This window comes from Aureimonas sp. AU22 (genome assembly GCF_001463745.1).
GTDB lineage: Bacteria > Pseudomonadota > Alphaproteobacteria > Rhizobiales > Rhizobiaceae > Aureimonas.
Genome location: NZ_BBWJ01000047.1, coordinates 1 through 109,461 on the forward strand (window position 1 = coordinate 1; position 109,461 = coordinate 109,461).

General features: G+C 67.7%; 113 protein-coding genes, 1 tRNA gene, 1 other RNA gene and 2 pseudogenes (1 of these 117 only partly in view). 60 read left to right on the plus strand and 57 right to left on the minus strand.

Annotated features, from left to right (window positions below):
- Both AUL34_RS17420 and AUL34_RS17425 read left to right on the plus strand, forming a co-directional pair.
- Positions 1-748: sensor histidine kinase (locus AUL34_RS17420; RefSeq protein ID WP_244492624.1), on the plus strand; the 748-nt coding region annotated here is incomplete at its 5' end.
- Positions 745-2,091 carry a sigma-54 dependent transcriptional regulator gene (locus AUL34_RS17425; protein ID WP_061936517.1) on the plus strand — a complete coding sequence of 449 codons (1,347 nt, stop codon included), beginning with the start codon at positions 745-747 and terminating at the stop codon, positions 2,089-2,091. The genes AUL34_RS17420 and AUL34_RS17425, both read left to right, overlap by 4 nt.
- A 9-nt stretch (positions 2,092-2,100) precedes the next feature.
- Here the strand turns inward: AUL34_RS17425 and AUL34_RS17430 are convergent, their stop codons facing one another.
- Positions 2,101-2,352, minus strand: a complete 252-nt coding sequence (locus AUL34_RS17430) for a hypothetical protein (RefSeq protein ID WP_061936520.1) — start codon at positions 2,350-2,352, stop codon at positions 2,101-2,103.
- A gap of 168 nt (positions 2,353-2,520) precedes the next feature.
- Here AUL34_RS17430 and AUL34_RS17435 point away from each other — a divergent pair, with 168 nt between their 5' ends.
- Positions 2,521-2,778 (plus strand): hypothetical protein, encoded by a 258-nt coding sequence (locus AUL34_RS17435; RefSeq protein WP_156420978.1) that lies wholly within the window; start codon positions 2,521-2,523, stop codon positions 2,776-2,778.
- Between the two features lie 15 nt (positions 2,779-2,793).
- Here the strand turns inward: AUL34_RS17435 and AUL34_RS17440 are convergent, their stop codons facing one another.
- The 3 genes from AUL34_RS17440 to AUL34_RS17450 all read right to left on the minus strand — a co-directional run bounded on the left by AUL34_RS17440 (position 2,794) and on the right by AUL34_RS17450 (position 5,419).
- Complete coding sequence (locus tag AUL34_RS17440) at positions 2,794-4,155, minus strand: APC family permease (RefSeq protein WP_061936526.1); 1,362 nt, start codon at positions 4,153-4,155, stop codon at positions 2,794-2,796.
- A gap of 99 nt (positions 4,156-4,254) precedes the next feature.
- The gene (gene gph / locus AUL34_RS17445) at positions 4,255-4,947 is read right to left on the minus strand and encodes a phosphoglycolate phosphatase (RefSeq protein ID WP_061936529.1); all 693 of its coding nucleotides are present in this window, start codon (positions 4,945-4,947) and stop codon (positions 4,255-4,257) included.
- A gap of 10 nt (positions 4,948-4,957) precedes the next feature.
- Positions 4,958-5,419, minus strand: coding sequence for a MaoC family dehydratase (locus AUL34_RS17450; RefSeq protein WP_061936793.1), 462 nt, complete (start codon positions 5,417-5,419; stop codon positions 4,958-4,960).
- Between the two features lie 179 nt (positions 5,420-5,598).
- Between AUL34_RS17450 and AUL34_RS17455 the strand changes: the two genes are divergently transcribed.
- Genes AUL34_RS17455 through AUL34_RS17465 form a run of 3 tightly spaced genes read left to right on the plus strand, consistent with a single transcriptional unit; the run spans position 5,599 to position 10,222 of the window.
- Entirely contained in the window at positions 5,599-7,374 is a 1,776-nt protein-coding gene (locus AUL34_RS17455; RefSeq protein WP_061936531.1) for an N-acetylglutaminylglutamine amidotransferase, read from the plus strand.
- Positions 7,371-9,068: an N-acetylglutaminylglutamine synthetase gene (ngg, locus tag AUL34_RS17460; protein WP_061936534.1), complete on the plus strand. Its 1,698-nt coding sequence runs from the start codon at positions 7,371-7,373 to the stop codon at positions 9,066-9,068. Before AUL34_RS17455 ends, ngg begins: the two co-directional genes overlap by 4 nt.
- Positions 9,069-9,076: 8 nt before the next feature.
- Entirely contained in the window at positions 9,077-10,222 is a 1,146-nt protein-coding gene (locus AUL34_RS17465; RefSeq protein ID WP_061936538.1) for an osmoprotectant NAGGN system M42 family peptidase, read from the plus strand.
- 86 nt (positions 10,223-10,308) lie between these two features.
- Here the strand turns inward: AUL34_RS17465 and AUL34_RS17470 are convergent, their stop codons facing one another.
- Together AUL34_RS17470 and AUL34_RS21985 are read right to left on the minus strand one after the other, a co-directional pair.
- Complete coding sequence (locus AUL34_RS17470) at positions 10,309-12,246, minus strand: methyl-accepting chemotaxis protein (protein WP_082653454.1); 1,938 nt, start codon at positions 12,244-12,246, stop codon at positions 10,309-10,311.
- Positions 12,247-12,445: 199 nt separating this feature from the next.
- Positions 12,446-13,200 (minus strand): annotated as a pseudogene (locus AUL34_RS21985) (IS5 family transposase).
- Positions 13,201-13,607: 407 nt separating this feature from the next.
- Between AUL34_RS21985 and rsgA the strand changes: the two are divergent.
- Entirely contained in the window at positions 13,608-14,570 is a 963-nt protein-coding gene (rsgA, locus tag AUL34_RS17485; RefSeq protein ID WP_082653467.1) for a ribosome small subunit-dependent GTPase A, read from the plus strand.
- Between the two features lie 93 nt (positions 14,571-14,663).
- Here rsgA and AUL34_RS17490 read toward each other — a convergent pair whose 3' ends face one another.
- Positions 14,664-15,698, minus strand: coding sequence for a fatty acid desaturase (locus AUL34_RS17490; RefSeq protein WP_061936543.1), 1,035 nt, complete (start codon positions 15,696-15,698; stop codon positions 14,664-14,666).
- Between the two features lie 193 nt (positions 15,699-15,891).
- On the opposite strand from AUL34_RS17490, the gene AUL34_RS17495 reads away from it, so the two are divergent.
- A complete protein-coding gene (locus AUL34_RS17495; RefSeq protein WP_061936546.1) occupies positions 15,892-16,713 on the plus strand; it encodes a metallophosphoesterase family protein in 822 nt (273 codons plus the stop codon).
- Between the two features lie 440 nt (positions 16,714-17,153).
- Here the strand turns inward: AUL34_RS17495 and AUL34_RS17500 are convergent, their stop codons facing one another.
- From AUL34_RS17500 to speD, 4 genes are read right to left on the minus strand one after another with little or no spacing between them, the layout of a single operon-like run.
- Entirely contained in the window at positions 17,154-17,507 is a 354-nt protein-coding gene (locus AUL34_RS17500; RefSeq protein WP_061936549.1) for a hypothetical protein, read from the minus strand.
- Positions 17,508-17,521: 14 nt separating this feature from the next.
- The gene (locus AUL34_RS17505) at positions 17,522-18,325 is read right to left on the minus strand and encodes a hypothetical protein (protein ID WP_061936551.1); all 804 of its coding nucleotides are present in this window, start codon (positions 18,323-18,325) and stop codon (positions 17,522-17,524) included.
- Positions 18,326-18,369: 44 nt separating this feature from the next.
- A complete protein-coding gene (locus AUL34_RS17510) occupies positions 18,370-19,500 on the minus strand; it encodes a fused MFS/spermidine synthase (protein WP_370539061.1) in 1,131 nt (376 codons plus the stop codon).
- Positions 19,472-19,936 carry an adenosylmethionine decarboxylase gene (speD, locus tag AUL34_RS17515; protein WP_192845778.1) on the minus strand — a complete coding sequence of 155 codons (465 nt, stop codon included), beginning with the start codon at positions 19,934-19,936 and terminating at the stop codon, positions 19,472-19,474. Before speD ends, AUL34_RS17510 begins: the two co-directional genes overlap by 29 nt.
- Positions 19,937-21,244: 1,308 nt before the next feature.
- On the opposite strand from speD, the gene AUL34_RS17520 reads away from it, so the two are divergent.
- The 3 genes from AUL34_RS17520 (at position 21,245) to AUL34_RS22910 (ending at position 22,460) form a co-directional block, all read left to right on the plus strand.
- The gene (locus tag AUL34_RS17520; RefSeq protein ID WP_244492625.1) at positions 21,245-21,586 is read left to right on the plus strand and encodes a DUF4242 domain-containing protein; all 342 of its coding nucleotides are present in this window, start codon (positions 21,245-21,247) and stop codon (positions 21,584-21,586) included.
- Positions 21,587-21,758: 172 nt separating this feature from the next.
- A complete protein-coding gene (locus AUL34_RS22905) occupies positions 21,759-21,932 on the plus strand; it encodes a hypothetical protein (RefSeq protein ID WP_244492626.1) in 174 nt (57 codons plus the stop codon).
- A gap of 216 nt (positions 21,933-22,148) precedes the next feature.
- On the plus strand, positions 22,149-22,460 hold the full coding sequence (locus AUL34_RS22910) for a phytochelatin synthase family protein (protein WP_244492627.1): 312 nt from the start codon (positions 22,149-22,151) through the stop codon (positions 22,458-22,460).
- On the opposite strand, the gene AUL34_RS17530 is transcribed toward AUL34_RS22910, so the two are convergent.
- Both AUL34_RS17530 and AUL34_RS17535 read right to left on the minus strand, forming a co-directional pair.
- On the minus strand, positions 22,432-23,496 hold the full coding sequence (locus AUL34_RS17530; RefSeq protein WP_061936559.1) for a class I SAM-dependent methyltransferase: 1,065 nt from the start codon (positions 23,494-23,496) through the stop codon (positions 22,432-22,434). The two genes, AUL34_RS22910 and AUL34_RS17530, sit on opposite strands and share 29 nt — an antisense overlap.
- Positions 23,497-24,614: 1,118 nt before the next feature.
- Positions 24,615-24,704: transfer RNA gene (locus AUL34_RS17535), tRNA-Ser, on the minus strand.
- 319 nt (positions 24,705-25,023) lie between these two features.
- Here AUL34_RS17535 and rplU point away from each other — a divergent pair.
- The 15 genes from rplU (at position 25,024) to AUL34_RS17610 (ending at position 37,732) form a co-directional block, all read left to right on the plus strand.
- Positions 25,024-25,500 (plus strand): 50S ribosomal protein L21, encoded by a 477-nt coding sequence (gene rplU, locus AUL34_RS17540; protein ID WP_061936562.1) that lies wholly within the window; start codon positions 25,024-25,026, stop codon positions 25,498-25,500.
- Positions 25,501-25,614: 114 nt separating this feature from the next.
- On the plus strand, positions 25,615-25,884 hold the full coding sequence (gene rpmA / locus AUL34_RS17545) for a 50S ribosomal protein L27 (protein ID WP_061936565.1): 270 nt from the start codon (positions 25,615-25,617) through the stop codon (positions 25,882-25,884).
- A gap of 124 nt (positions 25,885-26,008) precedes the next feature.
- A complete protein-coding gene (locus AUL34_RS17550; protein ID WP_061936568.1) occupies positions 26,009-26,590 on the plus strand; it encodes a GNAT family N-acetyltransferase in 582 nt (193 codons plus the stop codon).
- Entirely contained in the window at positions 26,554-27,144 is a 591-nt protein-coding gene (locus AUL34_RS17555; protein WP_192845779.1) for a DUF3833 family protein, read from the plus strand. Before AUL34_RS17550 ends, AUL34_RS17555 begins: the two co-directional genes overlap by 37 nt.
- Positions 27,145-27,237: 93 nt before the next feature.
- Positions 27,238-28,305: a GTPase ObgE gene (gene obgE / locus AUL34_RS17560; RefSeq protein WP_061936573.1), complete on the plus strand. Its 1,068-nt coding sequence runs from the start codon at positions 27,238-27,240 to the stop codon at positions 28,303-28,305.
- A complete protein-coding gene (gene proB, locus AUL34_RS17565; RefSeq protein ID WP_061936576.1) occupies positions 28,302-29,453 on the plus strand; it encodes a glutamate 5-kinase in 1,152 nt (383 codons plus the stop codon). The genes obgE and proB overlap by 4 nt, the downstream gene beginning before the upstream one ends.
- Positions 29,443-30,717: a glutamate-5-semialdehyde dehydrogenase gene (locus AUL34_RS17570; protein WP_061936581.1), complete on the plus strand. Its 1,275-nt coding sequence runs from the start codon at positions 29,443-29,445 to the stop codon at positions 30,715-30,717. The genes proB and AUL34_RS17570 overlap by 11 nt, the downstream gene beginning before the upstream one ends.
- 41 nt (positions 30,718-30,758) lie before the next feature.
- Positions 30,759-31,352: a nicotinate-nucleotide adenylyltransferase gene (locus AUL34_RS17575; RefSeq protein ID WP_061936798.1), complete on the plus strand. Its 594-nt coding sequence runs from the start codon at positions 30,759-30,761 to the stop codon at positions 31,350-31,352.
- A 152-nt stretch (positions 31,353-31,504) separates the two neighbouring features.
- Complete coding sequence (gene rsfS / locus AUL34_RS17580; protein WP_061936801.1) at positions 31,505-31,837, plus strand: ribosome silencing factor; 333 nt, start codon at positions 31,505-31,507, stop codon at positions 31,835-31,837.
- Between the two features lie 32 nt (positions 31,838-31,869).
- The gene (rlmH, locus tag AUL34_RS17585) at positions 31,870-32,352 is read left to right on the plus strand and encodes a 23S rRNA (pseudouridine(1915)-N(3))-methyltransferase RlmH (RefSeq protein ID WP_061936585.1); all 483 of its coding nucleotides are present in this window, start codon (positions 31,870-31,872) and stop codon (positions 32,350-32,352) included.
- Positions 32,353-32,567: 215 nt separating this feature from the next.
- Positions 32,568-34,013, plus strand: a complete 1,446-nt coding sequence (locus AUL34_RS17590) for a murein hydrolase activator EnvC (protein ID WP_156420980.1) — start codon at positions 32,568-32,570, stop codon at positions 34,011-34,013.
- Complete coding sequence (locus tag AUL34_RS17595) at positions 34,003-35,349, plus strand: S41 family peptidase (protein WP_061936591.1); 1,347 nt, start codon at positions 34,003-34,005, stop codon at positions 35,347-35,349. The genes AUL34_RS17590 and AUL34_RS17595 overlap by 11 nt, the downstream gene beginning before the upstream one ends.
- A 94-nt stretch (positions 35,350-35,443) precedes the next feature.
- Complete coding sequence (locus AUL34_RS17600) at positions 35,444-36,616, plus strand: divergent polysaccharide deacetylase family protein (RefSeq protein ID WP_061936594.1); 1,173 nt, start codon at positions 35,444-35,446, stop codon at positions 36,614-36,616.
- Between the two features lie 82 nt (positions 36,617-36,698).
- Positions 36,699-37,214, plus strand: a complete 516-nt coding sequence (locus tag AUL34_RS17605; protein WP_061936597.1) for an RNA pyrophosphohydrolase — start codon at positions 36,699-36,701, stop codon at positions 37,212-37,214.
- Positions 37,211-37,732: a GNAT family N-acetyltransferase gene (locus tag AUL34_RS17610; protein WP_061936600.1), complete on the plus strand. Its 522-nt coding sequence runs from the start codon at positions 37,211-37,213 to the stop codon at positions 37,730-37,732. Before AUL34_RS17605 ends, AUL34_RS17610 begins: the two co-directional genes overlap by 4 nt.
- A gap of 82 nt (positions 37,733-37,814) precedes the next feature.
- Here the strand turns inward: AUL34_RS17610 and AUL34_RS17615 are convergent, their stop codons facing one another.
- From AUL34_RS17615 to AUL34_RS17655, 9 genes are all read right to left on the minus strand, one after another.
- Positions 37,815-38,219: a F0F1 ATP synthase subunit epsilon gene (locus tag AUL34_RS17615; protein ID WP_061936604.1), complete on the minus strand. Its 405-nt coding sequence runs from the start codon at positions 38,217-38,219 to the stop codon at positions 37,815-37,817.
- Positions 38,212-38,439, minus strand: coding sequence for a hypothetical protein (locus AUL34_RS17620; protein ID WP_061936607.1), 228 nt, complete (start codon positions 38,437-38,439; stop codon positions 38,212-38,214). Before AUL34_RS17620 ends, AUL34_RS17615 begins: the two co-directional genes overlap by 8 nt.
- 5 nt (positions 38,440-38,444) lie before the next feature.
- Entirely contained in the window at positions 38,445-39,896 is a 1,452-nt protein-coding gene (atpD, locus tag AUL34_RS17625; RefSeq protein WP_061936611.1) for a F0F1 ATP synthase subunit beta, read from the minus strand.
- Positions 39,897-40,004: 108 nt separating this feature from the next.
- Positions 40,005-40,892 (minus strand): F0F1 ATP synthase subunit gamma, encoded by an 888-nt coding sequence (locus AUL34_RS17630; RefSeq protein ID WP_061936614.1) that lies wholly within the window; start codon positions 40,890-40,892, stop codon positions 40,005-40,007.
- A 54-nt stretch (positions 40,893-40,946) separates the two neighbouring features.
- The gene (gene atpA / locus AUL34_RS17635; RefSeq protein WP_061936618.1) at positions 40,947-42,476 is read right to left on the minus strand and encodes a F0F1 ATP synthase subunit alpha; all 1,530 of its coding nucleotides are present in this window, start codon (positions 42,474-42,476) and stop codon (positions 40,947-40,949) included.
- The gene (locus tag AUL34_RS17640; protein WP_061936621.1) at positions 42,476-43,036 is read right to left on the minus strand and encodes a F0F1 ATP synthase subunit delta; all 561 of its coding nucleotides are present in this window, start codon (positions 43,034-43,036) and stop codon (positions 42,476-42,478) included. The genes atpA and AUL34_RS17640 overlap by 1 nt, the downstream gene beginning before the upstream one ends.
- Positions 43,037-43,248: 212 nt before the next feature.
- Complete coding sequence (locus tag AUL34_RS17645; protein WP_061936624.1) at positions 43,249-43,644, minus strand: DUF4345 family protein; 396 nt, start codon at positions 43,642-43,644, stop codon at positions 43,249-43,251.
- Between the two features lie 75 nt (positions 43,645-43,719).
- On the minus strand, positions 43,720-44,226 hold the full coding sequence (locus tag AUL34_RS17650) for a hypothetical protein (protein ID WP_061936627.1): 507 nt from the start codon (positions 44,224-44,226) through the stop codon (positions 43,720-43,722).
- 73 nt (positions 44,227-44,299) lie between these two features.
- The gene (locus tag AUL34_RS17655) at positions 44,300-46,492 is read right to left on the minus strand and encodes a primosomal protein N' (RefSeq protein WP_192845781.1); all 2,193 of its coding nucleotides are present in this window, start codon (positions 46,490-46,492) and stop codon (positions 44,300-44,302) included.
- Positions 46,493-46,745: 253 nt separating this feature from the next.
- Here AUL34_RS17655 and fsa point away from each other — a divergent pair, with 253 nt between their 5' ends.
- Positions 46,746-47,399, plus strand: a complete 654-nt coding sequence (gene fsa / locus AUL34_RS17660) for a fructose-6-phosphate aldolase (protein WP_061936633.1) — start codon at positions 46,746-46,748, stop codon at positions 47,397-47,399.
- 73 nt (positions 47,400-47,472) lie between these two features.
- Here the strand turns inward: fsa and dps are convergent, their stop codons facing one another.
- From dps to AUL34_RS17700, 8 genes are all read right to left on the minus strand, one after another.
- A complete protein-coding gene (dps, locus tag AUL34_RS17665) occupies positions 47,473-47,976 on the minus strand; it encodes a DNA starvation/stationary phase protection protein Dps (protein WP_061936803.1) in 504 nt (167 codons plus the stop codon).
- A 117-nt stretch (positions 47,977-48,093) separates the two neighbouring features.
- Positions 48,094-48,717: a peptide-methionine (S)-S-oxide reductase MsrA gene (gene msrA, locus AUL34_RS17670; protein WP_061936806.1), complete on the minus strand. Its 624-nt coding sequence runs from the start codon at positions 48,715-48,717 to the stop codon at positions 48,094-48,096.
- A gap of 74 nt (positions 48,718-48,791) precedes the next feature.
- The gene (locus tag AUL34_RS17675; protein WP_061936636.1) at positions 48,792-49,571 is read right to left on the minus strand and encodes a succinate dehydrogenase iron-sulfur subunit; all 780 of its coding nucleotides are present in this window, start codon (positions 49,569-49,571) and stop codon (positions 48,792-48,794) included.
- Positions 49,572-49,713: 142 nt separating this feature from the next.
- Positions 49,714-50,880 carry an App1 family protein gene (locus AUL34_RS17680; RefSeq protein ID WP_061936639.1) on the minus strand — a complete coding sequence of 389 codons (1,167 nt, stop codon included), beginning with the start codon at positions 50,878-50,880 and terminating at the stop codon, positions 49,714-49,716.
- Positions 50,881-51,050: 170 nt separating this feature from the next.
- Entirely contained in the window at positions 51,051-52,886 is a 1,836-nt protein-coding gene (gene sdhA, locus AUL34_RS17685; RefSeq protein ID WP_061936642.1) for a succinate dehydrogenase flavoprotein subunit, read from the minus strand.
- A gap of 2 nt (positions 52,887-52,888) precedes the next feature.
- Positions 52,889-53,266, minus strand: a complete 378-nt coding sequence (gene sdhD / locus AUL34_RS17690) for a succinate dehydrogenase, hydrophobic membrane anchor protein (RefSeq protein WP_061936644.1) — start codon at positions 53,264-53,266, stop codon at positions 52,889-52,891.
- 14 nt (positions 53,267-53,280) lie between these two features.
- Complete coding sequence (sdhC, locus tag AUL34_RS17695) at positions 53,281-53,670, minus strand: succinate dehydrogenase, cytochrome b556 subunit (RefSeq protein ID WP_061936647.1); 390 nt, start codon at positions 53,668-53,670, stop codon at positions 53,281-53,283.
- A gap of 169 nt (positions 53,671-53,839) precedes the next feature.
- Positions 53,840-54,310, minus strand: coding sequence for a GNAT family N-acetyltransferase (locus AUL34_RS17700; RefSeq protein WP_061936650.1), 471 nt, complete (start codon positions 54,308-54,310; stop codon positions 53,840-53,842).
- A gap of 206 nt (positions 54,311-54,516) precedes the next feature.
- On the opposite strand from AUL34_RS17700, the gene AUL34_RS17705 reads away from it, so the two are divergent.
- Entirely contained in the window at positions 54,517-55,710 is a 1,194-nt protein-coding gene (locus tag AUL34_RS17705) for a GGDEF domain-containing protein (RefSeq protein ID WP_061936653.1), read from the plus strand.
- Positions 55,711-55,734: 24 nt separating this feature from the next.
- Here the strand turns inward: AUL34_RS17705 and leuC are convergent, their stop codons facing one another.
- From leuC to rplS, 3 genes are all read right to left on the minus strand, one after another.
- The gene (gene leuC / locus AUL34_RS17710) at positions 55,735-57,150 is read right to left on the minus strand and encodes a 3-isopropylmalate dehydratase large subunit (RefSeq protein WP_061936656.1); all 1,416 of its coding nucleotides are present in this window, start codon (positions 57,148-57,150) and stop codon (positions 55,735-55,737) included.
- A gap of 297 nt (positions 57,151-57,447) precedes the next feature.
- Positions 57,448-58,500, minus strand: a complete 1,053-nt coding sequence (locus tag AUL34_RS17715) for a bile acid:sodium symporter family protein (protein ID WP_061936659.1) — start codon at positions 58,498-58,500, stop codon at positions 57,448-57,450.
- A 114-nt stretch (positions 58,501-58,614) separates the two neighbouring features.
- Positions 58,615-59,073 carry a 50S ribosomal protein L19 gene (gene rplS, locus AUL34_RS17720; RefSeq protein ID WP_061936662.1) on the minus strand — a complete coding sequence of 153 codons (459 nt, stop codon included), beginning with the start codon at positions 59,071-59,073 and terminating at the stop codon, positions 58,615-58,617.
- A gap of 188 nt (positions 59,074-59,261) precedes the next feature.
- Here rplS and AUL34_RS17725 point away from each other — a divergent pair, with 188 nt between their 5' ends.
- The 8 genes from AUL34_RS17725 (at position 59,262) to AUL34_RS17765 (ending at position 66,289) form a co-directional block, all read left to right on the plus strand.
- Positions 59,262-60,026, plus strand: coding sequence for a sulfite exporter TauE/SafE family protein (locus AUL34_RS17725; RefSeq protein WP_061936664.1), 765 nt, complete (start codon positions 59,262-59,264; stop codon positions 60,024-60,026).
- Between the two features lie 76 nt (positions 60,027-60,102).
- The gene (gene dapF, locus AUL34_RS17730; protein ID WP_061936667.1) at positions 60,103-60,996 is read left to right on the plus strand and encodes a diaminopimelate epimerase; all 894 of its coding nucleotides are present in this window, start codon (positions 60,103-60,105) and stop codon (positions 60,994-60,996) included.
- Complete coding sequence (gene mtaB, locus AUL34_RS17735) at positions 60,993-62,285, plus strand: tRNA (N(6)-L-threonylcarbamoyladenosine(37)-C(2))-methylthiotransferase MtaB (protein WP_061936670.1); 1,293 nt, start codon at positions 60,993-60,995, stop codon at positions 62,283-62,285. The genes dapF and mtaB overlap by 4 nt, the downstream gene beginning before the upstream one ends.
- A 23-nt stretch (positions 62,286-62,308) precedes the next feature.
- The gene (locus AUL34_RS22390; RefSeq protein WP_061936673.1) at positions 62,309-62,590 is read left to right on the plus strand and encodes a hypothetical protein; all 282 of its coding nucleotides are present in this window, start codon (positions 62,309-62,311) and stop codon (positions 62,588-62,590) included.
- 146 nt (positions 62,591-62,736) lie between these two features.
- On the plus strand, positions 62,737-63,993 hold the full coding sequence (gene ftsY, locus AUL34_RS17750) for a signal recognition particle-docking protein FtsY (RefSeq protein WP_244492628.1): 1,257 nt from the start codon (positions 62,737-62,739) through the stop codon (positions 63,991-63,993).
- Positions 63,994-64,047: 54 nt separating this feature from the next.
- Entirely contained in the window at positions 64,048-64,701 is a 654-nt protein-coding gene (locus AUL34_RS17755) for a septation protein A (protein WP_061936679.1), read from the plus strand.
- A gap of 93 nt (positions 64,702-64,794) precedes the next feature.
- Positions 64,795-65,661 carry a tellurite resistance TerB family protein gene (locus AUL34_RS17760; RefSeq protein ID WP_061936682.1) on the plus strand — a complete coding sequence of 289 codons (867 nt, stop codon included), beginning with the start codon at positions 64,795-64,797 and terminating at the stop codon, positions 65,659-65,661.
- A gap of 34 nt (positions 65,662-65,695) precedes the next feature.
- Complete coding sequence (locus AUL34_RS17765) at positions 65,696-66,289, plus strand: YigZ family protein (protein WP_061936685.1); 594 nt, start codon at positions 65,696-65,698, stop codon at positions 66,287-66,289.
- On the opposite strand, the gene AUL34_RS17770 is transcribed toward AUL34_RS17765, so the two are convergent.
- The gene (locus AUL34_RS17770; RefSeq protein ID WP_061936688.1) at positions 66,286-66,852 is read right to left on the minus strand and encodes an NUDIX domain-containing protein; all 567 of its coding nucleotides are present in this window, start codon (positions 66,850-66,852) and stop codon (positions 66,286-66,288) included. The two genes, AUL34_RS17765 and AUL34_RS17770, sit on opposite strands and share 4 nt — an antisense overlap.
- Positions 66,853-66,964: 112 nt before the next feature.
- Here AUL34_RS17770 and AUL34_RS17775 point away from each other — a divergent pair, with 112 nt between their 5' ends.
- Positions 66,965-68,179: an MFS transporter gene (locus AUL34_RS17775; RefSeq protein WP_061936691.1), complete on the plus strand. Its 1,215-nt coding sequence runs from the start codon at positions 66,965-66,967 to the stop codon at positions 68,177-68,179.
- Positions 68,176-68,301, plus strand: coding sequence for a hypothetical protein (locus AUL34_RS23045; protein ID WP_274532661.1), 126 nt, complete (start codon positions 68,176-68,178; stop codon positions 68,299-68,301). The genes AUL34_RS17775 and AUL34_RS23045 overlap by 4 nt, the downstream gene beginning before the upstream one ends.
- On the opposite strand, the gene AUL34_RS17780 is transcribed toward AUL34_RS23045, so the two are convergent.
- Genes AUL34_RS17780 through ccmA form a run of 6 tightly spaced genes read right to left on the minus strand, consistent with a single transcriptional unit; the run spans position 68,298 to position 71,608 of the window.
- On the minus strand, positions 68,298-68,891 hold the full coding sequence (locus AUL34_RS17780; RefSeq protein ID WP_061936693.1) for a DsbE family thiol:disulfide interchange protein: 594 nt from the start codon (positions 68,889-68,891) through the stop codon (positions 68,298-68,300). The genes AUL34_RS23045 and AUL34_RS17780 overlap by 4 nt on opposite strands.
- Positions 68,888-69,043 (minus strand): heme exporter protein CcmD, encoded by a 156-nt coding sequence (gene ccmD / locus AUL34_RS21990; RefSeq protein ID WP_082653460.1) that lies wholly within the window; start codon positions 69,041-69,043, stop codon positions 68,888-68,890. Before ccmD ends, AUL34_RS17780 begins: the two co-directional genes overlap by 4 nt.
- A 1-nt stretch (position 69,044) precedes the next feature.
- On the minus strand, positions 69,045-69,797 hold the full coding sequence (locus AUL34_RS17785; protein WP_061936696.1) for a heme ABC transporter permease: 753 nt from the start codon (positions 69,795-69,797) through the stop codon (positions 69,045-69,047).
- A gap of 40 nt (positions 69,798-69,837) precedes the next feature.
- Positions 69,838-70,266, minus strand: a complete 429-nt coding sequence (locus AUL34_RS17790; protein WP_156420982.1) for a GNAT family N-acetyltransferase — start codon at positions 70,264-70,266, stop codon at positions 69,838-69,840.
- An 11-nt stretch (positions 70,267-70,277) separates the two neighbouring features.
- The gene (gene ccmB / locus AUL34_RS17795; protein WP_061936702.1) at positions 70,278-70,937 is read right to left on the minus strand and encodes a heme exporter protein CcmB; all 660 of its coding nucleotides are present in this window, start codon (positions 70,935-70,937) and stop codon (positions 70,278-70,280) included.
- Complete coding sequence (gene ccmA, locus AUL34_RS17800; protein WP_061936705.1) at positions 70,937-71,608, minus strand: heme ABC exporter ATP-binding protein CcmA; 672 nt, start codon at positions 71,606-71,608, stop codon at positions 70,937-70,939. The genes ccmB and ccmA overlap by 1 nt, the downstream gene beginning before the upstream one ends.
- Before the next feature lie 375 nt (positions 71,609-71,983).
- On the opposite strand from ccmA, the gene acnA reads away from it, so the two are divergent.
- From acnA to AUL34_RS17815, 3 genes are all read left to right on the plus strand, one after another.
- On the plus strand, positions 71,984-74,737 hold the full coding sequence (gene acnA / locus AUL34_RS17805; RefSeq protein WP_061936708.1) for an aconitate hydratase AcnA: 2,754 nt from the start codon (positions 71,984-71,986) through the stop codon (positions 74,735-74,737).
- 175 nt (positions 74,738-74,912) lie between these two features.
- Positions 74,913-75,692: a thioredoxin family protein gene (locus AUL34_RS17810; protein WP_061936711.1), complete on the plus strand. Its 780-nt coding sequence runs from the start codon at positions 74,913-74,915 to the stop codon at positions 75,690-75,692.
- Between the two features lie 250 nt (positions 75,693-75,942).
- Positions 75,943-76,323, plus strand: a complete 381-nt coding sequence (locus AUL34_RS17815) for a DUF2794 domain-containing protein (RefSeq protein ID WP_082653462.1) — start codon at positions 75,943-75,945, stop codon at positions 76,321-76,323.
- On the opposite strand, the gene AUL34_RS17820 is transcribed toward AUL34_RS17815, so the two are convergent.
- The 5 genes from AUL34_RS17820 to AUL34_RS17840 all read right to left on the minus strand — a co-directional run bounded on the left by AUL34_RS17820 (position 76,310) and on the right by AUL34_RS17840 (position 81,820).
- Positions 76,310-76,870: a cysteine hydrolase family protein gene (locus AUL34_RS17820; protein WP_061936714.1), complete on the minus strand. Its 561-nt coding sequence runs from the start codon at positions 76,868-76,870 to the stop codon at positions 76,310-76,312. The two genes, AUL34_RS17815 and AUL34_RS17820, sit on opposite strands and share 14 nt — an antisense overlap.
- Complete coding sequence (locus AUL34_RS17825; RefSeq protein ID WP_061936717.1) at positions 76,867-77,424, minus strand: GNAT family N-acetyltransferase; 558 nt, start codon at positions 77,422-77,424, stop codon at positions 76,867-76,869. Before AUL34_RS17825 ends, AUL34_RS17820 begins: the two co-directional genes overlap by 4 nt.
- 134 nt (positions 77,425-77,558) lie before the next feature.
- A complete protein-coding gene (locus AUL34_RS17830; RefSeq protein WP_061936720.1) occupies positions 77,559-78,338 on the minus strand; it encodes a Bax inhibitor-1/YccA family protein in 780 nt (259 codons plus the stop codon).
- A gap of 213 nt (positions 78,339-78,551) precedes the next feature.
- Positions 78,552-81,044: an ABC transporter permease gene (locus AUL34_RS17835; protein WP_244492632.1), complete on the minus strand. Its 2,493-nt coding sequence runs from the start codon at positions 81,042-81,044 to the stop codon at positions 78,552-78,554.
- Positions 81,045-81,112: 68 nt separating this feature from the next.
- On the minus strand, positions 81,113-81,820 hold the full coding sequence (locus AUL34_RS17840) for an ABC transporter ATP-binding protein (protein ID WP_061936723.1): 708 nt from the start codon (positions 81,818-81,820) through the stop codon (positions 81,113-81,115).
- Positions 81,821-81,916: 96 nt separating this feature from the next.
- Between AUL34_RS17840 and AUL34_RS17845 the strand changes: the two genes are divergently transcribed.
- From AUL34_RS17845 to AUL34_RS17880, 7 genes are all read left to right on the plus strand, one after another.
- A complete protein-coding gene (locus AUL34_RS17845; protein ID WP_061936726.1) occupies positions 81,917-82,570 on the plus strand; it encodes an arylesterase in 654 nt (217 codons plus the stop codon).
- Between the two features lie 188 nt (positions 82,571-82,758).
- On the plus strand, positions 82,759-83,340 hold the full coding sequence (gene thpR, locus AUL34_RS17850) for an RNA 2',3'-cyclic phosphodiesterase (protein WP_061936729.1): 582 nt from the start codon (positions 82,759-82,761) through the stop codon (positions 83,338-83,340).
- Between the two features lie 103 nt (positions 83,341-83,443).
- Positions 83,444-83,884, plus strand: coding sequence for a YkvA family protein (locus AUL34_RS17855; protein WP_082653468.1), 441 nt, complete (start codon positions 83,444-83,446; stop codon positions 83,882-83,884).
- A 243-nt stretch (positions 83,885-84,127) separates the two neighbouring features.
- Positions 84,128-84,628, plus strand: a complete 501-nt coding sequence (locus tag AUL34_RS17860; RefSeq protein ID WP_061936732.1) for an invasion associated locus B family protein — start codon at positions 84,128-84,130, stop codon at positions 84,626-84,628.
- 201 nt (positions 84,629-84,829) lie between these two features.
- Positions 84,830-86,050: a 23S rRNA (adenine(2503)-C(2))-methyltransferase RlmN gene (gene rlmN, locus AUL34_RS17865; protein WP_061936735.1), complete on the plus strand. Its 1,221-nt coding sequence runs from the start codon at positions 84,830-84,832 to the stop codon at positions 86,048-86,050.
- 469 nt (positions 86,051-86,519) lie between these two features.
- On the plus strand, positions 86,520-86,741 hold the full coding sequence (locus AUL34_RS17875; RefSeq protein ID WP_061936738.1) for a BrnA antitoxin family protein: 222 nt from the start codon (positions 86,520-86,522) through the stop codon (positions 86,739-86,741).
- Between the two features lie 48 nt (positions 86,742-86,789).
- The gene (locus AUL34_RS17880) at positions 86,790-87,449 is read left to right on the plus strand and encodes a glutathione S-transferase family protein (RefSeq protein ID WP_061936740.1); all 660 of its coding nucleotides are present in this window, start codon (positions 86,790-86,792) and stop codon (positions 87,447-87,449) included.
- A 6-nt stretch (positions 87,450-87,455) separates the two neighbouring features.
- Here AUL34_RS17880 and AUL34_RS17885 read toward each other — a convergent pair whose 3' ends face one another.
- Positions 87,456-87,875: an EamA family transporter gene (locus AUL34_RS17885; protein WP_061936743.1), complete on the minus strand. Its 420-nt coding sequence runs from the start codon at positions 87,873-87,875 to the stop codon at positions 87,456-87,458.
- A complete protein-coding gene (locus AUL34_RS17890; RefSeq protein ID WP_061936746.1) occupies positions 87,875-88,513 on the minus strand; it encodes a LysE family translocator in 639 nt (212 codons plus the stop codon). Before AUL34_RS17890 ends, AUL34_RS17885 begins: the two co-directional genes overlap by 1 nt.
- A 304-nt stretch (positions 88,514-88,817) precedes the next feature.
- Between AUL34_RS17890 and AUL34_RS17895 the strand changes: the two genes are divergently transcribed.
- Complete coding sequence (locus AUL34_RS17895; protein ID WP_061936750.1) at positions 88,818-90,038, plus strand: argininosuccinate synthase; 1,221 nt, start codon at positions 88,818-88,820, stop codon at positions 90,036-90,038.
- 108 nt (positions 90,039-90,146) lie between these two features.
- Positions 90,147-91,172, plus strand: a complete 1,026-nt coding sequence (locus tag AUL34_RS17900) for an LLM class flavin-dependent oxidoreductase (protein WP_061936753.1) — start codon at positions 90,147-90,149, stop codon at positions 91,170-91,172.
- Positions 91,173-91,179: 7 nt separating this feature from the next.
- Here AUL34_RS17900 and AUL34_RS17905 read toward each other — a convergent pair whose 3' ends face one another.
- Complete coding sequence (locus AUL34_RS17905) at positions 91,180-91,671, minus strand: MarR family winged helix-turn-helix transcriptional regulator (protein WP_082653464.1); 492 nt, start codon at positions 91,669-91,671, stop codon at positions 91,180-91,182.
- A gap of 151 nt (positions 91,672-91,822) precedes the next feature.
- On the opposite strand from AUL34_RS17905, the gene AUL34_RS17910 reads away from it, so the two are divergent.
- From AUL34_RS17910 to AUL34_RS17920, 3 genes are all read left to right on the plus strand, one after another.
- Positions 91,823-93,868 (plus strand): M3 family metallopeptidase, encoded by a 2,046-nt coding sequence (locus AUL34_RS17910; RefSeq protein ID WP_061936818.1) that lies wholly within the window; start codon positions 91,823-91,825, stop codon positions 93,866-93,868.
- Between the two features lie 126 nt (positions 93,869-93,994).
- Positions 93,995-95,824, plus strand: a complete 1,830-nt coding sequence (typA, locus tag AUL34_RS17915) for a translational GTPase TypA (protein WP_061936756.1) — start codon at positions 93,995-93,997, stop codon at positions 95,822-95,824.
- Between the two features lie 150 nt (positions 95,825-95,974).
- Entirely contained in the window at positions 95,975-96,163 is a 189-nt protein-coding gene (locus AUL34_RS17920; RefSeq protein WP_061936761.1) for a hypothetical protein, read from the plus strand.
- Positions 96,164-96,165: 2 nt separating this feature from the next.
- Here the strand turns inward: AUL34_RS17920 and AUL34_RS17925 are convergent, their stop codons facing one another.
- On the minus strand, positions 96,166-97,206 hold the full coding sequence (locus tag AUL34_RS17925) for a patatin-like phospholipase family protein (protein WP_156420983.1): 1,041 nt from the start codon (positions 97,204-97,206) through the stop codon (positions 96,166-96,168).
- A gap of 80 nt (positions 97,207-97,286) precedes the next feature.
- Entirely contained in the window at positions 97,287-98,726 is a 1,440-nt protein-coding gene (locus tag AUL34_RS17930) for an Nramp family divalent metal transporter (protein WP_061936764.1), read from the minus strand.
- 185 nt (positions 98,727-98,911) lie between these two features.
- Here AUL34_RS17930 and AUL34_RS17935 point away from each other — a divergent pair, with 185 nt between their 5' ends.
- From AUL34_RS17935 to ppa, 4 genes are all read left to right on the plus strand, one after another.
- Positions 98,912-99,940 carry a zinc-binding alcohol dehydrogenase family protein gene (locus AUL34_RS17935; protein ID WP_061936767.1) on the plus strand — a complete coding sequence of 343 codons (1,029 nt, stop codon included), beginning with the start codon at positions 98,912-98,914 and terminating at the stop codon, positions 99,938-99,940.
- Between the two features lie 2 nt (positions 99,941-99,942).
- Positions 99,943-100,326: a PH domain-containing protein gene (locus tag AUL34_RS17940; protein ID WP_061936770.1), complete on the plus strand. Its 384-nt coding sequence runs from the start codon at positions 99,943-99,945 to the stop codon at positions 100,324-100,326.
- Positions 100,327-100,483: 157 nt separating this feature from the next.
- The gene (locus tag AUL34_RS17945) at positions 100,484-100,990 is read left to right on the plus strand and encodes a GNAT family N-acetyltransferase (protein ID WP_061936773.1); all 507 of its coding nucleotides are present in this window, start codon (positions 100,484-100,486) and stop codon (positions 100,988-100,990) included.
- Between the two features lie 103 nt (positions 100,991-101,093).
- The gene (gene ppa / locus AUL34_RS17950; RefSeq protein ID WP_061936776.1) at positions 101,094-101,669 is read left to right on the plus strand and encodes an inorganic diphosphatase; all 576 of its coding nucleotides are present in this window, start codon (positions 101,094-101,096) and stop codon (positions 101,667-101,669) included.
- 53 nt (positions 101,670-101,722) lie between these two features.
- Here the strand turns inward: ppa and AUL34_RS17955 are convergent, their stop codons facing one another.
- From AUL34_RS17955 to ffs, 5 genes are all read right to left on the minus strand, one after another.
- Entirely contained in the window at positions 101,723-102,964 is a 1,242-nt protein-coding gene (locus tag AUL34_RS17955; RefSeq protein ID WP_244492630.1) for a lytic murein transglycosylase, read from the minus strand.
- 60 nt (positions 102,965-103,024) lie between these two features.
- Complete coding sequence (gene recR / locus AUL34_RS17960; protein WP_061936780.1) at positions 103,025-103,630, minus strand: recombination mediator RecR; 606 nt, start codon at positions 103,628-103,630, stop codon at positions 103,025-103,027.
- Between the two features lie 64 nt (positions 103,631-103,694).
- Entirely contained in the window at positions 103,695-104,018 is a 324-nt protein-coding gene (locus tag AUL34_RS17965) for a YbaB/EbfC family nucleoid-associated protein (protein WP_061936783.1), read from the minus strand.
- A gap of 25 nt (positions 104,019-104,043) precedes the next feature.
- Positions 104,044-105,999: a DNA polymerase III subunit gamma/tau gene (locus AUL34_RS17970; RefSeq protein ID WP_274532662.1), complete on the minus strand. Its 1,956-nt coding sequence runs from the start codon at positions 105,997-105,999 to the stop codon at positions 104,044-104,046.
- Positions 106,000-106,225: 226 nt separating this feature from the next.
- Positions 106,226-106,322, minus strand: an RNA gene (ffs, locus tag AUL34_RS17975) — signal recognition particle sRNA small type.
- Positions 106,323-106,346: 24 nt separating this feature from the next.
- On the opposite strand from ffs, the gene AUL34_RS17980 reads away from it, so the two are divergent.
- The 3 genes from AUL34_RS17980 to AUL34_RS21995 all read left to right on the plus strand — a co-directional run bounded on the left by AUL34_RS17980 (position 106,347) and on the right by AUL34_RS21995 (position 107,981).
- A complete protein-coding gene (locus AUL34_RS17980; RefSeq protein ID WP_244492631.1) occupies positions 106,347-106,772 on the plus strand; it encodes an HIT family protein in 426 nt (141 codons plus the stop codon).
- Complete coding sequence (nudC, locus tag AUL34_RS17985) at positions 106,769-107,710, plus strand: NAD(+) diphosphatase (protein WP_061936787.1); 942 nt, start codon at positions 106,769-106,771, stop codon at positions 107,708-107,710. The genes AUL34_RS17980 and nudC overlap by 4 nt, the downstream gene beginning before the upstream one ends.
- A 124-nt stretch (positions 107,711-107,834) precedes the next feature.
- A complete protein-coding gene (locus AUL34_RS21995; protein WP_082653465.1) occupies positions 107,835-107,981 on the plus strand; it encodes a DUF1127 domain-containing protein in 147 nt (48 codons plus the stop codon).
- Between the two features lie 73 nt (positions 107,982-108,054).
- On the opposite strand, the gene AUL34_RS22395 is transcribed toward AUL34_RS21995, so the two are convergent.
- Both AUL34_RS22395 and AUL34_RS22915 read right to left on the minus strand, forming a co-directional pair.
- Positions 108,055-108,957 (minus strand): prephenate dehydratase, encoded by a 903-nt coding sequence (locus AUL34_RS22395; protein WP_274532664.1) that lies wholly within the window; start codon positions 108,955-108,957, stop codon positions 108,055-108,057.
- Positions 108,940-109,461 (minus strand): annotated as a pseudogene (locus AUL34_RS22915) (3-deoxy-manno-octulosonate cytidylyltransferase) (its annotated part continues 192 nt past the right edge of the window); the annotation flags it as partial. The pseudogene AUL34_RS22915 and the gene AUL34_RS22395, both read right to left, overlap by 18 nt.

Below are 109,461 nucleotides of genomic sequence, written 5' to 3' on the forward strand. Positions count from 1 at the left end.
CGTCGAGGAAAGCCGCACCCGCCAAGCCGCCGAAGAGCGCGTCGAGACGCTGCGCCACAGCCTCGATCAGGCCAACCGCCTCGCCTCGCTCGGCCAGATCACGGCGGGCGTCGCGCATGAGATCAACCAGCCGGTGGCCGCGATCCGTACCTATGCCGAGAACGCCGCGCGCTTCCTGGAACGCGGCGACGTCGCGACCACGCAGCGCAACCTCGGCAACGTCGTCGGCCTCACCGAGCGCATCGGTCGGATCACCGACACGTTGAAGGGCCATGCCCGGCGGGGCTCGCATCCCATGGAGCCCGTTAACCTCGCCGAAGCCGTCGAGGGCGCGATCATGGTGCTGCAGGGGCGGCTGGATACGGCCGGGGTGCCCATCCTGCGCGACGCGGATCTGGCGTCCTTCGAGGTGATCGGCGAGCGCGTGCGTCTCGAACAGGTCCTCGTTAATCTCATCCAGAACGCGCTCGATGCGATGGATGGCCGGGTGGGCGCACGAGTCGAGATCGCGACCGCCGGGGGCGTCGGTGCGGTCGATCTGATCGTGCGCGACAACGGACCCGGCATCCCGCCGGAGCAACTCGCGACCCTGTTCACGCCGTTTTCCACCTCCAAGCCGCGCGGGCTCGGGCTCGGGCTGGTGATAACCAAGGACATTCTGTCCGAATGGGGCGGTTCCCTTCTTGTCGACAGCCGGCCCGGCCAGGGCGCCACCTTCACCGCCCGCCTGAGGATCGCAGAACCATGACCCCTGCCGAGCGGACCATCGCCTTCGTCGACGACGATGCGGACCTGCGCGAGGCGGGCGCGCAGGCGTTGTCGCTTGCCGGTTGGAGGCCCCTGCCCTTCGCCGACGCGCGCGCGGCGCTCGCAGCGCTCTCTCCCGACTTTCCCGGCGTCCTCGTCACCGATATCCGCATGCCGGGGATGGACGGGCTCGACCTGTTCCGCGCGGTACGCCGGCTCGACCCCGATCTGCCGGTGATTCTCGTCACCGGCCACGGCGACATCGCGATGGCCGTGGACGCGCTTCGGGAAGGTGCCTACGACTTCATCGCCAAACCCTACCCGACCGACCGCCTCGTCCAGAGCATCGCCCGGGCCAGCGAGAAGCGGGACCTCGTCCTCGAGAACCGGCGGCTGCGGGCCCTGGCCGAGCGAAGCGACGACGATCTTCCGCTGATCGGCGAGAGCCCGGCGATGGAGCGGCTGCGGCGCACGCTTCGGCAAATCGCCGACGCGGATGTCGACGTTCTCGTCGAAGGCGAGACGGGGACCGGCAAGGAAGTGGTGGCGAGCGCCCTGCACCACTGGAGCCGCCGGGCGGCCAAGCCTTTCGTGGCGTTGAATTGCGGGGCTCTGCCGGAGACGGTGATCGAAAGCGAGCTCTTCGGCCACGAGGTCGGGGCGTTCACAGGCGCCGCCAAGCGGCGCGTCGGTCGCATCGAGCATTCGAGCGGCGGCACCCTGTTCCTGGACGAGATCGAGTCCATGCCCGCGGCCCTGCAGGTGAAGCTGCTGCGCGTTCTCGAAACGCGCGAGGTGGAGCCGCTCGGCACAAACGAGCGCCGGTCGCTCGATCTTCGCGTCGTCGCCGCCGCCAAGGTGGACCTCGGCTCGGCCGAGGCGCGGGCCTATTTCCGCGAGGATCTGTTCTATCGTCTCAACGTCGTGACGGTGCGCATCCCGCCCCTGCGCGAACGCGGCTCCGACGTTCCGCTCCTGTTCGCCCATTTCCTGCGCCGCGCCGCCGAGCGCTTCCGGCGCGAGCCCCCGACCGTGTCGCCGGCGCTTCTCCAGCGTCTCGCCTCGCACTCCTGGCCGGGCAACGTGCGCGAACTCGCCCATCATGCCGAGCGCGTGGTGCTGGGGCTCGACGCCGACGTGGCGACAGACGCAACGGCCCCCCCGAGCCTGACCCTGCCCGAGCGCGTCGATCGATTCGAGGCGGACACGATCCGGCAGGTGCTCGGCGAGAACGCGGGGGATGTGCGGCGCACGGTGGAAGCGCTCGGCATCCCCCGCAAGACCTTCTATGACAAGCTCCAGCGGCACGGCATCAGCCGTCGCGACTTCGCCGCGGACGCGTAAGGAGAGCGGTCAGGCAGCCGAGCGGAGCGTTCCGATCAGCTTCTCCAGGCGGTCCCGGCCGGCTTCGGTCAGGGTCCCCCGTTCGCCCTCGGGATCGAGAAGCCCGGCCTCCTCCATCTCCCGCACGCCCTCGGCGTCCGCCTTGTGGCCCTTGCCGTCGTCGAGCACGACGCGGGTCACCGTCTCGCCGCTGACCAGCGAGTGGTAGGCGGCAAAGACCAGAATGGACAGGGCGCCGTCGGAAAGGTTGGTCTGGCTCATCGGGTGGGCTCCAGTGCGGTTCGAGGCAATCCTTCTCCAACAAAGCTGGCGCGCATCGGCTCCCGATTGCGGCGAAGTTTCACATCCACCGCTTGGGGCGCTCGGGGTGCCTCGACATGGCCCATCTGTCCGCCTAATTCGAGCCTCGAAAAGTGCAGGACGTCGAGAATGAGCAGCGCCGTAGATCCCGAATTGAGTGCCCTGATCCGCGAAGTCATCGAAGCAAAGCTTCTCAAGTCCGGGTCCGAGGAGAAACGGGTTGCGGAACAGGTGGCCAGCCATGGTCTCGGCTCGCTCGGCGCGTCCGAGCGCGACACGTTCGAACGGCGCGTTCTGCCGATCCTGTCGAAGCCGATCCGCGAACAGCTCGCGATCGCCTCCATCGTCCAGCGTGGCGGCTACGTGCCGCGCAAGATCGTGTTCTGACGCGAGGCTCCGCCGTCAGCTCCCCGCTTCGCTCTCGATGAAGCGGTCGATGCCGCCCGAGCGGCCCACGCCCGTCACGAAGTAGAGGACCACGATCGCCGCAAGAAGGCCGATGGCGATGATCGGCGCCGTCCACTCGCCCTGCCCGATACGCACGACGATGAGCGAGGCGCAGACGAGCGCGCCGAGCGCCGGCACGAACCGGGGCACCTCGAAGCGGCCCTTGGCCTCGCCCGGCCGCCGCTGCAGTACGAGGAGGGCGATGTTCACCACGGTGAACACGATCAGCAGCAAGAGCACGGTGGAGGCTGCGAGGGCTCCGATGTCGCCGACGAGCGACAGGAGGACCACGATCACGAGCAGCGCGCCGATCGCGACATAGGGCGTGCGCCGCGTCGCGTGGACGCGACCGAGCGCTTCCGGCATCAGGCCCTGACGCGACATCCCGTAGAGCAGGCGCGAGGCCATCACGTAATTGACGAGTGCGGTGTTGGCGACGGCGAAGATCGTGATGCCGGCATAGATGCCCGTCGGGAACCAGGGCGCGGCGCGCTCCACCACCAGCGTCAGCGGACCGGCGGCCTCGGCGAGTTCCCGCCACGGGACGACCGATACCGCCGTGATCGCGATGCAGATGTAGATCACCGTCGCCATCAGCATCGCCGAGATCATCGCGATCGGCATGGTACGTTCGGGCTCCTTCACCTCCTCCGACACGTTGAGCATGTCCTCGAAGCCGATGAACGAGAAGAAGGTCAGCACCGCGCCTTGCGCCACGAGCAGCATGACGGAACCCTCGACGGCGCCCTCGCCGCCGGTCGGGAATTCCAGAAGGTTGGCGTTGCCCCAGTAGGAAACGCCGACCGCGATCACGAGGATGAGGCCGAAGGCCTCGACGATCGTGCAGACGGCGTTCAGCCACAGCGATTCGGTGATGCCCCGGAACAGGATGCCGGCGAGGATCACGAGGAAGCCGATGGCGAGGACGCTCTGCGGCGTGTCGATCCCGAGGATGCTGGCGAAATTACGTGCCACGACGTTGCTCTGGGTGGCGATGGACGTGAGGCCCGAGCACACCACAGCAAGGCCCACCGTGTAGGACAGGAGCGGGTGGCGATAGGCGCGCTGCGTGACGTAGGCCGCGCCGCCGGCCCGCGGATAGCGCGAGGCGATGGAGGCGTAGGAGAGACCCGTCAGGAGCGCCGCCACCATGGACACCATGAAGGCGACCCAGACCGCGCTTCCCAGTTCGCTCGCCGCCTCGCCGATCAGCCCGTAGACACCGGCGCCGAGCATGGAGCCGAGCCCCAGCAGCGTAACCTGAAACAGCCCGACCGAACGCTTGAGTCCTGTTTCCTGTCCCCGATCCGTCGCCATGCCGCTGCGCCCCGTCTATCACGGGACCTGCCCGCAGGAACGGAAGATAGCCCACCACACGACAAAGGCGACGACGGCGAGGCGAAAATCCGGCGAAAATCAGGCAGACGGCAGTGCGATCTCGCTGAGCCGATCCGGGATCTCGTCCAGGCGGTCGAGCACGAGGTCGGCGCCGAGGCTCTCGACTTCCCTTGCCGTATAGCCGCCGCGCATGGCGACCACGGGCATGCCGGCGGCCTGCGCGGCTTCGACGTCGTTCTCGGAATCGCCGACGAAAAGAGCATCGCCGGGCTCGATGCCGAGTTGTCGGCAGGCATAGACCAGAAGGTCGGGCGCCGGTTTCTTGCTCGGTCCGGCATCGCCTCCGACCACCACCGCCATACGGTCGGCAAGCCCGAAATGGGCGAGGATGTCGGCGGTCTCGGTGCCGGGTTTGTTCGTGACGACGCCGAGCGCGATGCCGCGGTCGGCGAGGATGCGCACGGCATCCGTCGCACCTGCGTTTAGCGTCGTCAGCTCGGTGGCGCGGGCGGAGTAGATGGCGAGATACCGGTCGGCGATCTTGTCGCGCGTCGCATGATCGATCTCCTTGCCGAGCGCCTCGTAGGCGCGCCCCACCAGCACCTGCACGCCCTGCCCCACCATGCGTCCCACGGCCTCGATGGTGAAGGGCGGCTCGCCGAGGCTCTCCAGCGTCTGGTTCAACGCTTCGTGGATGTCGGGCAGGGAATCCACCAGCGTGCCGTCGAGATCGAACAGGATGGCGCGGGGCCAGGATGGCGTGTCGGTCATCAAGGTTCCCTCAGGTTTCGTCCGCCGGCGGGTCGAGCACCGCCAGCGTGATCCAGCGGGCGACGAAGGCGGGCTTCGGCGCACCCTCGATCTCGACCGCCGCGTTCCAGGTGGATTGCAGGCTGACCGCCCGTTCCTTGAGGGCGACGAGCTGGAAGCTGCCGCGCACCCGGGCGCCGCTCTTGACCGGGGTCAGGAAGCGCACTTCGTCGAACCCGTAATTCACCCCCATGCGCGTGCGCTCGACGCCCGGCATCGCGTCGTAGGCGAGCGTCGAAAGCAGCGAGAGCGAGAGGAATCCGTGGGCGATCGTGCCGCCGAACGGTGTCTCCGCCCTGGCGCGTTCGGGATCGACGTGAATGAACTGGTGGTCGTTCGTGGCGTCGGCGAACCGGTCGATCATCCCCTGGTCGACCGTGAGCCAGTCGGAGACGAACGCCTCGCCGTCGAGATAGGTGCGATAGGTCTCCATCGACACCAGCCGTTGTCGCAGCGCGTCCTCGTCGTCCCGTGCCACGGCGTGCCTTCCTTTCGAACCATTCCCAGCCGGTCATAGTCGTCCGGCTGCACCCCGCCAAGGCCTTACGGGGTTGCCGCAGCGCAGCGTGGCCTATGTGCAGGCGGAAGACGGACGCGAAGAAGGACCAGGTCATGTGCGGCATCTGCGGTGAAATCCGCTTCGACGGCGGCTTCGCCTCCCCCGAGCGCATCGCCGCAATGGGGCAGTGTCTCAGTCCACGCGGACCCGACGGTGCCGGCATGGTGCTGCGCGGACGCGTCGGCTTCGGCCACCGTCGCCTCAAGATCATCGACCTGTCGGAAAAGGCCGCACAGCCGATGGAGGACCCGGACCTCGGGCTCACCCTCGCCTTCAACGGCTGTATCTACAACTACCCCGAGCTGCGACAGGAGTTGCAGGGGCTCGGCTACCGCTTCTTCTCGCACGGCGACACGGAGGTCATCCTCAAGGCCTACCACGCCTGGGGCCGCGACTGCGTGAAGCGCTTCCACGGCATGTTCGCCTTCGCGATCCACGAACGCGAGAGCGGCCGGGTCATGCTGGCGCGCGACCGGTTCGGCATCAAGCCGATGTACCTGTCGCAGACGAAGGACCGCCTGCTGATCGCCTCCTCGCTGCCGGCGCTGGTCGCGACCGGCGAGGTGGATCGCTCGATCGATCCCGTGGCACTCCATCACTACATGAGCTTCCACGCGGTGGTGCCGGCGCCCCTCACCATTCTCAAGGGCGTGCGCAAACTACCGCCGGCAACGACCCGGATGATCGAGCCGGACGGGCGCTTCGACGACGAGACCTTCTGGTCGCCGCCTTTCGGGCCGCAGGCCGGCGACGAGGCGCGCTCGGCGGAGGAATGGCGCGATAGGGTGCTCGATGCGCTGCGCCTTGCGGTCAAGCGGCGCATGGTCGCCGACGTCCCGGTCGGCGTACTGCTCTCGGGCGGCGTAGATTCCTCGCTGATCGTCGGCCTCCTCGCGGAAGCCGGGCAGACGGGTCTATCCACCTTTTCCATCGGCTTCGAGGACGCCAATGGCGAAGTCGGCAACGAGTTCGAATATTCCGACCTGATCGCCAAGCACTACGGCACGCGCCATCACAAGATCTTCGTGCCGGGCAGCGAACTCCTCGAGCAGCTGCCGGGCGCCATCCGCGCCATGTCGGAACCCATGGTCTCCTACGACAATATCGGTTTCTACCTCCTGTCGCGTGAGGTATCGAAGCACATCAAGGTCGTCCAGTCCGGCCAGGGCGCCGACGAGATCTTCGCGGGCTATCACTGGTATCCGCCGATGGCGGACGCCGCCGACCCGTTGGCGACCTATCGAGGCGCCTTCTTCGACCGCACGCACGAGACCCTGTCCGGCCAGCTCCGGCCGCGCTGGCATGCCGGCTTCGACGCGAGCGGCGACTTCGTGCGCGATCACTTCGCACTGCCCGGTGCCGACGATCCCGTCGCCAAGGCGCTGCGCATTGACAGCCAGGTCATGCTGGTGGACGACCCGGTCAAGCGCGTCGACAACATGACGATGGCCTGGGGCCTGGAAGCGCGCGTGCCGTTCCTCGACCATGAGCTGGCGGAACTGGCCGCGCGCGTTCCGTCCGCCGAGAAGCTCAAGGGCGGCGGCAAGGGCATCCTCAAGGACGTCGCCCGTCTCGTGATCCCGCACGAGGTGATCGATCGCAAGAAGGGCTACTTCCCCGTCCCGCAGCTGAAGTATCTCGCCGGTCCGACGCTCGACATGGTGCGCGACGCGATGGGCTCGAGCCGGGCGCGCGAGCGCGGCCTGTTCGAACCGGCCTGGCTCGACAAGCTCTTCGCCGACCCCGCCGCCCACATCACCCCGCTTCAGGGCTCCGAACTCTGGCAGGCGACGCTCTTGGAACTCTGGCTGCAGGAACAGGGCCTATGAGCGGGCCCAATGCCAACGCCGTCGTCGACTGCGGCTGGGGCCGCCTCGTCTTCGCCGCGACCTTCGCGGATCCGGCGGAACTGGCGCGCTCCCTCGACGAGGAGGGTCCCGATCGCCGCGACATCGCCTTCCACGTCAGCGATCCGCACGTCCTCCTCGCGCAGGCCCCGCAGGACCTCTTCCTCGACCCCTCGCACACCTACCGCCTCGATCTGTCGAGCCTCCAGGCGGGTGGGCGCGAGCCCGCCGGCTTCACCGTGCGCAGGCTGGCCGCCGTCGGCGACACGACCGCCGTCAACCGCATCTACCGGTCGCGCAACATGGTGCCGGTCGACCCGGACTTTCTCTGGCGCCACCGCAAGGACGAGGTGCTGACCTATCTCGTGGCCGAAGACGAGGCGAGCGGCGCGATCCTCGGCACCGTCACCGGCGTCGATCACGGCCGCGCCTTCGCCGATCCCGAGCGTGGCTCCTCGCTCTGGTGCCTTGCCATCGACCCCCAGGCCGCCCCGCCCGGTATCGGCGAGGCGCTGGTGCGCGCGTTGGCCGAACACTATCGCGACGCCGGCTGCGCCACGATGGACCTATCGGTGATGCACGACAACGAGCCGGCCATCGCGCTTTACGAGCGGCTCGGCTTCGAGCGCCTGCCGGTCTTCGCGGTGAAACGGCGCAACTCCATCAACGAGCGCCTGTTCACCGGTTCGGCGAGCGTCGAGGAAGCACTGAACCCCTATGCGCGCATCATCATCGACGAAGCGCGCCGGCGCGGCATCCACGCCGAGATCCTCGACGCGCAGGGCGGGTTCTTCCGATTGACCTACGGCGGACGCAGCCTGCGCTGCCGCGAGAGCCTGTCGGAACTGACGTCGGCCGTCGCCTTGTCGATCTGCGACGACAAGAGCGTCACCCGCCGTCTCGTCGAGGAAGCCGGCGTGAAGGTGCCCGAGCAGATCGGCGCCCACGAGGGCGACGAGACGATCGCCGAGTTCCTCGCCCGCCACGGGTCCGTCGTCGTCAAGCCGGCGCGCGGCGAGCAGGGGCGCGGCATCGCCGTCGGTCTGGAAACCATGGAAGCGGTGCGGACCGCGATCGAAACCGCTCGGCGCGAATGCGAGCGCGTGCTGATCGAGGCCTGCTTCACCGGCGAGGACCTGCGCCTCGTGGTGATCGACTTCCGGCTCGTCGCCGCCGCCATCCGCCGCCCGCCCTGCATCGTCGGCGATGGCCGTTCCACGGCGCGCGAGCTGATCGAGCGGCTGTCGCGCCGGCGCGCCGCCGCCACGGGGGGCGAATCCAAGGTGCCCCTCGACGCCGAAACCGAGCGCACCCTGCGTGGGGCCGGCTACGGCTGGGACGACACGATCCCGGAAGGAACGAACGTCACGGTTCGCCGCACCGCGAACCTCCACACCGGCGGCACGATCCACGACGTCACCGACATCGTCCATCCGCGCCTCGTCGAAGCGGCCGTGGCGGCCGCGCGCGCGATCGACATCCCGGTCTGCGGCATCGATTTCATGGTCGAGGACGCGCGCGAGGAAACCTACGTCTTCATCGAGGCGAACGAGCGGCCGGGCCTTGCCAACCACGAGCCGCAGCCGACGGCCGAGCGCTTCGTGGATCTTCTGTTCCCGTTGTCCATTCCCGCTTCCGTTCGGACCCTCCGCTCCAAGCGTCGCATCTCCGGCTGACAGAACCCATGGCCCGCCACACGATCGACACCGACTACCTTCTCGCCCAGCTGCACGCGCTCCTCCATATCCCGAGCCCGACGGGCTACACGGATTCGGTGGTGCGCCACGTCAGCGAGGAGCTGCAGCGGCTGGGGCTCGAGGTCGAGTTGACGCGACGCGGGGCGATCCGCGCCGTGCGACAGGGCAGCCGCCGTGCCGCCGCACGTGCCATCGTCTCCCACGTCGACACGCTGGGCGCGCAGGTGAAGGCGATCAAGGAGAACGGGCGGCTGGAGCTCGTGCCGATCGGTCACTGGTCGGCGCGCTTTGCGGAAGGGGCGCGCGCCACCGTCCTGGCCGAGGACAAGACGTTTCGCGGCACGATCCTGCCGCTGAAGGCCTCCGGCCACACGTTCAACGAAGAGGTGGACACGGCACCGGTCGGCTGGCCTCATGTGGAGCTGCGCATCGACGACCACACGCGCAACCGCGAAGACACCCTCAAGCTCGGGGTCGATGTCGGCGACACCGTGGCGATCGACCCGCAGCCGGAGTTCCTGGACAACGGCTTCATCGTCTCGCGCCATCTCGACGACAAGGCCGGCGTCGCCGTGATGCTCGCCTCGATCGAGGCGCTGGAGCGCGAGAAGTCGGCGACGCCCGTCGACACGCACTGGCTCTTCACCATCGCCGAAGAGGTGGGCGTCGGCGCGGCATCCATCCTGACGCCGGAGGTCGCGTCCATGGTGGCGGTGGACAACGGCACCTCGGCGCCGGGTCAGAACTCCGCCGAATTCGGCGTGACGGTCGCCATGGCCGACCAGACCGGTCCGTTCGACTACCACCTGACCCGCAAGCTCGTGCGGCTCTGCCGGGACGAGGACATCCGCTTCCAGAAGGACGTGTTCCGCTACTACCGCTCCGACTCGGCCTCCGCGGTGGTGGCCGGCCACGACGTGCGCACGGCGCTCGTCACCTTCGGCGTCGATGCCTCGCACGGCTGGGAGCGCATCCACATCCATGCCCTGCGCTCGCTGGCGGAGCTTCTCACCGCCTACGCCGTGTCGCCGCTGGAGATCGAGCGCGACATCAAGCTGCGGGCCGGCCTCGAGGGCTTCACCAGCCAGCCGGCCGTGGAAGCAGGGCTCGGCTTCGACGACGAAGGAAGCTGACGCCCCGCGCCCAACGCAAGACCGCCGCGCCCCCTAGGAACGCGGCGGCCGAAACGTCGATCGCAAGGACGAGGGTCGCGAGAAGCCTAGAACTCCTCCCAGCCCTCCTCCGCCGGTTGGGCGGAAGCCCGGGGCGCAGCACCGCCATGGCCGAAGCTGCGCATCTGTGCCACTGGACGACCCGAAGGCGAAGACGGCGCCACGCGGCGAACCGGCATCGGGCGCGCATGCGAAAGCGGCATGACCTCTCCGCCACCGATCGCAAAACCGCCGACCAGCTCTTTCAGGCCCTCCGTCTCGGCCGAGAGCGTCTGCGCTGCCGCCGTCGTTTCCTCGACCATCGCCGCGTTCTGCTGCGTGACCTTGTCCATCTGGTCGGCTGCGGTCGACACCTCACGCAGCGAAATCGCCTGCTCGCGCGCCGCGTCCGCCATTTCCGCGATCGCCTGCGCGACGCCGCCCACCTGGGTGACGATCGCCTGCAGGCTCTGTCCCGACGCCGACACCAGCTCGACGCCCGAGCCGACCTGGGCGCTCGACGCCTCGATCAGACCCTTGATCTCCTTCGCCGCTTCCGCCGAGCGCTGGGCAAGGCCGCGCACCTCCTGCGCCACCACCGCGAAGCCCCGGCCCGCCTCGCCGGCGCGCGCGGCCTCGACGCCCGCGTTCAGCGCCAGGAGGTTGGTCTGGAAGGCGATCTCGTCGATGACGCCGATGATGTTGCCGATCCGGGTCGAGGACTGTTCGATCTCTGCCATGGCCGAGACGGCGCGCGCCACGACCTCGCCGCCGCGCTCCGCCTCGCGGCAAGCCAGCGAGGCCGCCTGACGGGCCGCGTCCGCACGCGCCGCCGTGTCGCCGACGCCGCGCGTGACCTCGCCGAGCGCCGCCACGGTCTCTTCCAGGCTCGCGGCCTGCTGCTCGGTGCGCTGGGACAGATCGCCCGCCGCCACCGTGATTTCCGACAGGCCCGAGCGCATGGCGCCGACCGCCCCGACCACCTTGCCGATCGTGTCTTCCAGCTGGGCGACGGCGCCGTTGAACTGGTCGCGGATCGGTTCGAATTCCGGCGCCACCGCCGTGCCCATGCGCACGGTCAGATCGCCGGCTGCGAGTTTGGCGAAGCCCGCGTCGACCTGGCCCACGAACGCACGAAGGTCGTCGGCCTTCGCGCCGTCCAACGCCAGCTGCCGTTCGGCGCTTGCCACCTGCGCGCGGCGAGCCTCGTCCGCTTCGACCTCCAGCCGCTGCTGGGCGATGCGCGCCTGCCGCAGATCCTCGACGGAGCGCGCGATGCGCCCGAGCTCGTCGCCGCGCTCCATTCCGCGCACCGTGCCGTCGGTGCGGCCCGCCGCGACATCCGCGATGGTCTGGATCAACGGGCGAAGCGGAGCCATCAGCCGACGGGTCGCCCACAGGAAGACGACGCCGATCAGGAGCGCCGCACCGACGCAGACGCCGACGAGCTTGTATTGGACGTCGAGGATCGGCGCGAGGAACTCGGCCTGCGGAATGCCGACATAGAGGACGCCGATCACCTCGCCGGCCGCGTTGCGGATCGGGTCGTAGGCGGTGAAGAAAGGCGTGCCGAGAATCTCGGCTTCGCCGCGATAGGGCGTGCCCGCCTTCAGCACCGCGTCGTAGACGGGTCCGGCGGCCAGGGTCGTGCCGACGGCGCGAGAGCCGTCCGGCTTCGTCACGTTGGTGGTGACGCGCTTGTCGCCCATGAAGACGGTCGCCGTCCCCCCGACGAGCGCCTTGATGCGATCGACGGGCTCGCTGAAGTCGTTGAGGACGGTGCTGCCGACGGAGAGCGTGTCGCCCTTCCGATCGAACCCCTTGCCGTAGGATGACAGGACATCCCACGCGACGCGCATGTTGACCTCCTGCCGCTCCTCCGCCCGCTCGACGGCATCGGCGTTCAGGAGCGCGGTTCCGGACAGGCTGACGAGAACCGTGACCAGGAGAAGACTCATGGCCAGCATCGACGTCAGCTTGACCGGCAGTGACAGGTTGCGAAGCATCAAGGCATCTCCGACGAAATCATCGGAGACGCTCGCACGTCCGGGTTGCGATACCGCTAATTTTTGGCGCGCGACTTGGTACGTGACCGTTTCATGTCAAGATCGACATGTCGAGCCGCGACCTGATTGCGTTCCAGGGGGCGAAGCCGGTGGATCCAGGCGCCACGCTGCAAGAATTTTTAGGGTCAGGACTCGTAGCTTAGAGCTGGATTAGAACGGTGGCGGCCAGCGCGATGGAAGAGAAGAAGACCGTTGGGCATCGGTCGTAGCGGGTTGCGACGCGGCGCCAATCCTTCAGCCTCCCGAACATGTCTCGATGCGGTTGCGTCGCCGGTAGCGGCGCTTGTCGTGGCGTACGTGTGCATCGCGGACTTCCGCCCTGGAATGCAGGGCTTGATGCTTTTCGCCTCAAGAGCGTCCCGGAACCAATCGGCATCGTAGCCCCGATCGCCGAGCAACCATTGCGCCTTGGGCAGATCGTTCGGAAGCGCCGCTGTCCCGGTGCAGTCGCTGACGGGCCCGGCGGGCAGGACGAAGCTCAGCGGGCGACCGTTCGCATCGGCGACAGCATGGAGATTGGTGTTCATGCTGCCCTTGGTGCGGCCGGTCAGGCGGCCAAGCCCCCCTTTTTGACCGCCAGGCTCGATGCCGTGCGGTGCGCCTTCAGGTAGGTCGCGTCGATCATGATTGTTCGGGGATCGGCGCCGCCTGCGGCCAATCCTTCCATCATTCGGACGAGGACACCCGCTTCACCCCAACGCTTCCAACGGTTGGTGAGCGTCTTCGCGGGCCCATAGTCCTTGGGCGCATCGCGCCGGCGCAAGCCGTTGCGGTTGACGAAGATGATGCCGGTGAGAACCGCTGGTCGTCGACACGTGGCCTGCCGTGGCTTTTGGGAGAGAACGGACGAGGCCGATCCATCTGCTCATCCGTCAGCCAGTACAGGCCGCTCATATCCAGTCCCCACAGCAGAGCCTGAATCAGACGGCGCGTCTCAAATCAATAGGTCCTGACCCTAACTGACGGTCTGCAAACCACCTTGTCGGAAATCATTTCAGACAATGGCTATGGGCTGAAGGCGGAAGGTCGACGTCCGGGCACATCAGGCAGGAAAGCCCGCCATTCAACTATTCGCGTCGTGCTTGTGCGCTTATGCATGGGATGGTGCGAGAAGCCGTCGGAACCAGAAAACCTTGAAGCGGAGTGGAACGCGATAACATGGCAGAGGGCATTGACCACGCGGGTGAGAACCCGAACGCGCTCGCCGTCCCGTATCGAGCCGGACATTGATCGCGCCGCGGCAAGAGGCTGAGCATGCGCCCCTCGGCGCTCTGGGTTGGAGCGCATTCTTCGCCGAGCAGATGATGCCGGACGATGCGGGACTCGAACCCGCTCGCATCTCTCGGGTCCACCGCTCGCGCCTGACCGCACTGTCGGCGCGCGGTGTCGTTGAGCCAGTGCTTGGGCCAAACGTCACCACCAGCCAGTTCGCCGTGGGCGACTTCGTTCTCGTCGATCCCGTTACCGCGCATCTCCACCGGCGCCTCGAACGCCGGTCTTTGATCGAGCGTCGCGTGTCAGGCGGCAGCGTCCCGCAGCTCGGCGGGGCCAACATCGACACGCTCTTCATCGTGACATCGTGCAACCTGGACTTCAATCCAGCGCGGCTCGAGCGGTATCTGGCATGGGCCAACCAAGCCGGGATCGAGCCGGTGATCGTATTGACCAAAGCGGATTTGGCGGAAGACCTCTCGTTCTACGAAGACGGAGCCCGTGGGCTGCAACGGGGGCTCGACGTCGTGGTGGTCCACCCCAAGGCGGCACAGACCGTCGCCACGCTCGCCCGCTGGTGCGGTCGCGGCCAGACGGTTGCGCTGGTCGGCTCTTCGGGCGTTGGCAAATCGACGCTGGTAAACACGCTGGTCGGCGCGACCGAGGAGCCGCCGCAGGAAACGGGGTCCATTCGCGAGCAGGATGCCAAGGGGCGTCACACCACGACGGCCCGCTCGCTTCACCCCATCCGGGGTGGAGGCTGGGTGATCGACACACCCGGCATTCGCAGCTTGCAAGTCAGCGACCTCGCGGACGGGCTGGACGTTCTGTTCGCCGAGATCACGGAACTCGCGGCCCGCTGCCGTTTTCGCGACTGTAGCCACGCGCATGAACCGGGATGCGCGGTGCGCGCGGCCGTGACGGAGGGCGCCGTTGATCCTCAGCGCCTGGAGCGCTGGCGTCTGCTCCAAAACGAGAATGCCAAGAACGACCGGACGAAGCCTCGAGGTGCAGGTGGTCAACCCGGCCGAGGCCGCGGCAGGCAACGCTGACAACCCTTCCAAGACTGTCGGTCCGGCTGGCGACCAAATGGAGAAGGCGTACGCCGATATGCTCCTAGCGCCGGCCCGAGCGGCCGTACCACTTCAGAACGCGACGAGTTTGCGCCGGGCAGGGTCCCACAATGCAAGTCCGATGCACTGGAAGCTTTCGCGGATCGTCAAGCGGGACAGGGTTCCCAACGCCGGTTCGTCGTCGAGACACGACTGCAGACGGTAGTTGGGGATCCGAGGGTTCAGATGGTGGATATGGTGGAGCCCGATATTGCCGGTGAACCACTGCAGCACCTTCGGCATCACGTAGTAGGAGCTACCGCTGAGCGCTGCGCGCTGGAGGCTCCACGCATCGGATAATTCCCAGTGCGTGTCCTCGAACTGGTGCTGCACGAAGAAGAGCCAGCCGCCGACCCAGGATGCGACGAAAGCCGTCGGGAGCACCGCCAGAGCGACGACGGCACCGCCCAGAGCCGCGACCAAACCGCCGTAGATCAACAGGAGGGCGAGGTTCAGCCCCATGATACTGCGCCAGGCATCCTGAACGGGAAGCGCCTGCCCAAAGGGCGAGCGCTGCAACAGGATGAAGTAGAGCGGCGGTCCGAGCACATGGAGAAACAAGGGATGGCGATAGATGCGGTAGCGCAGCTTCGCACCGCGTGGCAGTGCAGCGTATTCGTCGACCGTCAAGGTGTCGACGTCGCCGATCCCTCGCCGTCCGAGATCGCCCGCCGTCGTGTGATGCACGGCATGCGAGCGGCTCCAGTAGCCGAAGGGCGTCAGAGTGAAGACGCTGAGGAGGCGCCCAACGAGACGGTTGGTTCTCTTGGATTCGAAAAACGAGTTATGGCCGCAGTCGTGCTGAACTCCGAACAAACGCACGAGAAGCCCACCGGCCGGAAGAAACAGCACAAGAAGCGCCCAAGCCCCCGACGCTGCTCCATAGAGCATCAGCCCCGCCGCAAGGAGGAACAGAGCGAGCGTGGTACTGAGCTGAATCCAGGCTTTGCGGTCGTCGGCATCACGGTACCGAAGGCAGTGACGCGATAGGCGGCGGATCTCGGCCTCGTCGAGGCTCGAGGGCGAGCGCTGGAAGCTGCGTCCAGGCGCGGCATGCAAAAATGACAATCGATGGATCCACAGGTGAGACCCTGGAGACGACCGGGTCGGGCCCTCCTCGCACGGGTATGAGATGCATGCAATCAACGAGATTGCGAGCTATGTCGCGATGCCCAGCCCAAACAGGATGGGCCGACCGTGACCGATGGTAGAAGGCTCTTTGAAGTTGCACCGTGGTTAGGCGGTCTGTAGAGCGGCACGCATGCGTACAGTCACATATGCGATCGGGGACATTCACGGCCGCCTCGATCTCCTGGAAGATCTCCTCGGCAAGGTCGAGAGTGACGCCGGGACCCGTAGCGCACGTGCCAAGATCGTGTTCACTGGCGATTACGTCGACCGCGGCGCAGACTCTCGTGGGGTTATCGAGCGCCTGATTGAGGGTCCGAAACGTTCGCAGGACGAATTCGTCTGCTTGCGCGGCAATCACGACGATCTGTTCGTCCGGGCCGTCACGTCAGGCCAAGGGCTGCCGGACTGGGCGTGGATCCTGTATTGGCACACGGTCGTCAGCTATGGGCTCGATCGCGAGTCGGCCCGCACGTCGGATCCTACGCTCGGTCGCCATGCGGAATTCCTCGCAGCCCTCCCCCTAACGCACGATGACGGTACTTATCTTTTCGTGCATGCAGGTATCAGGCCGGGGGTAGCGCTTGAACTGCAGGCCGAACAGGATCTGCTCTGGATCCGGCACGAGTTCCTCGACCACGACGGACTGTTGCCGCGCCGGGTGGTGCACGGTCACACGATCATCGGCGATCTGCCCGTTGTAACCGCGAACCGTGTCTCCATCGACACCGGCGCTTTCCAATCGGGTATTCTGACGGCTGCGGTCATTGATGGCCCTGACGTCAGCTTCCTGCAGGCGGTCGGCGAGCCGGACCGCAGTGCTGTCGTGAGGGAGTTCGCGCTGCGGGCAATCGTGCATGGTCGCGTGGTTTCATCGACCGCACGACAGGCACAGTCCGATTACCTGGAAGGCCGCATCGATCTGGCGGAACTCCAGCAACTCAGCGACGAATAATTCGAGAGCGGCCTGGGTCTTGCCTTTCCCCCGTCCCTAGAGCCCATCCGGTGAACATCGGTTCGCCGGATGGGCTCTAGGGCCTTTGTTCATCGCATTGTCCGCGCGCGAAAGCCGACCCGGCTTTCGCTGGAAATGCTCTGGCAGCTTCCCTTCGTTGCGGAAAGGAAGTCGGCAGGTTCGTCGGCCACCCATTTCACGATCCTGGCAATTGTCTCGTTGGCCGTCGGTGCTATTCCAGCTCGGGCATAACGGACCAATTCGCTGGCGGAAAAACTGGCGTCGATCGCTTCCCGGCAGATGGGATGGACGGACACGGTATCGCGGCCTCCCCTGCTCTTCGGTATGGGTGAAAGCGGTCTACGGGCTTTCCAGCGGCCGTCCAAAAGGCCAGTACGGCTCCACTGACTTGGCTTCCATGGGCACTTAGGCGTGCCAGCCTAATCTGCCCCGCCTAGGTGGCCGAGTTCAAACCTTCCGCCGCCGTCGCCCAGAAACGTGACCGTGCTCCCGCTCAGGCGCACCCTGGAGCAATCCTCTGCCTCGTCCTCGTAAGTGAAGCATATCTCGTCGCCGTCGACTTCCCATTCGCCTTCGTATGGGCCGTCAGCCGCTATCCCAGCGATATCGCCATTTGCCAGCAGGCGCTCCGTGTAACGTTCGCCGTTCTCGACGCCGCTGATCGTGCGCCCCGCGAACGCCCGCGCGATCTGAGCGCCGGACAAGGTTTTTTCCTGAGCCGAAGCGGTCCATGCTGTCGCGAGGACCATCGTCCCGATCAGAATGCGTCGCATGCGAAATCCTCCCTTCAAAACGCTTCCCAGACGGAGACTGCGAGATCGGCAAGGATGGCCAAGAGGATCGCCGTCTCGGCGACCATGCCACGCAGGAAGTAACTGCGTTCCGTCACCCGCTCGTTGACATGCTCGTACAGATCCTCGGCGACCTCGATCGCGTCGTCGATGAGCTTCAGCCTCGAGACCATGTCCTCCTGGTTCGCCAGTTCCAGGAAGATCCGCCGTGCAGGGGCAGCCTGTAGACAATCGGGCTGTTCGAGGCTGATCGTCAGGCACATGAAGCGCTGCCGTCGCTGGAACATCTCCACCGCGCGTTCCGCCAGACGATCCCGGTCCGTTCGGTTCGGCGGCTTCGAGCCGGTGAACAACGCATCGGCATGAAGCTGCGGCCATTCGGCGTCGAGCGCTTCCTCCATCGCGGCGACTTGCCGCGAGAACCAGGAGAAGCAGGCGATCGCAGCCAGTGCGTCGCAGACGTGATCCGTGCCAACGACGGCAAGGACGCGATCGGCGCGCCAGCGCAGGCGCCCGCCGCGCAAGGGAACTTCGCATACGGACGGCACCCTGCCGTCGATGGCAGGACCCGACATCCATTCATCGGCCTTCTGCTGCATTTCGAACGAGGTGCCGCTCCCGGCCGGAAGCAAGATGATGGGAAGAAGGAACCGATCGAGGACGCCGGCAAGGTCCAGATCGGCCCTTTGCTTCAAGGGAATGCGTTCGACATGCGCCAGGGCCGGCGCGGGATAGCGCATCTGGCATACGAGGATGCCGTGATCCGACGGCTCGTCCGCGTCAGGGTTCAGGAAGGACAACGACCAGGCACTCGGTCCGTCGTGAAGAGAGGGGCGAAACGCGTTCACGGCTGGAACGCAGGGAGCTGCGAGCCCGTGGGCTCGATCTCGTCGATATCGGGCGGGGGCACGAATTCGACCCTATCCTCCAGTATCGGACCGGGAAGGTTCAGATAGAACTCGGTTTCCTTACAGTGCTGGAATGTCGACTGCAGGAATGCGCCGGTCAGATGGTCGAGCCATATCGGCCCAAGCCTGTCCTCGATCCTCCCGTCGATCACCGAAGGCTGCCAGTCCTGCGGTACGAGATGATCCGAAGCGAGGATGAAGCCCCAGACGCCCAGGAACGACGGAACGGCGACCTGGTAGCTGTGAACCTCCGAAAACGCCGTTGCAATCGTTCGGCGCAGGGCCGTGTGCCCCTTGTAGTCGTTGAAGGTGAACTCGAGGCCTTGGACGACGAGAATGCCGCCTGGTCTCAACCGCGTCCTCACCGCCCGATAGAATTGCTGGGTGTAGAGGCTTTGCGCTGGCCCCCCGTCCAGCATGTCCACGACGTCGATGATGACCACGTCGAAGAGTTCATCGCTTTGCTCGATGAAGGCGCGCCCGTCCTCGAACCGCAGTTCGGCGCGCGGATCCTCGAATGCGCCGCATTGCCAGGTAGGCAGGAACTCCCGGCAGATCTCGATCACGTCAGGGTCGAGATCGACCATGACGGCCCGCGTCACGCTTCGGTGCGCCAGAACCTCACGCAGCGACGCACCCTCGCCGCCGCCGATGATCAGAACGGACCGGGGATCGTGATGATACAGCATGGCGGGCTGCACCAGGAGTTCATGGTACAGGGCTTCGTCGTCGCCAGCGCTCTGGATCGCCCCGTCCAGGAAGAGCGCAAGTCCGTAATTGTAGGTATCCGCGATCGTGACGTCCTGAAACGCTGTCCGTCGTGAGCACAAGATAGCCTTTGCACGGTACTGATAACGATCGAACGGATCTGCATCCTCCAAGATGAATGCACCGCCGGAACCAAGCAGCCTTGGCTCTTCGGCCTCGACGTAGAAGCATCCGGGCGGCAGCGGCGGGAGCACGTAGGGACGCGTGACCGACAGGGCGGATGATGGCACTCCCGCGTCCGTACCGTCGTGCCCCGTGGCTGTGTCCGTCTCAAGCTTCAAGAGCCAAGACTCCCGCACCGGCGCCTCGGACCACGTATCGGATGTCGATGATGCGAGGACGATGCAAATTCAAGATGGACTGCATGCTCCTGCGGGGGTCGCATAGACCGCACATGAAGATGTCGAGTGCCGCGAAACCCGCTTCCGGCCACGTATGGATCGACATATGGCTTTCAGCCAGTGATGCCGTGCCCGTCACGCCACCGCCCGGTGTAAAGACGTGGAAATGCATGTGCAGCAACGTCGCACCGGCGGCGTTGATGGCCGAAAGGAATGCGGCCTCGATGCCTCGCACGTCATCGAGCGCACCGGCATCGTGCATGCCGATCAGAAGATGCCGGCCTGGAAGTTCGCCCGATCCGTTTCCCGTGCCAAGGCTCGTGGACGTTGGGAGGGGTGGAACATAACCATCACCGAACCGTCGATGGGTCGACAACTCCGCTTCACCGGCCACTCCGGATCGTCCCCGTGCCAGCATCGACCCTCTCCAGGGGTTTGTTCGACATGATGCTAGGAGACGATCGCGGAAAAGTGAACAGGATCTACTTCCCGAAACCTACGTCTTTAGTTGGCGCATATCCCAACTCGTTTAGGTCGAACTCATGGCGCAGGACGTCGTAGCGATGGCCTCCTATCTTGGCACGCGTCGCTGGCACGCAGTTCGCGAAGTCCGGATGATGCCTTGCAAGAAAAAGGTCTAGGCGCCTCGTTTACAGCTGTCTCCGCCATCGTCGCTGACTAACGCCCGACGCAGTGCCAATCAGACCAACACGCTCGGGTAGAAGTCGACTGTCACCGGCCGGAAAGCGATCTGTCCGCTTTCAAGGTGATCGCGCGAAAAGCAGCCGTTCCGCAAACGACCCTTCTCGGGCACTCAAAGGCAATATGGGCCTGCCCCGAAGCAGACAATTTTAAGCCGGCCATGCGTAGGTCGTGTCATGCCTTACACCGTCTATCGCAGCATTTTCGGCGTCTTGTTGCTCATGGCTTTTTTGGTTTGGACGCTAACCTCGTCTGTGACGAACAGGACTGATCTCCGCGAACGCTTGAGTTCCGTTCCAGAATACCGCTGTCTTGCGGCCAACGTGCCTCGATCGCCCTACGTCAGGTGGTCTAATGTCCGGTATCTGCGCTCGCAAAGCTACGGCGCCCCAGTCGCGACTTTGGTGGATCTAAAGAGCACAAGCTGCGTCCCTGACGGCGATGCAGTCAGCTATGTTCTCCTACCGATTGATGAGAAAGGAACCGCTGACTTATTTCGCCTTCCCGGCAGGACAGTTCGATATGAACCAGGGATCAAAAGCGGTTGGCGCGATGTCTTCAGCGAGGATGCGTCAGTTCGCTACCGTAATGCCGGAGCTGGCTACTACCTCATAGAGCCTTCAGTGGATCGATGAGTCAAACGCGCATGCAACCATATGGACGGCAGCTTAGACTTGTCCCGTCTGAATTACCGACAGTCTCCTTTCCACCCAGCCACGCCCTTCGGGGCTGAGGAAGTGGACAACCGGAAGCAGTCCATTCGCATTCGACGCTTCGTTGCCATTCCATTCGGTCGGTGTGCGTTCTGATAGCAGACGTCGTGGGACGAGACCGCCAATGTGCGATTGCTGGAGGCATAGGCGCGATCTCTGACCCAGGGGCATAACCGCCTATCCCAAGGGAGCTTCCGCCGATCGTTCGCGAAGCCCATGCTCGGGACGATCACCTTCTCGCCTGAACGGACGCCGGCTGGGTGAGTTGATGGATCGGAATTGTTCGAATGGACATCGTGACTTACCCGTTGATGGCGCCCATGCTGCCCTCTTCTTTTGCCGAAAGGACGAGGGCCATGCCTCAATTCGTCATCGAGCGAGAAATGCCGGGCGTCGGGAAACTCGGGGCGGGCGACCTTCGAGAAGCGTCGCAGACCTCCTGCAAGGTCCTGCGTGAACTCGGGCCGGACATCCAGTGGGTCAACAGCTACGTCGCCGACGACAAGATTTACTGCATCTACCGCGCGCCGAGCGAAGCCTTGATCCGCCAGCATGCGGAAAAGGCCGGATTTCCTGCAAACACGATCGCCGAGGTTCGTGCGACGATCGACCCGACGACTGCGGAGTGATCTGCAGCGGCAGCGCGTAAGCGCGAACGGGCTTCCGTTCGGTTCCGGCGGTAGAAGACCCGGCTGCCGGCGTTCGTACGGGGGCTGTGTGACAAGAGAGAAACCGTCGACGGGCCTTCCGAAGAGAAGGACCGGGCTATGAGGAGGACGCTTCTTTTTTGCCGCATCGACGGTGTTCGGCCTCCTTGCTGCCACCGCGATCTACATCGGTCGGTCGCAAGTCCCGGACGAGGCCATTCGCACCGCCGTCACGCGTTCCGGACACCTTCTCCAGCGGACCTGGGCGCTTCCGGTCGCCCGGACGTTCGAGCATCGCGCCGACTGGCAGTCGGACGGCTCGCTCTGAGGACCGACGAGCCTTGCCAACGTCCTGCGGTCGCTCGATGAGGAGGCCGACACCGAGAGCGAGCTTCTGGACCGCGTCAATGGTTGCTGGTTCGGCATCGGCCCGCTCGGGCTCACCTTGGACGAGGTGGCGCGCCTTGCAGGTTCGCATTCACGCCGAAAAGTGGAAATGCTGCAGGATCTGACGCCGGAATCCTTCCGGTAGACCCTGAGGGACATGAACGATCCGCGGCGGCGCTACGTCGTGAACGTCGGCCGCGAGCCGATCTTCGGGGCAGGCTGCGGGCCCATCTCGCCGGTGGTGGGCTATCTGGAGGCCCAGGACCTCGTCTTCGTCCTCGACGTGAACGCGAAGTTCGGACCGTGGCTCATCGAGACGCGCCGTCTGTTCGAAGCCATGGACACCCTCGACGGCGGCAAGAAGCGCGGATTGCTGCGGATCGAGCGAGGTCAGCGGTCGGGACGAGCGACGCCCCGCCGCCGAAAGCGGCTTCGGCTTGTCATGCCCGCGCTTCGAGCACCATGTTGAAGGGGCCGGTGAAGGCGCGGCGCACGTGGCGGAAGCCGCCGTCACGGATCACCTCGGTGAGCTTGGTCTCTCCAGCCTGTGCTCCCAACCCCTCGCCCACTTCCTGATCGAGCGAGGTCGGCACGCAGATCATGGTGGAGGCGTTGTAGTAGAGACGTCCGACGGGGTTCATGTTGTCCTTTGGTCTGTCCGCCGAGGCGGGCTCGACGATCATCCATGACCCGTCACTCTTCAGGATCTCGCGCATGTGACGGGCGCAGCCGCGCGGGTCGCCCATGTCGTGCAGGCAGTCGAAGAAGGTGATCAAGTCGAAGTCGCCCTCCTCGATCTCCTTGGCCTTGGCGATCTCGAAGCGTACGCGATCGCCCATGCCGTGGTCCCGTGCATGGCGGCGGGCTTCTGCGATCGAAGGCTCGTGGAAGTCGAAGCCGATGAACTCGCTCGTCGGGAAGGCCTTCGCCATCAGCAGTGTTGAGAACCCGACGCCGCAGCCGACATCGGCGACTTTGCCGCCGGACCGAAGTCTTGCCGTAATGCCGTCGAGGGCGGGAAGCCAGTTCTGGACGATGTTGTTCACATAGCCGGGGCGGAAGAAGGCGCCCGTCGCGCAGAACAGGCAGCCCGCAGAGTCTCCCCAGCGCACGCCGCCGCCGGTGCGCATCGAGTGTTCCACCTTGGGCTCGCCCTCGATCATGGCGGCTACGAGATCGAAGGCGCCGGCGAGATAGACGGGGCTGTCCTCGATCGCAAAGACCATCGCCTGTTCGGGCGACAGCTCGAAATGCTCGCTCTCCGAATCGTAATCGATATAACCGTTCGCCGCCTGCGCCAGGGCCCATTCGCGAACATATCGCGGGGCAAGCCCTCCGGCACGTTCCGCGAGTTCCTCCGCCGTGGCCGCTCCGGTCCTGTGCAGGGTGTCGAACAGACCAAGCCGTATACCGATCCGCACGGTAGGGACGCTGGCCGCCCCTCCGAGATCCGCAAGCATCTTGCCCACGAAGGTGTTCAGCCTGTCCTCGCTGAGCTGTGCCATCGAAGTCACCTCCCGCGGCTTGGGGGCGTCATCCTACCACGACGTCGCCAGTTTTCGGCCGCGCCGGACATACCTTTCTCGGGTGTCCGCATACTCCTATCGAAGGATGTCACAGCCGCGGTCACTGCCTTCCGCATGAGGAGGTCTCACTTTGGATAGTTGACACCTCCGACAGCCGCCCGATGCGTGGCACCGTTCCTTGATAGCGCTGGCGCGGAGCGAACATCCGCACGATCCCCCTGCTTCTGAGGCTCGAACGTTATGTTGACGTCCTCGGACGTCACTCGACGTAGATCGTCGTGACCCAGCCGTTCCGGTAGACGCCCCAGCGCCTGCCCCTAACGCTTCCTCGTCGAAACGGCGCTTCGTCGCCTTGGCGCAGGCAGCGAACCGAACCTCGATCCGCAACGCTTCGCCAGGCTCTCGAGTGACCCGACGCTCTACCGGACGCGCGTCGGAGAGGAGAGGGTGCCGAGCTGCCGCCCGGTCCGGCGAGGCATCGCCGTTGAAGAGGATCTCGACCGACTTTGCCTGCGCATCGCGGACGGTGCAGGCGATGCCGAGATCCAGCGCGGCGACGTAGGCCAGATCAATGGTCAGGCCCAGACTGACCAGGCATCGATCGTCGAGCCGAACGCCCGCCGGAAATCCCGTTGTACGTCGACGTTGCTGGGCCATCGACGAAGGCGTTGGCGTTGGCGTTGGCATGCAGCGTCGGCGCGTAGAACGGGGAATACAGGCCTCGCTGGGCGTCACGCACCATCAGCCGCTAGAACTCGCCAGCGACCGCCGCGATTTCGCGGGGCGTCGCCTAGAACAGTTCGACCCCCGAGGTTCCGCCAGCGCGCCTCGACCGCGAACAGGGCTTCCGCGTGCAGCTTCCGAGCTTGGGCAACGTCCTTCATACCGAGCGTCATCTTCTCAACGGAACGGCCGACGACGGCGATCAGATGGGGGGACATACGTTTGCGTAGCTAGTAAACGCTGGTCTTCGGGTGCTTCCAGGGTCGAGCCATCGTCAGGGCTATCTTGTGTACCACCCGTGTGTACCACCGAGCGATTACGAAAGACTTGATGTGCTGAACACGCCAACGATTACAGCGGGTTGGATGGGTCTTTGGCGGAGAGGGAGGGATTTGAACCCCCGATACCCTTGCGAGTATGCCGCATTTCGAGTGCGGTGCATTCAACCACTCTGCCACCTCTCCGTCCGAGGTCGATCCGGGGATCGATGAAGCATAAGCTCGATAAGCGTGGTCGGCGCCCTGCGGCGCGAGGGCTCTCTAGCAAACCCTCCCCCCTTCCGACAAGGGGCAATCGACGGGCTTGTGACACTTCGAAAACGCCGGCGGGGACGACCGCGTCCCTTGACGTTTCGCCTTGGCGGGGATAGGCAACGCGCGTCGCCCACCCTGTCCTTGCGCCCTTTCGGCTAGGACGGAAGGTTTGCGACGTCGTTCGAAGAAACACAAGAAGACGGCCCGTGACGCTGTTTCGCGTTCGAGAGCCGATCCCAAGAGGCCAATTATGTTCGCAGTGATCAAGACCGGCGGCAAGCAGTATCGCGTCGTCGCCAACGACCAGTTCGAGATCGAGCGCCTTCCGGGTGCCGCCGGCGACAGCGTGTCGTTCTCCGAGGTTCTGATGGTCGGCTCCACGATCGGCGCGCCCTTCGTGGCCGGCGCCACCGTGGTCGGCGAGATCGTCGAGCAGACGCGCGGCCCGAAGGTCATCTCCTTCAAGAAGCGTCGTCGCCAGAACTCCAAGCGCACCCGCGGTCATCGCCAGGATCTGACGCTGATCCGCATCGCCGAGATCCTGACCGACGGTCAGCAGCCGTCCGCCAAGGCCAAGGTCGAGACCCCGGCCGCCGCCGAAGCGTCGGACGCTTCGCCGAAGAAGGCCGCGGAGGCCAAGCCCGCCCCGGAAGCCAGCACCGACGAGGCGGCACCGGCCAAGAAGCCGCGCGCCGCCAAGAAGAAGGCCGAAGGCGAAGGGGCCTGAGATACGACGGGCAGGAGCGTTATCGCTTCCGTCGCGTTCCTTGAAAGATAGTTCCATAGCGCTCGTGCGGTGCCTCGCGGCCCCGGGCGCCCCAGACGATCAGGAGACTGAAACATGGCACACAAAAAAGCTGGCGGTTCCTCCCGCAACGGTCGCGATTCCGAGTCCAAGCGCCTTGGCGTGAAGAAGTTCGGTGGCGAGCAGGTCATTTCGGGCAACATTCTGGTGCGTCAGCGCGGCACGCGCTGGCATCCGGGCGTGAACGTCGGCATCGGCCGCGACCACACCCTGTTCGCGGTCGCCGAGGGCACCGTCCTCTTCCAGAAGAAGGCGCAGGGCCGAACCTACGTGTCCGTCATGCCGAAAGCCGAAGCCGCCGAGTGACCGGTTGCTTGAGAGCGCCGGCGTCCCATCGACCCGGCCTCTGAACGACGAAACCGTCGGACGAGGAATGAGAACCGGGGGGATGGGTCGCCATCTCCCCGTTTTGCATTCCCGGAGGGGTCCGATGACATGCGAAGACAGTTGCCTGGAATCCGATAGCGACGACGAATGTCGGCTGACGACCCGTCGCCTCGTCCTGCGACAGGCTCGGCTCGAGGATGCGCCGGCCATCGCCGCCTTCGCCAACGACCTGCAGGTCGCGCAGATGACGTCGCGCATTCCCCATCCCTACGGGTTGAACGACGCGCGCACGTTCCTCTGCCAGGCGGAGGACGAACTGATCGTCGCCATCACCGCGCAGGGCGACGGCGCCTTTCTCGGCCTGTGCAGCCTCGAGGCGGCCGGTGCGCCGGGGACCGCGGAACTCGGCTACTGGATCGGACGTCCGCATTGGGGCCGCGGCTATGCGACGGAGGCGGCGCAGGCGGCGATCGACTACGGCTTCGCGGTGCTGGAGCTCTCCGCGATCGAGGTCCGCTGCCGGGTCATCAACACGGGCTCGCGTCGAGTGATCCAGAAATGCGGCTTCGGCTATGTCGGGACCGGCATGTCGACGTCGCTCGCCGCCGGCCGGGTGGCCAGCGAGACGTATCGGATGGACCGGCGCACATGGCAGTCGCTGAAGAACTGGTCGACACCCCGATGAGGGCGAGCCGCCTCTCACGAACGGCGCTTGCCGTCATCGTCGTCCTGGCGAGCGGATCGACGTCCATGGCCGACGCGTTCACGCTCCGATCGTTCTTCGCCGGAAGGAGCGTCAGCGTGGGGGAGGTCCGCACGCTCGGGCTGTTCTCCGAGCAGTTCACCGCGCGCTTCGAGGGCAGGTCGTCCGGCGCGGTGATCGACCTCGACGAACGGTTCCGCTTCGAGGACGGCGAGCGACTGCAGCGCTGGCACCTCGAGGAACGCGGCGGCCGGGTGAGCGGCACGGTGCGGACCGAGGACGGCGACGGGAGGCTCCAGGGCCCCTTCCCCGTTTCCGGCACGAGCGGGCCTCAAGGGGCGGTGCTGACCTATCGCGGGATCGCGCCGGGCGGCGGCCGGTTCGCGCTCGACTTCCGCCATGAGATGAGCCCACGCGCCGGCGGCACGGTCGCGAACCGGGTGCGCGTCTCGCGCTTCGGGCTGCCGCTGGCAAGGGCCCGCGTCACCTTCAGCAAGAGCACAGAGGCGCTCGAGCCCCACGTTTCGGACCCTTGAGCCCGAGCGTTCGAGTTCCACCGGCGCACATGAGGCGCTAAACAGACTGCAAGATTCGACGACGACGGCCGAAAAGGCATTCAGGACAGGACGATGAAGTTTCTCGACAAGGTCAAGGTCTATGTGCGCTCGGGCGACGGGGGCGCCGGCGCGGTGTCCTTCCGCCGCGAGAAGTTCATCGAGTTCGGCGGGCCGGACGGTGGCGACGGCGGGCGTGGCGGCGATGTGTTCATCGAGGCCGTCTCCGGCCTCAACACGCTGATCGACTACCGCTACCAGCAACACTACCGCGCCAAGACGGGCATGCATGGCATGGGCCGCAACCGCACCGGCGGCAAGGGCACGGACGTGACGCTGAAGGTGCCGGTCGGCACGCAGGTCTTCGCCGAGGACGAGGAGACGCTGCTCGCCGACCTCACCGAGATCGGCCAGGTGTTCCGCGTCGCGGCCGGTGGCAACGGCGGCTTCGGCAACTGGCAGTTCAAGTCCTCGATCAACCGGGCGCCCTATCGCGCCAACCCGGGCCTCGAAGGCGAGGAGCTGACGATCTGGCTTCAGCTGAAGCTGATCGCCGATGCCGGCGTCGTGGGCCTTCCCAATGCCGGCAAGTCGACGTTCCTCGCGAGCGTCACGGCTGCGCGGCCGAAGATCGCCGACTACCCGTTCACAACGCTTCACCCCAATCTCGGCGTCGCGACGGTGGACGGGCACGAGTTCGTCATCGCCGACATTCCCGGCCTGATCGAGGGTGCGCACGAGGGGGTCGGCATCGGCGATCGCTTCCTCGGCCATGTCGAGCGAACGCGCGTGCTTCTGCATCTCGTGTCGGCCGTCGAAGAGGACGTCGCCACCGCCTACACGACCGTGCGGCGCGAACTGGAACTCTACGACGAGGGCCTGGTCGAGAAGCCCGAGATCGTTGCCCTCAGCCAAGCCGATACGGTGGACGACGAGACCCGTCGCGACAAGCTGGACGCGCTCGCCGAAGCCAGCGGGACCAAGCCGCTCGTGCTCTCGGCCGTGACGCGGCACGGGCTGCCCGACATCCTGCGCCGGTTGCGGCGCGAGATCGACGGGCTCTCGGACGACGCGGCCGAGCAGCAGGCCGAGGACGCCAAACGCTTCGGCGGATCCCTCGCCGAAGAGGACTGGCGCGGATGAGCGACGCGCTGGCTTCGTTTCGTCGGATCGTCGTCAAGATCGGCTCCGCACTGCTGGTCGATCCGGATACGGGGCTGCGCCGCGAGTGGCTGGACACGTTGACGAGCGACGTCGCGCGCCTCCACGCCGAGGGGCGCGAGGTTCTCCTCGTCTCGTCCGGCGCGATCGCACTCGGTCGGTCGATCCTCAAGCTCTCGCGCGGGCCCCTCAAGCTGGAGGAGAGCCAGGCGGCCGCGGCCGTGGGGCAGATCGCGCTCGCCCGCGCCTATAGCGAGGCACTAGGGCGCCACGGGATCGAGGCCGGGCAGATCCTCCTGACCCTCGGCGACACGGAGGAGCGGCGGCGCTATCTCAACGCGCGCGCGACCGTCGGCACGTTGATCGGCTTCGGCGCGGTACCGGTGATCAACGAGAACGACACGGTGGCGACCACCGAGATCCGCTACGGCGACAACGACCGGCTCGCCGCGCGCGTCGCCGCCATGATGTCGGCCGACCTTCTGGTTCTTCTGTCGGACATCGACGGGCTCTACACCGCACCGCCGGCGCAGGACCCGAACGCGGCGCATATTCCGCTGGTGGAGGCGATCACGCCGCAGATCGAGGCGATGGCGGGGGGAGCCGCCTCGCAGTTTTCGCGCGGCGGCATGAAGACCAAGATCGACGCCGGCAAGATCGCGACCGGCGCAGGCGCTGCCATGATCATCACCTCCGGACAGCGGCTCCATCCGCTCGATGCCGTGCGCCGAGGCGAACGCGCGACGTTGTTTCTCGCGGCGGCCGATCCCGTCAAGTCGCGCAAGCGCTGGATCGCCGGCCATCTCAACGCCTCCGGGCGGCTGCATGTGGACGCCGGCGCGGTGCAGGCGCTGCACGCGGGCAAGAGCCTTCTGCCGGCTGGCGTGAAGCGCGTGGACGGCGACTTCCGGCGCGGCGATACGATCCTGGTGCTGGACGAGGCGGGCTCGGAAGTCGCGCGCGGTCTCGTCTCCTACGACGCGAGCGATGCGCGCCTGATCGCAGGGCTGCGGTCGGCCAAGATCGAGGAACGGCTCGGCCAAGGGGTGCGCGCCGCGATGATCCACCGCGACGACCTCGTGGTCGGCCGCAACTGGCAGGATGAAGGGATGCTGCGCGATGCTGGATAAGGTTTCCGACCTCCCCGCTCTGATGGCCGACATTGGCGCGCGCGCCAAGGCGGCCGCCCGCATCCTCGCCCAGACACCGGGCGCGACCAAGGACGCGGCGCTTCGCGCCATGGCCGATGCGGTGGAAGCCGCCGTCCCCGGCATCCTCGCCGCCAACGCCGCGGATGTCGCTCGCGCGACGGTGGCCGGCATGGCGGCGTCCTTCGTGGACCGGCTGACGCTCGACGAGGGACGGATCGCCGCGATCGCCGCGGCGCTCCGCGACATCGCCGCCCTCCCCGATCCGGTCGGCGCGGTGACGGAAGCGTGGACGCGCCCCAACGGGCTGACGATCCGGCGTGTGCGCACCCCCATCGGCACGATCGGCGTGATCTACGAAAGCCGCCCGAACGTCACGGCCGACGCCGGCGCGCTCTGCCTGAAGGCGGGCAATGCGGTGATCCTGCGCGGCGGCTCCGACTCCGCCGAGTCCTCGCGCGCGATCCACGCGGCTCTCGCGAAGGGCCTCGGGGCGGCCGGGCTGCCGGCGGACGCGATCCAGATCGTGCCCGTGTCCGACCGTGCGGCGGTCGGCGAGATGCTGGCGGGTCTTGGCGGCGCGATCGACGTGATCGTGCCGCGCGGCGGCCGCTCGCTGGTGGAGCGGGTGCAGCGCGACGCGCGCGTGCCGGTCTTCGCCCATCTCGAGGGGCTCTGCCACGTCTATGTCGACAAGGCGGCCGCGCTCGACATGGCCGTTGCCGTGACGCTGAACTCCAAGATGCGGCGCACCGGCATCTGCGGCTCGGCCGAGACGCTTTTGGTGGACCGGGACGTCGCCGGAACACACCTCGCCCCGATCCTCGACGCGCTGGTGGCCAACGGTTGCGAGGTGCGCGGCAGCGACGCCGTGCGCGCGATCTACCCGCAGGCAAACGCGGCGAGCAAGGAGGATTTCCGCACCGAGTATCTCGATGCGATCATTTCGGTCGACATCGTCGATGGCGTCGAGGGCGCGATCGCCCACATTGCGCGATTTTCCTCCGGCCACACGGAGGCGATCGTGACGCAGGATGCGGCGGCCGCCGAGCGCTTCTTCAACGCGGTCGATTCGGCGATCCTTCTCCACAACGCCTCCACCCAGTTCGCCGACGGCGGCGAGTTCGGTTTCGGCGGCGAGATCGGCATTGCGACAGGCAAGATGCACGCGCGCGGTCCGGTCGGCGTCGAGCAGTTGACCAGCTTCAACTACCGCGTTTCCGGCACGGGCCAGCTTCGGCCTTGAAGATCGACACGCCGCAGGCGCCGAGCCCCGACGATCTGAGAATGCCCCCGGCGCCCGCCGGTCTGCGGGTCGGCCTTTTCGGCGGTTCGTTCGACCCCCCGCACGAAGGCCATCTCCTTGTCGCCGAGACGGCGCTACGCCGCCTGCGTCTCGACCGGTTGTGGTGGATCGTCAGCCCCGGCAATCCGCTGAAGGCGGGCCGCCCCCCGGCCCCGCTGGCGGAGCGTCTCGCCCTGTGCCGCCGGCTCGCCGAGGACCGGCGCATCGTGGTCACCGCCTTCGAGGCGTCCCACCATATCCGCTACACGGCCGACATGGTGGACCTCGTGCTGACCCACCGGCCGACGGCGCGCTTCGTTTGGGTCATGGGCGCCGACAACCTGGCGACCTTCCACCGCTGGCAGTCCTGGCGCGAGATCGCCGCCCGGCTGCCGCTTGCGGTGGTGGACAGGCCGGGCGCGACGCTCGCACCCCTGTCGTCGCCGGCCGCGCGCGCGCTCGCATCCGGTCGCCTGCCGGAAGCGGACGCACGCCTCCTGCCGGGGCTCGATCCGCCGGCCTGGACCTTTCTGCACGGACGACGCTCCACTCTGTCGTCCACACGCCTACGGGAGACGGCACCCCGCTCGTCTTGAAAGGGTCATCGATCCTTGCCACTTTACTTGAAAGGTGGAAGTGAAGCTCCACCCCAACGCTCGAAAGGAGCAGTTAGCTGATCCCCGCTGCATTGAACGACGACGTCGAAACCCTTGCGCCCGGGCGCGATACGACGCCCACCGCGCGTCCGATGATCGACCTCGTGACCTCGAGCCTGGACGACTCCAAGGCGGAAGAGGTCGTCGCGATCGACCTGAGGACCAAGTCCGCCCTCGCCGACCACATGGTCATCGCGTCCGGCCGGTCGAACCGACACGTCTCCGCCGTCGCCGACCATCTGATCCGCGACCTGAAGGAAGCCGGGCACGGCAATCCCAAGGTCGAAGGCCTGCAGAACGGCGACTGGGTCCTGATCGACGCGGGCGACATCATCGTCCACATCTTCCGTCCCGAGGTCCGCTCCTTCTACAACATCGAGAAGATGTGGAGCATCGTGGATACCGGCGAGGCGGCCGGACGGTGATCCGGCATCGGTTCGCCCGGGCGGTCTGAGGCGTGAAGCTCTGGATCGTCGCGGTCGGTCGCATGAAGGCCGGCCCCGAACAGGAACTGGCTGCGCGATACATCGACCGCCTGCGCAAGAGTGGGGCGCCGCTCGGTCTTGAATGGGGCGGCGTGGTCGAGCTCGCGGAAGCCCGGCAGAGCACGGTGGCGGAGCGCAAGCGCGACGAAGCGGCTCGCATCGAAGCCGCCCTGCCCGGCAACGCCGCATTCCTCGTCCTCGACGAGACCGGTCGCACGCCGAGTTCGCCCGAGTTCTCAGGGGAGATCGCACGGTTTCGCGACGAAGGCACGCGCGACCTCGCCTTCGTGATCGGCGGGCCGGACGGCCTCCTGCCCGAACTGCGCGAGCGCGCCCATAAGGCGGTCGCGTTCGGCCGCCTCACGCTGCCGCACCAGATCGTTCGCATCCTGCTGGCCGAGCAGCTCTACCGCGCGACCACGATCCTGTCCGGCCATCCCTACCACCGGTCGTGACGCATCGCTTCCGGTGCAACGCTGCAACATCGCCATGGAAATTAGCCACTTGGCCGCGGGACGCCGCAACCTCGCCCGTTTCGCCTGCGAGATCGCCAGCACCGACGCGGGCCGATCCCGCATGGTTGATGAAATCTTAAGGTCCTGCCGCTACGGTCTCGGCGATGGAGCGCGTCGCGGGACGAGGATACCGGTTGCACATCAGGTTGGGGGCCATGCGGCGAGGAGCCGGAACGGGCGTGGCGGGGTTGGCGCTCCTCCTCGCGCTGTCGGCCGCCACTGCGGCCCTCTCCGCGCCGGACGGCGCGCGGTCGTCAAAGGACGACACCGTGCCCAGCGCCGCGGCGCTCGCCGCCCGCCAGGCCGGCACCCAGGCGGAACTCGACCGCATCACCTCGGAATTGCGCCGCTCGAAGGAACTGACGCAGCGTCTCGACGCGGAGATGGCCGCCCTCGCGTCGGACCGCGACCGCATCCGCGAGGCGACCATCTCGGCGGCGGCCGAGCAGAAGCGCATCTCTGCCGAGATCACGGCGTCCGAGGGGCGGCTGGAGTCGCTCGTCGGTCAGGAGACGGGGGTCAAGGCCTCGCTTCGCGAGCGGCGCGGTGTCCTCGCCGAAGTGCTGGCCGCGCTGGAGCGCATGGGCCGCGCGCCGCCGCCCGCCCTTCTCGTGAAGCCGGGCGACGCGCTCGGCTCCGTGCGGAGCGCCATTCTCCTCGGCGCGGTGGTGCCGGAGATGCGCAGCGAGACCGAACGCCTCGTGGCGGACCTCACCCGTCTCACCACGATCCGCCAGGCGCTGGAGGGAGAACGCACCCGGCTCGCCGACGCCCGTCGCCAGGGCGAGGAGGAGGCGGCGAGGCTCGAACGCCTGTTCACCGAGAAGCAGAAGCTCGAGGCCGAGGGCCGCGGACGGATCGGCGAGGAAAACCGTCGCGCCGCCGAACTCGCCACGCAGGCGACCACGCTGCAGGACCTGATCGCCTCGCTGGAGACGGAAGCCGAGCGCGCCCGCCAGGACGAGGCCCAGCGGCAACGTATCGCAGCCGAGGCGGAAGCGGAGCGCCAGCGCGTGGCGAGCGAGGCCGCAGAGGCTGCTCCGACCGGGACGGAAGGGCGAATGGCGCACGCGCCGTCCGCCGAGGAGCCGCCCCGCACCTACGACGTTGCCGCGCTGCGCAAGGAAATGACGAAACTGGAGCCCACCGCCCCATTTTCGACATTGAAGAAGAGCCTCGTCACGCCCGTATCCGGGACCCTTGTCCGCGGCTTCGGGCAGAAGGACGATCTCGGGCGGCCGTCGTCGGGAATCCTCCTGGCTGCGCGGGCCGGGGATCTGGTGACGGCGCCAGCGGAAGGCCATATCCTCTATGCGGGACCGTTCCGCTCTTACGGGCAACTCTTGATCCTGAATGCGGGCGGTGGCTATCATATCGTGTTGGCCGGCATGAGCCGGATCGATGTTGCGGTGGGACAGTTCGTCCTCGCCGGAGAGCCCCTGGCGGCAATGGGGGCTCTGCGGATCGCAAGTGCGGCGGAAGCGGACGTGTCGAATGCCGAACCCTCGCTCTACGTGGAATTTCGTAAGGACGGGAAACCGGTCGATCCGAACCCTTGGTGGGCGGATGGATCATCTGGAAGGACGAGGAATGATACGTAAGCTCTCCATTCTCTTCGCGGGAGCGCTTCTGGGTGCCACCGCGATGACGGCCTTCGTCGGACCGCACGCAGGCGTCGCCAATGCAGCCGGGTCGGACACCTATCGCCAGCTCGCCATCTTCGGAGACGTGTTCGAGCGCGTGCGCGCGCAGTACGTCGACGTTCCCGACGACCAGAAGCTGATCGAGACCGCCATCAACGGCATGCTGACCTCGCTCGACCCGCACTCGAGCTACATGAACGCCAAGGAAACGGCGGACATGCGCACGGAGACGCGCGGCGAGTTCGGCGGCCTCGGCATCGAGGTCACGATGGAGAACGAGCTGGTCAAGGTCATCTCGCCCTTCGACGGCACCCCGGCCGACAAGGCCGGCGTCCTGGCGGGCGACATGATCGCCGAGATCAACGGCGAGCAGGTGCGCGGCCTGTCCCTCGCCGAGGCGGTCGAGAAGATGAAGGGCGAGATCGGCACCTCGGTCGATCTGACGATTATCCGCGAAGGGGCGGCCCAGCCCGTGCGGCTCAAGATCGAGCGCGCCGAGATCAAGGTTCCGTCCGTACGCCATACGGTCGAGAACGACGTCGGCTACATCAAGCTCCTGCGCTTCAACGAACAGACCACCTCCGGCATGGAGGAGGCGATCGCCGACATCAAGTCCAAGATCCCGGCCGACAAGCTCAAGGGCTACGTCCTGGACCTGCGCCGCAATCCGGGCGGGCTGCTCGACGAGGCCGTCAGCGTTTCCGACGCCTTCCTCCAGAACGGCGAGATCGTCTCGACCCGCGGCCGCAACGCCGAGGAAACCCGGCGCTACAACGCCCGTTCGGGCGACGACATCGACGGCAAGCCGCTCGTGGTGCTCGTCAACGGTGGTTCGGCCTCGGCGTCGGAGATCGTCGCCGGCGCCCTGCAGGACCAGAAGCGCGGAACGGTCGTCGGCTCGCGCTCCTTCGGCAAGGGTTCCGTCCAGACCATCATCCCGCTGGGCGCCAACGGCGCGCTGCGCCTGACCACGGCCCTCTACTACACGCCGTCCGGCTCCTCGATCCAGGGCCGCGGCATCCGGCCGGACATCGAGGTCGATCAGCCCCTGCCCGAGGAGATCAAGGCGCAGATGGGCCTGAAGGCCGACGAGGACCTCAAGGTGGGCGAAGCGTCGCTGCGCGGCCACATCAAGGGCGCCGAGGAAGACGAAGAGGGCTCCGGCTCGCTCGACTACGTGCCGCCGGAGGCCAAGGACGACCTTCAGCTGCAATACGCCTACGACCTTCTGCGCGGCGTGAAGACCAACGCGGCCTTCCCGCCGAAGCAGGACACAGCCTCGGCGGCCAACTGATCGGCGCCGACGAGATCGGAGGCCCCGGCGGAAACGCCGGGGCCTTTTCGTTTGGCCAAAGCTCCGATCCAGTCTTGCGTCCTATGAAGGACGTATGCGTGAAGAGCTCTACCGCCCCCTCGGCCAGACCCTCGCCCCCGTCGCCGGGCCGCCCCGACGATCGCACGGGGCCCGGGTCGGTGCGGCCTGCGCCTTGGCGCTGGTCGCCGCCGGGTCGGCCTTCACCGCCCTGACGCAACCGGGCTTCGCTCCGACCCCGCCCTCCTCCGTCGAGATTGCCGAAACGGTGGCGGAAAAGGTGGCCGAGCCGACCGTGCGCCAGCCCAACGTCCTGCGCATGGAGCCGGGCGGCGGCTTCACCATCTCCGACGCCGAGGGGCAGCGACCGCTCGTCGACGACGCCAATCCGATGACCGGATCGATCCGCGTTCTGGAGCCCGGCTCGCTGCGCCAGCCGGCAGCCTTTTCCCACCTGCCGGAACAGGCGCTCCTGGAAGCGACGGATTTCGGTCCGCTGCCCGTGCGCGGCACCGACGGGCGTCGCCCCCTCGACGTCTATGCCGGCGCCTCGTCAAGTAACGGGGGCACGCGCATCGCCATCGTGGTCGGCGGTCTCGGCGTCAGCCAGAGCGGCTCGATGCGCGCGGTCGAGGAACTCCCCCCCGGCGTCACCCTGGCCTTCGCGGCCGAGGGCAACAGCCTCGACCGCTGGCTGCAGGCGGGGCGACGCAGCGGTCACGAGATCCTGCTGCAGGCGCCGATGGAGCCCTTCGGCTTTCCCGACGTCTCCGCTGGACCGCATACGCTGCGGGTCGCCGATGCCGCCGCCGGACGGCTCGACGACCTGCACTGGTCGATGGGACGGATCACCAACTATGTCGGCGTCATGAACTACATGGGCGCGCGGCTCAACGCCGACCCGTCCGCGCTGCAGCCCTTCCTGGGCGAGCTTTCGAAGCGCGGTCTCCTCTATCTCGACGACGGCACTTCGCTGCGCTCCGAGGCGCGCGACGTGGCCCTGGCCAACGGCACGCCCTTCGCCTCCGCCGACCTCGTAATCGACGCCGAACGCGAGCCGGACGCCATCGTGCGCCAGCTCGACGTGCTCGAGCGCATCGCACGTGCGAAGGGTACGGCGATCGGTACCGCCAGCGCCTTCGATGCCTCGATCGACGGCATCAAGCGCTGGGTCGCGGAGGCAGCGGCGCGGGGCATCGAGGTCGTTCCGGTGTCGGCGCTGGCCTTCGATCCGGAGGCGCGCAGCTGACCTAGCGGCAGCAAATGACGGTGGCGGCGTTTCTCCGAGGCGGCGAATGCGTTAGCATTTGCGAAAGAACTTCGGAGTCCGCATGTCCACGTCCCACGATTCGCTTCCCTACCGTCCCTGCGTCGGCATCCTGGTGCTGAATGCCGATGGCAAGGTTTTCGTCGGACGCCGCATCGCCGAGCCGAAGGGCGAGATGGACGGTGCCTCGCAGCTCTGGCAGATGCCGCAGGGCGGGATCGACGAAGGCGAGGATGCGCTCGTGGCGGCCAAGCGCGAGCTCTACGAGGAAACGGGCATCCGATCCGTCTCGCTGCTCGGCACCACCGACGGCTGGATCCGCTACGACCTTCCGCCCGAGCTCGTCGGCATCGCCCTGAAGGGGCGCTTTCGCGGCCAGATGCAGAAGTGGTTCGCCTTCCGCTTCGAAGGCGAGGACAGCGAGGTGCAGATCGATCCGCCGCCGGGCGATCACCCGGCCGAGTTCAGCGAGTGGGCCTGGATGTCCATGGACGAGGTTCTGGACCTCATCGTGCCCTTCAAGCGCGGTGTCTACGACGAGGTGATCGCTGCCTTCCGGCACCTGGAAGCCGCACGATGACCAGCGCGGACAAGCGGCGCCTCGTGATCCGCGAGATGGCGCACAGCGAGTTGCTGTTCGTCGAGACGATCCACGCTTCGGCATTTGGCCGCGACGAGGAAGCTCGCCTGCCCCACGCGATCATCTCCGCCGGGCACGACGTGATCTCGGTCGTTGCGGTCGATGGAGACTACTTCGTCGCGCATGCCCTGTTCACGGCCCTGGAGGGCGCCGATCGCGCCCTGGCTTTGGGTCCCGTCGCCGTCGTGCCGGACCGGCAGGGCGAAGGGATCGGTGCGAGACTGGTTCGATTCGGGCTGGATCTTGCTCGCGAGCGCGGCTGGCGCTCCGTCTTCGTGCTTGGAGAGCCCGGCTTCTACGGCCGCCTCGGCTTTCGCGCCCAACTCGCCAAAGGCGCCGTCGTGCCTTGGGCGGGGCCGAACTTTCAGGCCTTGGAGCTTGTGCCCGGCGCCCTCGACGGCTGGTCCGGTGTGCTCGTCTATCCCGAGGCGTTCACCCCCGGCGACGAACAGGACTAGGCGACGAGCCTTCGAAACGAGAAAGGCCCGGATGCTGCTGCACCCGGGCCTTTCGCTGTCAGGGTTCGCCGACGGAGCGCGATCAGAGACCGAGCGCTTCCTTGGCATTGCGAAGATCGGCAAGGCGCCGCTCCGCGCGCGAACGCACGGTGGCATCGGTCGCGTCTGCAACGTCCTCTTCGGTGTTGCGGATCTGCTGATCGAGATCGGCGACGTCGATCTCTTCGACCGGCACCGCATGCTCGGCGAGCAGCGTGAAACCTTCGGGGTTGATGTCGGCGAAACCGCCGTGCACGAAGATGCGGCGCTCGGAGCCGCTCGCGAGCGTCGCGTGCACGACACCGGGCTTCAGCGTGGTCATCAGCGGCGCGTGGCCGGGCATCGCGGTGAAATAGCCTTCGCTGCCGGGAGCGACGACGGCCGACACCTGTTCGGACAGGAGCAGACGCTCCGGAGATACCAGTTCGAACTTGAAGCTCTCAGCCACGATCCGCCTGCCTTGCTCGGCTCCCCAAATGGAGCTCGGCCTGAAGCGCGGTGTCGAAATGTCGAACCGCGATCTCGAATTTGTCGCGGCAGCCGGGATTGCAGAACCCGACCACCCGTTCGCGATAGAGGGTCAACGCGTCGGCCGAGATCGGTTGTCCCGACCATGGGCACGTCGTGTTGACCGCGTCCTCCACCTTGAGGGTTTCGGACGCGTCCATCACCGTCAGGCCTGCGCGGCCATCTTCTGGGCCTTCTCGATCGCCATGTCGATCGAACCGACCATGTAGAAGGCGGCTTCCGGCAGGTGGTCGAACTCGCCCTCGACGAGACCCTTGAACGAGCGGATCGTGTCTTCGAGCGGAACGAGCTGGCCCGGCGCACCGGTGAACACCTCGGCCACGAAGAAGGGCTGGCTGAGGAAGCGCTCGACCTTGCGGGCGCGGGCCACGGTGAGCTTGTCGTCTTCCGACAGCTCGTCCATGCCCAGGATCGCGATGATGTCCTGCAGCGACTTGTACTTCTGCAGGATCTGCTGGACCTGGTTGGCCACCGCATAGTGCTCCTCGCCGACGATCAGCGGCGACAGCATGCGCGAGGTGGAGTCCAGCGGATCGACGGCGGGGTAGATGCCCTTCTCGGAGATCGCGCGGTTGAGAACCGTGCGGGCGTCGAGGTGGGCGAACGAAGTCGCCGGCGCCGGATCGGTCAGATCGTCGGCGGGCACGTAGATCGCCTGAACCGAGGTGATCGAGCCCTTGTGCGTCGTGGTGATGCGCTCCTGCATGGCGCCCATGTCGGTCGCCAGAGTCGGCTGATAGCCCACCGCCGACGGGATACGGCCGAGAAGCGCCGACACCTCGGCACCGGCCTGCGTGAAGCGGAAGATGTTGTCGACGAAGAAGAGCACGTCCTGGCCCTGGTCGCGGAAGTTCTCCGCGATGGTGAGGCCGGTCAGCGCGACGCGGGCGCGGGCGCCCGGGGGCTCGTTCATCTGGCCGTAGACGAGGGCGGCCTTGGAGCCGGCGGTGGAGCCGCCGTTCTCGTGCGGGTCCTTGTTCACGCCGGACTCGATCATCTCGTGGTAGAGATCGTTGCCCTCGCGGGTGCGCTCGCCGACGCCGGCGAAGACGGAGTAGCCGCCGTGCGCCTTCGCGACGTTGTTGATCAGTTCCTGGATCAGAACGGTCTTGCCGACGCCGGCGCCGCCGAACAGGCCGACCTTGCCGCCGCGCGCGTAGGGCGCCAGGAGATCGATGACCTTGATGCCGGTGACGAGGATCTGCGACTCGGGGTTCTGGTCGACATACGGGGGAGCCGGCTGGTGGATGCCGCGCTTGGTCTCGTACTGGATCGGGCCGATCTCGTCGATCGGCTCGCCGATGACGTTCATGATGCGGCCGAGCGTGCCGTCGCCGACCGGAACCTGGATCGGGGTGCCGGTGTCGGTGACGAGCTGGCCTCGCACGAGGCCCTCGGTGAGGTCCATCGCGATGGTGCGCACGGTGTTCTCGCCGAGGTGCTGGGCGACCTCGAGCACGAGCCGGTTGCCGTTGTTGTCGGTCTCCAGCGCGTTCAGGATCTCCGGCAGGTGATCGTCGAACTGCACGTCGACGACGGCGCCGATGACCTGCGAGACCCGGCCGCGGCGGCCGTTCATATCCAGAGTGTCAGCCATGCGAGTGTCCTCTCGAAAGTGTCCGGCGCGTCCGGCGGCCCCGCCTCTCAACGCCCATCATGTCGTCCTGTGGCGCGCCGCCCGGAAGGGCCGCGCTGCCGAAAATCCTCAGAGCGCCTCGGCGCCCGCGATGATCTCGATCAGTTCCGTCGTGATCTGCGCCTGGCGCTGACGGTTGTAGGAGATCGAGAGCTTGTTGATCATGTCGCCGGCGTTGCGCGTGGCGTTGTCCATCGCGCTCATCCGGGCGCCCTGCTCGGACGCCCCGTTCTCGAGGAGCGCGCGGAAGAGCTGGATCTTGATGTTGCGCGGGATGAGATCGGCGAGGATCTCCTCCGGGTTCGGCTCGTACTCGTAGAGCGCGGACGCGCCGCCGGCCTGCGTCGTGGCCTCCTCGACCTTCGGCACCTCGGCGGGAATGATCCGCTGTGCCGTCGGGACCTGCGTGATGACGTTCACGAAGGCCGAGTAGAAGATCGTGGCCACGTCGAACTCGCCGGCCTCGAACATGTCGGTGACCTTGTCGGCGACCGTCTCGGCGGCGGAGAAGCCGATCGTGCGCGCGCCGCCGTGGTCGAGGCGGGCCACGATGCGATCGCCGTAGTCACGACGCATCAGGTCGGTGCCCTTCTTGCCGACCGAGATGATCTTGACGGTCTTGCCCGTCGCCTCGAGGCGACGGATGTGCTCGCGCACCAGACGCACGATCTGCGAGTTGAAGCCGCCGCACAGGCCCCGGTCGGAGGTGAAGACGACGAGCAGATGCACGTCGTCCTTGCCGGTGCCGGCCATCAGAGGCAGGGCCTCCCCGTCCTCCATGGCGCCCGCGATGTTGGCCAGAACCGATGCCATGCGCTCGGAATAGGGGCGAGCCGCCTCGGCCGCATCCTGGGCGCGACGGAGCTTGGCCGCCGCGACCATCTGCATGGCCTTGGTGATCTTCTGCGTCGCCTTGACCGAGGCGATGCGGTTTCGCAGATCCTTGAGCGAAGCCATCTGTCGGGTCAGTCTCCTGGGCGGCCGAAGCCGTTAGTGCGAGCCGCGATCAGCTCAGGCGAAGGACTTCGAGAACTGCTCGAGGACGGCCTTCAGCTTGGCGCGCGTGTCGTCCGAAAGCTGCTTCTCGGTGGCGATCGTGTCGAGCACGCCCTTGTGCTCGGTGCGCAGCGAGGTGAGGAGACCCTCCTCGAAGCGGCCGACGTCCGAGACCTTCAGCTTGTCGAGATAGCCCTGCGTACCCGCGAAGATCACCGCGACCTGCTCTTCCGTCTTCAGCGGCGAGAACTGCGGCTGCTTCAGGAGTTCGGTCAGGCGTGCGCCGCGGTTGAGGAGGCGCTGCGTCGAGGCGTCGAGGTCGGAGCCGAACTGCGCGAAGGCCGCCATCTCGCGGTACTGCGCGAGCTCGCCCTTGATCGAGCCGGCGACCTGCTTCATCGCCTTGACCTGCGCGGCCGAGCCGACGCGCGACACCGAGAGGCCGACGTTCACCGCCGGGCGGATACCCTGGTAGAACAGGTTGGTCTCGAGGAAGATCTGGCCGTCGGTGATCGAGATCACGTTGGTCGGGATGTAGGCCGACACGTCGTTGGCCTGCGTCTCGATCACGGGAAGAGCGGTCAGCGAACCGGCGCCCATCTCGTCGTTGAGCTTGGCCGCACGCTCCAGGAGGCGCGAGTGCAGGTAGAACACGTCGCCCGGGTAGGCTTCGCGGCCCGGCGGGCGGCGCAGCAGCAGCGACATCTGGCGGTAGGACACGGCCTGCTTGGACAGGTCGTCGTAGGCGATCACGGCGTGCATGCCGTTGTCGCGGAAGTACTCGCCCATCGCGCAGCCGGCGAAGGGCGCGATGTACTGGAGCGGGGCCGGGTCGGACGCGGTCGCGGCGACCACGATCGAATAGGCCATCGCGCCGCGCTCTTCGAGCGTGCGGACGAACTGGGCGACGGTCGAGCGCTTCTGTCCTATCGCCACGTAGATGCAGTAGAGCTTGTCCTTCTCGACCCCGGCGTCGTGCGCCGGCTTCTGGTTGAGGAAGGTGTCGAGCAGGATGGCGGTCTTGCCGGTCTGGCGATCGCCGATCACCAGCTCGCGCTGGCCGCGGCCAACCGGGATCAGCGCGTCGATGGCCTTGAGGCCGGTCGACATCGGCTCGTGCACCGACTTGCGCGGGATGATGCCGGGCGCCTTGACGTCGACGCGGCGGCGCTCGGTGGACTCGATCGGGCCCTTGCCGTCGATCGGGTTGCCGAGACCGTCGACCACGCGGCCGAGCAGGCCCTTGCCGACCGGAACGTCCACGATCGCGCCGGTGCGGCGGACGGTGTCGCCTTCCTTGATGTCGCGGTCGGAGCCGAAGATCACGATACCGACATTGTCGGACTCGAGGTTCAGCGCCATGCCGCGCACGCCGCCGGGGAACTCGACCATCTCGCCGGCCTGGCACTGGTCGAGGCCGTAGACGCGCGCGATGCCGTCGCCGACGGAAAGAACCGTGCCGACTTCGGAGACTTCCGCCTCGTTGCCGAAGTTCTTGATCTGGTTCTTGAGGATTGCGGAAATTTCCGCGGCCCGGATGTCCATCAGCCGACCTCTTTCAGCGCAAGCTTAAGGGATGAGAGTTTGTTGCGAAGCGAGGTGTCGATCTGGCGCGAACCGATGCGGACCACGAGGCCGCCGAGGATCGCAGGGTCGACGCTCTCGCGCATCGTGACAGTCTTAGACGTGTAGCGGCCGAGCGCGTCGCGCAGTTCGCGCCGCTGCTCGTCGTTGAGAGGGTGGGCGCTGACCACCTCGGCATCCACCTCGCCGCGATGGGCGGCGGCCATCTGGCGGAAGCCGCGCACGATGGAGGGAAGCGCGAAGAGCCGGCGGTTGGCGGCGATGACCTTCAGGAAGTTGCCGACCAGCTGGCTGGGCTTGGTCTCGGCGACGACCGCCGTGATCGCACGCAGCTGGTCGTCGGACGTGAAGGCCGGGCTTTCGACGAGCCGGCGGAAGTCGGCGTTCTCATCCACCAGCGACTGGTACTGGAGAAGCTCGGACTCCGTCGCGTCGATCGAACCTTCGTCGCGAGCAAGCTCGAAGAGGGACTGGGCGTAGCGTTCGGCGACCCCGGAAACCGGGGAGGAGGACTGTGCCACGGACGATCGCTTCTCTTCTTATCTGGGTTCCCGCACCCGCCCGAACAGGTCGCGACGATTGGGGGGAACTGGTCAAAAAAAGGTCGCGAACCCTGAGAACCTGTCCCTGGCCTGACCGCGATGAGGGGTCGTCTAGCACAGGGTTTCCCGCTCCACAACAGAGCTTCCCCGCCCGAAACGCGGGTTCACAGCATGGTTTACAAGCGGGAGCCTCAGGCCGGCACGAGGCCGAAAACGGGAGCGAGGCACGCGCCCGCCAGGATGAGGTTGAGGAGGAGCCAGAGCCAGTTGCCGAAGGTCGATGCGTCGTCCGACAGGATGGAGACGAGGCGGCCGAAGGCGACGAAGATCCACCCGGCACCCAGCGTCATCTGCATGAAGGGCTGGTCGAAGAAGAACATGGTCGCAAGGCCCGTGCCGAGCGGGAAACCCGCCAGCGTCCCACGGATCTCGGACAGTCCGACCCGCCGCTCGCCGACCGGCTGGAGCTTGGCCATCCGCAAGAACGTGCCCGGGGCGAACAAGGCGAAGAGGCCGTAGAGGATGCTGAAGCACGCCGCCGCGAACGGCAGGGCGTCGACCGTGGTCGATGGAAGGGTGATCGGCATCGGGGCTCCCGACAGGCTTGGAAACGATGCGGCGAGGGATTAGCGGAAAAGCGATGCCGCGGCAAAGCGACGGGATCAGCCGGTGCAGTTGCCCTCGATCGCGATCTCCCGCCTCCCCTCACCGCGAATCAGCGTCATCGTTCCCGAAAGTGTGATGGTCTCCGGCGTGCGTTCCGTTTCGCGCATGGTCATGTTGACGTTGACCCGCGGTTCGCCCGCCGAACGCCAGACCGTGACGTTGGACTGGGCGGCATCCGCGCCCGAGCGCACCTTCTCGAGTTCGCGCAGCACCCCGTCCACCATGACATAGCCGCGCTCGGCCGAGTTTTCGGCCTTCGTCTCGCGCATCACCAGGAAGGCGAAGCGCCAGGTCTGCGGGTCGTCGAAGCGAAAGGCCGCCCTGGCCGCCGGCGTGAAGTAGGTGCAGCGCGACGGCGCGGGGTACCAGAAGATCGTATCCTGCGCGGCGGGGGCGCCGAACGAGGCCGCCGGGTCGGTGCCCGCAATGCCGGAATCCTGCCCCTGTGCGGGCGCGCAGAGAAGAAGAACGAGGGCCGCAGATCCCAGCCGTCCGATCCTCATGCGTCCCTCCCCTGCCGTCGACCGATGCGTCTGCCATGGCAGGATCGCACGCGTCCTGGCAAGGCCGCGTGGGTCAGAGAAAGCTTTGCGGATCGATGTCGACCTGCACGTGCACCGAGGCGCGCGGCCGGGGCGCCTTCGCGATCATCGCGCGCAGAAACGCCTGAAGCGGCGCGCGCCGTCCGCCCTGCGCCAGCAGCCGGAACCTGTGGCGTCCGCGAACGAGGCCGAGCGGCGCTTCGGCCGGCCCCAGCACTTCGATGCCCATGTCCTCCGGCGCCGCGCGGGCGAGTTCGCGCCCATGCGCCTCCGCCTCGCGGCGCGAGTCGGCCGAGACGATGACGGCGGCGAGACGGCCGAAGGGCGGCAGGCCGGCACGCTCGCGCTCCGTGGCCTCGCGGTCGTAGAAGCTGTCGGGGTCGGCCGCGACGAGCGCCTGCATCACCGGATGCTCCGGGCTCCAGGTCTGGATCATGCCCCGGCTGGCGAGGCCCGAACGCCCGGCCCGGCCCGTCACCTGGTGGAGAAGCTGGAAAGTGCGCTCGGCGGCCCGCGGATCGCCGTTGGCAAGGCCGAGATCGGCGTCCACCGCGCCCACGAGGGTCATCAGCGGAAAATGGTGCCCCTTGGCGACGAGCTGGGTGCCGATCACGATGTCCGCCTCGCCATCCGCCACGGCGTCGAGTTCGCGCCGCAGCCGACGCGCGCCGCCCGGCAGGTCGGACGACAGAAGGATCGTGCGCGCCTGCGGAAAGGTCTCGAGCATCTCCTCGGCGATCCGCTCGACGCCGGGACCGCAGGCGACGAGGTGATCGAGCGTGCCGCAGGACGGGCAGCTTTCCGGCCGATGCTGCGCGTGGCCGCAATGGTGGCACTGCAGCGTGCCGCGCAGGCGGTGGTCCACCAGCCAGGCCGAGCACTGGTTGCACTGGAAGCGATGACCGCAGGCGCGGCAGAGCGTCAAAGGGGCGTAGCCGCGCCGGTTGAGGAACAGGAGCGCCTGCTCGCCGCGCGCCACGGTCTCCTCGATCGCGGTCAGAAGCACGGGCGACAGAAAGCGTCCGCGCGCCGGCGGATGGCGGCGCAGGTCGACCAGCGAGAGGTCGGGCAGCGCGGCGTCGGCGAAGCGGGCGGCCAGGGGCACATGGGCGTAGCGCCCGGCCCGGGCGTTGACGCGGCTTTCGAGCGACGGCGTGGCGGACGCCAGGATCACCGGACAGCCGCCTTCCCGCCCCCGCACCACGGCCATGTCGCGTGCATGGTAGAAGGTCCTGTCCTCCTGCTTGTAGGCGGGGTCGTGTTCCTCGTCGACGACGACCAGCCCGAGATCGGGGAAGGGCAGGAAGAGGGCCGAGCGGGCGCCGGCCACGACCTTCACGCGGCCTTCCGCCACCTGCCGCCAGACCTTCTCGCGCATGCGGGGTGCAACGTCCGAGTGCCACTGAGCGGGCTCGGCGCCGAAGCGGGCGTGGAAGCGATCGATGAAGCTCTGCGTCAGCGCGATCTCCGGCAAGAGGATGAGGACCTGGCCGCCCTTCTCCAGCGCACGCGCCACCGCCTCGAAGTAGACCTCGGTCTTGCCCGAACCGGTGACGCCCTCGAGAAGGCTCACCGAGAAGCCGCCGGTCTCGACAGGCTCGATCAGGCGGTCGGCCGCCTCTTTCTGCCCGGGCGTCAGCTCGGCGCGGCGATGGGCGGTGTCGGGCATCGGCACGGCGGGGTGCGGCGGCAGCGACACCGGCTCCAGCGCGCCGACCTTCAGGAGACCGTCCACCACCGAGACGGCGACGCCGGATGCATTGGCCAACCCGGAGCGGGTCCATTCCGGCGAATGCGCCAGCGTTTCCATGACGCGCTCGCGCGTCGGCGTCATGCGCGGCGGCAGGACCCCCGTGGCGCGAAGGCCCTCGACGTGGGGTTCCGGGTCGAAGGCGACCGGCGCGCGCAGCACCATGCGGGCGACAAGGCCGGGCGGGGAAAGCGTGTAGTCCGCCACCCAGTCGATGAAGCGGCGCATCGTGGCGTCGAGCGGCGGGCAATCGAAGACATGGGTGATCGCGCGCAGCTTCTTCGGGTCGACAGGGTCGGTGGGCTGGTCCCACACGACGCCCGCGACCTGGCGCGGCCCCAGCGGGATCTGGACGATCGAGCCCGGGACCACCGTCATGCCGGGGGGCACGCGGTAGGAATAGGGCCGCTCGGCCGGCAGCGGCACGAGCACGGGCACGACCACGGGCCCGCCCGGCAGGGCGTCCGGCGCGAACAGCGAATCGGTGACGGCGGTCGGGGTCGGGTCCAAGCGGCGGGCTGCGAGAGATCGTGAAGGGACAGGCGCCTCAAGCGGGAGCCTTTGCCTCCATATCGTCGTTACTCCAAGAGGATGAAAGGGGCCTGCCGGAGGCGTCCGATTTCCTGCTTGCTTCCGATACGGGCTCCTATATCACCACGAACATCAGGATCGACGGCGACCCCGTTGGCTCCGCAAGGGGCCGGCCGCCTGGAAGCGAAGGACGAATTCCATGAAATTTTTCGTCGATACGGCCGACATTGCCGAGATCAGGGAACTTCAGGACGCCGGCCTGATCGACGGCGTGACCACCAATCCGTCGCTGGTCCTCAAGGCCAATCGGCCGCTCAAGGAACTCTTGAAGGAAATCTGCGACGTCACCGACGGCCCGGTGTCCGGCGAGGTCGCCTCGACCGATTTCGACGGCATGATGCGCGAGGGCAAGATCATCGCCGGGATCGCGCCGAACATCGTCGTCAAGCTGCCGCTGACGCTGGACGGCCTCAAGGCCTGCAAGCACTTCACCGAGGACGGCGTGAAGACCAACGTCACGCTCTGCTTCTCGGCCAATCAGGCGCTGCTCGCGGCCAAAGCCGGCGCGACCTACATCTCGCCGTTCGTCGGTCGCCTCGACGACATGAACATCGACGGCATGGAGCTGATCTCCGACATCCGTCGCATCTACGACAACTACGGCTTCGAGACGGAAATCCTTGCGGCCTCCATCCGCACGCCGAACCACGTCCGCGAGGCCGCGTTGCTCGGCGCCGACGTCTCCACTGTGCCGCCGGCCACGCTGAAGTCGCTGATCAAGCATCCGCTCACCGACAACGGTCTCAAGGCCTTCGTGGCCGACTGGGCCAAGACCGGTCAGACGATCGAGTAGTCTCACGACGACGCACATGAAAAAGGGCGGCTCGCGAGGGCCGCCCTTTTTCGTATCGGTCGCAAGCACGATCTCACGCGTGCTGGAAGTGGCTTTCCAGGAAGTACAGGGACTTGTCGACCCCGCGAGCGACCTCGGTGAAGAGATCCGCCGTCAGGTCGTCGCCCGCTTCGTCCGACTCGCTGACGGCTTCCTTCAGCGCGCCGCCCCACTTGGCATAGCTCTCGGCAAGGCGCTTCAGGTGCCCCATGATGTCGACGAGGTCGAGCGGATAGGGATCGAGGACGGACCCTTCGCTGGAGGCCTGCACCGTCCCGTGCGCCTGGCCACCCAGCGCCGTCAGGCGCTCCGCGATCGTATCGACGTAACCTTCCGCCTCCTCGTGCAGCTGATCGAACAGAAGATGCGTGCCGTAGAAGTTCGGGCCCTTCACGTTCCAATGGGCCTGCTTGGCCTGGTAGCTGAGGTCGATGGACGAGGCCAGGTGGACCTGGAGCAGCTCGATCATCGATCGGCGCAGGTTCTCGTTCTGGGTGTTCTTGGTCGGATGGATCGGGGTCTTGCCCTGCTTGGACATCGAGGTCTCCTGAAACCGCATACGGGATCCGGCACCGCTCGTCGGGCGCCGGATGCGTCGGCTTCAGTTACGCATGGGCGGGCGATCGGTTCCCGCCGATCCCCGAGCCCGCGCGCTTCAACCCACCTTGCCCTTCAGCTCGGCCTGCGCCTTTGCGCCCCAGACGGCCTTCACCGCCACGTCGCGGCCGCAGCCAATCCGGTAGCGCTTGTAGTGCCCGGGGTTCTTCTGCGCGTAGTCCTGATGGTAGTCTTCGGCCGGATAGAACTCGGACGCCGGCAAGACGGCGGTCGCCACCGTCCGGCCCAGCTCCTTCCCAACCGCCTGCTTGCTCGCCTCGGCCGCCTTTCGCTGCGCGTCGTTCATCGCGAAGACGGCGGTGCGATAGGAATCGCCCCGATCGCAGAACTGGCCACCGGCGTCGGTCGGATCGATCGAATGCCAATAGGCCTGGAGAAGCTTGTCGTAGGAAATCTTCGCGGGGTCGTAGGTGACCTTCACCGCCTCGTAGTGGCCGGTCGTCTCGGTGACGACGTCCTGATAGGTCGGGTTCTTCAGGTGGCCGCCGATATAGCCGGATTCGGTCTTCGTCACCCCCACGACGTGGTCGAGGTCGGTTTCCATCGACCAGAAGCAGCCGCCCGCCAGGATCGCCTCGTCCGCCTGGGCGGCCAACGGCGTGAGGACTGTGAAAAGGCCGAGCGCGAGGACGCCCGGCCGCAGGAAGGATGAACGCGTCATGATCGGTCTCCGCAGGGGATCGGCGCCCCAGATACGGCGCGCCGAACGCGGCGGATGCATGGCCCCCCGCGTTTCTAGACGCGGCGCTCCACCATCATCTTCTTGATCTCGGCGATGGCCTTCGCCGGGTTGAGGCCCTTGGGGCAGGCCTGCGTGCAGTTCATGATCGTGTGGCAGCGATAGAGGCGGAACGGGTCTTCCAGGTTGTCGAGCCTTTCGCCGGTCGCCTCGTCGCGGCTGTCGATCAGCCAGCGATAGGCCTGGAGCAGCACGGCGGGGCCGAGATAGCGGTCGCCGTTCCACCAGTAGCTCGGGCACGAGGTCTGGCAGCAGAAGCACAGGATGCACTCGTAGAGGCCGTCGAGCTTCTCGCGATCCTCGTGGCTCTGACGCCACTCCTTCTCCGGCTCGGGCGTCTCGGTCTTCAGCCAGGGCTCGATCGAGCGCAGCTGCGCGTAGGGCACCGTGAGATCGGGCACGAGGTCCTTCACCACCGGCATGTGCGGCAGCGGATAGACCTTCACCGCCCCCTTCACCTCGTCCATGCCCTTCGTGCAGGCGAGCGTGTTGGAGCCGTCGATGTTCATGGCGCAGGAGCCGCAGATGCCCTCGCGGCAGGAGCGGCGCAGCGTCAGGGTCGAATCGACCTTGTTCTTGATCCAGAGCAGGGCGTCGAGCACCATCGGTCCGCAGTCGTCGGTGTCGACGTAGAACGTGTCCACCCGCGGATTCTGGCCGTCGTCGGGCGACCAGCGGTAGATGCCGAACTCGCGCAGCGTCTTGGCGCCGGCGGGCTTCGGCCAGACCTTGCCCTTCTGCACGACGGAGTTCTTGGGGAGCGTGAGTTCGACCATGGCCGGGTCCTGGACAGGGGATGCGCGTCTTTAGAATGGGGCTAAACACGAATGCGCGGGCAGTGCAACACGGCACGGTGTCGCCCCGCGCCTTAAACCGTTTGTATGCCGGGCAGGCCCGCCGAACCCCGCCTCGCTGCCCTCAGGGCTGCACGATGACGGGAAACGGCCCGAACCGTTCCGGCTTGTTCGCTTCGTCGGCGATCTCGGCGAGGACCGCCGCATGGGTCCCGCCGGCCACCAGTCCGGCAGCCTCGGCATGGGCGGCGGCCGCCCCCAGCGTGCGCCCGAGCGTCGTCGGAACGCCGGCCGCCTCGATGCGCCGCAATTCGCGCTCCACCTCGCCGCCCCCCGTGCCGGTCGGGCGTACGTCGTGGATATGCACGGCAAGGATACGCCCGGGGTGGCGCTCCACCACGCCGGCATAGACGGTCGCGTCCTTCTGGCCGGAGTCGCCGATCAGCACGAAGCAGAGGGATGGATACTCCGCGAGAAGCTGGTCGATCGCCGCATCCTTGTGGTCGCGATGGCGCCGCAGGAGCCAGCCGAGCGCATCGCTCGACAGCGAGCGCAGGAGCATCGGGCCGGCCGGAATGTTCTTCAGCGCCATGAAGCGCTCGAAGATGTCGGACAGGTTCCAGGGGCTGGACGAGACGTAGAAGACCGGGTTGGTCTGCGGCCCCGCGGCGCCGTCGCACAGCGCCCGGTAGAACTCTGAGACTCCGGGAAAGGCGGTGCGCGCCTCGGCGGAATTGGCGGTAACGATGCGCCAGTGCCGCAACATCTTGAAGGCGCCGGTGTGGATGATCGTGTCGTCGATGTCGGAGATGACGCCGAAACGCGCATGGCTCGAGACGACGCGCGCTCGCGCTTCCGCCTCCACCGGCTGGAAGTCGTAGCCGCGCGCGGTCTCCAACTGGAAACGCAAGGGCGTCCAGGGCGCATCGTCGTCACGCAGGTGCGCAGCGTCGAGGTCGAGCGAGAAGTAGCCCTCCGCGTCGCTCACGACCTCACCCGCACCCGCCGGCCCCTCGTAGCGCACCAGCGCACCGCCGATCTCGTCGGTCTCGTAGCGCTTGAAGGTCAGCCAGAGGTTGCGCAGCGTGGAATTGGAATGCGGGGCGTCGAACACCCCTTCGTCCTCCAGCACACGGCCAAGGATCCGCAGCCGCCCGTCCGCCACGCGGCCGGGATAGACGACGAGGGTGGGCCTGTCCGTCAGCCCGACCGCCCGCTTCACGGTGAATCGCAGGACGCGACTGCGGCGAAGGAAGGAGCGGCCGAAGGCGCGCAGCGGGTCCAAGATCATGCCCCGCGATAGCAAAGGTTGGAGATCTCGGAAAGCAGGGCGACGCTCCGCCTCGGTGTCCGGTCGCCTCTCGTTTGTAGCTAGCTCACGACGCCGTCATGGAAAAAGGGCCGTGACCACCGGCCACGACCCTCCATCAATGCGCTCGTCGACGACGTCGATCCGCGTGGTCAGTACACGCGCTTCTTCGGCTGGATGTACTCGATCTCGTTCGACATCGTGTAGGTGTGCACCGGCCGGTCCTCGAGCGTCACGGTCTTGGCGACGGTGTCGCAGAAGCTCAGGGTGTGCTTCATCCAGTTGGCGTCGTCGCGATCGGGGAAATCCTCGCGAGCGTGGGCGCCGCGCGACTCCTGGCGAGCCAGCGCCGAGTCCATGGTGACGACGGCCTGGGCGATCAGGTTGTCGTATTCCAGGGTCTCGATCAGGTCGGTGTTCCAGATCAGCGAGCGGTCGGTGACGCGCACGTCGTCCGAAGCCTGCCAGACCTGATGGATCTTCTCGTGCCCTTCTTCGAGGATCTCGCCGGTGCGGAACACGGCGCAGTTGGACTGCATCGTGCGCTGCATGTTGTCGCGAAGCTCGGCGGTCGACGTCGAGCCCTGCGCGTAGCGGAAACGGTCGAGACGGGCGAGCGAGTTCTCGCCGGCGTTCGCCGGCAGCGGCGCGTGGCCCTCGCCGGCCGACACCGTCTCGGCGCAGCGCAGGCCCGCGGCGCGGCCGAACACGACGAGGTCGATCAGCGAGTTGGAGCCGAGGCGGTTGGCGCCGTGCACCGACACGCAGGCCGCCTCGCCGACAGCCATCAGGCCGGGCACGACGGAATCGGGGTTGCCGTCGCGCTTGGTCAGCACCTCGCCGTGATAGTTCGTCGGGATGCCGCCCATGTTGTAGTGGACGGTCGGCAGGACCGGGATCGGCTCCTTGGTGACGTCGACGCCCGCGAAGATGCGTGCCGATTCGGAGATGCCCGGCAGGCGCTCTGCCAGGATCTTCGGGTCGAGGTGGTCGAGGTGCAGGAAGATGTGATCCTTGCCCTTGCCGACGCCCCGGCCGTCGCGGATCTCCATGGTCATCGAGCGCGAGACGACGTCGCGGGATGCGAGGTCCTTCGCCGACGGGGCGTAGCGCTCCATGAAGCGCTCGCCTTCAGAATTGGTGAGGTAGCCGCCCTCGCCGCGCGCACCCTCGGTGATGAGGCAGCCGGCGCCGTAGATGCCGGTCGGGTGGAACTGCACGAACTCCATGTCCTGCAGCGGCAGGCCGGCGCGCAGCACCATGGCGTTGCCATCACCCGTGCAGGTGTGGGCCGAGGTCGCCGAGAAATAGGCGCGCCCGTAGCCGCCGGTCGCCAGGATCACCTTCTTCGACCGGAAGCGGTGGATCGAGCCGTCGTCCATGTTGAGGGCGACGACGCCGCGGCAGGCGCCCTCCTCGTCCATGATCAGGTCGATCGCGAAATACTCGATGTAGAATTCCGAGGAGTAGCGAAGCGACTGGCCGTAGAGCGTGTGCAGGATGGCGTGACCGGTGCGGTCGGCGGCGGCGCAGGTACGCTGCGCCGGCGGGCCGTTGCCGAAATCGGTGGTCATGCCGCCGAACGGGCGCTGGTAGATCTTGCCGTCGGTGGTGCGCGAGAAGGGCACGCCGAAATGCTCGAGCTCGTAGACGGCTTTCGGCGCCTCGCGCACGAGGTATTCGATCGCGTCCTGGTCGCCCAGCCAGTCCGACCCCTTCACGGTGTCGTACATGTGCCAGCGCCAGTTGTCCTCGCCCATGTTGCCGAGCGAGGCGGCGACGCCGCCTTGCGCCGCAACGGTGTGCGAGCGGGTCGGGAAGACCTTGGTGATGCAGGCGGTCTTGAGGCCGGCCTGCGCCGCGCCGAGCGTGGCACGAAGGCCCGCGCCGCCGGCGCCGACCACGACGACGTCGAACGTGTGATCGACGAACGTGTAGGCCTTGCCGTTCTGCGCGGGCGCGCTGCGATGGGGCTGGGCAGTCGCCATGGTCAGGCTCCGAAGCTCATCTTGACGATCGCAAACAGGCTCGCCGAAGCGACGAGGATCGCGAAGAAGGTGTTGAGGATGACGAGGGCCACCTTCGCGCCGCCATGGAGGTAGTCCTCGATGACCGTCTGCATCCCGAGCCGCATGTGGACGCAGACCGAGATCACCACAAGACCCATGACCAGCCCGACCAGCGGATTGGCGAAGGCGGCGCGCACGCCCTCATATGGCTCGTCGTGCAGCGCGATCAGGAGCACCACGAAGAAGGAGATCAGGAACAGGTTGGCGATGGCGGTGAGCCGCTGCAGCCAGAAGTGTCCGGTGCCCTCGCCCGCCGCGCCATAGCCGCGGACCCGCTTCAGGGGAGTTCTCATATCCATGACGGAACGTTCCTTCAGACGATGACGACGACGAGCCACAGGAGCACGGTGCCGACGAGCGAGGCGACCAGCGTGGCGATGGCGAGCTTGGTGGACTCTTCGCGGCCGAGGCCCGCGCCCGTGTCCCAGATCAGATGGCGGATGCCGCCGGCCATGTGGTGCAGGAGCGCCCAGCTGTAGCCGAACAGGATCAGGCGACCGAGGATCGAGCCGAGGAAGCCCGAGGCATAGGAGAAGGCCTCCGGGCCGCTGGCGGCGGCGATCAGCCACCACACCACGAGCGCCGTCCCGACATAGAGCGCGCAGCCCGTGATGCGGTGGAGGATCGACATGGCCATCGTCGGCCGGAACCGGTAGACCGTGAGATGCGGCGACAGCGGCCGGGCGGATTTGATGTCGGACAAGGATCACTCCGTAGGCGATCGCGGCGGGCATGACGCGCGGGATTGGGAGCCCGCACGCGGCTGGACTGCTTCTAAAGAACCTGTGCGGCTGCGAAATCAAGCCGCGATCGGGCGCTTTCGCCACCAAACCGATTGAATGTCGCTTGCGTCGCAGGCCGGGCGCCAAGCCTTACCGTTCGATGAAGCGCAGCACGTAGCTCGACCAGTCGGCGGGCTCGGCCACCTTCTCGTAGAGGTGGCGGCCCGAACCGCCGTGGCGCGGCGCATGCAGCACGAGACGCGACCAGCCGCGCGAATCGGCCTCCTCGGCCAGCAGGTCGACCATCGCCTTGGCGATGCCCTTGCGCCGATGCCGCTGATCCACGAACACGTGCTCGGCAAGCCCCGCCCGCATGCCGGTCCAAAGGTCGGGCAGGTCGTAGAACTGAAGGAACCCGACGAGTTCGCCGTCGAGCCGGGCCCCCAGGATCTCCCCGGTGCGGTCCTGGAGCAACTGCTCGGCGTAGAACGTGTCCGGGGCGCCCGGAGCACCCCGGAACATGGCCTGGTTGTAGGCGACCAGAAGCGGCGCAAGGTCGCGCGCATCCTTCAGACGAAGAAGGCCGATCTCGAAGTCGGGAACGCGTTCGCTGAGGCTCATGGCGCTGGTGTGCGGCGGAAGCGGACGGGCGTCAAGTCGCGGCAGGGAGCCTGATGGAAACGAGGCCGCCTGTGCCCCGCTTGCTCTTGCCTTCGGAAGGCCGTCCCGGCTAGAAATTTTCGGCTGGACGGCGGCGGAAGCCGCCTTCGATCACGGGCCGGACGCAGCGTCTCGCTTCAAACGCAAGGGTCGGGGGATCTGGAGTGATGCAGGCCGACATCCTCGCCTGGTCGGTACCGGTCCTCTTCTGCAGCTTCGCGCTTCTCTTTCTCCTCCTGTCCCGGCTGCATCGAAGCCTCCTGTGGTGGAGCGTTGCGTTCCTGATCGCATCCGTGGGCTTCGCCATGACCGTGCTGCCGACGACGCCTGGCAGCGTCCTGAAGCCGACGGTCGAGGACACGATGTTCCTCGTCGCGCTGTCCATCACCAACGGCGCCTTCGCCGCGCGCGCGGGACGGCGGCCGCGCTGGACATGGCCGACGGTGCTCGTCGTGGCGGGCAGCGCCGGAGCGGCCGGCAGTCTGGCGTTCCTCGGCGGCTCGGTCCTCTACGAGGTCATGTCGGTCCAGAGCGCCTGCGCGGGACTGATGCTGCTGTCGGCCTATGAAATGCGGCACGACACGGCCGCCCTGAAGCCGCTTCTCTTCGGCCTGTGCCTGACGATCGCCGGAAGTCTCGGGTTCCAGAACCTTCTTCTCCTGTCGGCGCCGCCCGGAGACCTGACCGTCTCCGCCTGGCGCGACACGACCTGGGGTTTCGTGTTCCAGCTCAACGGGGCGGCGATGGGGCTCCTGCTCGCCACCAGCGTCATCCTGACGACCACGCTCGACATCATCGCGCGGCTGCGGGAGGAGTCGACCGCGGACGCGTTGACCGGCGTCCTCAACAGGCGCGGCCTGGAACAGGGCGTCGAGGCCATGCGAAAGGGCGCCCGGATGCCAACTCGCTTCGCGCTGATCCTCAGCGACCTCGATCATTTCAAGTCGATCAACGACCGCTTCGGACACGAGGCGGGCGACGCGGTCCTGTGCGGCTACGCGGCACTGTGCGCCGAGATCGTCGGCCGCGACGGGCTGGTGGCGCGGATCGGCGGCGAGGAGTTCGCCATCGTCCTGGCAGGGTCGGACCGCCGCGCGGCGATCCGGGTCGCGGAGGTCCTGCGCTCGACCGCATCGCGCGTCCGCTGGCCGGGTCGGCTCGCCGAGGTCCGGATCACGGCGAGCTTCGGCGTGGTGGACCTCGACGGGGACGAGACGCTGTTCGGCGCGATCGACCGCGCCGACAGGTTGCTCTACCGCGCCAAGGCCGACGGACGCGACAAGGTCATGGTGGAGGCATGGGAGCCGCCGATGCAGCCCCCCACGCCCCTGCGCCATCGCGCCGGAGCCGCGGCTGGCTGAGCCGAGGGCGGAACGCCCTCCCGCTCAGCGCCACTCGCGGATATCGACGAAGCGCCCGGCGATCGCCGCCGCTGCCGCCATGGCGGGCGAGACGAGATGCGTGCGCCCCTTGAAGCCCTGCCGGCCTTCGAAGTTGCGGTTCGAGGTCGAGGCGCAGCGCTCGTAGGGCTTCAGGCGGTCCTCGTTCATGCCGAGGCACATGGAGCAGCCCGGCTCGCGCCAGTCGAACCCGGCCGCCTTGAAGACGACGTCGAGGCCTTCGGCCTCGGCCTGGAGCTTCACCAGCCCGGAGCCCGGCACGATCATCGCCGAGACGGTGTCGGCCACCCGGCGGCCCTCCACGACCTTAGCCACCGCGCGCAGATCCTCGATGCGCCCGTTGGTGCACGAGCCGATGAAGACGCGATCGACCGTGAGATCGGTCATCGGGGTCCCCGCCGTCAGCCCCATGTAGTCGAGCGCGCGCTTCTTGGTCTCGCGCTTGGCTTCATCCGCGATGGCGTCCGGATCCGGCACCGTGCCGGTCACCGAGACGACGTCCTCGGGGCTCGACCCCCAGGAGACGATCGGCGGCAGGTTGGCCGCGTCGAGGCGCACCACCTTGTCGAAATGCGCGCCGTCGTCCGTCTGGAGGGTCCGCCAGTAGGCGACGGCCTGTTGGAACGCCTCGCCCTTCGGGGCGCGCGGCTTGTCCTCGATGTAGCGGTAGGTGGTGTCGTCGGGCGCGATGATGCCGGCCCGGGCGCCGCCTTCGATGCTCATGTTGCAGATCGTCATCCGACCTTCCATCGAGAGCGCGCGGATCGCCTCGCCGGCATATTCGATGACGTAGCCGGTACCACCGGCCGTGCCGATCTCGCCGATGATGGCGAGGATGATGTCCTTGGCGGTGACGCCGGCCGGCAGTTGCCCGTCCACCTGGACGAGCATGTTCTTGGCCTTCTGCTGGATCAGCGTCTGCGTGGCGAGCACATGCTCGACCTCGGACGTGCCGATGCCGTGGGCGAGCGCCCCGAAGGCGCCGTGGGTGGAGGTGTGGCTGTCGCCGCAGACGATCGTCATGCCCGGCAGGGTGAAGCCCTGCTCCGGCCCGATGATGTGGACGATGCCCTGGCGCTCGTCGATCTCGTTGAAATACTCGACGCCGAACTCAGCCGCGTTCTTGGCCAGCGTCTCGACCTGGATGCGGCTTTCCTCGTTGTGGATGCCGCCGCGACGATCGTAGGTCGGCACGTTGTGATCGACGACGGCCAGCGTACGTGCGGGGTGGCGCACCCGGCGTCCGGCCGCGCGCAAGCCTTCGAAGGCCTGCGGGCTCGTCACCTCGTGGACGAGGTGGCGGTCGATATAGAGGAGGCTCTCACCCCCCTCGCCGACGGCGACGACATGGTCGTCCCAGATCTTGTCGTAGAGGGTGCGGGGCTTGGATGCGTCGGTCATCGGCTTCACGTCTTCAAAAGGGCCGGCGGAGCAACGAAGGGCGCCTGCCGGGCACGATCGGAAAAATCGGATGAGGATCGCCCGGCGATGCGCCGGGCACGATCAGGGCGTAAGGTGTACGGCCGAGATCTGCCGATAGAAGAAGCGGCCGGGCATGCGCGCGCGGTCCTCCACCGGGGAGAACCCCAGCGTGGTCGGCAGACGCCCCGTGTGTCCAGCGCTTCTTCGCATCGTTCCAAAATACGCCCCCGCGCGCGGGCGTGCAATGGGGGGTCGGCACGGCGCGCCCGAAGCGGTTCAGGGATTGGTGGTCGCCGCCGCCCGGTCCACGCTCTCGCGCTCGGCGGCCGCAGCCTCCGCGACGCTCGGCGCGATCCCAGGCGTTCGGCGGGCATAGCGCTGCGCCAGCGCCGCGCAGGCGAAGAGCTGGATCTGGTGGAACAGCATCAGGGGCAGCACCACCAGCGCCATGGCATGGCCTGCGAACAGGATACCCGCCATCGGGATGCCCGTCGCCATGCTCTTCTTGGAGCCGCAGAAGACGATGGCGATCTCGTCCGCGCGGCTGAAGCGCAGGCGGCGCGCCAGAAGCGTCGTCACCGACAGGACGAAGACGAGGATCGCGATGTCGAGGAGGATGACGATCGCGAGGTCCTGCCAGTCGAGGCTCGTCCAGACGCCCGCGACGACGCCTTCCGAGAAGGCGGCATAGACGACGAGGAGGATCGAGCCGCGATCCACCACCGTGGTCACCGGCTTGTGCCGGGCAAGCCAGCCGCCGATCAGCGGGCGCACGACCTGACCGGCGACGAAGGGCGCCAGGATCTGCAGGGCGATCTTCTCGATCGCGTCGAAGGAGAAGGCGCCACCGGACCCGCTGGCCAGAAGCAGAACCAGTGCCGGCGTGACGACGACGCCCAGCATGTTGGAGACCGAGGCGCTGGTCAGCGCGGCCGGCACGTTGCCGCCCGCGATGGAGGTGAAGGCGATGGAAGACTGCACCGTCGAGGGAAGCAGCGTCAGGTAGAGAAGGCCGAGCGCGAGTTCGGCGGGCAGGATCTGGCCGGCCATCGGATAGATCAGAAGCCCGACCAGCGGGAACAGCACGAAGGTGGAGAGGAAGACGAGACCCTGCAGCCTCCAGTGGAGAAGGCCGGCCCAGACGGCCCCCGGCGAAAGCCGTGCGCCGTAGAGAAAGAACAGCAGCGCGATCGCCCCGTAGGTGATCCAGTCGAACGCCTCGGCGACATGCCCTCGGGCCGGCAGGACGGCGGCGATCGCCACCGTCGCGATCAGCATGAGAAGGAACCGGTCGACGGGAATCGCACGGAGGCGGGAGCGAAGGCTCATGACGAGGACATCCTGACGTTCGGCGCGCCTCGGACAGCGATCCCGCGGTCCCGAAACGCGAAAGGGCGGCACCATGGCCGCCCTTTGCAGAGTCTGGCTACGAAGGCGCCGGCCTTACTCGGCGGCTTCCTTGGCAGCGGTCTTTGCGGCTTCCTTGGCGGCGCGCTCGTTGGCCGCCACGGTGCGGGCGTCGTCGTTGAGCTTGCGGGCGCGCACGTTGGTGGCCTCGACGATACGGGCCGACTTACCGCGACGGTCGCGCAGATAGTAGAGCTTGGCGCGACGAACGCGGCCACGGCGGACCACCTCGACCGACTCCAGCGACGGCGAATACATCGGGAACACGCGCTCCACCCCTTCGCCGTAGGAGATCTTGCGAACGGTGAAGTTCTCCTGGATGCCGGCGCCCGAACGCGCGATGCACACGCCCTCGTAGGCCTGCACGCGGGTGCGGGTGCCTTCCGTCACGCGGACGTTGACGCGCAGCGTGTCGCCCGGCGAGAAGGCCGGAAGGGTGCGGATGGCGGCGATGCGGGCGGCCTCTGCGGCCTCCAGTTCGGCGATGATGTCCATGGTCTGCCTCTGTTCGTTTCATGCCGGATCGAGCCGGTCATGGCCGTGAAACACGGTCAAGTTTTTCTGAGGAAAGCGTGGCGCTCTTACACGCAAGGAGGCGTCTTGTCGAGAGGCGGCGCACGCTGTCTTGCGCCCGGCCTCGGGACGTTCCATGCACAGCCCAACATTGCACCGAGAGCCGCCCGATGACGCTTGTCTACGCCTTGTCGCTGTTTCTGTCGGGCTTCCTGGCCGGCGCCATCAACGCCGTGGCGGGCGGCGGCACCTTCCTGACCTTCGGCGCAATGACGCTCGGCGGTCTCTCGCCGATCGCGGCCAACGCCACCTCCTCCGTGGTGCAGTTTCCCGGCTACGTGACGTCGACCCTCGCCTATTGGAGCGACATCCGCCGGATGTGGCGCGGCGCGCTGATGCTGGCGCTGGCCTCCATCCTCGGCTCCGGCGTCGGCGCGCTGATCCTCCTGTCGCTGGACAACCCGCAGTTCCAGTCCCTGGTGCCCTGGCTGCTGCTCGCCGCCACCGCCCTCTTCGCAGCCGGCCCCTGGCTGAAGCCGAAGGCCCCCCACGCCGCGGAAGCGTCAGAGGGCAAGGGACTCGCCGGCCCCGTCGTGCAGTTCTTCACCGCGATCTACGGCGGCTTCTTTGGGGCGGGCATGGGCATCATGATGCTGGCGACGCTCGGCCTCACCCAGGGCGGCGACTACCACAAGCTCAACGCCCTGAAGAACATGCTGGCGACCGTCATCGCCGTGGTCGCCATCGTCGTCTTCGTGTCGGGCGGCGTGGTCGCCTGGCCCGAAGCCATCGTGATGATCCCGGGCGTCGCGCTCGGCGGCTATGCCGGCGTCTGGACGGCCAAGCGCGTGCCGCAGCCCTATGTGCGCGCGGTCGTCATCGCGGTCGGGCTGGCGCTCGCCGTCTACTACTTCTGGCGCAACGCGGCGAGTTGAGGACCGGCCGGGTAGCAATGGCCGGCGGTTCTTGCCATATAGGCCGGCAAACCTCACCTCCCGGCCGCACGCGACGATGACGCATCCGATCCCCTTTGCCCGCATGAACGGGCTCGGCAACGAGATCCTCGTCGCGGATCTGCGCGGGACCGCGGCCCGCATCGCACCGCAGGCCGCGCGCGCGCTGGCCTCGCAGCCGGAGACGCATTTCGACCAGATCATGGCGATCCACGACCCCGTGACGCCGGGCACCTTCGCCTATGTCCGCATCGTCAACTCCGACGGCACGGAAGCCGGCGCCTGCGGCAACGGCACGCGCTGCGTGGTGCAGGCACTGGCCGCCGAGACGGGTCGGCGCGACTTCGTGTTCGAAACCCGTGCGGGACTTCTGGAGGCGCGGGAACGCGAGGACGGGCTCCTCACCGTCGACATGGGCACGCCGCGTTTCGATTGGCGGGCCATTCCCTTGGCCGAGGAGTTCGCGGACACGCGCGCGATCGAGCTTCAGATCGGGCCCATCGACGCGCCGATCCTCCATTCGCCCTCCGTCGCCTCGATGGGCAACCCGCATGCGATCTTCTGGGTGAAGGACGACGTCTGGTCCTATCAGCTCGACCGCTTCGGGCCGATTCTCGAGAACCACCCGCTGTTTCCCGACCGCGCCAACATCTCGATCGCCCGCGTGACCTCGGATCGGTCGCTCGACCTGCGCACCTGGGAGCGCGGCGCCGGGCTGACCAAGGCCTGCGGCTCGGCAGCCTGCGCCGCCGCGGTCTCGGCCGCACGCACCGGGCGCACGGGCCGAGCCGTCGCGGTCAGCGTGCCGGCCGGGGGCGAACTCCTGATCGACTGGCGCGCCGACGATCACGTGCTGATGACCGGCCCCGCCGAATGGGAGTGGTCCGGCACGCTCGACCCCGCGACCGGAGCGTTCTCCCGCGACGAGGCGCCCGCCGAGGCGCTGGCATGAGCGGCGTCGAGGTCATCTCCTTCGGCTGTCGCCTCAACACCTACGAGGCGGAGGTGATGAAGCGCGAGGCCGGCGAGGCGGGCTTGGGTAGCGATGGGCGCAAGGCGATCCTCGTCAACACCTGCGCGGTGACGGCGGAAGCCGTGCGCCAGGCCCGGCAGGCCGTGCGCCGCGCCCGTCGCGACAACCCGGACGCGCGCATCGTCGTCACCGGCTGCGCCGCACAGACGGAGAGCGCGCGCTTCGCCGATATGGCCGAGGTCGACGCCGTGATCGGCAATGAGGAGAAGCTCGTCGCCGCGAGCTACCGCGCCCTTCCCGACTTCGGCGTGGAAGCCGCCGAGAAGATCCGCGTCAACGACATCATGAGCGTGCGGGAGACCGCCGGCCACATGGTGGACGCGATCGAAGGGCGCGCCCGTGCCATCGTGCAGGTGCAGAACGGCTGCGACCACCGCTGCACCTTCTGCATCATCCCTTACGGCCGCGGCAACTCGCGCTCCGTGCCGATGGGCGCGGCGGTGGAGCAGGTCAAGCGCCTCGTCGCCAACGGCTACCGGGAGGTCGTCCTCTCCGGCGTCGACATGACGAGCTGGGGCGCCGACCTGCCGGGCACCCCGCGCTTGGGGGCTCTCGTCCAGTCCATCCTGCGCCACGTGCCGGACCTCCGGCGCCTGCGCCTGTCATCGATCGATTCCGTCGAGGCCGACGAGGCGCTGGTGGAGGCGATCGGCGGCGACCGGCGCGTCATGCCGCACCTGCACCTGTCGCTGCAGGCTGGCGACGACATGATCCTCAAGCGCATGAAGCGCCGGCATCTGCGGGGCGATTCCATCCGCTTCTGCGCCGAGCTTCGCGCCAGACGTCCGGACATCGTCTTCGGCGCCGACATCATCGCCGGCTTCCCGACGGAGACGGAAGCGATGTTCGACAATTCGTTGAAACTCGTCGCCGACTGCGGCCTGACGCATCTCCACGTCTTCCCCTTCTCCCCGCGCGAGGGCACGCCGGCCGCGCGCATGCCGCAGTTGCCGAAGGCGGTGGTCAAGGAGCGCGCCGCGCGCCTGCGCGCCGTCGGCGACGCGGCCTATCGCGCCCACCTGCAGCGCGCCGTCGGGCAGCAACGTTCGGTGCTGATCGAGCGCGAGGGGCTGGGGCGGACCGAGGACTTCACGCTGACACAAATCGACGCCGGCCTCCCCGGCGAGATCGTGGACGCTATCATTCATGGCGAAACGGGCGAACGCCTCGTCGCCACTCCCCTCACGGCCGCGCGCGCCGCAGCCTGACCTGACCGATCGGATCGCACCGCATGGCCGAGCAAAAGGGCTTCTTCCGCCGCATCTTCTCCTTCGGGGCCAAGGAAGAGGACCGCACCCAGCACGAGGGCGGCCTTGCCAAGGTGCAGGACACCACCGCCGCGCGTCCCGACGCCACGGCCGCCGAGATCCATCAGCCGGCCATGGCTTCGGCCGACGTCGACTCGGAAGCCGGCGCCTCGGCCGACGAGCCGGCGGGCGGTGGCATCACGCCGCTCCAGCCCAAGGATCCCGACGGCGCGGCCGTCCCGGCTGAAAAAAAAACTCCGAACTAGAGCCTGAACCGTTCGAAACGCCCGGTCCGGTCGCCTTCCGAGGCGACGAGACGACGGGTGACGACACGAGCTTTCTCGACGAGCCGCTGACGCCTGCCGTCGAGGCGGAGGCCGATTTCTCCTGGCTCGACGCGCCGGCCGACGACGTGGAGACCGACGACGCGACGCCCGCGGCCGCACGGTCCGAGCCGGCCGAACCGGTGGTCGAGGAAAGCGCCCTTGCCCCCGCCGAGGCCGCGATCGTGGCCGGCGACGGCGGGATCGACGCGGCGTCGGTCCACGACGACACGACCGTCGCGCCCCTCGACGCGCCGCAGGACGAGACGGAGAGCCGCGACGAGTTTTCCTGGCTCGACGCCCCCCTGCCCCCGGAAGACGCAGACGAACGCGCGCCGATCCCCGGCCGTTCTTCCGTCGCGGGAGAGGGCTGGAACCTCCGGGAGGCCCGCGCCGACGCGGTGCTCGCCGCCGAGCCGCGCAAACCCTTCTTCCAGCGCCTGCGCGAAGGCCTCGCCCGGTCCTCCAACCAGCTCTCCGGCCAGATCACGGCCCTCTTCACCAAGCGGCGCCTCGACGAGGAGACGCTGCAGGAGTTCGAGGACGTCCTGATCCAGGCCGATCTCGGCGTCGAGACGGCGATGCGCATTACCGACCGCCTGTCGGACGGCCGCTTCGGCAAGGAGATCTCCGGCGACGCCGTGCGGGCCATCCTCGCCGACGAAGTCGAGAAGGCGCTCGACCCCGTCGCCCGGCCGCTCGAACTCGACCTCTCGGTGAAGCCGCACGTGATCCTCGTGGTCGGCGTCAACGGCACCGGCAAGACGACCACGATCGGCAAGCTGACGGCGAAACTCGTGCGCGGCGGCCTCAAGGTGACGCTCGCCGCCGGCGACACGTTCCGCGCCGCCGCCGTCGAGCAGCTGAAGATCTGGGGCGAGCGCACGCAGTCGCCCGTGGTCGCGAAGACCATCGGCGCCGATGCGGCGGGCCTTGCCTTCGAGGCCTACGACGAGGCGGTGCGCAACGATTCCGACGTCCTCATCATCGACACGGCCGGTCGCCTCCAGAACAAGGCCGAGCTGATGGAGGAACTCGCCAAGATCGTGCGCGTCCTCCAGAAGCGCGAGCCGGACGCCCCCCACACCGTGCTCCAGACGCTGGACGCCACCACCGGCCAGAACGCCCTCAACCAGGTCGAGATCTTCCGCAACGTGGCCGGCGTCAACGGCCTCGTGATGACCAAGCTCGACGGCACCGCGCGCGGCGGCATCCTCGTGGCCATCGCCGCCAAGCACAAGCTGCCGGTCTTCTTCGTCGGCGTCGGCGAAGGGATCGACGACCTCGAGCCCTTCAAGGCGCGCGACTTCGCCGAAGCCATCGCCGGCCGCGCCGGCACCGCCTGAAATCAGCCGCGAAAAGCGCGGACACCCGCTGGAAGCCGCTGGAAAGGAAGTCCCATGTCCGACGAGATCATCGAGAAGCCGCCCAATACGCCGGGCCGCCGCGAGATCAACCCGATCCTGAAGTTCGCGCTGGAACTCGGGCCGCTCGTGGTCTTCTTCTTCGCCAACTCGCGGGGCGAAGCGATCGTCCATGCCGTACCCGCGCTCGGTGCGCTCGGCGGTCCGCTGTTCGTGGCAACCGCGCTCTTCATGATCGCGACCGTGGTGGCGCTCGCCGTCTCCTACGCCCTGACGCGCACCCTGCCGATCATGCCGATCGTCTCGGGCGCCGTGGTCGTGGTGTTCGGAACGCTGACGCTCTGGCTGCAGGACGAGGTCTTCATCAAGATGAAGCCGACCATCGTCAACGGCCTCTTCGCCGCCGTGCTGCTGGGCGGCCTCGCCTTCGGCAAGTCGCTGCTCGGCTACGTCTTCGACCAGGCCTTCAAGCTCGACGACGCGGGCTGGCGCAAGCTGACGCTGCGCTGGGGCTTGTTCTTCGTGTTCCTCGCCGTCCTCAACGAGGTCGTGTGGCGAATGTTCTCGACAGACTTCTGGGTGGCCTTCAAGGTCTGGGGCACGATGCCGATCACGGTTGCCTTCATGCTCTGCCAGTTCCCGCTCCTGAAACGCCACTCGCTGGAGCCGCTGTTCGACAAGAAAGCGTGAACGCGCCGGAGCGCGCGCGGACGCTGGCGCGCTTGTAGCGGCGGACGGCCATCCCACATCGGTTTCACGACGTGAATTCTGAGGAGTGGCCCGATGGTCGACGCGCAGAAGCTACTGGATCAGTTCCTGGGAACGGGCCGAGGATACGGCGCCGGGGTCCGCCCGCAGCAGCCGGGTCCGGCTGGCGGCAGCTCGATCCAGGACACGCTCGTGCGCACGCTCGGCGGCGCACTCGGCGGCACGGGCGCGCGTTCGGGCGGCGGCATCGGCGACCTGATCGGCGGCGTCCTGTCCGGCTCGCGCGGCGGCGCCGGTAGCATGGGCGGCGGTCTCGCCGGCAAGGCGATCGGCGGGGCGCTGGCCGGCGGCCTCGCCTCCCAGCTCCTGCGGGGCAAGCGGGGCAAGGGCCTCGGCGGCTCGGCCCTCAAGCTCGGCGGCCTCGCCCTCGTGGCGGGTCTTGGATACAAGGCCTGGCAGAACTATCAGGCGCAGCAGCAGACGGCTGGCGGTAGCGTTGCAGCCCATGCCGACGCCGCACGCCTCCCGCCGGGCGAAATCCCCCACGCCGCCGGAACGCGGTTCCATCCGGAGGACGGCACGGAAGCCGAGCGCCGCGCGCGGCTGCTGCTGTCGGCGATGATCGCGGCCGCCAAGGCCGACGGCTATATCGATCGTGCCGAGGAGGAAGCCATCTTCGGGCGGATCGACGACCTCGAACTCGACGCCGAGGAAAAGGGTCTCCTGATGGACGAGATGCGCCGTCCGCTTTCCATCGACCAGATCGTGGCGGAGGCGCGTGACCGCGAGACGGCCATCGAGGTCTACACCGCCTCCGTGCTCGCGGTGGACGCCGACCATCCGGCCGAGCGTGCCTATCTCGATCTCCTGGCCGCCCGCCTCGATCTTCCGGCCGAACTCGTCACGGAAATCCGGCGCGCGGCGAGCGAAGTCGAGGCTTGACGAACGCGGGCGGCGGGCGCCAACCCTGCCGCCCATGTTCGCACTCGTCCGCCACGAGCGATTTTCCCAGGAGATTCGCAAAAGCCGTTTCCTGGTACAGGCCGCACCGATCGAGGCGGAGACCGATGCCAAGCGTCTCCTTGCCGAATGGAGCGAACCGCAGGCCAACCACAATTGCTGGGCGTGGCGGATCGGGAGCGTGTATCGTTTCAGCGACGACGGCGAGCCGGGTGGGACCGCCGCCAAGCCGATCCTCCAGGCGATCGACGGGCAGGAGCTCGATCGGGTCCTCGTCGTGGTCACGCGCTGGTTCGGCGGCGTGCTCCTGGGCGCCGGCGGCCTGATCCGCGCCTATGGCGGCACCGCCGCGTCGTGCCTCCGAGCGGCCGAGAGGGTGCCGCTGATCGCCACCGTGGCCGTCGACCTCGACTGCGCCTTTTCCGATCTCGCCCTGGTGCAGTCGCGCCTCGTCGCCTTCGACGGCGTGCGGATCGAGGAACAGAGCTTCACCGATACGGGCGCGCGAATCCGCGCTCGCTTGCCTGTCGACGCGGCCGACGCGCTCACCGCCGCGCTCGTCGATCTGACAAGCGGCCGGCTCGGCGTCCGGCGCGAGAAACCCGCCTAGAACTCGCCGACAGGCAGCGGCCGCCCGTCCGGCATCCGGTCGCCCGCCGCGCCTTCCGGATTGCCGAAGGGGACCGGCGGCGCGCCGTTCTCGGCCTCGCGCTCGTGGTTCAAGGCCCAATGGACGGAGGGAAAGGCGAGGTCGTCCCAAGGGATCTCGTCCCAGGCGAAGAGCCCGAGTTCCAGCGTCTCGACCCCGGCCGCGACGTCGGGCGATGCGAGCCGGGCGCGAAAGATGAGCTGGACCTGGCTGATGCGCGGCACGGAGTAGACCGCGAGAAGCCGCTCGATCGCGAGCGCCGCGCCCGCTTCCTCGCGCGCCTCGCGCATGGCGCCGCCCTCCGGCGTCTCGTTCAGCTCCATGTAGCCGGCAGGGATGGTCCAGAACCCCCGGCGCGGCTCGATCGCGCGCCGGCACAGGAGGATGCGGCCCTCGTGGCGCACCACGGAACCGACGACGATCTTGGGGTTCTCGTAGGCGACAAAGCCGCAGCGATCGCAGGTCTTGCGCGGCAGGACGTCGCCTTCGGGAAGACGGACGGAAAAGGCAGGTTCAAACGTCATGGGCGCGAAGATATGGCACCGGCGTCGGCCGGCGACGGGTGCGCTGGCGAGCCCCCACACTTTGCGGTAGACCCGAGGGCAAGCCGGCCTTACCGCCTCGAGGACAGGTGCCATGCCCACAACCGTCCGCTCCCCGTGGATCGCCCTTCTCTGCGGCGCGGTGATCGTCACCATCGCGATGGGGCTGCGCCAGAGCTACGGGCTTCTGTTGCGGCCGGTGGAGCTCGAGATCGGCGTAGGGCGGGAAGCGTTCGGGCTCGCCATCGCGCTGCAGAACCTCCTTCTCGGTCTGGCCCAACCCTTCGTCGGCGCGCTGGCGGACCGGCACGGCGCCGGGCGCGTCGCGGCGGCGGGCGGCCTTCTCTACGCCGTCAGCCTCGTCCTCGCCTCGCAGGCCGCGGGCGCCTTCGGCCTTCAGATGACGCTCGGCACCCTTCTCGGCCTCGCCATGACGGGGGTGACGTTCGTGGTGGTGCTCGGCGCGGTTGGGCGCTTCGTGCCGGCGGAGAAGCGGGGGCTCGCCTTCGGCATCGTGACCGCCGGCGGCTCGGTCGGCCAGTTCCTTCTCGTGCCGGCCATGCAGATCGCGATCGCCGGGCTGGGCTGGCGCGGCGCGCTTCTGGCCGGCGCCGCGCTCTCGGCCGCGATGATCGTGCTGGCGGCCGGCATCGCGGGGCGCACGTCCGCCGCGCCGTCCGCCTCGGCTGTGCCCCAGCAGAGCATCAAGGAGGCGTTGCGCCAGGCCGGCGGCCACAGCGGCTACTGGCTGCTCAACGTCGGCTTCTTCGTCTGCGGCTTTCATGTCGCCTTCATCGCGACCCACCTTCCGGCCTTTCTGGCGGACCAGGGCCTGGACCCGAGCGTCGGCGCGCGGGCGCTGGCGCTGGTCGGGCTCTTCAACATCTTCGGCTCCTATGCCTTCGGCCTCTCGGCCGACCGGCTGCGCAAGAAGAACGTGCTCGCGGCTATCTATTTCGGCCGCGCGGTCGTCATCGCCGGCTTCCTCGCCGTGCCCTTCACGCCGCTTTCGGCCACCGTCTTCGCCTGCGCCATGGGCTTCCTCTGGCTCGGCACCGTGCCCCTGACGAGTGGGCTCGTGGGCCAGATTTTCGGCGTGCGATACCTCTCGACCCTGTTCGGTATCGTGTTCATGAGCCACCAGATCGGTGCCTTCTTCGGCGCCTGGGCGGCCGGCCTCCTGTTCGAGCGCACCGGGAGCTACGACCTCGCCTGGACCGTGTCCATCGCCCTGGCGATCATTGCCGGGGTCGCCAACCTGCCGATCCGCGACGCGCCGCTGGCGCGGCCGGCTGGGGCCGCCGCATGAGCCGCACGGTTGAATTTGCCGCGCTCGGCCTTCTCGCCGCGCTCTCGGCCCTCGGCTACACGCTGTGGCAGGCCGAGGGTCTCGGTCTCTGGACCGGGATGGCGTTCGGCTTCTGCCTCTAGGACTGCGGCGACCCGATCTTCGCGAGCGCCGGCAGAAGACCGCCCTCCACGCCGGCCTTCGTCAGCGGCCCGGTCTGCTTCCAGAGGATCGTGCCGTCCCCGCCGACCAGGAAGGTCTCGGGCACGCCGTAGACGCCCCAGTCGATGGTGGAGCGCCCCGCCTCGTCTGTGCCGATCGCATCGAACGGGTTGCCGAAGTCGCTGAGGAAGGCCAGCGCGTTCTCCGGCTTGTCCTTGTAGTTGATGGCCACGATCTCGAATCGCGGGTCCTTCGAGAGCGCCATCAGCGCCGGGTGCTCCTGCCGGCAGGGCACGCACCACGAGGCAAAAACGTTGACGAGACGTACCCGGCCGTCGCCCGGCACGAGATCAAGCCCCGGCACCGGGGCACCGGACGCGTCCTTGAGCCCGGCAAGAGGCGGAAGCCGCGTTTCGGGCGCCGGCTTGCCGATCAAGGCGGAAGGGAGGACCTGCGGGTCGTGGCCCGAAACGAGCTGGTAGAGGAAGACGCCCGCCAGCCCCGCGAAGACCACCACGGGCAGCATCACGAGGAGAGGTCTGCGGCGCGGGCGCTGCGTCGCCTCGTTCATCGTGCCCGCCCCCGGCCGCTCGCGGCCTCCAGCGCGGCGAGCCGGCGCTTCACCGAGCGCGCGTCCAGAAACACCCAGAGGCAGAGGGCACCCAGCGCGAAGGCGGCCATGCCATAGGCCGCGGCCACGAAGGCGAAGTAGCTGTCGGCCATCTCAGGCGCTCCCGAGCGCTTGGCGACGCTGCAGGCTGAGGAGACGCCGGCGGCGGATCTCGGTGCGCATGGCGGTGAGGTGGAGGGCGAAGAACAACATCGAGAAGCCGAGGGCCGACAGAAGAAGCGGCCAGAGATAGGCGGGGTCGAGCGTCGGCCCGTCCATGCGCAGGACGCTGGCGGGCTGGTGCAGCGTGTTCCACCAGTCCACCGAAAATTTGATGATCGGGATGATCACGAAGCCGACCAGCACAAAGACCGCCGCCATGCGCCCCGCGCGCTGCGGCTCCTCGAAGGCGCGCGTCAGCGCGATCAGGCCGAGATACATCAGGAACAGGACGAAGACGGAGGTCAGCCGCGCGTCCCAGACCCACCAGGTGCCCCACATCGGCCGCCCCCATACCGAACCGGTGAAGAGGCAGAGGAAGGTGAACACCGCACCGATCGGGGCCGCCGCGCGGATCGAGACCTCGGCGATCGGGTGGCGCCAGACGAGGAGCCCGAGCGCGGAGACGCTCATCACCGTCCAGACCATCATCGACAGCCAGGCGAAGGGCACGTGGACGAAGAGGATGCGCACGGTCGCGCCCTGCTGGTAGTCCTCCGGCGCCGCGAGGCCAAGACCGAGACCGGCAGCGAGAAACGCAAGCGCGATGGCGTAGAGCCAGGGCTGGACACGACCCGAGATCTCCAGGAACCGGGTCGGGTTCGCCAGCAGGGCGAAGCGGGAAGGACGGGCGGCGAGGTCGCTCATGGGGTCAAGCTTTAGAACGGCTCTGTGTCCGCCGCAAACGTCAGGTGCCCTTGGCGGGACGCCCGCCGATCCACGTCGCCATGCCGATGGAGGCCGGCATCACCGGCTCGAAGCCGAACTGGGCGTAGAGATGGCGCGCGTCGCCGTCGGCGATCAGGCTGACATAGGCGCTGTTCGGGGCATTTTCGTGGAGCCATTCCATCAGCGCGGCGACGATGCGCTTGCCGAGGCCCCTGCCCTGGTGCTCGGGCTCCACGGCGATGTCGACGACCTGGTAGTGACAGCCGCCGTCGCCGATCACGCGGCCCATGGCCACGGTGCGTCCCTCGAACCGCACGATCGCGGCGTGGAGCGTCCCCTTCAGGCCGCGTTCGGCCGCCTCCTGCGTCTTGGTGCTGAGGTCCGTCACTTCGCGCAGGCGGCGGTAGTCGGACACGGAAGGGGCTTCGGCGAGGAGATCGTAGGTCATCGGATCCGGCATCAGTCGGAGGAGAGCTTGAGCGCCGCGGCCGCGGCCAGCGGGCCGAGGACGGCGTAGAGAAGCGTCAACGCGCACAAGATCAGGAAGGGCGAGCGGAACGGGGCGGGATCGTTGACCGCGCCGTAGGTGGCGGCGACGCCGAAGATCAGCACCGGCACCGCGAGCGGCAGAACCAGCACGGAGACGAGAACGCCGCCGCGCGGCAGGGAGGCTGCGACCCCCGCCCCTACCGCGCCGATCAGGACGATCGCGGGCGTGCCGACGAGTAGCGTCAGCGCGGTGGCGAAGAGGGCCGAAGGCTCCAGCGCCAGGAACAACCCGAGGAGCGGGCTCGCCACCACCAGCGGCAGGCAGGACGCCACCCAGAGCGCCGCGCATTTCGACAGGATCGCCAGCGACGGCGCGACGGGGCCGGTCAGGATCAAGTCGAGCCCGCCGTCGTCGCGATCGGCCTGGAACAAGCGATCGAGCGTGAGAAGCGTCGACAACAGCGCACCAATCCACAGGATCGCCGGCCCGATGCGCGACAGGAGCGCCAGGTCCGGCCCGACGCCGAAGGGAATGGTCGCGACGACAGCCAGAAAGAACACGACGCCGACGAGCCCGCCGCCCGATCCCGACAATTGCAGCGCGAGGTCGCGCAGGAAGAGGGCGCGCATCAGCCGATCTCGTCCCAGCCGCCGGCATCTCCGACGGGGATGTCCGACGGCGGCAGCGGCTCCAGCGTCAACCGTCGCGCCGGCCCGACATCCAGCGGCTGGTGCGTCGCGGCGATCACGATGCCGCCGGTCGCCAACCGCTCGCGGCACAGCGCGGCGATCCGCTCCTGCGAGGCGCTGTCGAGCGCCGTGGTCGGTTCGTCGAGCAGCCAGACGGGGCGATCGCCGACGAGAAGCCGTGCGAAGGCCGCGCGCCGCTGTTGCCCAGCCGACAGGACGCCCACCGCCAGCGCCCCTGCCCCTTCAAGCCCCACGGCCGCCAGCGCCTCGTCCGGTGTCCGCGCCGGCGATCGGAGATAAGCCCGCCAGAAGCCGAGCTCGGCCCCCACCGTGCGTCCCGGCTTCATCGCGTTGCGGTGGCCGAGATAGTGGCTGGCGTCGATCGGCCGCCGCGCCGGCTCGCCGTCGGGAGCGTTCGCCCCTGAGATCCCCACCCTGCCCGCCATCGGCGGCAGCAGTCCCGCCAGGGTGCGCAGAAGCGTCGACTTGCCCGCCCCGTTCGGCCCGGTCACCACCAGCGCCTCGCCCGCCCGCAGCACCATGTCGATCGGCCGACCGAGTGCCCGTCGGCCGCGGCCGACGACGAGGCCGGAAAGGGTGAGTTGCAGCACGGGCGGGACGGCCTTCCCACGAGCCCTTTCAAGGCGGCTCGAACAGTTTCGGCTTGCGTTTTGGCGGGCGGACCGCGCGAACGCAAGCCGCGATCGGCGAGAATGGAGCGAGGGTGGAATTGGCTAACCCAAAGGACGGGCCGTGCGGCTTTCCCCCTTTATAGCCATTACAATCTTCCCTATAAGGCCCCCAACCACTCCAGCGACCGGCGTGGAGTCATCAGCGCCGATCTCCGTGCCCCGCCTCACATTCGGCGGGTACTGAGGCGGACGGGCGGAAATGGTCGTACCCGCATCTCCAACGCGCTGCTCCACGCGGCGCGGCGGTCGTTCGCCTTTCGGACATTCTTTGGTTCGAGAAGGAACGAGAGTTCTATGTCCCACCCCGATAGCTTCAAAAGCCGCAAGACCCTCGATGTCGGCGGCAAGACCTACGTCTACTTCGACCTCAAGGAGGCGGAGCGGAACGGTCTGCAGGGCGCCTCGCGCCTGCCCTATTCCCTCAAGGTCATCCTCGAGAACCTCCTGCGCAACGAGGACGATCGCACGGTCAAGGCCGACGACATCCGCGCCATGGTCAAGTGGCTGGACGACAAGGGCTCGGCGGGCCACGAGATCGCCTACCGCCCCGCCCGCGTTCTGATGCAGGATTTCACCGGCGTTCCCGCCGTGGTGGATCTCGCCGCCATGCGTGACGCCACCGAGACGCTCGGCGCCGATCCCAACAAGATCAACCCGCTGGTGCCGGTCGATCTCGTGATCGACCACTCGGTGATGGTGGACTATTTCGGCCAGCCGGACTCGTTCGCCAAGAACGTCGACGTCGAGTACGACCGCAACGGCGAGCGCTACACGTTCCTGCGCTGGGGCTCGGGCGCCTTCCAGAACTTCCGCGTCGTGCCTCCGGGCACCGGCATCTGCCATCAGGTCAATCTCGAGTACCTCGCCCAGACCGTCTGGACGAAGGACGAGAACGGCGAGACCGTGGCTTACCCCGACACGCTAGTCGGCACCGATTCGCACACCACGATGGTCAACGGCCTCGCGGTTCTCGGCTGGGGCGTCGGCGGCATCGAGGCGGAGGCCGCCATGCTCGGCCAGCCGATCTCCATGCTGATCCCGGAGGTCATCGGCTTCCGGCTCGACGGCAAGCTGCCGGAAGGCACCACGGCGACCGACCTCGTGCTCACCGTCACCGAGATGCTGCGCAAGAAGGGCGTCGTCGGCAAGTTCGTCGAGTTCTTCGGCCCCGGCCTTGCCAACCTCACGCTGGAAGACCAGGCGACCATCGCCAACATGGCGCCGGAATACGGCGCGACCTGCGGCTTCTTCCCGATCGACAAGGACACCGTCGCCTATCTCGAGGCCACCGGCCGCGACAAGGCCCGCATCGCGCTCGTCGAGGCCTACGCCAAGGCTCAAGGGATGTGGTTCGACGCGACCGCCGAGGAGCCCGTCTTCACCGACATGCTCTCGCTCGACCTCTCGACCGTGGTTCCCTCGCTCGCCGGCCCGAAGCGCCCGCAGGACCGCGTCGCGCTGACCGAGGCCTCCACGAAGTTCCGCACGGCCCTCACCGAACTCCAGGGCGGCCGCAAGAAGAGCGAGCTGCCGGCCTCCGTCGGTGATTCGCGCTTCATGGACGAGGGTGCGGTTCCCCCGCACAAGACGCCGGAGACCGTGCGTCATGCGGTCGAGGGCGCGACCCACGGCATCTCCGACGGCGACGTCGTGATCGCCGCGATCACCTCCTGCACCAACACCTCGAACCCCAACGTGCTGGTGGCCGCCGGTCTCGTCGCCCGCAAGGCGGCCGCGCTCGGCCTGAAGCCCAAGCCCTGGGTCAAGACCTCGCTCGCGCCGGGATCCCAGGTCGTGACCGAGTATCTCGAGAAGGCCGACCTCCAGAAGGACCTCGACGCTCTCGGCTTCAACCTCGTCGGCTACGGCTGCACGACCTGCATCGGCAATTCCGGCCCGCTGCCGGAGGCGATCTCCGAGGCGATCAACAAGAACGACCTCGTGGCGGTGTCGGTGCTGTCGGGCAACCGCAACTTCGAGGGCCGCGTGAACCCGGATGTGCGCGCGAACTACCTCGCCTCGCCCCCGCTCGTCGTCGCCTATGCCATCGCCGGTTCGATGTTCGTCGACATCACCAAGGACCCGCTCGGCCAGGACCAGAACGGCAACGACGTCTTCCTGAAGGACATCTGGCCGACGACGCAGGAAATCGCCGAGATCGTCCGCAGGACGGTCACGCGCGACCTCTTCGAGAGCCGCTACTCCGACGTCTTCAAGGGTGACCCAAACTGGCAGAAGATCGCCACGTCCGGCGGCCTCACCTACGACTGGGACGACCGCTCGACCTACGTGCAGAACCCGCCCTACTTCGAGGGCATGACGATGACCCCGGAGCCGGTCACCGACATCCACAACGCGCGCGTGCTCGCCCTCTTCCTCGACTCGATCACCACCGACCACATTTCCCCGGCCGGATCGATCAAGGCGAACGGGCCGGCGGGCAGCTATCTCGTCGAGCACCAGGTCCGCCCGGTGGACTTCAACTCCTACGGCGCGCGCCGCGGCAACCATCAGATCATGATGCGCGGCACCTTCGCCAACATCCGCATCAAGAACCAGATGGTTCCGGGCGTGGAAGGCGGCATCACCAAGCACTTCCCCTCAGGTGAGCAGCTGGCGATCTACGACGCGGCGATGAAGTACCAGCAGGACGAGGTTCCGCTGGTGGTGTTCGCCGGCAAGGAGTACGGCACTGGCTCCTCGCGCGACTGGGCGGCCAAGGGCACCGTGCTGCTCGGCGTTCGCGCCGTGATCGCGCAGTCCTTCGAGCGCATCCATCGCTCGAACCTCGTGGGCATGGGTGTCGTGCCCTTCGTCTTCCAGGAAGGCACGAGCTGGCAGTCGCTCGGCCTCACCGGCGACGAGACGGTGACGATCGAGGGCCTGACCACCGTTCGGCCGCGCCAGACCATGAACGCCACCATCACCCGCGCCAATGGCGAGGTGCTGACGGTTCCGCTGCTCTGCCGCATCGATACGCTGGACGAGCTGGAATACTTCCGGAACGGCGGCATCCTGCAGTACGTGCTGCGCCAGCTCGCGGCCTGATCCGCCGACGCGCAGACCTATGCGCCTGAAGCGCCGCCGCCCGGAAGGGCGGCGGCGCTTCTCGTTGGGGCTTTCGCTTCACCCCCAATTGAACGCACCGCGATCGATGAACGCTTCATCCGGCCGGCTGTCCGGTCCATTTACATGGGATCGAAGCGGGACGGAGCCGAACCTCGTGGCGTCATGCCGACTGTCCGCCTCCGGGCTGTTCGCCCTTGCCGTCCTGGCGCTCGCGACGGCCTTGCCGTCAGCGGCGCAGGATCGCAGCGTGTCCAGCCGCGACGTGCGCGGTGTGCTCGAACTCTTCACCAGCCAGAGCTGCCGCGATTGTCCGCCGGCCAGCGACATCGCCATGCGACTCGGAGCCGCCTCCGACGTCGTCGTGCTCGCCTACCACGTGGACTACTGGGACTACACCGGCTGGCGCGATCCCCTCGCCGACCGCAAGAACACGGACCGACAGAAAGCCTATGCCAAGCGCCTCAAGCTCGGGGCGCTGGTCACGCCCCAGGTCGTCGTCAACGGCCGGCAGGCGGTGGACGGCAGCGACGAGCGGGCCGTGGCGAAGGCGATGACGCAGTCCCCGCTTGGCACGCCTGAGGCATCCGGCGAAATCCGCATGCGCACGCAAGGGGACGCGCTCCATATCCAGGCGAGCGCGGCGGCCGTCGATCCCGAGCGGCCGCCGATCCTCGTGCTCGTCACCTATTCCGAGCGTGTGGAAACGATCGTGTCGCATGGCGCGCAGGCGGGCCGGACGCTCGTCGACCACTACCCCGTGCGCGACTGGCGCATTCTCGGATCGGTGGACCAAAACGCCATCGAGGTGGATATGCCGCTCGGTCTCCTGACCGAGGACGGCGCCGGGCGCATGGGCCTTGCGGCGCTCCTCCAGTCGGTCGGCGCGGACAACAAACCGGGTCCGATCCTTGCCGCGGCGGCCCTCGAGTTCTAGGAGGCGTCGGGCGAAGGCGGCTTCGGCTTCCATGCTCGAAGGGTCCGCCACGACGGGATGCCGGAGCCTCGCCGGCCATCGATCTTTCGGGGAGGAACCCGTCGGCGACGCCCCGCTTCCCCGACCGGCGTTGCAACCGGCTGGGCCGGCGTCCATTTCCATGACAGGATGATGTCGCAGGCTGACCGGCCTCGACATCGCATGTCCTGTCCCGCGGGGCGCCGGCGCGCCGGCGGGACGGAAATGGGGAATGGACGATTTGACCGATTCACTGCCGCAGCCTTCCGCCACCCTCATCGACCTCGCACAGGCTCGAGGGTCCGCCGTTCCGGAGATCGTCTCCTTCGACCGGCACGAACTCGGGCAGATCCTTCGGGTCTACGGACGGATGGTGGCGGCCGGCGAATGGCGCGACTACGCGATCGACACGCTGCGGGATCGAGCCGTCTTCTCCATATTCCGACGGGCCTCGGAGATGCCGCTCTTTCGCATCGAGAAGAACCCGAAGCTCGCGCGGCGGCAGGGCGCCTACAGCGTCACCGCGGCGAGCGGCCTCGTGATGAAGCGCGGCCACGAGCTCGAGCCGGTGCTGCGCGTCTTCGACAAGAGCCTCAAGCTCATCGAGGACTGACGCCGAGGATCACCGCCTCGGTGCTGGCGATCCGCGCGAACTCGCCCGACAGGTTGGCAAGGCTCATCGCATGCACGGCTTCGGCCGGATGCACGGTTCCGTCCGGCCCCTCGAGGTCGAAGGTCCAGCACGCGTCGTGCGCCAGCACGGCGTCGAAGCCGAGGTTGCCGGCCATGCGCGTCGTGGTCTCGACGCAGTGGTTCGTCGTCGCGCCGCAGATCACCGTCGTCCGGACATCAGCTGCACGAAGGCGCGCTTCGAGATCGGTGCCGATGAAGGCGCTGTTGACGCGCTTTGCGATCACCGGCTCGCCCTCGCGCTCGCGCGCCGCAGCCTCCACCGCAAAGCCGCTGGCGTCCGGGTGGAAGGACGAGCCGGGCGACGGGTTCTCGTGGCGGAAATGGAAGATCGGCAGTCCCGCAGCCCGGAACGCGGCGAGGAGATCGGCGATACGATCGAGCGCTCCGGGGTTGTTGCGTCGGCGTCCCCCCGCCTCCCATTCGGCGAAGGCGCGTTGTGCGTCGATGACGACGAGCGCCGTCGTCACGTCAGCGTTCCGGGGTAGACGCTCTCGTCCGGCAGCGTCTCCTTGCCGCCGTTCAATGCGTATTGCATCAACACGGTGTCGATCCACCGGCCGAACTTGAAGCCGGAGCCTTCGAAGACGCCGATATGGGTGAAGCCGAGCTTGGCATGGACCTTGATCGAAGGCGCGTTGTCCGCGCCGCCGATCACGGCGATCATCTGTCGGAAGCCCTTGTCTTGGCAATCGTCCAGCAGGCGGCGCAGGAGCGCGGTGCCGACCCCCTGCCCCTTGGCCTCGGGGGCGAGATAGATCGAGTCCTCCACGGTCCAGCGATAGGCGGGCCTTGCCCGGAAGGGTCCGGCATAGGCGTAGCCGATCACGGAGCCTTCGTCGTCGCAGGCCACGAAGTACGGGTAGCCCTGCCGCAGCGTGTTCGCCATCCGTGTGGCCATCTCGGCCTCGTCCGGGGGAACCAGTTCGTAGGTCGCGGTGCCGTGAAGCACGGCTTCCTCGTAGATCCGGGTGATGGACGGGATGTCGGAGGTCGTGGCGTCGCGAAGGATGAAGGCGCTCATGGTCACTGCCGCAGGGGATTCGTTCGCGCGAACTTAAGCGCCACGCCCCGCCCCCTCAACGTACGCCGCAGAAGCGGCCACGAAAAAAGGGCGGTCCTTGCGGACCGCCCCCGATACCCCTGCGTTCGTTCGGCTCAGTTGCGGTTGCCGAAGAGCTGCAGCATGAACATGAACATGTTGATGAAGTTCAGGTAGAGCGACAGGGCACCCATGATCGCCTTGCGGCCGGCGACCAGCGTGTCGTCGCCTTCCCAGTACATCTCTTTGATGCGCTGCGTGTCGTAGGCCGTGAGGCCGGCGAACACGAGGACGCCGATCACCGAGATCGCGAAGCCGAGCGCCGAGGACTGCAGCCAGATGTTCACCAGCATCGCGATCACGATGCCGAAGACGCCCATGATCAGGAACGAGCCCATCGCCGACATGTCGCGCTTGGTCGTGTAGCCGAACAGCGACAGCGCGCCGAACGAAGCGGCGGTGATGAAGAACACCTGCACGATCGATTCCTGCGTGTAGACGAGGAAGATCGTCGAAAGCGACAGGCCGACCATCGCGGCATAGGCCCAGAAGGTGGTCTGCGCGGCCGCGACGCTCATCTTGTGGACGCGGAACGACAGGAAGAACACCATCGCCAGCGGCGCCAGCATCAGCACCCAACGAAGCGGCGAGGTGAACACCGTCACGCCGAGCTGGGTCAGCATGGTGCCGTTGATCTCGGCAGCCGCCATCGAAGGGTCGGTCGTCGTCGCCAGCGAGAACAGGCCATAGGCCGCCGCGCCGGTGATCAGAAGACCGATCGCCATGAGGTTGTAGACTTTGAGCATGTAGGCCCGAAGGCCCTGGTCGATCGAGGCGTCGACCCGGCTGCCCGCAGCCGGAACGCTTCTCACGCCCTGGTTCCATTTCTGCGCCATCGAAACATTTCCTTTGCGTCTGGTCCCGTCGGTGTCGATCGGACCCAAAGGGTCCGAGGCGCCGCTGGCGGGACTCGCAGCTAGCCTTGCCGTAAATATGCGGAGGCGCTGCTCAAGTCTCAAGCCCACCGATGCGGGCGATCGCGGCTCGCACCGCCCGTTAGCGATTAATTTTCCGTCATTTGGACGTCGTAAACCCCATTTCGGGGGCGTTCAGAGCTCCCTTAGCACCGGTGCCGCCTTCTGCCCGAGGATGCGCCATGTTCCGGCAAGCCCGAAACCGACCGTCAGGACAAGCGCGGCAACCAGCGTCGCGACCGCGAGACCGCCGTCGAAGACGAAGGGCAGACGCATGATGCGCGCGACGACGTACCAGGCGGCCAGCGCCCCCGCCCCGACCGCAAAGAGAGCGGTCGCCGCGCCCAGCGACATGTATTCCGTCACATAGGCGCGGATCAGCGTCGCGCGGGTGGCGCCCAGCGTCTTCAGGACCACCGCGTCGTGGACGCGTGCGCGATTGCCGGCCGCAAGCGCGCCGGACAGCACGAGGACCGAGGCGACGAGGGCCACGGCGGCCGCCGCACGAATGGCGAGCGCCAGCTGCGCGACCAGCCCGTTGACCGCATCCAGCGCGTCCTTGACCCGGACGGTGGTGACGGCCGGAAACGTGTTGGAAATGCCGGACAGCACCGCGCGCTCTGCCTCCGCCGTGTCGTTCGGTATGTCGAGCGTCGCCAGCCAGGCATGGGGCGCGCCGGCGAAGGTGTTGGGCGAGAAGACCATCACGAAGTTGATCGCGAGCGATTCCCACTGCACCTCGCGGAAGTTCGCGATGCGGGCGGTGATGTCGCGGCCGAGCACGTTGACGGTGATCGTGTCGCCAAGCTTCAGGCCGAGTTCGGCCCCCTCCTCCGCGGCGAAGGAGACGAGCGGCTCGCCGGCATAGTCGGCCGCCCACCAGTCGCCGGCCGTCAGCGTCGCGCCGTTGGGCAAGGTCGCGTCGTAGGTGATGCCGCGGTCGCCGCGCAGCACCCAGGCGCCCTCCGGCGGCACCTCGATCTTGGCGACATCCGTGCCGTTCAGCTGCGTGATGCGCCCGCGCAGCATCGGCACGTCCGTGAGGTTCGAACCGGGCGCAAGCTCGCCGATCCGGGTGCGGAAGGCATCCACCTCGGCGGACTGGATGTCGACGAAGAAGAAGTTCGGAGCCCGCGCCGCCAGCGTGCCGCCGATCTCGTTGCGCAGGTTCCGGTCGATGGAGGCGAGCGTGACGAGGAGCGTCAGTCCGAGGCCGAGCGACAGGACCACGGAAGCCGTCAGCGCGCCCGGCCGGTGGATGTTGCCGATGGCGAGCCGCAGCGGCGTCGAGCGAACGCGCGGCAGGCGCGCGGCGCCCCAGCGGATCGCCGCAGCGACGAGACGCAGGATCACGAAGGCGACCGCGGTGGCGACGAGAAAGACGACGGCGACGCGCTTGTCGCTCGACATGACGAGCGCCAGCCCGGCGATGGCGGCGGCGAGGAGGAGCGCGGCGGCCGCGTAGGCCCAGCGCATCCGCAGCGTCCCCGGCCCGTCGTTGGCGCGGAACAGCGCAGTGGCCGCCACGTCGCGGGTGCGTCCGAGCGGCAGGATCGCGAAGGCAAGCGCCGTGAGGTAGCCGAACAGGGCGCCCAAGAGGAGCGCGCCGGGATAGACCGAGGCCTCCGCTGCGATCGGGATGTGCGCTTCGAGAAAACGCGCGGCGAAGAACGGTGCCGTCGCGCCCAGAAGCAGCCCCAGCACGATGCCGACGGTCGACAAGATCAGGATCTGGACGAGGTAGATCGTCACCACGAAGCGCCCGCTGGCGCCGAGGCTCTTGAAGGTCGCGATCACGGTGCGCTTGGAGTCGAGATAGGCCGCGACGGCGTTGGCGATGCCGACACCACCCACCACCAGCGCCGTGAGGCCGACCAGCGTCAGGAACTGCGAGAACCGCTCGATGTTGCGCTGGAGCGAGGGCGCGGCCTCGCTGGCGTCGCGGATGCTCCAGCCCGCCTGCGGGAAGCGGGCGTTCGCTTCCGTCTGCACCCTCTCCGGCTCGGTGGCGGGATCGGTGAAGAGCAGCTTGTAGTCGTATTCGACGAGCGATCCCGGCTGGACGAGGCCGGTGGACGCCAGCGCATCCAAAGAGATCAGGAGGCGCGGGGCGAAGATGAAGCCATCGGAGAGGACGTCGGGCTCGCGGGTGAGCACGCCGCGCAACTCGATCTCGATGTTTCCGAGAAGGATCGTGGCACCCGGCCGCAAACCCAAACGGTCGTAGAACTCGGGCGCGGCCAGCGCGCCGAAGCGACCGCTGCGCTCGGCCAGGAGCTCGGGCAGCGGGGTCGCCGGATCGGATCCAACAGTGCCGAAGAGCGGATAGCTCCCGTCCACCGCCTTCACCTCGCTCAGCGTCTGGTTGGAGCCGTCCGGCAGCCGCGCCATGGAACGCAGCGAGCCGCTTTCGGCAACGGTGCCGTAGCCGGAGAGCCAGGCGCGTTCCTCTGGGCTCGCCTGTCGCTGGTTGAGACCAAAGCGCATGTCGCCGCCCAGAATCGTGCGCCCCTCGCGCGCGATGCCGCTCGTCATCATCTCGGAGACCGAGTTGACCGCCGCGATCGAGGCGACGCCGAGCGTCAGGCAGGCGAGGAAGATGACGAACCCGCGAAGACCCCCGCGCATCTCGCGCAGGGCGAAGCGAAGGGCGAGCGACAGATCGGCGGACGAGCGCGCGCCTCGCGCAACTGCGCTCACTGGGCGGCTTCCGGGAAGGCGGCGGATGCGGCCCCGGCTTCGATCACGCCGGAGCGCACCGCCACCTCGCGTCCGCATCGGGCGGCCAGCGTCCGGTCGTGGGTGACGAGGATCAGCGTCATGCCGCGCCGCGCCTGCTCGGAAAACAGGAGATCGGCCACCTGCGCGCCGGTCTCGCCATCGAGATTGCCGGTCGGCTCGTCGGCGATGAGGATATCGGGCTCGGGCGCCAGCGCTCGGGCCAGCGCCACGCGCTGCTGCTCGCCGCCCGACAACTCGCCGGGGTAATGGGTGACGCGCTGGCCGAGACCGACGGCGGCCAGCTCCCGCTCGGCCCGCGCGAAGGCGTCCGGCACGCCCGCGAGTTCCAGCGGCACCGCGACGTTTTCCAGCGCCGTCATGTTGGGAATGAGGTGGAAGGACTGGAAGACGATGCCGACATGGCGCCCGCGAAAGGCGGCGAGCTGGTCTTCGCTCAGGGGGCCGAGCGCCTGGCCGGCGATCTCGACCAGCCCCTCGTCGGCGCGCTCGAGACCGGCGAGAATCATCAGCAGCGTCGACTTGCCCGAACCGGAAGGGCCCACGATGCCGACGGACTCGCCGCTGAAGACGTCGAGGTCGATGCCCTTGAGGACATGCACCGCGCTGCGGCCCGATCCCAGCGTCAGTTGAACATTTCGTAACCGGACCGCTGCTTCAGCCAAGGCGACGCCCTTCCTATATCCCGTTGACGCAACGCCAGGGGCCGCCGACGGGCGGGCTCGAGGTCGTCTTGCCGCAACGCGGAATATGGGTGGTTCATGCAGCGCTTCCAATCGCTTCTCGCCTTCGTGACGATCGGTCTCGGTCTGGCGCTCGGCTCGCCCGCCGGCGCACAGGAGGGCGCGCCGGAAGTGGTGGCCTTCGGCGACAGCCTGTCGGCCGGCTACGGCGTCGGTCCCGGCGAATCCTTCCCCGAGCAGCTCCAGGCGGCGCTGAACGCCGCCGGCCATCCGGCGCGCGTCGTCAATGCCGGCGTCTCCGGCGACACGACCACCGGCGGACTTGCCCGGCTGGACTGGTCGGTGCCCGCCTCCGCCGCGGTGGTGATCGTGGAACTCGGCGCCAACGACGCGCTGCGCGGCGTCAGCCCCGACGTCACCCGCGCCAATCTCGACGCGATCCTGCAGAAGCTGAAGGCGCGGCCGGACACGCAGGTGCTGCTCGCCGGCATGCTGAGCCCGCCCAACATGGGCGCGGACTACGCGGCGAAATTCAATCCGATCTACGCCGAACTGGCGCAGAAGCACGGCGTGCCGCTCTACCCGTTCTTTCTCGACGGCGTCGCCGGAAACGGCAGTCTCAACCAGCAGGACTACATGCACCCCAACGCGCAAGGGGTCGCGGTGATCGTGACGGGCATCCTGCCGCAGGTCGTGGAGGCGCTGGGGGCGGCCGCCAAGCCAAAGGCTTGATCGGCCGGGCGCGGCCCGTGCTGGTGCATTGCAGCAACGCGGGCCCGGCTTCTGTGCACAAGCCCCGGCCGAGCCTTGAAGTCGACCATGGGTGATGAAAGTTTCCATGGCGTAAGGCACTCGGTCGCGGTCTCGTGACAGGCAGGCGTCTGGTCTTGAGCGTGACCCTGAACGGGAAGGATCGTGCAATGCCGAGACTGTTCACCGCCCTCGAAATCCCGCGTGACGCCGCAATGTCCCTGTCCTTCCTGCGCGGCGGCCTGCCTTCCGCCCGCTGGATCGACGCGGAGAACTACCACCTGACCCTGCGCTTCATCGGCGATGTCGAATCGCGCATGGCCGACGAGATCGTGGCGGCTCTCGACCGCGTGCGCCGGGCGCCCTTTCCCGTCACCTTGCGCGGGCTCGGGGCCTTCGGCGGCAAGAAGCCGCATTCGGTCTATGCCGATGTCGAGCCCTCCCAACCGCTCGACCAGCTTCAGGGCGAGATCGATCGCATCCTGAAGCGCCTCGGCCTGCCGTCCGACCCGCGCAAGTTCACGCCGCACGTCACGCTGGCTCGCCTGCGCAACGGCCGAAGCGAGGACGCGGCGCATTATCTCGCGCTGCGCGGCGGCTTTCGCGCGCCCAGCTTCCCGGTCTCGCGCTTCGTCCTGTTCTCCTCCAAGGATTCGGTCGGCGGCGGCCCCTATGTGATGGAGGAAGCATTTCCCCTTGATGCCGTGCCGTCTCCGCGCGACATCGGGGCGCTCGCGCTCGCCGCCCGCTGAGGGTCGAGGCTCGGCCGGTTTGAAAGCCGGCCGAGCCCGCGCCATATCGCCGGGGCGCAGACGGAAAAGGCAGGAGACTTTCATGACGGGCGAGAACGGATCGATGGCCGGCACGACGCAGGGCAACGAGACCCAGGCCGCGCTGGCCGCACCGGACGCCGCGCTCGTCGGCGAGATCCTCCTGCCCGGCGACGAAGCGGAGCAGGCCCGGCAGGAGAGCCGAGTCCGCAAAGGGTTCTTCGCGACGCTGAAGCGCGCGGCGCGGCACATCCCCTTCATGGAAGACGTCGTCGCGTCCTATCACTGCGCGCTCGATCCGCAGACGCCCGCCGCCTCGCGCGGCATCCTTCTGGCCGCGCTCGCCTATTTCGTGCTGCCGTTCGACGTGATTCCCGACTTCATCGTCGGTCTCGGCTTCACGGACGACGTGGCCGTTCTCCTCGCCGCTTTCTCGGCCGTGCAGAAGAACATCCGGCCCGAGCACTACGAGCGGGCGCGCGAAACGCTGAAGGAAGCCGCGCCCGAGACCGCCCGTCCCGCCTGACCGCCCGTCGCACTATCGCCCCATTCGTTCGGTCCTCGTCCGCTCGGTCGCTTGTGGGCGGGCCGTAGCCGCGTCGGGGCCGTTTGCCGTGACACGATGAAGTCTCGAAGGCGTGTTCGGGAATTTCCGGTTCGTTTACCCTGTGGAAAGGCTTATCGCCCACCCTGCGGCCACGAGCGCGCTCGACCTGCCGACGGGTCGTGCGTCGAATGGCATTCCGGACCAAGCGGGGACACGAACTCCATGAAGTATGCTCTGACGGCGGCGGTGGCGATGGTGGCGCTCTCCAGCGTGGCGTCTGCCGCCCAGACACCGACCCGCGTGAACCAGTTCAACGACTGGGGCAGCTATTCCTACGACGCCAGCGGCTCGAAGGTCTGCTACGTGCTGTCCACACCCAAGACCATGCAGCCCTCCAGCGTCGATCACGGCGACATTTTCTTCCTGGTCTCGCAGAAGCCGAACAACAAGACATCCTACGAGCCGCAGGTCGTGATGGGCTATCCGATGCGCGACGGCTCCAAGGTGACGGTCGATATCGACGGCAAGAAGTTCAGCCTCTTCACGCGCGGCGAGAGCGCCTGGGTGGAGAACGCGGCCGAGGAGCCGCAGCTCGTCGCCGCCCTGAAGGCCGGCAAGGCGATGAAGGTGGATGCCGTCTCCCAGCGCGGCACGCAGACCAACTATACCTATTCCCTGTCGGGCGTGACGGCGGCGATCAACTCGCTGGCGAGCTGCAAGTAGGCGCGGCTTTCCGCCATCGGACGAACGCGAGGCGCCGGTGCGATCCGGCGCCTTTTTCCTGTGTGCCCGGCCACGCATGGCAGCCATTCAGGACCCAACCTCTTGCGAATTCGCGCATTTCGGCTCATTTGAAACCGATCCAGGCGAAAAGCAGAGCGGAAAGCGGGGCGTGAGCGGCCTTCGCGCGGGCAAGGTGCATTGATGAGCGTGTCGATCGATCTCACGAATTCGGCGCAAGGCGTGCGCCCGGCCGTTGCGCCTTCTGCCGCCGCCGCCAAGCGTTCGCTCCTCGGCCTGTCGCGCGAGGAGATGGGCGCGGCTCTGGTGGATGCCGGCATTCCCGCCAAACAGGCGAAGATGCGCGTCCAGCAGCTGTGGCACTGGCTCTACGTGCGCGGCGTCAAGGACTTCGAGGAGATGCGCAACGTCTCCAAGGACCTGCGCGCGACGCTCAGCCAGCACTTCGAGATCGCCCGGCCCGAGATCGTCGAGGAGCAGATCTCCATCGACGGCACGCGCAAGTGGCTGTTCCGCTTTCCCTCTCGCGGCGCGGGTCGCCCCGTCGAGATCGAGACCGTCTACATTCCCGAGGAAGGTCGCGGCACGCTCTGCGTCTCCTCCCAGGTCGGCTGCACCCTCACCTGCACCTTCTGCCACACGGGCACGCAGCGCCTCGTGCGCAACCTCGAACCGTCGGAGATCGTCGGTCAGGTCCTGACCGCGCGCGAGCGGCTGGGGGACTTTCCGGATGCCGCGACGCCGCAGGGCGCGATCGTGCCCTCCGAGGGGCGCCTCGTGTCGAACGTCGTGATGATGGGCATGGGCGAGCCGCTCTACAACTACGACCACGTGAAGTCGGCGCTGGCCGTGGTGTCGGACGGGGACGGCCTGGCTCTGTCCAAGCGCCGCATCACGCTGTCGACGTCCGGGGTCGTGCCGATGATCCCGAAGACGGGCGACGAGATGGGCGTGATGCTCGCGATCTCGCTCCATGCGGTGACGGACGAATTGCGCGACGTGCTCGTGCCGATCAACAAGAAGTATCCGATCCGCGAGCTGATGGACGCCTGCCGCGCCTATCCCGGCCTCTCCAACGCCCGGCGCATCACCTTCGAATACGTGATGCTGAAGGGCGTCAACGACAGCCTCGCCGACGCGCGCGAGCTGGTGCGGCTCCTCAAGGGCATCCCGGCCAAGATCAACCTGATCCCGTTCAACCCCTGGCCGGGCTCGCCTTACGAGTGCTCGGACTGGGACCAGATCGAGCGCTTCGCCGATCTCGTGAACCAGGCCGGCTACGCCTCGCCCATCCGCACCCCGCGCGGGCGCGACATCTTCGCCGCATGCGGCCAGCTCAAGTCCGAGTCCGAGCGCATGAAGCGCGGCGACCGGCTGGCGCTGGAGGCCGCGGTCGCGGGCTGACCGGAACGAAGGCATAGCCCCGCTTGGCCCAGGTCCTGCGTTTCCTGTTCCTGATCCCGGTCGGCTTCGTGCTGGCCTGCTTCGCCGCGAGCTTCGCGCTGCTCTGGCCGTTCATCGACCTGCCGCCGGGCGCCACGGGCGATCCGTTCATCTGGACGCAGCTCGGGGTCGGTTTCTTCGCGCAAGGGGCGCAGGTCGGATCGCTGGCGCTGGTGCCCTGGGGCCTCTTCATGCTGGTGACGGAAGCGCTGGGCAAACGCTCCCTCCTTCTGCACGCGGCGGCCGGTCTCGTCGGTGGGTTTGCCGCAGCGCGCATGCCGCCGGGGGCCGGCAGTGCCTCGCTCGAGACCGCCATGATCGTCGCCGGCCTCGCCTTCTCCCTGGTCTACTGGCTGGTCGCAGGCCACGGCGCAGGAAACTGGCGTCGACGCCGAGCCCCGTCCCCCCCCAACCCTGAAGGACCTGCCCCATGGCCCGCCGCCCCACCAATCCACGCGATGCCGCGGAAGCCGCCTTCAAGGCTGCCACCAGCAAGCCCGCCGAGCGCGTCCGCGAGCCCGTGGCCATTCCCGGCCGTCGCGAACAGGTGACCCTGCGCGTCGATTCCGAGGTGCTGGAGTGGTTCCAGGAAGACGGTCCCGGCTGGCAGGACCGGATGGCCGAGGCCCTGCGCAAGGCCGCGGGTAAATAAAGCCGCCGGCTCTTGCTGCGCGTTCCGATCACGCCAGTTCGCTAGGGCATGATCGTCATCCACCATCTGAACAACTCGCGCTCGCAGCGCGTCCTCTGGCTGCTCGAAGAGCTCGGCGTGCCCTACGAGGTGAGGCGGTACGAGCGTCTGAAGACGCTCGCCGCGCCGCCCGAGCTCAAAGCGGTGCACCCGCTCGGCAAGTCGCCCGTCCTCACCGACGGCGCCCTCACGCTGGCCGAGACCGGCGCGATCGTCACCTACATCGCGCAGACGTACGGCGGCGGTCGCTTTCAACCGCGGGAAGACTCGGCGGACTGGTGGCGCATGCAGCACTTCCTGCATCATGCGGAAGGGTCGGCCATGCCGCCGCTCTTCATGAAGCTCGTCTTCGCCAGCATCCCGTCCCAGGCGCCCGCCCTGATCCGGCCCGTCGCAAGAGCGCTGATGAAGGGCGTCGACGCCCAGTTCCTCAAGCCGCGCCTTGCCGATCTTCTCGACTACTGGGACACGGCGCTGGCGGCGACGGGGTGGTTCGCGGGGCCGGAGCCGACGCTTGCCGACGTCATGATGAGCTTTCCGCTGGAGGCCGCGGGATCTCGGGTCGGTTTCGACGATCGCCGTCACCTGCCGGCCTTCGTCGAGCGGATCCACGCCCGCCCCGCCTACAGGCAGGCACTGCAGCGGGGCGGCCCCTACGCCTACGCCTGACCGGGGTCAGCGCCAGGCGACGAGGACCGTGCCGCCCGCGATCAGCGCGACGCCCGCCCAGTTCGTCGGGCTCAGCCGCTCGTGCAGGAAGGCGACGCCGAACACGGCGACCAGGACGACGGACAGCTTGTCGACGGGAGCGACCTGCGCCGCTTGCCCCATCTGCAACGCGCGGTAGTAGCAGAGCCAGGACGCGCCCGTGGCGGCGCCCGAAAGAGCCAGGAAGGCGAGCGAGCGCGCCGGAAGCTCGGCAGGCGAGCGCCAATGGCCGCCGCTCGTCACGATGGCGGCGATCAGCGCGAGGATCACCAGCGTGCGCAGGAACGTCGCGTAGTCGGACTGGACGCCGGTGACGCCGATCTTGCCGAAGATCGCCGTGAGGGCAGCGAAACCGGCCGATGCCAGGGCCCAGCCGAGCCAGCCCATCAAGCGCGGGCGAGCAGGATGTGGACGGCGAACGCCGAGAAGACCGAGGCGAAGAGCCAGTCGATGAAGCGCATCACGGCGGGCTTGGTCTTCAGCGTCGCGGCGATCCGGTCGGCCGCGAAGATCATGGCGATCGTGATGGGCGTCGCCACGAGGATAAAGTAGACGCCAAGGAAGAAGAGCTTGCCCCCCGCATGCGGATCGCCGACGGCGACGAACTGCGGCAGGAACGTCACGAAGAACAGGATGATCTTGGGGTTGAGAAGGTTGATCCCGATCCCCGTCGCCCAATTGGCGGCGAACGGCTGGCGCGGCACCTTGCCCCGCTCCACGGAGAGCGAAGAGCCGTGGCGGATGGCCTGCACGGCCAGCCAGACGAGATAGGCCGCGCCCACGATCTTGAGCGCCAGGAAGGCCTCCGGCGAGGCGGCGATCAGGGCTGACAGGCCGACGGCGGCCAATGTCGTATGGATCAGCGATCCCGTGCAGGCACCGCAATAGGCGGCAAAGCCGGCCGATCGTCCCTGCGCCAGCGTGCGCCCCAGAAACAGCGTCATGTCGGGGCCCGGCGTGATCGTCAGGACGATCGCGGCCAGCGTGAAGGCCGCAAGGGCGGAGGCATCGGGCAGGAATGTCATGCGGCCTCACGGGTAACGAGCCCGCCTCGCGGCGCGGCCGACTAGGAAAGCAAGCCGATCGAGGTGCGTCGCGCCTCCCTCATGCAGGATCACTCCTACGTCATGTGCGATCGGCAGGGAAGCACCGGGCGACCCCACCTGCGATCCGTTCTCATCGCGATCCCACCCCCTCACTCTTCCTTCGCTTCCGACGCTTTGTTAAGAGCGCCCGACGGAACCCTCAAGGTCCTTTCTCGCGAGGCACCGTCGGCGTGCCCGAGGTCCTCGGCGCGATCGTCCTCTCAATTCGGGAACAATGCGAAGCATGGCTCTTCCGCGCGACGTCAAGAAGGTCGTTCTCGCCTATTCCGGCGGTCTCGACACCTCGATCATCCTGAAGTGGCTCCAGACGGAGCTCGGCGCGGAGGTCGTCACCTTCACCGCCGATCTCGGCCAAGGCGAGGAACTCGAGCCCGCGCGCCGCAAGGCGGAGATGCTCGGCATCAAGGAAATCTTCATCGAGGACGTGCGCGAGGAGTTCGTGCGCGACTTCGTCTTCCCGATGTTCCGCGCCAACGCGGTCTACGAGGGCGTCTATCTCCTCGGCACCTCGATCGCCCGCCCCCTGATCTCCAAGCACCTCATCGAGATCGCCAAGCGCACCGGCGCCGACGCCATCGCGCACGGCGCCACCGGCAAGGGCAACGACCAGGTCCGCTTCGAGCTGTCGGCCTATGCGCTGAACCCCGACATCAAGATCATCGCGCCGTGGCGCGACTGGGCCTTCAAGTCGCGCACCGACCTTCTGGACTTCGCCGAGAAGAACCAGATCCCCGTCGCCAAGGACAAGCAGGGCGAGGCTCCCTTCTCGGTGGACGCCAACCTCCTGCATTCGTCTTCGGAAGGAAAGGTCCTGGAGGATCCGAGCGTCGAGGCGCCGGAATACGTCCACATGCGCACCATTTCGCCCGAAAGCGCGCCCGACAAGGCGACCGTGATCACGGTCGGTTTCGAGCGCGGCGACGCCGTGTCGATCAACGGCGAGCGCCTGTCGCCCGCTTCGCTTCTGGCCAAGCTCAACGACTACGGCCGCGACAACGGCATCGGCCGCCTCGACCTCGTCGAGAACCGCTTCGTCGGCATGAAGTCGCGCGGCGTCTACGAGACGCCGGGCGGCACGATCCTGCTCGCCGCGCACCGCGCGATCGAGAGCATCACGCTCGACCGGGGCGCCGCGCATCTCAAGGACGAGCTGATGCCGCGCTATGCCGAGCTCATCTACTACGGGTTCTGGTTCTCGCCGGAGCGCGAGATGCTGCAGGCGCTGATCGACCGGAGCCAGGAGCACGTGGAGGGCGAGGTGACGCTGAAGCTCTACAAGGGCAACGTCATGGTCACCGGCCGCACGAGCCCGAAGTCGCTCTATTCCGACAAGCTCGTCACCTTCGAGGACGACCAGGGCGCCTACGACCAGAAGGACGCGGCGGGCTTCATCAAGCTGAACGCCCTGCGCCTGCGCACGCTCGCCAAGCGCAACGGTCTGTGAGCCGACGCCGCGATTGAACGGGAAAGGGGCCGGCGGAGCGATCCGCCGGCCCTTTGCATTCGGGCCTCCCCGCCCCCACCTTGGGGGAAATCATATGGAAGCCGAACGATGATCCCCTATTCCGTTCTCGACCTGTCGCCCATTCCCGAAGGCGGCACGGCGGCCGACGCCCTCGCCAACTCGCTGGATCTGGCGCGCGAGGCCGAGCGGCTCGGCTACGTCAGATTCTGGCTCGCCGAGCATCACAACATGACCGGCATCGCCAGCGCGGCGACGGCGGTCGTCATCGGCCATGTCGCGGCGGGAACGAAGACCATTCGCGTCGGCTCGGGCGGCATCATGCTGCCGAACCATGCCCCGCTCGTCATCGCCGAGCAGTTCGGCACGCTGGCGACGCTGTATCCAGGTCGCATCGATCTCGGCCTCGGCCGGGCGCCGGGCACCGACATGATGACGGCCCGCGCGCTGCGCCGGAACCTCGACAGCTCCGACAGCTTCCCGCAGGACGTGGTGGAACTGATGGGCTACTTCGCCGATGCCGCTCCCCAGCAGCGGCTGCGCGCGGTGCCGGGCACGGGAACGCACGTGCCGGTCTGGATCCTCGGCTCCAGCCTCTACGGCGCGCAGCTCGCCGCCCATCTCGGCCTGCCTTATGCCTTCGCTTCGCATTTCGCGCCGCAGGCGCTGGACGACGCGGTGGAGATCTACCGGCAGACCTTCCGTCCCTCGGCGGAATGGGAAGCGCCGCACTTCATGCTCGCGATCAACGTCTTCGCCGCCGACACGGACGCCGAGGGCCGCCGGCTCCAGTCCTCCATGCAGCAGGCCTTCGCCCGTCTGCGGTCCGGACAGCCCGGCCCCTTGCCGCGGCCGGTCGACGACATCGACGCGGTCCTCGATCCCGGCGCGCGCGCCATGGTCGACGAAGCGCTGCGCGTGTCGGTGGTGGGCGGCCCCACGCGCGTGCGCGAAGGCCTTGAGCGGCTCGTCTCGCGCTATCGACCGGACGAGGTGATCCTCACCGGCCAGATCCACGATCACCACTCGCGGGTGCGCTCGTTTGCGCTGGCGGCCGAAGCCATGCAGGCGATCGGCGGCGCAACGACGACGGCGACGGCGCAAGCGGCGGAATAGCGCCTGATCAGGCGGCGCCGGGATCCTTGCCGCCGGGCTGCTTGCACAGGAGGTTGATCGGCTCTTCGAGCTGCGGATCGTTGCTGAGGTTGCCGCGGATCATTCGCAGCACCTCGCCGGCCGCCCGGACCTGGTCCTCGTTCAGCCCCTGCATCGCGAAGGCGAAGACCCTGTCGAAGAGCGGATCGAGTTCGCGCATGATGCGGAACGCCTCTTCGGTCGGCTCGATCAGCTTGGCCCGCCGGTCGTTCGGATCCATGATGCGATCGATCAGCTTGCGCGCCTCGAGCCTGTCGAGGTAGGCGGACAAGGTCATCGGCTCGACGCCCATGCGCTCGGCGAGGATCGCCTGTCGCGATCCCCGGAAGCGGATCACGTGTCCCAGGGCCCGGATCTCACCCGGTGTCAGTCCCAACCCGTTCTCGGCGACGATCTTTTCGAAATACTGCCGAAAGAGCCGCGACGTGTCGGTGAGCAGGAACCCGAACGCATTTCCCATCGTCAAGTCTGGCACAGGTTGCTGCCTTCTTCGTCAATCCAGGGCCCGACGCTTCTTCCGATCCGCCGGGAAGTCACGTATCGCTCGCCCCATGTCCTTCATTCGATGACGACCGGCAAGGGACGATTCGTTGAAAATGGTTCTTAAGATGATGGAATCTCAGATCGAAGCGTTCGATCCCCGCCTTTCCTTTCCGGAGCGGCAGGTTCTGCCGGACTTCGCGCAATGGACGCCGGAGGATTTCGCGGCCGCGTTCGAGCGCGCGATGGAGGCGCATGCCGGCGAGATCGACGCGATCGCCGGAAGCGGAACCGAGCCGACGTTCGACAACACGATCCTTGCCCTGGAGCGGGCGGGACGTCCGCTGTCGCGCGTCGCGGCCCTGTTCTTCACGCTTGCCGGCGCGCATACCAACGACGGCATTCAGCGGGTCGAGCGCGAGGTTTCGCCGAAGCTGTCGCGCCACGGCTCGCGCATCTCGCTGAACGCGGCGCTCTTCTCGCGGATCGACGCCCTGTTCGAACGAAGACACGAGGCCGGTCTCGGCGCCGAGGAACTGCGGCTTCTGGAACGCACGCATGCCGGCTTCGTGCGGTCGGGGGCAAGGCTCGAGGGGGACGACCGCCAGCGTTTCGCCGACATCAACGCGCGGCTCGCGGAGCTCGGCACCCGCTTCTCGCAGAACGTCCTCGCCGACGAGAGCGCCTATGCGCGGCCCGTGACGGACGCCGATCTCGCCGGCCTGCCGGCCTTTCTCGTCTCGGCCATGGCGGATGCGGCGCAGGAGCGCGGCCTTGCCGGCCATGTCGTGACCCTGTTGCGCTCGATCGTGGTGCCCTTTCTGACCTACTGCCCGAACCGGGCGTTGCGCGAGGAGATGTTCGGCGCCTGGACGCGGCGCGGCGAGCGCGAGGGCGGGACGGACAACCGGCCGGTTCTGGCCGAGATTCTCCAGCTACGAGCCGAGAAGGCCAGGCTGCTCGGCTTCCGCTCCTTCGCCGATTACAAGCTCGACGACACGATGGCCAAGACCCCGGACCGGGTGGAAGCTCTGCTGCGCCGGGTTTGGGACAAGGCGCGCGAGCGGGCCGACGGCGACGCGCGAAAGCTCGCCGCGCTCGCGGCGTCGGAGGGCGACAACGCCCCGCTCGGCGCGGCGGACTGGCGCTTCTATGCCGAGAAGCGTCGGCAGGCGGAGTTCTCCATCGACGAAGGCGCACTGAAATCCTTCTTCCAGCTCGATCGCATGATCGACGCCGCCTTCGACGTGGCGGGGCGGCTGTTCGGCCTGCGCTTCGAGCCGCTGCCGGAGGTCCGCGCCTGGCATCCCGACGCGCGGGTCTGGCGCGTGCGCGATCGCGACGGCACGGAGCGGGGTATCTTCATCGGCGACTACTTCGCGCGCACCTCCAAGCGCTCCGGCGCGTGGATGAGCGCGCTCCGCTCGCAAGCCAAGATCGACGGCGGCCAGACGCCCGTGATCTACAACGTGTGCAACTTCGCCAAGCCGGCCAAGGGCGAGCCCGCTCTCCTCTCGGTGGACGACGCGCGCACGCTGTTCCACGAGTTCGGCCACGCGCTGCACGGGCTCCTGTCGGACGTGACCTATCCCTCGCTCGCCGGCACGGCCGTCGCGCGCGACTTCGTGGAGCTGCCCTCGCAGCTCTACGAACACTGGCTGACGGTGCCCGCCATCCTCCAGCGCCACGCGCTGCACGCCGAAACGGGTGAGCCGCTGCCCGCCGCCGAGATGGAGAAGCTGGAGGCGGCCCGCACCTTCGACGCCGGGTTCGACACGGTCGAGTTCACCGCGTCGGCGCTCGTCGACCTCCTGTTCCACAGGGAAGCCGAGGCGCCGTCCGATCCGATGGCGCGCGAGGCGGAGATCCTCGAAGGGCTCGGCATGCCGAGGGCGATCGTCATGCGCCATCGCTCTCCGCACTTTGCCCATATCTTCTCGGGCGACGGCTATTCGTCGGGCTACTATTCCTACATGTGGTCCGAAGTCCTGGACGCCGACGCCTTCGAGGCTTTCGGGGAGGCGGGCGATCCGTTCGACGCCCAGACCGCGCAGCGGCTCCGGCAGTTCGTCTACGGCGCCGGAAACTCGGAGGATCCGGCCATCCTCTACGAACGATTCCGGGGGCGCGCGCCCGATCCGGACGCCCTGATGCGCAAGCGCGGTTTCGCGGCCTGACAAGGGCCACCTTTCGCAATCGCAAAAAATTCGTTATGGACGGCCCAATGACCGCGACGTCCTTGGGCCGTTTCTCATCGAGACGCGCCTCCAAACGCGTTTCAACCCCTTTCGGTGACCTGACACATGAAGCTCCGCAACATCGCGATCATCGCGCACGTTGACCATGGCAAGACGACGCTCGTCGACAAGCTCCTCGCCCAGTCCGGCTCGTTCCGCGAGAACCAGCGCACCGAAGAGCGCGCGATGGACTCCAACGACCTCGAAAAGGAGCGTGGCATCACGATCCTCGCCAAGGCCACCTCGGTGGAGTGGAAGGACACGCGGATCAACATCGTCGACACTCCGGGCCACGCCGACTTCGGCGGCGAGGTGGAGCGCATCCTCAACATGGTGGACGGCGCCGTCATCCTCGTCGACGCCTCCGAAGGCCCGATGCCACAGACCAAGTTCGTGCTCGGCAAGGCGCTCAAGGTCGGCCTGAAGCCGATCGTCGCGATCAACAAGATCGACCGCCCGGACGAGCGCCACGAAGAAGTGCTGAACGAGATCTTCGATCTCTTCGTCAACCTCGACGCCACCGACGAGCAGCTCGACTTCCCCGTGCTCTACGGCTCGGGCCGCGGCGGCTGGATGGCCGACGCGCCGGACGGCCCGCAGGACAAGGGTCTCGAGCCCCTGTTCGACCTCATCGTGAAGCACGTTCCCGAGCCGGACACCGCCGGCAAGGACGAGCCGTTCAAGATGATCGGCACGATCCTCGAGGCCAACCCGTTCCTCGGCCGCCTCATCACGGGCCGCATCCAGTCCGGCTCCATCAAGCCGAACCAGACGGTGAAGGTGCTGAACGGCGAAGGCCAGCAGCTGGAATCGGGCCGTATCTCCAAGATCCTCGCCTTCCGGGGCCTGGAGCGCACGCCGATCGACTACGCGGAAGCCGGTGACATCGTCGCCATCGCGGGCCTCCAGAAGGGCACCGTCGCCGACACGTTCTGCGACCCGGCCGTGACGGAGGCGCTGACCGCGCAGCCGATCGACCCGCCGACCGTGACCATGAGCTTCATCGTCAACGATTCGCCGCTCGCCGGCACCGAAGGCGACAAGGTGACGAGCCGCGTGATCCGCGACCGCCTGTTCAAGGAGGCCGAGGGCAACGTCGCGCTGAAGATCGAAGAGTCCGAGGACAAGGACTCCTTCTTCGTGTCGGGCCGCGGCGAACTGCAGCTCGCCGTTCTCATCGAGACCATGCGCCGCGAGGGCTTCGAGATCGGCGTCTCGCGGCCGCGCGTCGTGATGCAGAAGGACGAGGCCACCGGCGAGACCCTCGAGCCGATCGAAGAGGTCGTCATCGACGTCGACGAGGAGCATTCGGGCGTCGTCGTTCAGAAGATGAGCGAGCGCAAGGCCGAGATGAAGGAGCTGCGCCCGTCGGGCGGCGGTCGCCAGCGCCTCGTGTTCCATGCGCCGACGCGCGGCCTGATCGGCTACCAGTCGGAGCTTCTGACCGACACGCGCGGCACGGCGATCATGAACCGCCTGTTCCACTCCTACGCCCCCTACAAGGGCGCGCTGGCAGGCCGCACCAACGGCGTTCTCATCGCCAATGCGTCCGGCGAGGCCGTGGCCTACGCGATGTTCAACCTGGAAGACCGCGGCCCGATGATCATCGATCCGGGCGTTAAGGTCTACGAGGGTATGATCATCGGCATCCATAGCCGTGACAACGACCTCGAGGTGAACGTCCTTAAGGGCAAGCAGCTCACCAACATCCGCGCCGCCGGCAAGGACGAGGCGGTGAAGCTGACGACGCCGATCCGCATGACGCTCGACCGCGCGCTCTCCTGGATCCAGGACGACGAGCTGGTCGAGGTGACGCCGAAGAACATCCGTCTGCGCAAGCTCTACCTCGACCCGAACGAGCGCAAGCGCTTCGAGAAGAGCCGCAAGGTCGCCTGACCGGCAGACCGGCGAAACGAGACAAGGGGACGCGGCATGCCGCGTCCCCTTTTTTGTCGCTGTTCACGACTGCATCATCTCGCGCGATCGCAGGGCATCGAGGGGAACAGGCGGCTCCTCCTCCCGTTTCGAAACCAAGGAGGATGCACCATGTCGTACCTGTCGCCCCAGGCCGGCGAGATCGCCGCCAACAATTCCCAGCAACCCACGGACATGACCGGCAGCAATTGGATGTCGGTCGCCAACACGCACGGCTCCTACGCGTCCGCGCAGGCCTCGCAAGGGACCCCTTGGCTGTTCCGCCAGCCGCCGCGCATTCGCCAGACCGCCAAGGCCTGACCCTAGCCGCCAATGACGCTGAGGCCAGGCTCGTCGCACGGACGCAGCTCTGGCCAAGCGCGGAGCGCGTCCTCCCCGGCCCGTCGTCCGGCGACCCAGCGCTCCGCAACCGTGCGCGCCGAAAAGTCGAGGGCCTTGGCCGCGACCTCACGCGCTTGTTCCGAATAGACGATCCGAAGAAGCGTGACGCGTCGGTCCTGGCTATCGGCAAGCCTTGCCCGCCACCGCGCAATCGTACGACGGCTCTGGCTGGCGAAGGCCAGATCCTGCGCGCGGCTCGCGACTTCGCCAAGGGTGTGCGGTCGCGGCCGGCGAAGCGGCACAAGATCGACCGCTAGACACAGCAGCGGACGGGGCGAAAACTCGGTGAACACCGGATCGAGCGGCAGATTCGCCGACAAGCCGCCATCGACATGCCAGCGCCCGTCGATCTCGACAGGCGGAAAAAGGACGGGCAAGGCGGCACTCGCGCGCACGTGCCGGGCGTCGATCCGCCGGGAAGCGGTGTCGAAAACGACGTCCTCGCCGGTCTCGAGGTCGAGCGCGGTGGCGGTGAAGCGTGGTGCCCCCACGTTCAGGCGAGCGAAATCCACCAACCGGTCGAGCGTCGTCTCCAGCTGATGCGTTTCGAACAAGGACGGCTCGTTCGGGGCCAAAGGCGCCAGGGCGGACAGAAGCGGGCCGAACAGTCCGGGACGCCCGGCCGCGAATGTGGAGATCGCGGCGTTCGACCGGCGCCAAGTTTCGGCCATCGACCACGGGAAGGACAGCGGCCCGGCGTCCGTGATGGGTGCCGACGCCGAAGGGTCGGGGCGCCAGAAGGCGCGCAAGGTCTCGATGCGTTTTTCGGGCGGCGCGCCGGCGATCAGCGCGCCGTTGATCGCCCCGATCGAAGTGCCGACGATCCAGTCGGGCTGGAGACCGCGATGGTGGAGCACCTCGTAGACCCCGGCCTCGAAGGCCCCGAGCGCGTTGCCACCGCTGAGGACAAGAACGAGATCGAAGTCGCGTGAAGCGGCCACCGCCGTATTGTGATCCATCATGACGGGCCAACGGGACCGACCCCGTGATCGATCCGGCGATCGGTAGGCGGCGCCGGAAAACGGCGCCGCCCCTTTCGTCGTCAGCCGGCACCCCAGAGCTTGGGGATCTGCTGGCCGAGCGTCAGCACCGAGAGGAAGCCGAACAGGAGGAAGCCCCACACGAGCGCGGCGATGCGACCCGGGCCCGGCCGGATTTCCGGAACGAGGAACCGCCGGTTCAGAAGAATCAGAAGCCCGGAATAGATGAACATCATCAGCCCGCCCGTACAGGCGGAAATGACGAGAAGCACCAGCGGCTGGGTCACGCCGGCCAGAAGCACGACGACGCCGATGGAGACCAGGGTCCATACGATCCCGAAGTACAACCGGCTCTCGTTCGCCTGACGGACGTAGGACGTGCGCAGCACGTCGGCGACCAGCCGGGCCGTGTAGTCGACGATGCCGGTCGCCGCGCCGAAGAGCGAGAAGGCGCCGATGAACCAGAACAGCCCCCCGAACCAGCCGCCTACCCGTTCGCTCAGCACCTGCCCCTCCGCCTGGACGAAGGCGACGGAGTTGGCGAGCCCCTCCTGTCCGAACACGGTGGAATAGGCGAGGAGCGACGTGAAGGTGATCGTGACGAAGGTGATGAGAACGAAGGTGAGGAGCTGTTCCCAGTTGGCGAAGCGCCACCAGCGGTTCCAGCGGCTCATGTTCTCGGGTGTCGGCTCGAACACGAAGCCGGTGGAGGGCGCGGCCTCCGGCTGGCCCGTGACGGCACTCGTGATGCGCGGCACGTACTGGCCCATCGCAAAACCCTTGTCGCGGATCCAGTTGGACTGGCAGAGGTTCTGCCCGCCGCCGGCGCCCGCGAAGGCCAATGCGCCCAGAAGCAGCGCGAAGCCGAGTTCGGTCGGGATCGTTGCGCCGGTGACGATCTGCGGCACGGCGGCCCAGTCCTCGGCCGTGATGACGAAGAAGGCCGCGATCACGATCAGGACGCCGACCGCCGCCACCTTCACCATCTGGAGACGCTCCAGCAGCACGTAGACGACCGGCGCGAGCGTCAGGATCAGTCCGATGACGACGAGCATGGCGATGGCGATCCAGCGCGGCTCGCCGCCGACGATATAGGACAGCATGGTGGCGGAGCTCGTCGCCCAGCCCGGCCAGAGATTGGCGAAGCACGTCATCAGGGCGAAGACGAGACCCCAATGGCGCCAGAAGCGGCTGAACCCGGTCAGCACCGTCTCGCCGGTCGCCAGCGTGTAGCGCTCGATCTCCATGTTCAGGAAGAACTGCGTCATCACGCCGAGGAGCGCGGCCCAGACGAAGGCCATGCCGACCTGGGATGCGATGTAGGGGTAGAGGATGAACTCGCCCGACGAAAGGCCGACGCCCGCCGCGACGATGCCCGGGCCGATCAGCTTTCCGGTGTTGGCCGGTGCGGGCGGCAGCTCGCGCACCTCGGGCCGGCCCAGCACATGGGTCGGGAAGAGATCGGCGGCCGAACCGCGGATCTCTCGGGGTGGGTTGGACATCGTTCCTCCTGCGTGCGTGCCGCTGCGACCTGTGCCGCGGCCTGTCCCCTGGTCAATCGCGTGAGATAGGGCGCGGCCCGCGCAGGGCTCGTGTTCCCGCCAAAGGAGCGCCCGCGATCGGCAAACCTTGATGACTTCCGCCCGCGCGATAGAAACAGCGGGGCAACGCCCAAGGGAGGTAAGCCATGAGAGCGGTGGGATACGCGGCGTCGCCTGCCGACCGGTCGGTCGAACATCTCGTCGATCTCGACCTGCCCCGCTCCGTGCCGACGGGCCGTGACCTCCTCGTCCGGGTCGAAGCCGTGTCGATCAACCCCGTGGACACCAAGCAGCGCGGTCCCGTGGCGGATGCGGCCCGCCTTCCGCGCGTTCTCGGCTTCGATGCCGCGGGCGTGGTGGAGGCCGTCGGCGACGACGCGACCCTGTTTCGCCCCGGCGATGCGGTATTCTACGCGGGCGCGGTGGACCGGCAGGGTTCCAACCAGGAATTCCAGCTGGTCGACGAACGGCTCGTGGCACGCAAGCCCTCGAGCCTCGATTTCGCGGATGCCGCCGCCCTGCCGCTCACCGCCATCACCGCGTGGGAAACCCTGTTCGACCGGTTCCGCATCCAGCCGGACCTCAGCGAGAAGGGAACGCTCCTCGTGATCGGAGCGGCGGGCGGCGTCGGCTCGATCGCCACGCAGATCGCGCGCGAGCTGACCGGCCTGACCGTCATCGGCACCGCCTCGCGCAAGGAAAGTCGCGACTTCGCGCTCGCCCACGGATGCCACCACGTCATCGACCATTCGAAAGCCATGACCCCGCAGCTCGAGGCGATCGGTTTCGGGTTGGTGGACTACGTGTTCGGCGTGACGCAGACGCCGCGCCACATGGCCGATATCGGCCAGCTCGTCCGTCCCTTCGGGCATCTCTGCGTGATCGACAGCGCCGAGATGGACCTTGCGCCGATCCGCTTCAAATCGGTCTCGCTGCACTTCGAGTACATGTTCACGCGCCCGGTCTTCCAGACCGCCGACATGATCGAGCAGCACCGCCTGCTGGCGGAGGTCTCGCGCCTCGTCGACGCCGGGCGCATCCGCTCGACGCGCACCCGAACGCTGTCCCCGATCTCGGCCGAAACGGTGCGCGAAGGGCATCGCCTGACCGAAACCGGGCGAACGCTCGGCAAGACGGTGATCGCCGGATGGCCCATGCAAAGCGAAGGAGCCTGAGAATGGGACTGCTATCGGGCCTCCTCGGGCTGGCCAGCGACCTCGACGTCGGAGCGCTCGCCCGCGAGCTGGAGCCCGTGCTCCTGCCGGACGAAACGATCGAGGTCGCCTTCCAGATCGTACGCGACCAGATGGTCTTCACCGACCGGCGCATCGTCCTCGTCGACAAGCAGGGCATGACGGGGCGCAAGCGCGCCTATCATTCGATCCCCTACCGAGCGATCACCATGTTCTCCGTGGAGACCGCCGGCTCGTTCGACACCGACGCCGAACTTCGCATCTGGGTTTCCGGCCAGTCGCAACCCTTCCTTCAGAACCTTGCGCGCGGCACCAACCTTGCCGGCATCCAGAAGGCACTGGCATCGGGTGTTCTTGGGAGGGGCTGACGCCCGTTGTGCATTGCGATGGGGAATAGCCGGCGTGGGCATTGAGGCAGCCGCCTTCGCGGGCTACCAACCACGCCATGGCACGCCTTCGACACGACCGGTCCACATTTTCGTCACCGTCCATGGATCGTCCGGCCGCGTTTATAGTTAACGCCGCATGAAGACGATCGCCGCCGATGTTCGACTTGCAGAATCCGCCGACGCCGGCGCGCTTTCGATCGTCCACGCCACGTCCTGGACGTCGGCCTACCGGGGCCTGATTCCCCACCGGGCCCTCGCGGCGATGGTGGAGCGACGGGGACCGGACTGGTGGTCGCGGGCGATCGCCAACCGGGCCACGATCCTGGTGATGGAGTATGGTGGCGAAGTCGTCGGCTACGCCACGGTCGGGCGCAACCGCACCCGCGGCCTCAGCGTCGACGGCGAGGTCTACGAACTCTACCTCAAGCCCGAGTTCCAGGGCGTCGGCTTCGGACGACGCCTGTTCGATGCCTGCCGGACATTGCTGCGCGCCCGTGGCCTCAAGGGCGTCGCCGTCTGGTCGCTGGCTGACAACGAGAACGCGGTGCGCTTCTACGAGGCGGCCGGCGGGGCGGACGTCGCGACCGGCTCGGAGACCTTCGAAGGCGTGACGCTCCACAAGGTCGCCTACTGCTTCATGTAAGGACCGTACACGGCACGGGCTTGCGTTCACCCTTCCGTGCGGCTTCGATTGCCTCCCGCGCGGCGATTGGCTAGGAACCGCCGAGTTCAACTCGGAGATTTCCATGCGCATCGACGCCATCGCTCGCGGCAAGAACCCGCCCGAGGACATCAACGTCATCATCGAGGTGCCGGTCGGCGGTCATCCGATCAAGTACGAGATGGACAAGGAGTCCGGCGCGCTCTTCGTGGATCGCTTCCTCTACACGCCGATGACCTATCCCGGGAACTACGGCTTCGTGCCGCACACCCTGTCGGACGACGGCGACCCGATCGACGTCCTGGTCTGCTCGACGCGTCCGCTCTTCCCCGGCTGCGTCATCAACTGCCGCCCGATCGGCGTCCTCAAGATGGAGGACAACAAGGGCCTCGACGAGAAGGTGATCGCGGTCCCCTCGCCCGAACTGACGCAGCGCTACACCAAGGTCTTCGAGCACACGGACCTGCCCGAGATCACGCTCCAGCAGATCGAGCACTTCTTCGAGCACTACAAGGATCTGGAACCCGGCAAGTGGGTGAAGATCGGCGGCTGGGCCGGTTCGGCCGAGGCCAAGCAGATGATCCGCGAGGCGGTCGAGCGCTACGACAACGCCAAGGAAGCGGAAAAGAACCCGACGCCCGTGGGCCAGGAAAACGCCTGAGCGCACCCGCGCCGGCTGGAGATGAAGGGGGCCTCATGGCCCCCTTTTTCGTATCAGCGCACGTTGGCGGCCAGCTCCTTCGTCGGCCAGCAGGTGGAAGCCTGGCCGGCCTTTTCCTGGAAGGCGCCGATCGAGCGACGCGTCTTGAAGCCGGCGAGGCCGTCCGGGCGCCCGACATCGTAGCCGCGCGCCACGAGCTTTTCCTGGAGTCTGGCGACGTCGCCCCGTGTCAGGCCCGACACCTTGCGCCATTCGCCGGAAAAGGCGCCGGCTCCGCCCATGCGGTCGGCGAGATGCCCGATGAAGAGGGCGTAGAGATCGGAGTTGTTGTACTCCTTGATGACGTAGAAGTTGGGCGTCGCGACGAAGGCCGGACCGAACCGGCCGGCCGGCATCAGGAGATGGCCGGTGGCGCGCATCTCGCCCGCGGGGAACGGACGACCCGAGACGCGCGTCACGCCCGCCTTGGCGAAGTCGGCGATCGGGCGGCCCTGGTCCGGTCCCTCCAGAGTGCAGGACACCGCGGCCGGCACGCTCGCCTCGAAGCCCCAGTCGCGGCCCGGCTGCCAGCCGGACTGTCGGAGGTAGTTGGCGATCGAGGCCAGCGTGTCGGGCACCGAGTTCCAGATGTCGCGATGACCGTCGCCGTCGAAGTCCACCGCAAGCTTGCGGAACTTGGTCGGCATGAACTGCGGCTGACCGAGCGCGCCCGCCCAGGACGACTTCATCTGCCGGGCCGTCAGGTCGCCGTCCTCGACGATCTGGAGGGCGGCGATCAGCTCGGCGCGGAACATCTCCTTGCGCCGGGCGAGATAGGCCTTGGTGCCCAGCACCTCGAAGGCGTCGTAGGGGATCTTGGCCGCGCCGTAGCCGGATTCGCGGCCCCATATCGCGACCACGATCGGACCGGGAACGCCATAGCGCTCTTCGATCCGCCTGATGACATCGGCATGCTGGCGGAGCAGCGCCCGGCCCTTCGCGGCGGTCGCGGCCATCTTGGCCTCGTCGAAATAGGCGGTCGGGCTCTGGAACTCGGCCTGCCGGTTCACCTCCTCGACCTTGGACTTGTCGCCGGGAAGCTGGAGGTCGGGAAGCTTGGTGTTGGCTGTCACGCCCTTGAAGGCGGTGTCGAAGGTGGCGCGCGAGACACCCGCCGCGCGGGCTTCGGGCCAGATATCGTTCTGCAGGAAGGCACGAAAGCCGGACTGGACGTCCTGCGCGGCGGCAAGGCCCGTGCCGGTGAGAAGCGCCGCCAGCGCCCATGCGATCCGCTTCATGTCGTGAACTCCCGGCATGCCATGTCCTGCCGGAAGGCTAAGCCCACGACCTTGCGTCGATCTCGCGGCGAACTGCGATCAGATCTTCGTGCGCGAGCGCATGGCGGCCGAGAGCGTGCCCTCGTCGAGATAGTCGAGTTCGCCCCCGACTGGCACGCCGTGGGCGAGCCGTGTGACCGCGACATCGAAATCGGCAAGCTGGTCGATGATGTAGTGAGCCGTGGTCTGGCCCTCGACCGTGGCGTTCACTGCGATCACCAGCTCCCGGATCGTGCCCTCCGCCACGCGCTCCACGAGGCGGCGGATGGTGAGGTCGTCGGGCCCGACGCCCTCCAGCGGCGACAGGACGCCGCCGAGCACATGGTAGGCGGCGTTCAGCGCTTTCGCCCGTTCCAGCGCCCAGAGATCGGACACGTCCTCGACCACCACGACGGTGGTCTGGTCGCGCGCCGTGTCGCAGCAGATCGTGCAGGGGTCGCGCGTGTCGATGTTGCCGCAGTTGGAGCAGACGCGCACCTTCTCGGCCGCCTCGGCCATGGCGTCGCCCAGCGGCCGGAGAATCTGCTCGCGGCGCTTGACCAGATGCAGCGCCGCGCGCCGCGCCGAACGGGGGCCGAGCCCCGGCAGCTTCGAAAGGAGCTGGATCAGCCGCTCGATCTCGGGGCCGGCAATGGTCTTGGACATGGAAGAGGCGGCCTTGGAAGAGCGGTGCCGGGCTCGGAACGCCCGGCTGAAGGAGGCGTCGAGCCTAGAACGGCAGCTTCATGCCCGGAGGCAGCGGCAGGCCGGCGGTGAGCGCCTGGGTCTTGTCCTGGATCACGGCGTCGAGCTTTCGCTTGGCGTCGGCATGGGCGGCGACGAGGAGGTCCTCGACGATGTCCTTCTCGTCGGGCTTCAGCAGCGAGGGGTCGAGCTCGACGGCGACCAGTTCGCCCGTGCCCTTCAGCGTCACGGAGACGACGCCGCCGCCGGCCTGGCCCGACGCCGTGGTCTCGGCGATCTCGGCCTGGAGCCCCTGCATCTTCTCCTGCATGGCCCTGGCCTGCTTCATCATGCCCATGAGATCTTTCATGCACGCACGTCCCTAGCTGTTGAACTCAATCGTCGTCCGGGTCGGCGTCGGTATCGAACGCGACGCCTTCTCCCATGTCGTCATCCTCGCCGCCGAAGCCAAGGTCCGCCGGGTCGATGTCGATGCGCTCCGGCAGGCCGTCGTCCTCGCCAAGCGGCGGACCGCCGTCGTCGGCCTCCTCGATTTCCACCTCGGGTTCGCCGCGCAGACGCACCTCGCGCACCTTGGCGCCGGGCAGCGCTGCGAGAATCGCGGCGACCTCCGGATCGGCTTCCGCCTCGGCGATCAGGCGCGCGCGCCGTGCGGCGTCCGCCTCCTCCAGCGTCTCGCTTCCGCCCTTGGCGGTCACGGTGACCACCCAGCGCATGCCGGTCCAGTCGAAGAGCTTCTTGGTGAGTTCGCCCGACAGCACCACCGGCGCCCCGTCGGCGAGTTCGATCTCGATCCGGCCGGGCTCCATGCGCACGAGGCGCAGGTAGCGGCGGATCCAGGCCTTCATGCGCGAATCGCGCCGCTCGCCGGCGAGCTTCTCGAGGTCGCGCAACGATGCGGGAAGGCTCGCCGGGTCGGCCACCGGCGCGGGCGCCGCGAGCGGCGAGAGGGCCTGCGGCGTGGATGCCACCATGCGCGCCGCCAAAGTCGGACCGCTCGCGCGCATCTGCGGCGCGGCGGGCGGCGGCGCGTGCACGACGCCGGAAGAGGCGGACGGCGACGAATAGGCCGACGCTCCCCCGCTGGAACCTGGTGCCCCCTGCCCGTTCGCCGGCGAGGAGGGCGAGTGCGGGGGCGTCGCGCCGTCTCCGCGCAGGAGGCGCGCGAAATCTTCGGGCGAGGGCAACGTCGCGGCATAGGCGATGCGGATCAGCGCCATCTCGGCCGCCTGCCGCGGCGAGGAGGCAGCCCGCGTCTCCTCGATCGCCTTCAGGAGCATCTGCCAGACCTCGGACAGCGTCTTCACCGACAGGCGCTCGGCGAAGTCGCGCCCGCTCTCCACCTCGACGGGCGAGAGCGAGGCGTCGCCCGCCGTCTCCGGCACGAAGCGCAGCGAGGTGACGAGATGGGTGAAGTCGGCAAGGTCCGTCAGCACCACCAGCGGGTCGGCGCCGAAGTCGTACTGCCCGGCGAACTCGCGCAGGGCCCCCGCCCCGTCGCCCCGCATCAGAAGCTCGAACAGGTTGACGATGCGCGCCCGGTCGGCAAGGCCCAGCATGTCGCGCACCGTGCCGGCCTCGACATGGCCCGCGCCGTGCGCGATCGCCTGATCGGTGAGCGAGAGCGCGTCGCGCACCGACCCCTCGGAGGCGCGCGCCAGCAGTCGCAACGCATCGTCGTCGGCGGCGACGCTCTCGGCGTCCAGCACCCGGCGCAGATGCGCGATCATGGTGGCGGGATCGACGCGGCGCAGGTCGAAGCGCTGGCAGCGCGACAGGACCGTGATGGGCACTTTCCGGATTTCGGTGGTCGCGAACACGAACTTTACGTGCTCGGGCGGCTCCTCCAGCGTCTTCAACAGGCCGTTGAAGGCCTGCGTGGAGAGCATGTGGACCTCGTCGATGATGTAGACCTTGTAGCGTGCCGAGACCGGACGGTAGCGGACCTGCGCGATGATCTCGCGGATGTCGTCGATGCCGGTGTGCGAGGCGGCGTCCATCTCCACCACGTCGACATGCCGTCCCTCCATGATCGCCTGATCGTGGATGCCGGGCTCGATCATGTGGATCGTCGGCTGGTGGATGGTCGCGGTCTCGTAGTTCAGGGCGCGGGCGAGGATGCGGGCGGTCGTGGTCTTGCCGACGCCGCGAACGCCCGTGAGCATCCAGGCCTGCGCGATGCGGCCGGCCTCGAAGGCGTTGGTGAGCGTGCGCACCATCGGCTCCTGGCCGATCAGGTCGTCGAAGGAACGGGGACGGTACTTGCGGGCCAGGACGCGGTAGGGCGTCGCGGCGGTCGTGGGACTGCTATCCTCGGCCATCGGCTCCATTCGACTGTGAGGCGCTGCGGCCGGTTTCGCGAACCGGCAGCGCCGGCGCGACCCTACGCGGCTTTTCGCACAATGCAATCGGCAGGCGCGCGGCAATCGGCGTTCGCCGGTCTTGGCGCAGCGGACGGATGCGAAGGGGAAGCGGATGGGCCGTCGCATCTCGCGGAAGGCGCCCGCTTCGCCTATGAAGGCGAACGCCGAAAGCGCAGGACTGCGGACGAATGGGGTGGGAGGCTGGCACGATGACCCGTGCCGGATTCGTTGGGGCTGCTTCCTTCCGGACCTGACCCGGTTGGCGAGCGGCTCGTCCACCACCAACCTCCCGCCTTCCATATCGTGGAGAACGCATGGAAATGCAAGCCGACCCCCTCGCCTTCTCGCTCGACCCGCGCCTCGAAGCGGACACGCAACACCTTCTCGACCTGCCGCTCTGCCGCCTCCTCCTGATGCGGGACGCGCGCTGGCCCTGGCTGATCCTGGTGCCGCGCCGAGCGGGGATCGTGGAGCTCTTCGATCTGGCCGAGGGCGACCGCTCGAGTCTTCTGACCGAGACGACGCAGGTCGCCCGGGCGCTTTCCCGGGCGAGCGCGCCGGAGAAAATCAACGTCGGCGCCCTCGGCAACGTGGTCCGGCAGTTCCATCTGCACATCGTCGCGCGCTCAAGCGGAGACCCGAACTGGCCGAAGCCGGTCTGGGGCTTCGAGAGCGCCATCCCGTATCCGCCCGGCGCCGACGAGGCGCTGGTCCGCTCCGTCCTCGAAGGCCTCGCATGATTCCGGTCGCCCCCATCCGCCTCGGCTATTCCGTCAATTCGCTGCGCCGCGACGGCGAACTGCGCACCGAAGCCTCGCTCGCCGAAGCGCTCGGCTCACCCGAGGCGCGGGTCTACCTCGCCTCCGGCGGGCAGTGGCTCTGCCGAGGCGGCGAGATGCCGGATCCCGCCTTCACCGTCGGGGACGCGTCCGCGATCCTCGGCGACACGGCGATCGAGCTTCTCCTCGGCCACGACCGCTCCGGTGCGCCGCGACTCGTCGCCGCCGTCGAGCCGCGCGAGGCGTCGGGCGAGATCGCGCCGTGGGACCTTCGAACGCTCGGCATGCGTGAACTCCTGTCGCCCGACCTGGAAGGCCAGCTCGCACAGGGCGCCCATCTCCTCAACTGGCATGCCGCGGCCCGCTTCTGCGGCCGGTGCGGCGCGCCCACGGTCTCGGAAGCGGCCGGCTTTCGCCGTCGCTGCACGGTCTGCAACCACGTCGTCTTCCCGCGCACGGACCCGGTTTCGATCATGTTGGTGCACGATGGCGAAGGGCGCTGCGTGCTCGGACGCCAACCGCATTTCGCTGACGGCATGTGGTCTTGCCTCGCCGGCTTCGTGGAAGCGGGTGAAACGCTGGAAGACGCCGTGCGGCGCGAGACGCTGGAGGAAGCCGGCCTCACGGTCGACGAGGTGCACTACCATTCCTCGCAGCCCTGGCCCTTCCCCGGCTCGCTGATGATCGGCTGCATCGCGCGCGGCAGGCCCGGGCCGATCGCGTTCGACGCGACAGAGCTGGAGGACTGCCGCTGGTTCGACCGCGCCGAGGTGCAGGCGATGCTGGAAAACCGGCATCCCGGAGGGCTCGTCGCCCCTGCCCGCTTTGCCATCGCCCATCATCTCTTGGCTGCCTTCGCAAGCGGCAACGAAGCGGCTTCGAAAGAGGCATTGCGATAGAGTGAACGGCAAATTGGCGGAGTTATGCGCGGGCTGCACAACAGGCGTGCGAAAGCTGCTCTCCTTTTAGGCACCGTGGGAGCGTATATCGGGGTCAACGAATTCTGACCCACCCGAGGCTCCCATGTTGAACTCCATTGCCAAGCGCCTGAACTCCTACCGCTCGCACCGCCGCACCGTGATCGAACTCAACAGCATGGACGACCGCATGCTGAGCGACATCGGCGTGCTGCGCGGCGACATCGACCGCATGGTCCGCGTCGGCCGCTAAGCCGCCACGAACCGACCAACAAAAAAGCCCCGCTCTCGCGGGGCTTTTTTGTTGGGGTATCGGCGATGAGCGATCAGTCCGCGGCGTGCGGATGCGCCGGCCGGTCCGGCGAGGCGGGATAGACGCCCATGATCGATACGCGCTTGGAGAAGAAGCGCAGTTCGTCCAGCGCACGCGCGACGCGCGGCTCGTCCGGATGGCCCTCGATGTCGGCGAAGAACTGCGTCGCCACGAACTTGCCCTCGAGCTGATAGCTCTCGAGCTTGGTCATGTTGATGCCGTTGGTGGCAAAGCCGCCGAGCGCCTTGTAGAGCGCCGCCGGCAGGTTGCGCACCTCGAAGACGAAGGTCGTCACCACCGGGTCGCTCGAGGCCGGTGCCCACAGCTCGTGCCCCCGGCCCGGGCGCGAGAGGACCACGAACCGCGTCGTGTTGTGCTCGGCGTCCTCGACGTTCTCCGCCAGGATCTCCAGGCCGTAGAGCTCGGCCGCCAGGCGCGGCGCGAAGGCCGCCACCTCGCGCTCCGGCATCTGGGAGATGATGCGTGCCGCGCCCGCCGTGTCGCCCGAGACGACCGGCTTCCATCCGTTGCGGCGCAGGATGCCGCGGCACTGGCCGAGCGCGTGGATGTGGCTGTGCACCTCGCGGATGTCGGCAAGTCCGGTGCCGGGCTTGGCCATGAGCTGGAAGCGGATCGGCAGGAAGAACTCGCCGACGATCTGCAGACCCGACACGGGCAGGAGATGGTGGATATCGGCGACGCGGCCCGCGATCGTGTTCTCGATCGGGATCATCGCGAGGTCCGCCTCGCCGCGCGTGACGGCGGCCAGCGCATCCTCGAAGGTCGGGCAGGGCAGCGGCTCAAGGCCGGGATACATGGTGCGGCAGGCGGTGTCGGAATTGGCGCCGGGCTCGCCCTGGAAGGAGATGCGGTTCGACCGCGTCGCCGGCTCGTAGAAGCGGCGTGCCTCCTCCAGCTGATGCGGCATGTCGACACCGAGCGGCACGGCGTCCACGATCTCGGCGTCGATTCGCATCCCCGCCTCCAGCGCCCGGAGCTGCTCCAGCTTCTCGCGCATCTCGAGGGGAGACGGGGACAGCTCGACGAATCGCTTCAGCGCCGCGCGGCGATAGGCGTAGATGCCGACATGGTGATAGAGCGGCCCCTCGCCGGTCGGCGCGGTGGCGCGCGTGAAGTAGAGCGCGTTCAGGCGGTTCTGCGCGAGCGGCGTGCCGATGAGCTTGACGACGCTCGGATCGTCCCGGTCCGCCGCGCTCTCGATGGCGACGGCCACCGTCGCGATGTCGCAGGCCGGATCGGCGAAGGGGCGCAGCACCGCGTGGATCGTGTCCACCTCGATCGTCGGAAGGTCACCCTGCAGGTTGATGATGGTGTCCACCTCCTCGCCCGGATCGACGAGCTGCAGGGCCTCGAAGATGCGGTCCGAGCCGGACTGGTGGTGCGTTCCCGTCATCACCGC

What these genes read in the sequence shown, in the direction of transcription:
- AUL34_RS17425 (WP_061936517.1), top strand. Translation starts at nt 745, where the DNA reads ATGACCCCTGCCGAGCGGACCATCGCCTTCGTCGACGACGATGCGGAC.
- AUL34_RS17430 (WP_061936520.1), bottom strand. Translation starts at nt 2,352, where the DNA reads ATGAGCCAGACCAACCTTTCCGACGGCGCCCTGTCCATTCTGGTCTTT.
- AUL34_RS17435 (WP_156420978.1), top strand. Translation starts at nt 2,521, where the DNA reads ATGAGCAGCGCCGTAGATCCCGAATTGAGTGCCCTGATCCGCGAAGTC.
- AUL34_RS17440 (WP_061936526.1), bottom strand. Translation starts at nt 4,155, where the DNA reads ATGGCGACGGATCGGGGACAGGAAACAGGACTCAAGCGTTCGGTCGGG.
- gph (WP_061936529.1), bottom strand. Translation starts at nt 4,947, where the DNA reads ATGACCGACACGCCATCCTGGCCCCGCGCCATCCTGTTCGATCTCGAC.
- AUL34_RS17450 (WP_061936793.1), bottom strand. Translation starts at nt 5,419, where the DNA reads ATGGAGACCTATCGCACCTATCTCGACGGCGAGGCGTTCGTCTCCGAC.
- AUL34_RS17455 (WP_061936531.1), top strand. Translation starts at nt 5,599, where the DNA reads ATGTGCGGCATCTGCGGTGAAATCCGCTTCGACGGCGGCTTCGCCTCC.
- ngg (WP_061936534.1), top strand. Translation starts at nt 7,371, where the DNA reads ATGAGCGGGCCCAATGCCAACGCCGTCGTCGACTGCGGCTGGGGCCGC.
- AUL34_RS17465 (WP_061936538.1), top strand. Translation starts at nt 9,077, where the DNA reads ATGGCCCGCCACACGATCGACACCGACTACCTTCTCGCCCAGCTGCAC.
- AUL34_RS17470 (WP_082653454.1), bottom strand. Translation starts at nt 12,246, where the DNA reads ATGCTTCGCAACCTGTCACTGCCGGTCAAGCTGACGTCGATGCTGGCC.
- rsgA (WP_082653467.1), top strand. Translation starts at nt 13,608, where the DNA reads ATGATGCCGGACGATGCGGGACTCGAACCCGCTCGCATCTCTCGGGTC.
- AUL34_RS17495 (WP_061936546.1), top strand. Translation starts at nt 15,892, where the DNA reads ATGCGTACAGTCACATATGCGATCGGGGACATTCACGGCCGCCTCGAT.
- AUL34_RS17500 (WP_061936549.1), bottom strand. Translation starts at nt 17,507, where the DNA reads ATGCGACGCATTCTGATCGGGACGATGGTCCTCGCGACAGCATGGACC.
- AUL34_RS17520 (WP_244492625.1), top strand. Translation starts at nt 21,245, where the DNA reads ATGGACATCGTGACTTACCCGTTGATGGCGCCCATGCTGCCCTCTTCT.
- AUL34_RS22910 (WP_244492627.1), top strand. Translation starts at nt 22,149, where the DNA reads ATGAACGATCCGCGGCGGCGCTACGTCGTGAACGTCGGCCGCGAGCCG.
- AUL34_RS17530 (WP_061936559.1), bottom strand. Translation starts at nt 23,496, where the DNA reads ATGGCACAGCTCAGCGAGGACAGGCTGAACACCTTCGTGGGCAAGATG.
- rplU (WP_061936562.1), top strand. Translation starts at nt 25,024, where the DNA reads ATGTTCGCAGTGATCAAGACCGGCGGCAAGCAGTATCGCGTCGTCGCC.
- rpmA (WP_061936565.1), top strand. Translation starts at nt 25,615, where the DNA reads ATGGCACACAAAAAAGCTGGCGGTTCCTCCCGCAACGGTCGCGATTCC.
- AUL34_RS17550 (WP_061936568.1), top strand. Translation starts at nt 26,009, where the DNA reads ATGACATGCGAAGACAGTTGCCTGGAATCCGATAGCGACGACGAATGT.
- AUL34_RS17555 (WP_192845779.1), top strand. Translation starts at nt 26,554, where the DNA reads ATGGCAGTCGCTGAAGAACTGGTCGACACCCCGATGAGGGCGAGCCGC.
- obgE (WP_061936573.1), top strand. Translation starts at nt 27,238, where the DNA reads ATGAAGTTTCTCGACAAGGTCAAGGTCTATGTGCGCTCGGGCGACGGG.
- proB (WP_061936576.1), top strand. Translation starts at nt 28,302, where the DNA reads ATGAGCGACGCGCTGGCTTCGTTTCGTCGGATCGTCGTCAAGATCGGC.
- AUL34_RS17570 (WP_061936581.1), top strand. Translation starts at nt 29,443, where the DNA reads ATGCTGGATAAGGTTTCCGACCTCCCCGCTCTGATGGCCGACATTGGC.
- AUL34_RS17575 (WP_061936798.1), top strand. Translation starts at nt 30,759, where the DNA reads ATGCCCCCGGCGCCCGCCGGTCTGCGGGTCGGCCTTTTCGGCGGTTCG.
- rsfS (WP_061936801.1), top strand. Translation starts at nt 31,505, where the DNA reads ATGATCGACCTCGTGACCTCGAGCCTGGACGACTCCAAGGCGGAAGAG.
- AUL34_RS17590 (WP_156420980.1), top strand. Translation starts at nt 32,568, where the DNA reads ATGCGGCGAGGAGCCGGAACGGGCGTGGCGGGGTTGGCGCTCCTCCTC.
- AUL34_RS17595 (WP_061936591.1), top strand. Translation starts at nt 34,003, where the DNA reads ATGATACGTAAGCTCTCCATTCTCTTCGCGGGAGCGCTTCTGGGTGCC.
- AUL34_RS17600 (WP_061936594.1), top strand. Translation starts at nt 35,444, where the DNA reads ATGCGTGAAGAGCTCTACCGCCCCCTCGGCCAGACCCTCGCCCCCGTC.
- AUL34_RS17605 (WP_061936597.1), top strand. Translation starts at nt 36,699, where the DNA reads ATGTCCACGTCCCACGATTCGCTTCCCTACCGTCCCTGCGTCGGCATC.
- AUL34_RS17610 (WP_061936600.1), top strand. Translation starts at nt 37,211, where the DNA reads ATGACCAGCGCGGACAAGCGGCGCCTCGTGATCCGCGAGATGGCGCAC.
- AUL34_RS17620 (WP_061936607.1), bottom strand. Translation starts at nt 38,439, where the DNA reads ATGGACGCGTCCGAAACCCTCAAGGTGGAGGACGCGGTCAACACGACG.
- atpD (WP_061936611.1), bottom strand. Translation starts at nt 39,896, where the DNA reads ATGGCTGACACTCTGGATATGAACGGCCGCCGCGGCCGGGTCTCGCAG.
- AUL34_RS17630 (WP_061936614.1), bottom strand. Translation starts at nt 40,892, where the DNA reads ATGGCTTCGCTCAAGGATCTGCGAAACCGCATCGCCTCGGTCAAGGCG.
- atpA (WP_061936618.1), bottom strand. Translation starts at nt 42,476, where the DNA reads ATGGACATCCGGGCCGCGGAAATTTCCGCAATCCTCAAGAACCAGATC.
- AUL34_RS17645 (WP_061936624.1), bottom strand. Translation starts at nt 43,644, where the DNA reads ATGCCGATCACCCTTCCATCGACCACGGTCGACGCCCTGCCGTTCGCG.
- AUL34_RS17650 (WP_061936627.1), bottom strand. Translation starts at nt 44,226, where the DNA reads ATGAGGATCGGACGGCTGGGATCTGCGGCCCTCGTTCTTCTTCTCTGC.
- fsa (WP_061936633.1), top strand. Translation starts at nt 46,746, where the DNA reads ATGAAATTTTTCGTCGATACGGCCGACATTGCCGAGATCAGGGAACTT.
- dps (WP_061936803.1), bottom strand. Translation starts at nt 47,976, where the DNA reads ATGTCCAAGCAGGGCAAGACCCCGATCCATCCGACCAAGAACACCCAG.
- msrA (WP_061936806.1), bottom strand. Translation starts at nt 48,717, where the DNA reads ATGACGCGTTCATCCTTCCTGCGGCCGGGCGTCCTCGCGCTCGGCCTT.
- AUL34_RS17675 (WP_061936636.1), bottom strand. Translation starts at nt 49,571, where the DNA reads ATGGTCGAACTCACGCTCCCCAAGAACTCCGTCGTGCAGAAGGGCAAG.
- AUL34_RS17680 (WP_061936639.1), bottom strand. Translation starts at nt 50,880, where the DNA reads ATGATCTTGGACCCGCTGCGCGCCTTCGGCCGCTCCTTCCTTCGCCGC.
- sdhA (WP_061936642.1), bottom strand. Translation starts at nt 52,886, where the DNA reads ATGGCGACTGCCCAGCCCCATCGCAGCGCGCCCGCGCAGAACGGCAAG.
- sdhD (WP_061936644.1), bottom strand. Translation starts at nt 53,266, where the DNA reads ATGGATATGAGAACTCCCCTGAAGCGGGTCCGCGGCTATGGCGCGGCG.
- AUL34_RS17700 (WP_061936650.1), bottom strand. Translation starts at nt 54,310, where the DNA reads ATGAGCCTCAGCGAACGCGTTCCCGACTTCGAGATCGGCCTTCTTCGT.
- AUL34_RS17705 (WP_061936653.1), top strand. Translation starts at nt 54,517, where the DNA reads ATGCAGGCCGACATCCTCGCCTGGTCGGTACCGGTCCTCTTCTGCAGC.
- leuC (WP_061936656.1), bottom strand. Translation starts at nt 57,150, where the DNA reads ATGACCGACGCATCCAAGCCCCGCACCCTCTACGACAAGATCTGGGAC.
- AUL34_RS17715 (WP_061936659.1), bottom strand. Translation starts at nt 58,500, where the DNA reads ATGAGCCTTCGCTCCCGCCTCCGTGCGATTCCCGTCGACCGGTTCCTT.
- rplS (WP_061936662.1), bottom strand. Translation starts at nt 59,073, where the DNA reads ATGGACATCATCGCCGAACTGGAGGCCGCAGAGGCCGCCCGCATCGCC.
- AUL34_RS17725 (WP_061936664.1), top strand. Translation starts at nt 59,262, where the DNA reads ATGACGCTTGTCTACGCCTTGTCGCTGTTTCTGTCGGGCTTCCTGGCC.
- dapF (WP_061936667.1), top strand. Translation starts at nt 60,103, where the DNA reads ATGACGCATCCGATCCCCTTTGCCCGCATGAACGGGCTCGGCAACGAG.
- mtaB (WP_061936670.1), top strand. Translation starts at nt 60,993, where the DNA reads ATGAGCGGCGTCGAGGTCATCTCCTTCGGCTGTCGCCTCAACACCTAC.
- AUL34_RS22390 (WP_061936673.1), top strand. Translation starts at nt 62,309, where the DNA reads ATGGCCGAGCAAAAGGGCTTCTTCCGCCGCATCTTCTCCTTCGGGGCC.
- AUL34_RS17755 (WP_061936679.1), top strand. Translation starts at nt 64,048, where the DNA reads ATGTCCGACGAGATCATCGAGAAGCCGCCCAATACGCCGGGCCGCCGC.
- AUL34_RS17760 (WP_061936682.1), top strand. Translation starts at nt 64,795, where the DNA reads ATGGTCGACGCGCAGAAGCTACTGGATCAGTTCCTGGGAACGGGCCGA.
- AUL34_RS17765 (WP_061936685.1), top strand. Translation starts at nt 65,696, where the DNA reads ATGTTCGCACTCGTCCGCCACGAGCGATTTTCCCAGGAGATTCGCAAA.
- AUL34_RS17770 (WP_061936688.1), bottom strand. Translation starts at nt 66,852, where the DNA reads ATGACGTTTGAACCTGCCTTTTCCGTCCGTCTTCCCGAAGGCGACGTC.
- AUL34_RS17775 (WP_061936691.1), top strand. Translation starts at nt 66,965, where the DNA reads ATGCCCACAACCGTCCGCTCCCCGTGGATCGCCCTTCTCTGCGGCGCG.
- AUL34_RS23045 (WP_274532661.1), top strand. Translation starts at nt 68,176, where the DNA reads ATGAGCCGCACGGTTGAATTTGCCGCGCTCGGCCTTCTCGCCGCGCTC.
- AUL34_RS17780 (WP_061936693.1), bottom strand. Translation starts at nt 68,891, where the DNA reads ATGAACGAGGCGACGCAGCGCCCGCGCCGCAGACCTCTCCTCGTGATG.
- ccmD (WP_082653460.1), bottom strand. Translation starts at nt 69,043, where the DNA reads ATGGCCGACAGCTACTTCGCCTTCGTGGCCGCGGCCTATGGCATGGCC.
- AUL34_RS17785 (WP_061936696.1), bottom strand. Translation starts at nt 69,797, where the DNA reads ATGAGCGACCTCGCCGCCCGTCCTTCCCGCTTCGCCCTGCTGGCGAAC.
- AUL34_RS17790 (WP_156420982.1), bottom strand. Translation starts at nt 70,266, where the DNA reads ATGACCTACGATCTCCTCGCCGAAGCCCCTTCCGTGTCCGACTACCGC.
- ccmB (WP_061936702.1), bottom strand. Translation starts at nt 70,937, where the DNA reads ATGCGCGCCCTCTTCCTGCGCGACCTCGCGCTGCAATTGTCGGGATCG.
- acnA (WP_061936708.1), top strand. Translation starts at nt 71,984, where the DNA reads ATGTCCCACCCCGATAGCTTCAAAAGCCGCAAGACCCTCGATGTCGGC.
- AUL34_RS17815 (WP_082653462.1), top strand. Translation starts at nt 75,943, where the DNA reads ATGGACGATTTGACCGATTCACTGCCGCAGCCTTCCGCCACCCTCATC.
- AUL34_RS17825 (WP_061936717.1), bottom strand. Translation starts at nt 77,424, where the DNA reads ATGAGCGCCTTCATCCTTCGCGACGCCACGACCTCCGACATCCCGTCC.
- AUL34_RS17830 (WP_061936720.1), bottom strand. Translation starts at nt 78,338, where the DNA reads ATGGCGCAGAAATGGAACCAGGGCGTGAGAAGCGTTCCGGCTGCGGGC.
- AUL34_RS17835 (WP_244492632.1), bottom strand. Translation starts at nt 81,044, where the DNA reads ATGCGCGGGGGTCTTCGCGGGTTCGTCATCTTCCTCGCCTGCCTGACG.
- AUL34_RS17845 (WP_061936726.1), top strand. Translation starts at nt 81,917, where the DNA reads ATGCAGCGCTTCCAATCGCTTCTCGCCTTCGTGACGATCGGTCTCGGT.
- thpR (WP_061936729.1), top strand. Translation starts at nt 82,759, where the DNA reads ATGCCGAGACTGTTCACCGCCCTCGAAATCCCGCGTGACGCCGCAATG.
- AUL34_RS17855 (WP_082653468.1), top strand. Translation starts at nt 83,444, where the DNA reads ATGGCCGGCACGACGCAGGGCAACGAGACCCAGGCCGCGCTGGCCGCA.
- AUL34_RS17860 (WP_061936732.1), top strand. Translation starts at nt 84,128, where the DNA reads ATGAAGTATGCTCTGACGGCGGCGGTGGCGATGGTGGCGCTCTCCAGC.
- rlmN (WP_061936735.1), top strand. Translation starts at nt 84,830, where the DNA reads ATGAGCGTGTCGATCGATCTCACGAATTCGGCGCAAGGCGTGCGCCCG.
- AUL34_RS17875 (WP_061936738.1), top strand. Translation starts at nt 86,520, where the DNA reads ATGGCCCGCCGCCCCACCAATCCACGCGATGCCGCGGAAGCCGCCTTC.
- AUL34_RS17880 (WP_061936740.1), top strand. Translation starts at nt 86,790, where the DNA reads ATGATCGTCATCCACCATCTGAACAACTCGCGCTCGCAGCGCGTCCTC.
- AUL34_RS17885 (WP_061936743.1), bottom strand. Translation starts at nt 87,875, where the DNA reads ATGGGCTGGCTCGGCTGGGCCCTGGCATCGGCCGGTTTCGCTGCCCTC.
- AUL34_RS17890 (WP_061936746.1), bottom strand. Translation starts at nt 88,513, where the DNA reads ATGACATTCCTGCCCGATGCCTCCGCCCTTGCGGCCTTCACGCTGGCC.
- AUL34_RS17895 (WP_061936750.1), top strand. Translation starts at nt 88,818, where the DNA reads ATGGCTCTTCCGCGCGACGTCAAGAAGGTCGTTCTCGCCTATTCCGGC.
- AUL34_RS17900 (WP_061936753.1), top strand. Translation starts at nt 90,147, where the DNA reads ATGATCCCCTATTCCGTTCTCGACCTGTCGCCCATTCCCGAAGGCGGC.
- AUL34_RS17905 (WP_082653464.1), bottom strand. Translation starts at nt 91,671, where the DNA reads ATGGGAAATGCGTTCGGGTTCCTGCTCACCGACACGTCGCGGCTCTTT.
- AUL34_RS17910 (WP_061936818.1), top strand. Translation starts at nt 91,823, where the DNA reads ATGGAATCTCAGATCGAAGCGTTCGATCCCCGCCTTTCCTTTCCGGAG.
- typA (WP_061936756.1), top strand. Translation starts at nt 93,995, where the DNA reads ATGAAGCTCCGCAACATCGCGATCATCGCGCACGTTGACCATGGCAAG.
- AUL34_RS17920 (WP_061936761.1), top strand. Translation starts at nt 95,975, where the DNA reads ATGTCGTACCTGTCGCCCCAGGCCGGCGAGATCGCCGCCAACAATTCC.
- AUL34_RS17925 (WP_156420983.1), bottom strand. Translation starts at nt 97,206, where the DNA reads ATGATGGATCACAATACGGCGGTGGCCGCTTCACGCGACTTCGATCTC.
- AUL34_RS17930 (WP_061936764.1), bottom strand. Translation starts at nt 98,726, where the DNA reads ATGTCCAACCCACCCCGAGAGATCCGCGGTTCGGCCGCCGATCTCTTC.
- AUL34_RS17935 (WP_061936767.1), top strand. Translation starts at nt 98,912, where the DNA reads ATGAGAGCGGTGGGATACGCGGCGTCGCCTGCCGACCGGTCGGTCGAA.
- AUL34_RS17940 (WP_061936770.1), top strand. Translation starts at nt 99,943, where the DNA reads ATGGGACTGCTATCGGGCCTCCTCGGGCTGGCCAGCGACCTCGACGTC.
- AUL34_RS17945 (WP_061936773.1), top strand. Translation starts at nt 100,484, where the DNA reads ATGAAGACGATCGCCGCCGATGTTCGACTTGCAGAATCCGCCGACGCC.
- ppa (WP_061936776.1), top strand. Translation starts at nt 101,094, where the DNA reads ATGCGCATCGACGCCATCGCTCGCGGCAAGAACCCGCCCGAGGACATC.
- AUL34_RS17955 (WP_244492630.1), bottom strand. Translation starts at nt 102,964, where the DNA reads ATGCCGGGAGTTCACGACATGAAGCGGATCGCATGGGCGCTGGCGGCG.
- recR (WP_061936780.1), bottom strand. Translation starts at nt 103,630, where the DNA reads ATGTCCAAGACCATTGCCGGCCCCGAGATCGAGCGGCTGATCCAGCTC.
- AUL34_RS17965 (WP_061936783.1), bottom strand. Translation starts at nt 104,018, where the DNA reads ATGAAAGATCTCATGGGCATGATGAAGCAGGCCAGGGCCATGCAGGAG.
- AUL34_RS17970 (WP_274532662.1), bottom strand. Translation starts at nt 105,999, where the DNA reads ATGGAGCCGATGGCCGAGGATAGCAGTCCCACGACCGCCGCGACGCCC.
- AUL34_RS17980 (WP_244492631.1), top strand. Translation starts at nt 106,347, where the DNA reads ATGGAAATGCAAGCCGACCCCCTCGCCTTCTCGCTCGACCCGCGCCTC.
- nudC (WP_061936787.1), top strand. Translation starts at nt 106,769, where the DNA reads ATGATTCCGGTCGCCCCCATCCGCCTCGGCTATTCCGTCAATTCGCTG.
- AUL34_RS21995 (WP_082653465.1), top strand. Translation starts at nt 107,835, where the DNA reads ATGTTGAACTCCATTGCCAAGCGCCTGAACTCCTACCGCTCGCACCGC.